This window comes from Flavobacterium cupreum (assembly GCF_003996965.1).
GTDB lineage: Bacteria > Bacteroidota > Bacteroidia > Flavobacteriales > Flavobacteriaceae > Flavobacterium > Flavobacterium cupreum.
Genome location: NZ_QWDM01000005.1, coordinates 230,686 through 346,028, shown reverse-complemented (window position 1 = coordinate 346,028; position 115,343 = coordinate 230,686). Strand labels below are relative to the sequence as shown.

Sequence of the window (115,343 nt, the reverse complement as noted above, 5' to 3'; positions counted from 1 at the left end):
CCTCTGCCAGAATGGAACGTTACTTACAGCTTTGTGCAAGACAAAATATGTATGTGGCAGACTGTACAACGCCAGCCAACTTCTTCCACTTGTTAAGAAGACAAATGAAAACGAATTTCCGTAAACCATTGGTCGTTTTCTCTCCAAAAAGTTTATTGCGTGATCCAAGATGTGTTTCTACAGTTGAAGAATTAGCAAAAGGAAGTTTCCAGGAAACTATTGATGATACCACAGTTGACAAAAACGCTGTAAAAACATTAGTTTTCGTAACGGGTAAATTCTACTATGACATTGTTGCCGAAAGAGAAAATAACGGAAGAACTGATGTTGCAGTGGTTCGTATTGAGCAATTATTCCCTTTACCAACAGAGCAATTAAAAGCAATTATTGCACAATATCCAAATGCTGACGATTATGTATGGGCACAGGAAGAGCCTAAAAACATGGGAGCTTACAGCTTTATGTTAATGAATTTTGATCTTGTAAAATGGAGATTAGCTTCATTAAAAGCTTATGCTGCCCCGGCATCAGGAAGTTATACAAGAGCAAAACGCCGTCATGCAGATGCGATCAGAATGGTATTTGATAAAAACTTATTTAGATAAAAAAAAATGTTTCAAGTTTAAAGTTTCAGGTTTAATCCTAACATGAAACTTTAAACAATTAAAACTTTAAACAAAAACAAGATGATTTTAGAAATGAAAGTCCCATCACCAGGGGAATCAATAAAAGAAGTTGAAATTGCAACTTGGTTAGTAAAAGACGGAGATTATGTAGAAAAAGATCAGGCTATTGCCGAAGTTGATTCCGACAAAGCAACTCTTGAATTACCGGCTGAAATGAGCGGAATTATTACGCTAAAAGCAGAAGAAGGTGATGCAGTTGCTGTAGGAGCTGTAGTTTGTTTAATTGATACTGATGGCGTAAAACCTGCAGGAGATGCTCCGGCAGCACCGGCAGCGGAAGCGCCAAAAGCAGAGGCTCCAAAAGCGGAAGTAAAAGCGGAAGCTCCAAAAGCGGAACCTGCACCCACAGCAGCACCAGCAGCAACGTATGCTACAGGAACTCCATCTCCGGCAGCAAGAAAAATATTAGACGAAAAAAACATAGCACCGGCAACTATTTCAGGAACTGGTAAAGGCGGTAGAATCACCAAAGATGATGCTGTAAATGCAGTACCTTCTATGGGAACTCCAACCGGAGGAAGCCGTGGAAGCGAGCGTACTAAATTATCAATGTTGCGTCGTAAAGTAGCCGAGCGTTTAGTGGCTGCTAAAAACGAAACAGCAATGTTAACAACTTTCAATGAAGTTAACATGACACCAATCAACCAGATTCGTAATGAGTACAAAGATGCTTTCAAAGCAAAACATGGCGGTCTTGGTTTAGGTTTTATGTCTTTCTTTACAAAAGCAGTGACAAGAGCGTTACAATTATATCCTGATGTGAACTCAATGATGGATGGTGATTATAAAATCGCTTACGATTTTGCAGATATCTCAATCGCAGTTTCAGGACCAAAAGGACTAATGGTGCCTGTGGTTCGTAATGCTGAATTGTTAACTTTCCGTGGAATTGAAGCTGAAATTAAAAGATTAGCCCTTAGAGCACGTGACGGTCAGATTACTGTTGACGATATGACCGGAGGTACTTTTACAATTACTAATGGCGGTGTTTTTGGAAGTATGTTGAGTACACCAATTATCAACCCTCCTCAGTCAGGAATTTTGGGAATGCACAATATTATTGAGCGTCCGATTGCTGTAAACGGTAAAGTAGAAATTCACCCAATGATGTACGTGGCACTTTCTTATGACCACAGAATTATCGACGGACGTGAGTCTGTTGGTTTCCTTGTTGCCGTAAAAGAAGCTTTAGAAAACCCTGTAGAATTATTAATGAATGGCGATGCTAAACGTGCTTTAGAATTGTAATCATTATAATTTCGATACTAATAAAAAACCTGTTCAAGTACATGAACAGGTTTTTTTATTCTTAATATTGCCTTAAATCTTGCTTAAGATGTTAATTTTTTAAATAAACGTAAATTTTACCCTTTAAAAAATATTTTATTTAGAATAAATAAGAATAGCTTGTTTGGTAAACATTCAACCACTAAATTTGCGCTATTAAAATCAATTCTAAATAAAAAATGAAATCTAAATTTACAATATTACTTTTGAGTTTCTGTCTTATTTTGTTAGCAGGCACTACAGCCTGGTCTCAGGAAAAAGCAACTATAAAAGGTCAGATCACCTTAAAAAATAATGAGTCACCGGAAAATATTTCTGTTGTTTTAAAAGGAACAAAATCGGGAACGACTACTGATGAAGAAGGTAACTATACCTTAAAAAACATCAAACCCGGAACCTATACTTTAAAAGTTTCTTCAGTGGGATACATTACACAGGAAAAATCGATTGTAATTAAAGAAGGTGATAATCTGATCCAAAATTTTACAGTAGCTACAAATTCAGAAGACTTAACAGAAGTAGTTGTAAATGGCGGTAAAAAAAATCATTTTGCCCGTAAAGACACCAAACATGTTTCAAGATTACCGCTTAAAAACCTTGAAAATCCACAATCATACACTACGATTACAGGAGAGTTATTAAAAGAACAGGTAGTGACCAATTTTGATGATGCTTTGAAAAATGCATCCGGTATTACACCACTTTGGGCCGCAACAGGACGTGCCGGAGACGGAGCCGCTTATTATTCCCTTAGAGGATTCCCTGTTCAGCCTACAATGGTAAATGGTTTACCGGGTTTAACAAACGGAAGTCTTGATCCCGCAAATATCGACAGAATCGAAATCATCAGAGGCCCATCAGGAACTTTGTTCGGAAGCAGCTTAATCTCTTACGGAGGTCTAATCAATACCACTACAAAAAGACCTTACAAAACCTTTGGAGGAGAAATCAATTATACTGGTGGAAGCTACGGTTTAAATCGTGTAACGGTTGATATCAACACTCCGTTAAATGATAAAAAAACACTTAATTTCAGAATAAATTCAGCATACCACAAACAAGAAAGTTTTCAGGATGCCGGATTCAGGGAATCCTTTTTTGTAGCACCTTCCTTATCTTATGAGGTAAACGACAGATTATCATTCTTAGTGAATACTGAGTTTATGAGCAATGAATCGACCAACCCAACGATGTTGTTTTTAGACAGAGGTGCCCCTCTAAGAGTTCATAATATTAATGAGTTAAAATATGATAACGAACGTTCTTACACCAGTAATGAACTGACAATGAAAACCCCTTCTTATAACATCCAGGCTCAGATGAATTATAAGCTTTCAGATCAATGGACTTCACAGACTATATTTTCTAACAGTTCAGCAAGATCAAAAGGAAACTATACTTATTTGTACGAAGGCACAAGCAGTTTCCCAATTACGAATGGTATTGTTTTGGCCCGATTTTTTACAGATCAGGACAATCAAAACATAACTACCGATATTCAGCAGAATTTTAACGGTGATTTTAAAATTGGAAGTTTAAGAAACAGAATCGTTGTTGGTTTTGATTACTTTAAAAGAACGGCAACTGATCGCAGTACAGGATATTTTGGAAATGGATATATCTATATCGGGGATGATTTAGCCTCTTTCAATGCTATTCCGGGTATCGGACCAAGTAATGGTGATACAGGAAATTTGACAAAAGCCGGATCTGATGCAATTATTGGAAACAGCCCCAGAAACGATAATAAAACGAAACAAGAAACGTATAGTGCTTACGTTTCTGATGTTATCAACTTTACTCCGGCATTATCCGCTATGTTAAGTTTACGTGCCGACCGCTTTATGAATGCTAAAAATGACGGATACAATCAAACAGGTTTTTCACCAAAATTTGGATTAGTATACCAGCCTATTTTGGATAAAGTTTCGGTTTTCGCCAATTACATGAACGGGTTTGTTAACGTTGCGCCGGGTCAAAATCGTCAGGCCACGATTGTAACACCTTTGACTTTTAATCCTGAACATGCAGATCAGTTTGAAGTTGGGACAAAACTGAATCTTTTTAAAGATAAGCTTTACGCTACTTTTAGCTACTATGATATTAAAGTTACTGATCAGGTTTATGTAGTAGAAACACCATACGTAGATCCCGCAGATCCAACAAAAGAACAGCCAAATAATCAGGCTACCTACCAGGATGGAGCGCAGAAAAACAAAGGTTTTGAAGCAGAATTTATTGCAAATCCAATTAACGGTTTAAACATTGTTTTGGGATATAGTTACAATGATGCCGTTTTAACAAAAGGTGACGCTGACTTTGTAAACCACAGGTCTGAAAATGCAGGACCACGAAACCTGGCTAACCTTTGGGCGAGCTACAAAATTACAAATGGTTTCTTAAGAGGTTTTGGTGTAGGTTTTGGAGGAAATTATGTTGGTGATAATATGATTATGAACAGAAAAGTTGCAGGAACTTTTACAATTCCTGAATACACTGTTCTTAACTCCTCTTTATTCTACAGTGCTGATAAATTCGGAGTGACACTAAAACTTAACAATATTGCCAACAAAGAAATTTATGACGGATGGTCAACTGTTCACCCTAAGGATCCAAGAAGTATTGCTGCCAGCTTTACTTACAAATTTTAACAACAAAACAAACATAAAACATCTTTCCCTTCAACCGGAAAGATGTTTTATAAATTTATAAGATCATGATAACAATAGCCAGTCTTTTCGTTTTTATCTCTTTTTATATGTTTTATTATACTTCCAGAAAAGCCGTACTCTCTTACGATTATGGTTTTGAAAAATGGCTGAATAACAACCCCGGACCAACCAAAATTTCTGGATTGTTTATACTTCTTTTCGCTTATTCATTATTACTGTTTACCAAGGCTTTAGGAACCGGAACTTTATTGTTTTTCATTCAGTTAATGACAATTGGAAGTTTAATTGTTATCTTATCCCCGCTTAAAGTCATAAACAGTAAAGCTGTTGCGGTACTTTTTATCCTTAGCGGACTAATAGAAATCTATTACTATTAAATATGCCAGCAAATCCTAAATACCTGACGCAATCAAAATGGCAGCGATTTGCCAAAATAACAGCTGCTATACTTGGCGGCTATTTCGTTTCTGTGAGTTTTCATCTGGCGCTCGCGTCCTGGTTTAATCGTGTAAATATAATTATGACAATGGCTTTTACAGGATTTATCCTTTGGGTTGCTTTAATGGTTATCGCTTTTTTAGCGAAAAGCGGATTAAAAATCTGGGGAATCTATTTGTTGCTTACCCTGATTTTTTGTGGCATAATCTATCTTGGCCAAACCTATAATCCTATTACCACATAATATATGAACAACAGAAACTATAATATCTATTTTCATACGCATACCGTAAGCGGAATTGTAATAAGCGTGGTCTTGTTTATTATTTTCTTTGCCGGGTCTTTTTCCTTTTTCAGAGACGAAATCATCAATTGGGAACGCGGTGAGTCTGTTACACTGACCAAAGATATTCAGCTGAACTACGATGCCACCTTAACGGCTTTAGATAAAAAATACAATTTAGCGGGAAGAACAATTTCTATTTCAAAAGCGAGTAACGAAAGACGTGTCAATGTTTACATGGAAGGTACCAAACATACTTTGGCGCCTGCCAAACAAAAAGAAAGCCAGTTCTTCTATTTAGATACCAAAAATTTAAAAACACAAACCTACGAAGAATCGTATTCCTTAGGTGAATTCCTCTACAGGCTTCATTTCCTGGCACAGGTTCCTTACCCGGTTGGGTATTATCTTTCCGGTTTTGTGGCTTTATTTTTTCTGTTTGCTATTGTAACCGGAGTCTTGCTGCACTGGAACAAAATTGTTTCTAATTTTTATACATTCAGGCCAAAAGAAAAACTGAAAACCTTATGGACCGATTCGCATACTGCTTTAGGTATGATTGGATTGCCTTTTCAGTTTGTGTATGCCGTAACGGGAGCTTTTTTTATGATCAAGCTTCTTATCGTGGCACCAAGTGTGATGGCTTTATACAAGGGAGATCAGAACAAATTATATGATGATTTAGAATATATTAACCCTGTATATAATTTTGAAAACAAAAAATTAGCCAATCCTTTTAGTATAAATGAATTTGTAGCTAAAGGGAAAAGCAATTGGAAAGATTTTGAAATCTACAGTGTCCAGATCCAGAATTACGGGGATGCCAATATGCATGTTATCGTTGAAGGAGAACTGCCTTACGACAAAAAATTTACAGCTGTTGGAAAAATAATCTATAAAGTGGCTGACGGAAAAGTGATCGCTAAAAAAGATCCCGTGACCGGCAACAAATACCTGGATGTAGTAAAAAATGTATTGTACCGCATTCACTTTGGAGATTATGGCGGATATGCTCTTAAGATTATCAGTTTTGTACTTGGCATCATAACCTGCTACGTAATTATATCCGGAGTTATGATCTGGCTGGTTGCGAGAGACAAGAAAAACCTGCCGGAGAAAAAACGTCGTTTTAACAACTCCGTAGTACGCATTTATTTAGCAGTTTGCCTGAGTATGTATCCGGTTACAGCACTGGCATTCATTGCCAATAAGGCTTTTTATCCGCTTAGCCAGGAGAATATATACAGTGTCTATTTTATCAGCTGGCTCGTATTAATTGTATTCTTCTTATTGAAAAGGGATATAAATTTCACCAATAAATGGTGTTTGATTTCAGGAAGTATCCTAGGGCTGCTAGTTCCGGTTGCCAATGGTATTTGTTCCGGAAATTGGTTCTGGAAAACTTTTGCAGCAGATCAGACACAGATTTTCTTTATTGATATTTTCTGGATTGTACTCGCTTCACTTACCCTGTTTGTTTCTTTTAAATTAAAAAAAGTAAAAGCAAATCAGTAAAAACATTTACATACAAATGGCCCGGATTAATTTCCGGGCCATTTCTTTTTATTGCAGTGGTAAGGCTGTATGTTTTGTTATCAGTATAAAAGTACGGACATAAAAAAACCGCTAATTAAAGCGGTTTTTTTATGTCTTTGAAATTATATTAATTTCTATTTGCTAAAGCATTTTTCTGTAAATTTTTAACTGAACTTACTTTACTGTTATCGTAAGCAACTTCACTAAGGCTATTTTCGTTAAAGAAAATCCACTTTCCGGTTTTCAGTCCGTTTGTGTATTCCCCTTCAGCAACTTTATTTCCTTTTTCATCATATGAAACCCAAACGCCATCTAATTTACCATCCTTAAAGAAGCCTTCTTGCTGTACTTTACCATTATCATGGTAATAAGTAGCTTTTACTGTATTTCCAACAGCTTCTAATTCCGGTTTTTTCTCTTGTGCAACTAAAATTCCAGAGAACAATATTGCAACTAAAATTACACACTTTTTCATATCTTGCAGGTTTTAATGTTATCAAATCTTTACCAAATATAAACAAATGTTTACATTAAAAAAACTTTTACTTAACAATTTGGTAACATTGGATAAAAACTTAACATTGGAAATCAGAACGATACAAAAAAACCAGTGCTCAGGCACTGGTTTTACTGGTATTTTATTAAAATAGAAAATTTACGATAACGTTATAAATTTGATCAATAAATTACTTTAATAACGAATCTAACTGCGTTTGAAGCTCTGGAGAAGAGGGTCTGGCAGCATCAGCACTCACAACATTCCCCTGTGGATCGATCAAAATAAACCTCGGAATTCCCGTTACCTCATAACTGGTGACAAAAGCAGATTTCCAGTCGCTGTCAGAAAATAACTGAGTTCCACCCAGTTGTTTATCGGTTACGAATTTTCTCCATTTTTCGTGGTCTTTTTGTACATCAACAGAAATACTCACAAACTCGATATTTTTTCCGTGATATTTTTCTTCCACTTTTTGCAGGAATGGAATCTCAGCTCTGCAAGGTCCGCACCACGTTGCCCAAAGATCAACATACACATACTTTCCTTTTAATTCTGAAAGCTTCGTTTTTCCGCCCTTGTGGTTTTCATAGTCGAATTCAGCTGAAGGTTTCCCGACAAATCCCTTCATCTTAGCGGCACTTTCGTACATCTGCACGGCGTACTGATTAAATTGCTCGAATGATTTTTTTAGATTTGTTTTAAATTCAGTATCAAAATCACCTTTCTCAATATTTTCCAGATCAGATTTTGTCTTTCCGTCTAATAAGGATTTAAATTCAGCTGCTTCTTTGGCGAACGCTTCATTCTGAAATTTTTCGTCTTTTAAAGCCTGCTGTGCTAAAAAATTACTTTCGTTTGTTCCTTTTCCTTTATATACAATCGTTTCATCAAATTCCTTAGCATTCATGGTCAGGTTTACTTCAGCACCCGGTTTCAGAAATAAAGTAGAAGATTCTACTCCGTCGGAAAATCGATAAAATCCTTTCGGAGCTTCAAAAGTAGCAGCAAAAACTTCTTTTTTATCAATCGGAATAACTTGTTTGAAATTATTAGCACCTCTAATGACTAAAGTATCACTGTTTCTGTTCGTAATTTTGGCCGTAAATTTGATTGGATTTTTGACTTGCCCAATACTATTCAGGGCACTGAAAATCAACAAACCAGCAACAAAAAGTTTTCTCATATCTTATATTGTTTTGTTTATAGTGACTCAAAACTAAATAAATTCTGTCTTCAAAATTTAAGAATTAACAAAATATTTCATTTTAACAACATCTAGTTGCCCACTTTTCTATATTAATTTGAATTTTGTGTTTACTTTTGCAGTCTAAAATTGAGATCATGTATAGAAGTCATAATTGCGGCGAGTTAAACGCTTCAAATATTAATACCGAAGTTACACTAGCGGGTTGGGTTCAGAAATCACGCGATAAAGGATTTATGAACTGGGTTGATTTACGCGACCGTTACGGAATCACACAACTTATTTTCGACGAGAGCCGTTCTGATAAAACTGTTTTCGAACTGGCAAAAACTCTTGGAAGAGAATTTGTAATTCAGGTAAAAGGAACTGTTATTGAGCGTGAAGCCAAAAACAAAAATATTCCGACCGGTGATATCGAAATTTTAGTTTCTGAATTAACCATTTTGAATGCTGCCTTAACACCTCCGTTTACAATTGAAGACGAAACAGATGGCGGGGAAGATATCAGAATGAAATACCGTTACCTGGATATTCGTCGTAATCCGGTAAAAAACAGTTTGCTTTTCCGTCACAAAGTGGCAATGGAAGTTCGTAAATACTTATCTGATCTGGATTTCTGTGAAGTAGAGACTCCATATTTAATCAAATCAACTCCGGAAGGCGCGAGGGATTTCGTTGTACCAAGTCGTATGAACGAAGGACAGTTTTATGCGTTGCCGCAATCACCACAAACTTTCAAACAGTTATTGATGGTGGGTGGAATGGATAAATATTTCCAGATCGTAAAATGTTTCCGTGACGAAGACTTACGTGCAGACCGTCAGCCTGAGTTTACACAAATTGACTGCGAAATGGCATTTGTGGAACAGGAAGACATCCTGAATGTTTTTGAAGGACTGACAAGACACTTACTAAAAGAAATTAAAGGTATTGAAGTAGACAAATTCCCAAGAATTACCTACGACTATGCCATGAAAACATATGGAAATGACAAACCGGACATCCGTTTCGGAATGGAATTCGGAGAACTGAACGAATTTGCTCAACACAAGGATTTTCCGGTATTTAATGCTGCGGAATTAGTAGTGGGTATTGCCGTTCCGGGCGCAGGAAATTACACCCGTAAAGAAATTGACGGACTGATTGACTGGGTAAAACGTCCGCAGGTAGGTGCATCCGGAATGGTATATTCCAAATGTAATGACGACGGAACTTACAAATCATCTGTAGATAAATTTTACGATCAGGAAGATTTAGCACAATGGGCAAAAATAACAGGTGCAAAACCCGGAGACATGATTTTTGTACTTTCCGGCCCTGCTGATAAAACCCGTGCACAGCTTTCTGCACTTCGTATGGAACTGGCAACCCGTTTGGGATTGCGTAAACCGGAAGAATTTGCTCCGCTATGGGTTGTAGATTTCCCGTTATTAGAGCTTGACGAAGAAAGCGGCCGTTATCACGCCATGCACCACCCGTTTACCTCTCCTAAACCGGAAGACATGCATTTACTGGAAACACAACCGGGAAAAGTACGCGCCAATGCTTACGACATGGTCTTAAACGGAAATGAAATTGGAGGAGGATCTATTCGTATTCACGACAAAGCAACACAACAGCTGATGTTCAAATATTTAGGATTTACCGAAGACGAAGCAAAAGCACAATTTGGATTTTTGATGGATGCTTTTCAATTTGGAGCGCCGCCTCACGGGGGATTAGCTTTTGGTTTAGACCGTCTGGTTGCTATTTTGGGAGGTCAGGAAACGATCAGGGATTTTATTGCGTTCCCGAAAAACAATTCAGGACGTGATGTCATGATTGATGCTCCTGCTAAAATTGATGATTCCCAATTAAAAGAATTACACATAAAAGTAGATTTGGTATAATTCAGTCAGAACTAAAAAAAATACGGAACTGAAAAAAAAAATTAAACGACAAAAATAAAGGTTGATTTACGACATTTAAAATCATAATTCAACCTTCAATAAAGTCAAAAAGTTCCTACTTTTTAACATATCTTTAATGATTGCCATTTTAAACTATGTCATATCAAAAGAGAAGCAAAATAAATAGTAAAAACACTGTAAATCAATAATTTTTACAAAAAATTAACACCTTATTGTCTTTTGTATGAATTTATATATTACATTTGCTTCATTATAAATTATTATTACAATTACAATGCGTACAGGTACAGTAAAATTTTTCAATGAATCTAAAGGTTATGGATTCATTACAGACGAAGAAACAGGAAAAGATATCTTCGTTCACGCTTCAGGAATTAACGCGGAAGAATTACGCGAAGGAGACCGTGTAAGCTATGAAGAAGAAGAAGGAAGAAAAGGGAAAGTTGCTGCTAAAGTAGCAGTAATCTAAGAAAAATATAGCAATTTATTTTTTTTGCCTCTGAATGGTTTTAAAACGTTTCGATTTATTTCGAAACGTTTTTTTTTTGCTCAAATCTTAAAAAAATTGTAAAAAAAGCCAAAGTTATTTATAATGAATAAAAATTAGACATAAACGATGTTTACGACCCTACTTAAATCCTTTTTTAGCTTGTGATTTACAGAGTTGGGCGCTATCTTTGTGGCTTATTTTTTAAGTAAAAAACCCCAAGTTTATGCAATCTGATCAATACAGCTATCTTCCTATTTTAATGCAGCTCATTCTTGCTGTTGGTTTTGTGGTAGGAACTATCATTATTTCCGGAAAATTAGGCCCAAAAAGAACCTCTGAGGTGAAAGATAAAAATTTCGAGTGCGGAATCGAATCTGTTGGTAATGCACGTATTCCTTTTTCCGTAAAATATTTCCTGGTTGCCATTCTTTTTGTATTGTTTGACGTAGAGGTAATTTTCCTTTATCCGTGGGCAGTAAACTTTAAAGAACTTGGTATAGAAGGAATGCTGAAAATGATTGTTTTCATGGCCTTGCTTTTAGTTGGATTTTTCTATATCATCAAAAAGAAAGCTTTAGACTGGGAATAAATGATTTTAGATTGGTGATTTTAGAATTACAATTTAAGATTTGGTTTCCCGAATTAATATACTGATTTAAAAATTGATTTTAACGTTTATGATTTCCCCAAATCTAAAATCTAAAATCAGAAATCTAAAATAAAATGAGCGATTCAAAAGTAAATATGGTTGCCCCTCCGGAAGGTGTTGTTGGTGAAGGTTTCTTCGCCACAAAACTTAATGATGTTGTAGGTATGGCACGCGCGAATTCTCTTTGGCCTTTACCGTTTGCAACTTCTTGTTGCGGAATCGAGTTTATGGCAACAATGGCTTCCCATTATGATTTGGCACGATTTGGTTCTGAACGTGTGAGTTTTTCTCCCCGTCAGGCTGATATGCTAATGGTTATGGGAACTATTTCGAAAAAAATGGCACCCATCTTAAGACAGGTTTACGAACAAATGGCAGAGCCGCGTTGGGTAATTGCCGTTGGAGCCTGTGCTTCATCTGGTGGTATTTTTGATACGTATTCTGTTTTACAGGGAATTGACAAAGTTATCCCTGTTGATGTTTACGTTCCCGGATGTCCTCCAAGACCGGAACAAATCGTTGACGGTGTAATGAAACTACAAGAATTAGTAAGAAGCGAATCTGTACGACGCAGAAGTTCTCCGGAATACCAGGAATTATTAGCTTCATATAATATTTCATAAAATGGCATTAGAAAATACCCTGATTCAGGATAAACTTACTGAAACATTTGATACAAGTGTTTTTAACTTTCAGGAGGAAAGAGATATTTTTTCCCTGGAAACAACAGCTGATAAAATCACCTCTTTGATTCTTTTCCTGAAAAATGATGCTGATTTACGTTTTCACTTTTTAACGGACTTATGCGGGATTCACTACCCTGATAACGAGGTTGATCGTCAGTTTGCAATCGTTTATCATTTACACAACTGGTACGAAAACAAGCGTATCAGAATCAAAGTTTATATCAACGGTGAAAAACCTGAAATAAAAACAATTTCAAATATTTTCTTAAGCGCCAATTGGATGGAAAGAGAAACATACGATTTCTTCGGGGTGAACTTTATTGGACATCCGCAATTGAAACGTATTCTGAATATGGATGAAATGATCTCTTTTCCAATGCGAAAAGAATTCCCTCTGGAAGACAGCGGAAGAACAGATAAAGATGACAGATTCTTTGGAAGAACAACAATCAATGCGTAATTAACAATTTATAATTGATAATTATTACATAATATAAAAACAAAAATTAATAGTTAATTGGAAAATATCAATTATCAATTATCAATTTTTAATTAAAGATGTCAGAACTATTATTACCACCAGAGCATCGCTATGCTAAAATAATTAAGGAGAAACTAAACGAAGACGGAAGCGAGCTTTCCGTATTGAATTTAGGTCCAACCCACCCTGCCACTCACGGTATTTTTCAAAATATCTTATTGATGGACGGTGAAAGAATTCTTGAAGCGGAACCAACCATTGGTTACATCCACAGAGCTTTCGAAAAAATCGCCGAAAATCGTCCTTTCTACCAGATTACACCTCTTACAGACCGTATGAACTATTGTTCCTCTCCGATCAACAATATGGGATGGTGGATGACTTTGGAAAAATTACTCAATATTGAAGTTCCTAAAAGAGCACAATACCTAAGAGTAATTGTTATGGAATTGGCGCGTATTACAGATCACTTAATTTGTAATTCGATTCTGGGTGTTGATACTGGTGCTTATACCGGTTTCTTATATGTTTTTCAATTTAGAGAAAAAGTTTACGAGATCTATGAAGAAATTTGTGGTGCCCGTCTGACAACAAATATGGGAAGAATCGGTGGTTTCGAAAGAGACTGGTCACCGGAAGCTTTCCGCAAACTGGATGTGTTTTTAAAAGATTTCCCTGTCGCCTGGCAGGAATTTGAAAACTTATTCGAAAGAAACAGAATTTTCCTTGACAGAACTGTAAACGTTGGTGCAATCTCCGCAGAGAAAGCAATGGCTTACGGATTTACAGGTCCAAATTTACGTGCTGCCGGAGTTGATTACGACGTACGTGTAGCTCATCCTTATTCGTCTTACGAAGATTTCGACTTTATCGTTCCTGTTGGAAAATCAGGTGATACGTACGATCGTTTTTGTGTTCGTAATGCAGAAGTTCGTGAAAGTTTAAGCATCATTCGTCAGGCTTTGGACAAAATGCCGGCCGGAAACGAATATCATGCAGAAGTTCCGGATTATTACCTTCCTCCAAAAGAAGATGTTTACACTTCTATGGAATCTCTTATTTATCACTTTAAGATCGTAATGGGAGAAGTTCCTGTACCGGTTGCAGAAATTTATCACCCTGTTGAAGGTGGAAATGGAGAATTAGGATTCTATTTAGTTACTGACGGAAGCAGAACTCCATACAGATTACATTTCAGAAGACCTTGCTTTATTTATTACCAGGCATATCCGGAAATGATCAAAGGCGCTTTATTATCAGATGCAATTGTTATTCTTTCGAGTTTAAATGTAATTGCAGGAGAATTAGACGCGTAAAGAATTGTAGATTTTAGAATTAAGATTGCAGATTGAAAAATCTAAAGTCAGAAATCTAAAATCTAAAATTAAAAAAGATTGCAGAATATGGATTCAAGGACAAAGATTGAAAAAATCTAAAATCTAAAATCCGAAATCTAAAATAAAAATGGAACGTAGACATTACAAACAAGAAATAAATATGACTGAAGCATTGATGAACCGCGTCAATGAATTGATCAGTCATTATCCGGAAGACAAAAGAAAATCAGCTCTGCTGCCTGTTTTGCATGAAGTGCAGGATGCGCATGACAACTGGCTGAGTACGGAGTTACAGGATAAAGTTGCCGAAATTTTGCACATCAAACCAATTGAGGTTTACGAAGTGGTTACTTTTTATACCATGTACAACCAAAAACCAATTGGAAAATACATGTTCGAATTTTGCCAGACTTCTTGTTGTTGTTTAAATGGTGCCGAAAATTTAATGGATTACACTTCTGAAAAATTAGGCATTAAAATGGGCGAAACAACTCCGGACGGAATGTTTACCATTGCCGGTGTAGAATGTTTAGGTGCCTGCGGATACGCTCCGATGATGCAGTTAGGCGATTTCTACAAAGAAAAACTGACAGAAGAAAAAATCGATCAGTTAATCGCTGATTGCAGAGACGATAAAATAATATTACACGATAAATAAGATGTCACAAAAAATATTATTAGATAAAATCAATGTTCCGGGTATTAAAACCTACGAAGTATATCGCCAAAACGGTGGTTATGCCTCTGTAGAAAAAGCTTTGAAAACACTTACACCGGACGAAGTGGTGGAAGAAGTAAAAAAATCAGGACTTCGTGGCCGTGGTGGAGCTGGTTTCCCTGCCGGAATGAAATGGAGTTTTATTGATAAAAAATCAGGAAAACCAAGACATTTAGTGTGTAATGCCGACGAGTCTGAACCGGGAACTTTCAAAGATCGCTATCTGATGGAATTTATTCCTCACCTTTTGATCGAAGGAATGATTACCTCGAGTTTTGCACTGGGAGCTAACCTTTCATATATCTACATTCGTGGAGAGTATATGTGGGTTTTCAAAATTTTAGAAAGAGCAATCGCCGAAGCTAAGGCTGCCGGTTGGTTGGGAAAAAATATATTAGGAACAGGTTACGATTTAGAGTTACACGTTCACTGTGGAGCCGGAGCTTATATTTGTGGAGAAGAAACTGCACTTATTGAGTCACTGGAAGGAAAAAGAGGAAACCCTCGTATTAAACCACCATTCCCGGCGGTTTCTGGACTATGGGCCAATCCAACCGTGGTAAACAATGTGGAGACTATTGCAACTGTGCCGTGGATCATCAACAATTCAGGAGATGATTATGCTAAAATCGGAATTGGACGTTCAACAGGAACTAAACTAATTTCTGCTTCAGGACATATTAAAAATCCTGGCGTTTACGAAATTGAACTAGGTTTAAGTGTTGACGAATTTATGAATTCCGACGAATATTTAGGCGGAATGTCTTCCAGCAGACCTTTGAAAGCGTTTGTGCCCGGAGGATCTTCAGTGCCGATTTTACCGGCTGAATTAATTTTCAAAACAGCCAATGGTGAAGACCGTTTAATGACTTACGAATCTTTAAGTGATGGTGGTTTTGCTACCGGATCTATGTTAGGTTCCGGAGGATTTATCGTTTATAACGACACTGCCTGTGTGGTAAGAAACACCTGGAATTTTGCGCGTTTCTACCACCATGAATCCTGCGGACAATGTACACCTTGCCGTGAAGGAACAGGCTGGCTGGAAAAAATATTGTGGAGAATCGAAAACGGTCAGGGCCGTGAAGAAGATATCGAATTATTGTGGAGCATTCAAAGCAAGATTGAAGGAAACACTATTTGTCCACTTGGTGACGCAGCTTCCTGGCCGGTAGCAGCAGCAATTCGTCACTTCAGAGATGAGTTTGAATATCACGTTCGTTTCCCTGAAAAAATTAAAAACAGAGATCACTTTGTTGCTGAACCTTTCTCGCAAGTGAAGCATTTAGTAGGCAAATTAACAGTATAAAAAGTTTCAAGTTTCAAGTTTTTTTAGTTGCAGGTCCAACAGCCTGAAACTTTAAACCTGAAACTAAAAAAACAACACAAAGATGAAAGTAACCATAGACGGTCAAAGTATAGACGTAGAACCAGGAACAACGATCCTGCAGGCTGCACGTATGATTGGAGGAGATTTAGTGCCGCCAGCCATGTGCTATTACTCAAAATTAAAAGGCAGCGGCGGTAAATGTCGTTGTTGTTTAGTTGAAGTTTCCAAAGGAAGTGAAGCTGACCCAAGACCAATGCCAAAATTAATGGCATCTTGCGTAACAGGATGTATGGACGGAATGGAAGTGAACAGTAAATCTTCAGACAGAGTAACGGAAGCCCGTAAATCTGTAACTGAATTTTTATTGATCAACCACCCATTAGACTGCCCGGTTTGTGATCAGGCTGGTGAATGTGATTTGCAAAACTTAAGTTTTGAGCACGGAAATCCAAAATCACGTTTTATTGAAGAAAAAAGAACATTCGAGCCGGAAGATATCGGTCCGAATATTCAACTGCATATGAACCGTTGTATCTTATGTCAAAGATGTGTACAAGTAGCAGATCAACTGACAGACAACAGAGTTCACGGTGTATTAGATCGTGGAGACCACGCTAATATTTCTACCGGAATTTCTAAAGCTATTGACAACGAATTCTCCGGAAATATGATTGACGTATGTCCTGTTGGAGCATTAACTGATAAAACGTTCCGTTTCAAATCGAGAGTCTGGTTCAACAAACCTTACAATGCACACAGAGAATGTACTACTCCGGGATGTTGTGGAAAAACTACGGTTTGGATGTTTGGAGGGGAAATTCAACGTGTAACAGGCCGTAAAGACGAATATCATGAGGTGGAAGAATTCATCTGTAATTCTTGCCGTTTTGACCATAAAAATGTAAACGACTGGACGATTGAAGGACCAAGAGAATTTGAAAAAGATTCTGTGATCAATCAAAACAACTATACTCAGAAATTAGAAAAAGTAGAAATCGATACCGAAAAAACGATTCTAATGGGTAGAGATATTGACCGTAAAAAAATTAGTATGGCTGAAATCCCATTAAACACTAATAACAAAAATTCTTAACGATGGTAGATGGTGCATTTATTATAGAAAAAAGTGTTGTGATTGTTGTGGTTTTTGCCGTAACAATGATTATGGCGATGTATTCTACCTGGGCTGAACGTAAAGTGGCCGCTTTTTTACAAGACCGTGTCGGACCTAACCGTGCAGGTTGGGGAGGTTTATTACAACCTCTTGCCGATGGTATGAAATTATTCTCCAAAGAAGAATTTTTCCCGAATACCCCTAACAAGTTTTTATTTATTGTAGGACCGGCAATTGCCATGAGTACTGCCTTAATGACAAGTGCTGTAATCCCGTGGGGAGATCGCTTACATATTTTTGGAAGAGATGTTCTTTTGCAGGCTACGGATATCAATATTGGTTTATTGTATTTCTTCGGAGTTGTATCTGTTGGAGTTTACGGCATCATGATCGGTGGATGGGCTTCTAACAATAAATTCTCTTTGATGGGAGCTGTTCGTGCTGCTTCTCAAATGGTTTCTTATGAAGTGGCCATGGGATTATCGATGATTGCTTTATTGATGATGACCGGAACTTTAAGCTTAAAAGAAATCTCTGAGCAACAGGCAGGAATGAACTGGAATGTATTTTACCAGCCTTTATCTTTCCTTATTTTCCTTATTTGTGCTTTCGCAGAAACCAACAGAACTCCTTTTGATTTGGCGGAATGTGAATCGGAATTAATCGGAGGTTATCATACAGAATATTCGTCTATGAAAATGGGATTCTACTTATTTGCTGAATATGCCAATATGTTTATCTCTGCCACTATTATATCTGTATTGTTTTTCGGAGGTTACAATTATCCGGGAATGCAATGGATGGTAGAAAATGTGGGTGTAAATACCGCTAACCTTCTGGGAATTGCAGTATTGTTTGTTAAAATATGCTTCTTCATATTTTTCTATATGTGGGTGCGTTGGACAATTCCAAGATTCAGATATGATCAATTGATGCATTTAGGATGGAAAATATTAATTCCGCTGTCGATCATCAATATTATGATTACAGGAGTTGTTATTTTAAGAAGTGAAATTGCAGCCTTTTTAGGTTTTTAAATTTTGAAAGGTGTCGCATTTTGCGACACCTTTCAAAAGAAACATATTATATGCCATAAGATGAGTCAAATTATTATTCTTAATGAAGTAATTACTAATAAAATATATTTTATTAGAAACCAAAAAGTAATGTTAGACAAAGATCTTGCAGAACTGTATGAGGTAGAATCAAGGAGACTAAGAGAGCAGGTAAAAAGAAATAGTACAAAATTTCCTGATCATTTTATGTTCAGATTAAATGAAACAGAAGTCGAATTGCTGGTGTCGCAAAATGCGATAGCTTCAAAACAAAATCTGGGAGGTTCGTTACCTTATGTTTTTACAGAGCATGGTGTTTTACAATTAGCCAGTGTTCTGAAAAGTGAAAGAGCAACTCAGATGAGCATTAAGATTATTGAGGTTTTTGTAAGTTTAAGAGATTTTTTAACGGACAACCTGAATTTAAAATTAGAAGTAGATATAATTAAGAAAAAATTAATTAATCACGATAAAAATATTGAGCTGGTCTTTACTTATTTAGATGAGTTAATGGACAAACAGGAAAATAAAATTGAAAGAACTAAAATTGGTTATAAAAAATAAATTTCATTAAAAACCAAAATGCCCTAGCCCTGACAGAAGCAGCATCCTTTTATTTTTTTCTTTAAAAAATGAAAGATACAGCGGATAGCAGGATTAAGCTTCAAAATAAAAATTAAAAAAATGTCAATAGAAACTATATCATTATCGGGTAGAAAAAAGATGGTCTCCAATAAGGAGATGACCTTTTTGGAACGCTTGTATCTTGTAGCGATTGTAAAAGGATTATTTATTACGGTAAAGCACTTATTCAGAAAAAAAGTGACGATCCATTACCCGGAACAAGTACGTGAAATGAGTCCTGTATACCGTGGTCAGCACCAATTGAAACGTGATGAGCAAGGTCGTGAGAATTGCACGGCTTGCGGATTATGCGCTTTGTCATGTCCTGCTGAAGCCATCACTATGAAAGCTGCCGAGCGTAAAGCAGATGAAAAACATTTGTACAGAGAGGAAAAATATGCATCGATTTATGAAATCAATATGCTTCGTTGTATTTTTTGCGGTTTATGTGAAGAAGCCTGTCCGAAAGATGCCATTTATCTGACGACTTCGAAAGTTTTGGTTCCGTCAAGCTATGAAAGAGAAGATTTTATCTTTGGTAAAGACAGATTAGTGATGCCTCTTGACGTGGCGATCAAAAATGCTCAACTTAATAATGCTAACTAAATGATACATATTCCTGATTTTGCACACGCAACTACTGTACAAATTATATTTTGTTTCTTAGCATTCATTACGGTGATCACCGCTTTCCTGACCATTTTTAGCAGAAATCCGATTCACAGTGCTATCTATTTAGTAATTTGTTTCTTTTCGATTGCTGGTCATTATTTATTACTGAACTCTCAATTTTTGGCTATCGTACATCTTATTGTATACTCCGGAGCCATTATGATTTTGTTCCTGTTTACAATTATGTTAATGAATCTAAACGAACGCCATCAGGTACACAGACCCAGAATTACACGTTTGGGCGCCATAGTTTCTTTTTGTCTGATTTGTATTGTATTAATCGCAATCTTCATCAACTCGAAACCTATTGTCGGAGCATATGATTCTACCGGTGAGGATTTCCAATCGATAAAAGTACTGGGTAAAATATTACTGAACGAGTATATGGTTCCGTTTGAATTTGCATCGATCCTGCTTTTGGTAGCGATGATTGGAACTGTATTATTGTCTAAAAAAGAAAAATTAAATAAATAATGGGTAATATATTAAATCAAATAGGTATTGAAAATTACATCTTTTTAAGTGTTGTACTTTTCTGTATTGGTATTTTTGGTGTATTGTACAGACGAAATGCTATTATCGTTTTTATGTCTATCGAAATCATGCTGAATGCGGTTAACCTTTTATTTGTAGCTTTTTCAACCTATCATCAGGATGCACAGGGACAAGTTTTTGTTTTCTTTTCGATGGCGGTTGCTGCGGCTGAAGTGGCAGTAGGATTGGCTATTTTAGTTTCGATCTTTAGAAATTTAGGTTCGATTAGTATCGATAATTTAAAAAATTTAAAAGGATAAATGGAAATGAATACCAATTTAGCTTTAGTTTTAGTATTAGCTCCTTTTTTAGGATTTTTAATCAATGTCTTCTTTGGAAAGAGTTTGGGCAAAACAGTTTCCGGTATCATCGGAACGGCTGCAGTAGTAGTTTCGTTTGCTGTTACACTTTTCTTTTTCTCTGAAATTACACGAACCAAACAAGCCATTCAGGTAACTTTATTTGACTGGATTCAGATTAGCAACCTTCATATTAATCTTGGATTTTTATTAGATCAGTTGTCATTACTATGGTTGCTTTTTGTAACCGGTATCGGATCATTGATCCATATATATTCGATCAGCTACATGCACGATGATGAGAATATGCATAAGTTTTTCTCTTATTTAAACTTGTTCGTGTTTTTCATGATTACACTTGTAATTGGAAGTAACCTATTAGTTTTATTTATAGGTTGGGAAGGTGTTGGACTTTGTTCGTATTTATTAATTGGATTCTGGTACAAAAACCAGGATTACAATGATGCTGCGAAAAAGGCTTTCATCATGAACAGAATCGGGGATTTAGGTCTTTTGATCGGAATGTTTATTCTTGGTTCCATGTTCTCGACTTTAGATTATGCCACTTTAAAAACTGCAATTGCCGGAGCAACTACCTTAAATATTCCATTGCTTTCATTAGCTGCCTTATGTTTATTTATTGGTGCTTGTGGTAAATCTGCACAAATTCCGTTATACACCTGGTTACCGGATGCGATGGCAGGACCAACACCGGTTTCTGCGTTGATTCACGCTGCAACGATGGTGACAGCGGGTATCTTTATGGTGACCCGTTTAAATTTCGTATTTGATTTAGCACCGGACGTTCAGACTATAATTGCTGTAATTGGAGCTGTGACTTCATTAGTTGCTGCAACCATTGGACTGGTTCAGACAGATATTAAAAAAGTATTGGCTTACTCTACGGTTTCCCAATTAGGTCTAATGTTTTTAGCTTTAGGTTTTGGTGCTTATGAAGTAGCCGTTTTCCACGTAATCACACATGCTTTCTTTAAGGCCTGTTTATTCTTAGGTTCCGGTTCTGTAATTCATGGTTTACATGGCGAGCAGGATATGCGTAAAATGGGGGGTCTGCGTAAAGCAATGCCGATCACATTCTGGACGATGTTAGTTTCATCATTGGCAATTTCAGGTGTTCCGTTTTTCTCCGGTTTCTTTTCGAAAGATGAAATTTTAATGACCGCTTTCCACCACAGTATTCCATTATATGTGGTTGGATCTATTGCTTCGATCATGACTGCTTTTTATATGTTCCGATTAATGTTCCTGACTTTCTTTAAAGATTTCAGAGGAACTGAAGAACAAAAACATCATTTACATGAAAGTGACGGTCTAATTACTTTTCCGTTAATGATTTTAGCGTTATTGGCAACTTTTGGCGGACTAATCAGCTTACCGGGTAACAGTTGGTTAAATGACTATTTAGCTCCTCTTTTCACAAAAGTAGCTGGCGAAGAACATCATTTAGGAACAACAGAATACACACTGATGGGAGTTGCCGTTGCAGGTGGGTTATTAGGTATTTTAATTGCTTACATTAAATATTTCAAACAGGATAATGTTCCTGAATCTGACGAAAATATCACAGGAGTAACGAAGGTTTTATACAACAAATATTATGTAGATGAAATCTACGACGCTGTATTTGTTCGCTCTGTAAATGTATTATCACAATTTTTCAGGGATTACATCGAAACCGGTTTATCTGCCCTTGTTTTCGGACTGGGTAAAGTAACAAATGAAATAGGTTTTCAGGGTAAAAAATTACAAAACGGAAGTATCGGATTGTATCTTTTCGCTTTTGTTTTGGGTCTTTGCGCCATTATTTCCTATATATTTTTAGCTCAATAATTTTATAACTATGAACGTTTCTCTTATATTAATTATTCTTTTAATTGGTGCATTTGCCACTTATTTTGTTGGTGACAAACTTGCTTCAAAAGTAGCCTTGTTCTTTAGTTTAGCAGCTTTGGGCTGTTCGCTGGTTTTGTTAAGCCATTTCAATGCGGGCGAAAACATTAGCTTAGTCAATGCCTGGATTACCCAGCCTAAAATCTCATTTGTTTTAAATGCAGACGGATTGGCAATGGCAATGTTGTTGTTAACGGTAGCCTTAACTCCAGTCATTATATTCTCTTCTTTCGGAAATGAATATAAAAATGCAAAAGGGTTTTATGCTTTAATTTTATTTATGGCCTTTGCTATGACAGGAACTTTCCTGGCAGCAGATGGTTTACTGTATTATATTTTCTGGGAATTAGCTCTTATTCCAATTTATTTTATTGCGCTCATCTGGGGTAACGGAGATGCTGAGGAACGCAGAAAAGCAGTGGTTAAATTCTTTATTTATACACTGGCAGGTTCCCTGTTTATGTTGGTTGCTTTCATTTACTTATATCAAAAAGCAGGAAGCTTCCTGATTGAGGATTTATATAAATTGAATTTATCCGCAACAGAACAGCTTTGGATCTTCCTGGCTTTCTTCTTAGCCTATGCAATTAAAATTCCGATTATTCCTTTCCATACGTGGCAGGCAAGCGTATACCAAAAAGCACCAACTGTTGGAACCATGCTTTTATCCGGTATTATGCTAAAAATGGGATTGTACAGTGTAATCCGTTGGCAATTGCCAATTGCTTCTCTTGCGGCAAAAGAATATATGAATATTTTTATTGCTTTAGGAATTGCCGGTGTAATCTATGGTTCTATCGTAGCCTTGAGACAAAAAGACCTTAAGAAATTATTAGCGTATTCTTCTTTGGCTCACGTTGGATTAATAGCTGCCGGAACTTATACCTTAACCATTGATGGCTTGCGTGGAGCGGTGCTGCAAATGATTGCTCACGGTTTTGTTGTAGTGGGATTATTCTATGCTGCTGAAATCATCTTCAGAAGATTTGAAACAAGGGAAATTTCTGAATTGGGCGGTATTCGTATTCAGTCTCCGAAATTTACTTCAATGTTTTTAATTTTAGTGCTGGCCTCTGTTGCCTTGCCAAGTACTTTTAATTTTGTTGGAGAATTCACCGTTTTATATAGTCTTTCACAAATTAATATATGGTTCGCAATTTTAGGCGGAACCACTATTATCCTTGGAGCGTATTATATGCTTAAGATGTTCCAGAATGTAATGTTGGGAGACGCCAATTCAAAAACATTTGCGGATGTTTCTGTTAATGAAGGAATTTCTCTGGTTGCGATTATTGCTGTTTTGATTTTCTTCGGATTCTATCCAAAGCCAATTACAGATTTGATCACGCCAAGTTTAGAGACTATTTTAAACGTTATCAATAAAAATTAATATTTTAAATAAAAATAAATTAGGGCATCATTAGTTTTAGATTTCCTAAATCAAAAAAACAAAAATGAATACATTAATAGCTATAACGGGATTGGGTATTTTCTGCCTATTGTTTGAAATTCTTAATTTAAGGAAAGCCATTGTTCCTTTTACCATTGTTGGACTTTTGGGAGTTTTGGCACTTAATTTTTATGAATTCGGTTCGACAGGAAGTTATTACAATAATATGATTGAGGTGAGTAAATTCTCTACTGCTTTTTCATCCTTATTTATTGTGCTGACTATTTTCCTGATAGCCTTAAGTCATAATTTTTATGAAAATCATCAGACCAAAATCTCCGATTTTATTGCTATAAAAATATTTTTATTAGCTGGTGGTGTAGCGATGGTCTCTTTTGGAAACCTGGCTATGTTTTTCTTAGGAATTGAAATATTATCAATCGCCTTATACATACTTGCGGCAAGTGATCGTCTGAACTTAAAAAGTAACGAAGCCGGTATGAAGTATTTCTTAATGGGGTCATTCGCGTCAGGAATTATTTTATTCGGAATCTGTCTGATTTACGGGGCAATGGGAAGTTTTGACGTTGTTGAAATACATGAAAGTTCCTTATCTGCAGAGCTGCCAATCTGGTTTCCAATCGGAATGGTTTTGGTAGTCATCGGAATGTTATTTAAAGTAGCGGCCGTACCGTTTCACTTTTGGGCTCCGGACGTTTATGAAGGTTCTCCTGCATTAACAACAGCTTTAATGAGTACGCTGGCAAAAGTTATTGCTATAGCTACTTTATACAAATTAGTAAGTGCATTAAATTTAATCCCGTCACTTGAAAATCAGGATCTGTTAGGAACTTTTGAAATAATCGTTGTAATTGTATCGATGGCTTCTATGACAGTGGGTAATATCATGGCTTTACGTCAGGTAAATGTAAAACGTATGCTGGCATTCTCCGGAATTTCACATGCAGGATTTATGTTAATGACTTTATTAAGCGTTGCCACCTCAGCAGGTGTTTTATTGTATTATACTGCTGCTTACGCTTTGGCCGGAATTGCTGCTTTCAGCGTTATCTTATATGTTTGCAAAAATCAGGATAACGAAGACGTTACCAACTTCCACGGATTAGGAAAAACAAATCCTTTGTTGGCGGCTATACTAACAGGTTCATTATTATCAATGGCCGGAATTCCAATCTTTTCAGGGTTTTTCGCTAAGTTATTCTTATTCAACCAAACCATTCAGGGCGGATATATTGCTTTGGTGATCGTAGCAGTGATCAACTCAATCATTAGTGTTGGCTATTATTTCAAATTAATTTTAGCTATGTATTCCAAAGAACCAAATGAAGCACGCACAGGGAAACCTTTCCTTATTTACGCTGTTGCAATCGTTTCTATCCTTTTGAATATTGCTTTAGGGTTATTCCCTTCTTTAGTTTTAGATTTACTGCAATAGAAATTTCAATCTCAACATATCAAAATCCATCAGCGTTCACTGATGGATTTTTGTTTTAACATCCCTTTATTCAGAAGAAAAAATCATGTTAAAAAAAATACAGAAACAATTCCACTTCAAAAAATCTCCATATATTTGACTACAATTAAAAGTATTAGAACTATGAACTTCAATTCAAAAAATCCTTTTCTAAGCAACAAGCGTTTTTCATCAAATGCCGTTTCAAAAGCTGAAGAAGTACACCACGCACAGATTATTGATTATAATCAGGAAATGACCATATCGGGTACTATTAATAAGACGGCTATTTTATTTTTAATCTTATGCGGATCATCCCTAATCACATGGTGGATGGCTTTTAACGGAATGAATGTAATGTTACCGACAATCGGCGGTGCTATTGTTGGACTTATTCTGGTTATTGTTTCTGCATTCAAACCGCAGACTTCTCCTTATTTAGCACCAGGTTATGCCTTGTTTGAAGGTCTGTTTATAGGTGGGATTTCTGCCATTTTTGAGGCCAGTTATCCCGGAATCGTTGTTAATGCGGTTGGAGCAACCCTGGTTACTTTTTTAATTTGCCTGGGATTATATAAATTTAAAATTGTAAAAGTAACGGAGCAGTTTAGATCAGTCGTTATCGCTGCAACCTTAGCGATTGCTACCTATTACTTAATTTCGTGGGTGGTATCCATGTTTACAAGCTTCACTCCTGTTCATCATGGAAATTCTATGACGAGTATTGGAATCAGCGTTTTTGTAATTATCATAGCGGCCTTAAATATATTCCTGGATTTCGACCAGATCGAAAAAGGAGTACAACAAAAAATGCCGAAATTCATGGAATGGTACGGTGCAATGGGATTAGTGATTACACTGGTTTGGCTCTATATCGAATTCCTGAGATTACTTTCAAAATTATCGAGCAAAGATTAATTCCTTAATTATACTCTCATAAAAAAAGCCCTTTTGAAATTCAAAAGGGCTTTTTTTATACTTAAAATCTAAGCTGCTCCCACTCCTTTACTTTTATTCAATTATAGGAATAAATTCATGCGCTTTTGAATGAAATCGATACCGGTTTTTTCTCTTTGCGTTCTGAAAATATGCCTCAGCATCCTTCAAGAATTAATTTTCAGAACGATCTTCAAATCAATTTTAACTCAAAATTAATTTCAAAATTAATTTCAAAATTGAATTTTGACACCTAAAAGTCTTTTCAATTATTTTATTTTAACAGTATTTTTCCTTTCATTTTAAAAAAATGATTATTTCCTCCAACTTTGATTTCTTACATTATTTTCCCGGCAATGTGGTAGTATCAAAATTTAAAAAGTGTAGTAAAAATAATACTTCCGAAAGATTTCCATTAATATGTAATAAATTACAATTAATGCAATTTATTACATAATACATATTCAAAGTCTATTTTTTTTATTATAAATTTTTTTTTATATCTAATTTATTTTGAATAACGAAATTTTACATACTTTTGTGTAATCGATTACAATTTAAAATTGCTTTCGATACTAAAAACCACAAAAAACCACTTTTGATTATTTACTAACTTTAAAAACTAACCACAATGAAAAAAAACTTACTTTTTCTGGCTGCTTTTCTCATAGCAATTCAGACATGGGCACAACAAGTTCAAATTACAGAATCTTCCGGATGGCTCGAATCAGCATTTGTAAAATGGCAGCCTGTCAGCAATGCTCAGAGTTACAATGTGTATTACACAGGGGAGGGAATCACCGACCGCAAAATAGACGATCAGCTGATCAGGAGTTATGGCAGCTATTTTCGTGCTGATATTCCGGGTCTTAAGGCAGGATCTTACACAGTAAAAGTAAAACCGGTGATTTCGGGAACAGAAGGAACCGGTAGCACAACAGGTAATTTAACCGTTGCAGCCCAAGATCGTAACGGATTTGCCTTTGACAGCGGAAGGGTTCCCGGAGGCTACAAAATTGATGGAACTGCGAAAGATAACGCTGTAATCGTATACATCACACAGAATACCAAAAATACGGTTTCTATGAATATTACAGGAGCCAGTACGAATCCTTGTGTTGGCCTGCAAAATATATTATATGCGATAAAAAAAGGTCAGGATACGCGCCCTTTTATCTTCCGTCTCATAGGAAACATTACGGATCTGACCGTAATGGAGGGAGGTGACATTGTGATAGAAAATGCCAATAACGCTTCGAGTTACATAACTTTTGAGGGTGTTGGTACTGATGCAGTTGCCAATGGCTGGGGCGTTCGTCTTAAATCAGCTTCCAACATTGAAGTCAGCAATCTGGGTTTTATGAACTGTAACAGTACTGCCGGAGATAATGTTGGAATGCAGCAAAATAATGATCACGTCTGGGTACACAACTGCGATTTATTTTACGGAGACGCCGGCAGCGATGCAGATCAGATAAAGGGTGACGGTGCTTTAGACAATAAAACATCAACCTATATCACTTTATCATACAATCACTTTTGGGATAGTGGAAAAGCAAGTTTACTAGGATTAAGCGAAGGAACAACAGCCGGCTTGTACATTACCTATCACCACAATTGGTTCGACCACTCGGATTCACGTCACCCGCGTGTTCGCTACTATTCGGCTCACATTTACAACAATTATTTTGATGGTGTTGCAAAGTATGGTTCGGGTTCTACTTTGGGCTCTTCCCTATTTATAGAAGGTAATTATTTCAGAAACAGCAAACATCCAATGTTGACTTCGCTTCAGGGAACTGATATCTGGGACGAAGCCAATCAGGTCAATAATGCCGGAACAATGGGAACATTCTCCGGTGAAGCCGGAGGTTCGATTAAAGCGTTCAACAATACTTTTGATGCTGATATTGCCACTAACAATATGCGTTTTGTAGCTTATGGAGATACTAATCCGCTTTATAACATTTCCGGTAAAATTAGTTCAACCACCGACTTTGATGCGTATGTAGCCTCATCAAGAGGTGAAGTGGTGAGCAGTACTGTGAAATCAAAATCAGGCGCCAATACCTATAATAATTTCGATACTAATGCAGCACTTTATGTTAAAAACCTAACTGTAGAACAACCTGTTACAGCCAAAACCAAAACAATTCAATATTCAGGGCGTGTTTCCGGTGGTGACTTAAAATGGACTTTTAATAATGCAACAGATGACAAATCGTCGCTTGTAATTTCAGCATTAAAATCAGCACTGACCAACTATACAAGTACCTTAGTTGCCGTACAAGGTGAATCAAATCCTCCGGCTGGTTCACAAACGCTAAGTTCAGGTACAAACAATAACCAGTCCGTGACAAGCGGCTCAGCTATTGGCACGATCGTATTTACCTGGGGAGGAACTGCGACAGACGCCACCGTAACAGGATTACCTGCATCAGGAATCAGTTTTGTCAAAAATACAACGGCCAAAACAATTACGATTACGGGAACACCCACCGCAACCGTATCCTATTCGATCGCCACAACCGGTACTGCAGGTTCACCAGCAAACGGTTCAGGAACAATAACGGTTACAGCAGCCGGCAATCAAACACTGACTTCAACAAGCAATAACAACCAGACGGTAGCAAGCGGTACAGCAATTGGTTCGATTGTTTTCACCTGGGGTGGAAATGCGACAGACGCCACTGTAACCGGTTTACCGGCAGCCGGTCTTAGTTTTGTAAAAAATACTACTGCTAAAACCATTACCATTACCGGTACACCAACGGCAACAGTATCGTATTCTATTGCCACTACCGGAACTGCCGGTACACCGGCAACAGGTTCCGGAACTATAACCGTAACTACTGGCGGAGGTTCTTCCGGAAATCAAATACACAATTTTACAACATCAGGAAAAACAAGCTCTTTTTATTTCATTACAGGAAATATGAACTCTACTGCAGGATCTGTAACTTATGCCGGATTATCGTTAACGGCACGTTTAAAAATTGAATCCAGTACTTCTATAACGTATACTACAACGGCCGCTTCTACTTTAACTTTGGTATTTGATTCTAATTTTACCGGAACAATAAAAGTAAACAATGTATCGTATACTGCTGCAGCCGGAATCGTTACAGCATCAATCCCTGCCGGAACAAATACGATCACCAAAGGATCGGTTGCTAATTTATTTTATATCAGTACAGCCTATAGCGGTGGAACTTTGCGTGTAGCACAAAATGAAGCAAAAAAACCTGAAACTGCAAAAGCACTAGTTTATCCTAATCCTGTTTCAGCAACTTTATATGTGTCAAATTCAGGTCAAAGCATACAAAAAGTCGAAATTTATAATATGTCCGCTTCCTTAGTTAAAACTTCAGGAAAAGGCAGTGAAACAATCGATGTAAGCAATTTAAGTCCGGGAACGTATTTTGCTAAAATACATACTTCAGAAGGTACTTTTAGTCAAACTATTATAAAGAAATAATAGCATAGATTCTCGTCAAAAAAAAGGCTTCCAACAATGGAAGCCTTTTTTAGTATTTAAATCAAAATATTACAAATCAAATTTGATTCCCTGTGCCAATGGCAGACTGGTGGTATAATTGATCGTATTGGTCTGACGTCTCATGTATATTTTCCAGGCATCCGAACCTGATTCGCGACCGCCTCCGGTTTCTTTTTCTCCTCCAAAAGCACCTCCGATTTCAGCTCCGGAAGTTCCAATATTTACATTAGCAATTCCACAGTCAGATCCTGTAACCGACAGGAATCTTTCTGCTTCGCGCAAATTATTCGTCATAATTGCAGACGATAATCCTTGTGCTACTCCATTTTGAACATCAATTGCATTTTCTACATCTCCGGAATATTTCACCAAGTATAAAACCGGTGCAAAAGTTTCGTGCTGCACAATTTCAAATGAATTCTGAGCTTCTGCAATGGCTGGTTTTACATAACAGCCGCTCTCGTAGCCTTCGCCTGAAAGCACTCCGCCTTCTACAAGAATACTTCCGCCTTCTGCTACTACTTTATTTAAGGCCTGTGCATACATCGCTACGGCATGGGTATCGATTAGCGGTCCGACATGATTATTTTCGTCAAGCGGATTTCCGATTCTTAATTGTTTGTAAGCGGCTACCAAAGCATCTCTTACTTTATCATAAATACTTTCGTGAATGATTAATCTTCGTGTTGAAGTACAACGTTGCCCTGCAGTTCCTACAGCTCCAAAAACGGCACCGATAACTGTCATTTTGATATCAGCATCCGGAGTAACGATAATGGCATTATTTCCTCCTAATTCCAATAATGATTTTCCTAAACGACCTGCAACAGTCTGTGCCACAATTTTTCCCATTCGGGTGGAACCTGTAGCGGAAATTAAAGGAATACGGATATCAGCCGTCATTAGCTCTCCTATTTTGTAATCCCCATTGATCAGACATGAAATTCCTTCCGGCAAATTATTTTCTTTAATTACCTGCGCCATAATATTTTGACAGGCAATTCCACAAAGCGGTGTTTTCTCTGAAGGTTTCCAAACACACACATCTCCTGAAATCCAGGCCAAAGCCGTATTCCACGCCCATACTGCCACCGGAAAGTTAAAGGCGGAAATAATTCCAACAACTCCCAAAGAATGATATTGCTCGTACATACGGTGTCCCGGTCTCTCCGAGTGCATCGTCAATCCGTGAAGCTGACGTGACAAACCAACCGCAAAGTCGCAGATGTCAATCATTTCCTGTACTTCCCCGTACCCTTCCTGAAGTGATTTTCCCATTTCGTAAGAAACCAATTTACCAAGAGCTTCTTTGTTCTGACGCAATTTTTCTCCAAACTGACGAACAATTTCACCACGCTGCGGAGCCGGAATTAGTCTAAAAGTCTTGAAAGCAGCTGTTGCCGACTGCATAACTTTTTCATAATCTTCAGCCGTTGATGTTTTTACGGAAGCAATTAATTTTCCATCCACCGGCGAATAACTTTCTAAGATTTCTCCTGATGAAAAGTTCTGCAAACCTGTAGATGTTCCTTCATTTATCGTTTTGATGCCCAATTTTTCCAGAGCCTCATTCATTCCAAATTGTGATGCTATTGTTGTCATTGTAACTTTTTTAGTTAAAATTGTTATATTTTTTTGTAAAGATATTGTTTCGAGTTGAATTTTAATTTAATTATGTTGTTAAAAACAAAGTAAATTTAGGGTTATTAAACAGGAATTATAAAAGTATCTGGTAATTTATTGCCATTATTTAATGAAATTTACGTCATCAAATTATTTAGACATGACATTTTTCAATAAAGTTCTGATCTGTTTTCTTTTATTATCTGGTTCGGCTTTTTCTCAAAAACTACAACAAGCAGCTTTTCAGGTTGTTCCTCTGGGAGTAAAAGGAGGTATTGACGAAAAAAATCTTTCCGCATATTTGCTGGCGCCGGCAAAAACCAACGATTATATCTGTCTTGATGCCGGCACTGTAAACGCCGGAATCGAAAAAGCCATTGAAAAGAAAACATTCAAAATCTCCACCAGCGAGGTCCTCCGAAAATACATCAAAGGGTATTTGATTTCCCACGCCCATTTGGACCATGTATCGGGTTTGATTATAAATTCCCCTGCTGACTCTTCAAAGACTGTTTATGCCACTGGTAAGTGCATGGAAATGATGGAAAATCATTATTTCAACGATCAGACCTGGGCTAATTTTGGGGATCAGGGACCCGGACTTCCTTTGAAAAAATACCATTTCCAGACTTTGACGCCTAACGAAGAAACTCCTGTTACCAATACGACAATGGCCGTAAAAGCTTTTCCGTTAAGCCATGTAAACCCGTTTGAAAGTACTGCTTTTCTGATCAGAAATGGTGATAATTACGCTTTGTATTTGGGAGATACAGGACCGGATGAAGTAGAAAAAAGCACCCATTTAAAAGAGTTATGGGCAGCGATTGCGCCACTGGTTAAAAACAAACAACTGAAAGGAATTTTTATTGAAGTTTCATTCCCCAACGAACAGCCGGATAAATTTTTATTTGGGCATTTGACTCCGAATTATTTAATGAAAGAACTTCATGTTCTGGAAGAACTAGCCGGAAAAGATACCTTGAAAGGTTTTAAAATTATTGTTACCCATTTAAAACCGCCAAACAAAAACATTAGTAAAATTAAAGAACAGCTCAAAAGTCAAAATGATTTGGGAGTGCAGCTCATTTATCCGGAGCAAGGAAAACGTTTTGATTTATAGGAATTATCTAAACCCGACAGGTTTTAAAAACCTGTCAGGTTTGAAATTCGATAAGGTCATTATTTTTTCGCTACAAATCGGGGATCAGATTCCATAACGGTTCCGCAGTTATCACAGGTTCTTAGCTCTTCTGAATTATAAAAATGTTCGAAATGCGGCAGGAAATCTTTTTCGATATTGTGCAATTCGAAATGCACTTCGTATAATTTATGATTGCAATTATCACAATGCCAAAGTAAACCGTCAGTATACCCTTTTCCGGCGCGTTTACGCTCGATCACCAGACCAATAGAACCTTCGGAACGAACCGGAGAATGTGGGATTTTTGCAGGATGAAGGTACATATCACCTGCATTTAAAATCATTTCTTTACGCTCTCCATCTTCCTGAATTACAACTTTTATACTTCCTTCCAACTGGTAAAAAAGTTCTTCAGTTTCGTTATAGTGATAATCTTTTCTGGCGTTTGGTCCTGCAACAATCATGACGATATAATCACCCGAATCTACGTAAAGATTTTTATTCCCAACCGGTGGTTTCAATAATTGACGATTTTCCTCAATCCATTTGGTGAGGTTGAAAGGTTTTGCTATTGCCATTTTATCCTTAATTTATATAATTGCTAAGTTAGGGAAAAGTTTTCAGTCGCAGTCTCGGTTTACAGTTTAAAAACCGGGATTCAGTTTTCAGTCTCAGTCACAGTTTACAGTCTAAAACCTGAACCTACACTGGAAACTGTGACTGAGACTGAATACTGAGACTTACTTAACTTCTTTTATCAGATACAGATAAACCGGAAAGTGATCACTGAAACCCACTTCCGTTAAAGTATGCCGTAACGGATATCCTTTGTATTTTCCGGAGGTTTGAATAAGATAGGGTTTATTGAAAATTCCCGCTTTCCAGAATTTGAAAGAATCAAAGTCCGGTTTTATTAAAGATTCGGAGAGTATGATCTGATCGAAAATATCCCAGGAATCCCTAAAAGCAAGCGTTCCCATTCCTCTTGCCAACATTTCTTCAAACGGATTAAAAATACCAAATTCTGGTACGTCAGATTTTTTTCCTTTGGCTCCTAAAGCAATTTTAAAGCTTCTATTATAGGGGCCATCATTGAAATCCCCCATGGAAATTACCTTAGCATCGGGATTTATGTGCTGTAAGGAGTCGATAATTTTTCGGTTTAAAACCCCGGCAGCTTCCCGGTATTTAGCTGTTGCCTTTTCTCCTCCTGACCGCGAAGGCCAGTGATTGACAATTATACTTATTTCTTCCCCTTCCAAAAATCCTGTAATTAAAAGCTGGTCTCTCGTAAAAACCCGATTGTTGGGAGCCACTATAACCTTTTCTTCCACTGAGTCTACTTCTGTTTTTTCTTCTTTTACAGTACTCCTGTTTTTATAGATGTTTAAAGGGATATTCGAAAGGGAAGTCGGTCTGAAAAATTTCTTCTGATACAATAAAGCAACATCGATTCCGCGTTTGTCAGGAGAATCAAAATGAATGATTCCATAATCATAGGGCTGTAATTGGGGCTGCCGGATCAAATCTTCCAGAACGCCCCGGTTTTCAATTTCAGAACCTCCTATCAAAACAGGTGCATTGGTGTTTTCAGGCATTCCGATTTCGGACAAGACCCTGACAAGGTTCTTTAATTTCTGCCGGTATTTTGCATCCGTCCAGTTTTGTAGTCCGGCCGGAGTCCATTCATCGTCATTGGTTGCGGGATCGTTGATGGTGTCAAAAAGATTTTCGAAATTGTAGAACGCAACGGTATGTATTTTAAACTTTTTAGGCTGGGCAAATCCCCATGATAGTACAAAAAACAAAAAGAGAGAAAACCTGATAATCTTACCCATATTACTTAACGAATTTAAAAAGGCACAATTTAGCAAATTAATTATTTGTAAGAAATTTATATTAATTTTATTTTGAATTTAATTTTTGTTTCTCTCAAAATGCTTGTAACTTGCCTGCAAAACCTGACACGCTACAAAATGAAAAAAATATTTGTATTTGCCCTTTATCTTATCTTTACAACAACTTTTTACGGGCAAAAAAACAGTTCATTTGCAGACAGCATCAGAATAAAACACAAAATTCCGGAACTGGCTTATGCTGTTGTCTCTTCAGATTCTGTATTGGAGATTCAGGCCTTAGGAAACCAGCGTTACAATACTTCTTATAAAGCAAAAATAGATGATCGCTTTCGTTTAGGATCCATAACCAAAACAGTTACAAGTTATATAGCAACGCTTTTGGTCAAAGAAGGAAAAATAAAATGGGACACCAAATTTTTTGATTTGTTCCCTGAATTAAAAGCAAAGAGCAATCCGGCCACTTATGATTTTACACTGCAGGACTTTTTAACTTTCAAGGCGAATCTTGACACCTGGTCTTACGGGAATGAAACTCCAACCCCAAAAGAAATCAAAGGAAACAGCCAGCAGCAACGCTATGAATTTATCGGGTGGTTTTTTCAGCAAAAGCCGATTACGGAGAAGCAAGAGATCTATTGGTCCAATCCAGCTTATGTGGCGGCAGGATTAATGCTTGAAAAAGCAACCGGAAAAACCTATGAGACGCTGGTACACGAGCTAGGAAAATCGTTAAACATTGCTTTTGATTTTGGGCAACCGAATCTAAAAGACAAAAATCAGCCCTGGGGACATTATGAAAATCTAAAACCCGAAAAACCGGCTTTGATTATAAACTCAACTGGCTTTCATCAGCAGGAAATATCAATGTCACTCTACCCGATTATTGTAAGTTTACGCAAATGCAGCTTCAGGGACTACTAGGAAAATCAAAATTACTGACAGCTGACGAGTTCAACTTCATGCATTATGGCTTTCCTGGATTTTCCTTTGGATGGCAATCAGAAATCAAAGAAAAAAGTCAGTTAAAATATTCCTTTCACAATGGAAATCCGGGAACATTTTTAACCAAAGTGTATCTTTGTCCCGCCATTAATAAAGCTTTCCTTATTTTTGCCAACATACAATCTGAAGAAGCCGATAAAGGATTAATGCTTCTTTTAGAGGAATTACAAAAACAATATGGCGGTTAATTCTAGCCGGAATCTTAAAAATAATTTATAATTTTAAGCAAAAGATATTATGAACACGAGCTGCTTTCAACATATAAAGAAACGTTTTACCCTTTGTAAAATCGTATTTCTTACTTTTGCCTTACATTCATTCACCTGTCAATCCCAACAAAAGATGATTACACCACCTTATTTACAAAAAGGAGATACAGTAGCTATTTTAGCAACAGCCAGAAAAAATATAGATGATAATCTTAAACCTACCATAGACTTATTGCACAGCTGGGGCTTAGAAGCCGTAATTGGAAGCACTATCGGTCTTGATGTAAATCAATTGGCCGGGACTGACGAACAACGTGCTGCAGATTTTCAGAAACAATTGGACAATCCAAACATCAAAGCCATTTGGTGTGTCCGTGGGGGATATGGAACGGTGAGAATGATTGATCTTTTGGATTTTACCAAATTCAGACAACATCCAAAATGGATTATTGGATTCAGCGACGTTACCGTTTTGCACAATCACCTGAATACGATGGGTTATAAATCTATACATGGAGTGATGCCGGTCACTATTCCGCGTGCTACTCCGGCCGCGATCAGTTCGATGAAAGCAGGTCTATTTGGTGAACCTCTGTCCTATACTGTCGGGCCGGATAAAATGAATCGTTATGGAAAAGCAACCGGAGAATTGGTAGGTGGAAATTTATCGATACTCTATAGTTTATTAGGCTCACCATCTGCCATAGATTGCAAGGATAAAATTTTATTTATTGAAGATCTGGACGAATACCTTTATCATATTGACCGTATGATGACGAACCTGAGACGTAACGGCTGTATCGAAAACCTCAAAGGAATAATTGTTGGTGGGATGACTAAAATGAAGGACAACGAAGTGCCGTGGGGTAAAAATGCTGTTGAAATCGTAGATGATGTCACCAAAAAATACAATATTCCGGTAATTTTCAATTTCCCGGCCGGTCATATTCAGGACAACAGGGCTTTAATCATGGGAAGTACTATTACCATAGAAGTTAATGAATCCGGAAGTACTGTTATTTTTCAAAAATAATACTTCACCACAATTTCCTTAATTAGGGAAGAATTTAAATACCACAATAAATCACGCAAAGACGCAAAGTCGCAAAGTTCGAAATGAATTACTTTGCGACTTTGCGTCTTTGCGTGCCATCATAATTTACAAAAAAAATTCCAAACTGAGACTGAAACTGAGACTAAAAAAACTAAAAAAATGGCCGAACACAACGAACTCGGAAAAAAAGGAGAAGAACTTGCCGTAGCCTTCCTTCAGGAAAACGGTTATGAAATTCTGGAGCGCAACTGGACCTTTCAGAAGGCTGAAATAGATATAATCGCCCAAAAAGAAAATATTCTGACCATCATTGAAGTCAAAACCAGATCAAGTATCGATTTTGGTTTACCACAGGATTTTGTCAAACCTAAAAAAATTCAGTTACTCGTAAAAGCAGTAAATGCCTACATAAACTATAGGGAAATAGATTTTGAAGTAAGATTTGACATCATTGCGATACAAAAAATCAACGAATCATTTGCAATTGAACATCTTACAGACGCTTTTTATCATTTTTAACATAATTTTTTATTGTTATAATTTTAACAAATTGTTTTTTTATTTATATTTGCAGAGTTTTATAACATCGTGCTGTTAACTAAAACCAACCAATCAAGTTACCAAAAAAAAAAAAACTATGAAAACCGTTTCTTCCATTGTAGAAAATTACATTAAAACAAAACCCTTTTTATTGAATGCGTTATCGCTTGGAATTATCAATCTCACTTCTTTGTCGCGGAACATTATGACCGAACTGGAAAGTGAATTTGGCAAAGAAGTAAAACAAGGCGCTGTTGTAATGTCTCTTAAACGGCTCACAGAAGAATTAGATTTTAAACTGAACCATAAAATCAACAAAGTCATCAAGAACATTGGGGAGATTACGGTTCGTTCAGAATTAACGGATTATACTTTTGCAGCTTCGGAAACTGTTTTAAACAAACAAGCAGATCTGATCTCTGATATTAATGTTTTATCTGATATTTTTTACACCTCATCGCGTGGTGTTAACGAAACTAATATTGTGGTCAGCAGCAGTGTTAATCATTTGGTTGAGAAACACTTTATGCGTGAAAAACTAATTCAGAAATTAGATAATCTTGCATCCATCACTGTGAAATTGCCTAAGGAAAATATTGTTGTTCCCGGTATTTATTACTTTATATTTCAGCGTCTGGCCTGGGAAGGAATTATTATCAATGAGGTCATTTCGACTTCAAATGAATTCACCATTCTGGTTGGGGAAGATCAGGTTGATGTTGCTTTTAAAGTGATTAAAGATTTGAAAAACTAAATCTAAAACAACACAAAATTTACCAAAACACAGAATCCTTTTCTCTTTTAAGGTTTAAAAGAGAAAAGGATTTTTTAGGTTTATAAACTTTTGATCGCCTTAATTTAATACACACAAATAAGAATATTCTCAAAAGTATCTTTTACGATTAAATTGCAAAACTCAAAAGCGTCAAAATGACACTTGCTTATAAAGAGTGACTTACAGGCGTTTATTCTTCATTTAATAAAAAAACTAACAAAAATTAAGAAATAAGTTTTTTTAGTTATAATTTGTTGAGAATAATATTTTTATATATTTGCTAACCAGGCAAACAATCACACCACCCATTTAGAGTCATAATATAATTAGAACTAAACAAGACTAATTAAATTAATGTTAGAAGCGAACAACCATAGCGAAAAATTATTGGTCAGTGAACTTAAAAACGGTAACGAAAAAGCATTTCGTACCCTTTTTGATTTATACTATCAGGACATCTATGGATACAGCATCAGTATTTTGAAATCGAAAGAAGCTGCAGAAGAAAATGTTCAGGACGTTTTTATGAAAGTCTGGATGAACCGCGAAAATCTAAATCCGGAACAATCTTTTAAGGCTTATATTTTTACCATTGCCCGAAATCAGGCTTTTAATTTCTTAAATAAGGCAGCAAACGATATATTGCTCAAAGAAGAGATTTTTTATGAAAGCCAGAAATCACATGAATACGGAGATTATTCAATCCGGGAAGCCGATTGCAAAAAACTCCACAAGCAGGCTATGAATCAATTGCCTCCCAAGCGAAAGCAAATTTTCAAAATGTCACGAAAGAAAGGCATGAGTTACGAAGAAATAAGTCAGGAACTCGGCATCTCTATAAATACAGTCAGGAACCAGATGAGCAAAGCGTTAGAATCGATGCGGGTCTTTTTTCAGGTTCATGACGAAATTGTCTAAACCAAAAAACCACAGTTAACCAATTAAATCACTCTTTCCGGGTGATTTTTTTTGTTATAGCCGCAGAGGGCGCGAGGATCTACGCAAGGTAAGCTACCTTTTAAATACAGAGCAACATACTTTGTGTATTCCGCAAATGCGATTTCTCCCTTCGGTCGAAGTGACAAAATGATCCGATTCTGTAAAAAAAACCAAAAATTTTATTTTGTTAAAAATCCCGGCAAAATAAGCCCTTTACAAGCTTTATTATATTTCAGAAATGTTAAATTTTAAAAATTTACAACGTTTGAGTAGTACTCAACTTCTTTTCAACTGTATTATATCAGAACCGGACCTAAAACCAATTCGAAATGAATTCAAATTCTGAAATAAAAAACCTTTTACAAAAATTTGTTTTAAACCAATGTACACCCGAAGAAATAAATGAGGTAATTGCCTATTATAAAAAAAATAAACTGACGGATGATTTTCCTACGGTAGGAGATATTCAAGATCTGCTTGCTGAAATGCCAAAAATGAATTCGCAAACGGCTGATGACATTTTCCTGAACATTCTTCAGGCTTCAAAAGAAAACGAAACTACAATAAGCATCTCTTCCGGGAAGTCAAATTTCAGAAAGTATATTTCAATAGCTGCTTCTGTACTGGTTTTATTCGGAATTGGTTTTGCTGTTTACAAACAGAACATTACTGATAAAACACCGCAACATAAATTTGATTTTAAAAGCACCGATATTGTTTTGCAGTTAGAAGACGGTAATGTTCAGATTATTTCTGAAGATCATACCATACAGGTAAGAGATTCAAAAGGAAATATTGTTGGAAATCAAAGTGGAGACAAACTGGTTTATGAAAATAACTCTGATTTGGAAAAACTATCGTATAACACCATCAAAATCCCGTATGGTAAAAAGTTTCAGCTGCAATTGTCTGACGGAACTCTTGTTCACTTAAATTCAGGAACTACTTTAAAATATCCGGTAAAATTTATCGCCGGAGAAAACAGACAGGTTTTTCTTGAAGGAGAAGCGTTTTTTGATGTCGCGAAAGATAAAAAACATCCCTTTATTGTCAATGCAGACAAGCTGAATGTCCGCGTTCTTGGAACACACTTCAACGTTTCCAATTATCCGGAAGACGAATCGACAGACGTTGTACTGGTGGAAGGTTCTGTTGGAATGTACCGCTCCAATGAAGCATTTAATGCCGATCTCAATACCATCCTGAAGCCTGGATATAAAGGTAGTTTTGACAGGGAAAAGGACAAAATCTTTACCAAGCCGGTGTTGACCGATATTTATACTTCATGGATAAGTGGAGGCCTGACTTTCAGAAGCATGACCTTCAAAAATATCATTACAAAATTAGAAAGACGCTATAATGTTACGATCATCAACAAAAATGAAAATCTTGCCAATGAAAAATTCAATGCTAGTTTTAAAGAGGAATCAATAGAAAAAGTGATGAGTTACTTTAATGACATTCACGGCATTAATTACACGATAAAAAACAATCAAATACTAATTAAATAACCACCAGGCCAATGAAAAAACAGAAAGAATTAAAAGAGAGAGAATAAAAAAATCGGAAAGAGCTGCGAACAATTTCCGATTAACTAAGTGATTGAATATAACGAATTAACTACAATCAATTAACAAAATTATGAAAAAAAAATCAAAGAATACCGGGTTTTTATCCCGTGTGTTCCAAAATGACCTAAAATTGAAACTAACTACACTACTTATTTTGGTCGCCATGTTTAATATCCGGGGGAATACCTATGCCCAAAAGACAAAAGTATCCTTAGAATTAAACAATTCAACAATCGAAAAGGTTATTGAGACCATCGAACAAAAAACAGATTTCAGATTTATTTATAAACTGAGCGATATCGATTTGGACAGGGTAATTACTATTTCGGTAAAAGATCAGCCGATTGATATTGTTTTAAATAAACTTTTTAGAGGAACTCCAACCGAATTTAAGGTTAGGGATACCCAGATTATTCTAAAAAAGCCGGAACTTAAAACAGAAACGGTCAAATATGAGAAACAAACCATTTCGGGAATCATTACCGATGAAAATGGCCTGCCTTTGCCCGGCGCAACCGTTGTTGAGGAAGGAACAAAAAATAGTTTTGTAACCGATTTTGACGGAAAATATCAGCTTACTGTTGAAAGCAGTGCTTCTGTAATCGTAGTTTCTTTTGTGGGTTATAAAAACAAAAAGATTACTGCCAATCAGAAAGTAATTAATATCCAGCTTTTTCCTGACGCTACAGATTTACAGGAAATAGTAGTGGTCGGGTACGGATCTACGGCGAAAAAAGATGTTACGGGAGCCGTTTCTTCGATTGCTTCAAAAGACATGAACCAGGGGGCAATTGTAAATCCGTTACAACTGATTGCCGGAAAAGCAGCGGGTGTAAATATCACGCAGATCGGAAGTGAACCGGGTTCAGGACCAAGCGTGCGTATTAGAGGAATCGGCTCTTTGAGTGGAGGAAATGATCCCTTGGTCGTAGTAGACGGAATTCAGGGAAATATGGATTTGTTAAATCAGGTTCCGCCTAGCGAAATAGAAAGTATCGATGTTTTAAAAGACGCTTCTGCTACTGCCGTTTACGGTTCAAGAGGAGCACCCGGTGTAATCATTGTAACGACAAAAAAGAATAAAGCAGGAAAGACAACGATAGAATATATTGGTTCAACATCACTGGATTTTATTCCTAAAAAACTCGATATGTTAGATTCTGAGCAATGGTGGCAAACGGCTCAGTCTACTGGTACACCGGCTTCATCCAATCATGGTTCCAATACGGACTGGTATGGTCTTTTAACACAAACCGGGATCACACAAACACACACGCTGGCATTTGGCGGAGGAACGGACAAATTCAACTACAGAGCTTCTGTAACAGCTATTTTACAGGACGGTGTGGTCATTAACTCGAATAATAAAAAATACATAGGCCGTATTCAGGCCACCCAGACGGGTCTTAATGATAAATTAAAACTGACTTTTAATTTAACAAACGGGATTATCAACGGGAATAACAGCATTGGGGATATCGGAACTGCTGCTTACTCTTCAAATTTGATTACCAATGCTTATTTAATGAGACCAACAGATCCTGTTCTTAATCCTGACGGAAGTTACTTTACTGATCCAAATGTGTTTCAATATTTAAATCCTTATGCAGCGGCACAAACTGTTACGAATGAAAGACAGGAAGATAACCTGTTCGGAAGCCTGAAAGCAGATCTGGACTTAGCGAAAGGTTTAACAGCCAGCTGGTTTGGAAGCTGGAGAAAAACAAATAACATGTATGGTTATTATCTTCCCGCTGCCTCCACAAATGCCTATGCAATTGATCAGAAAGGATATGCTAACATTAGAAATGAAAAGCAAAATGAAAGATTAACGAATGCCAGTCTTACCTATAAAAGAACCTTTGGCATTCACAGCATCAATGCATTAGCCTTATACGAATGGCAAAATCAGACCTATCAGGGAAATTATGCACAGGCAAAAGGTTTTATCAGTGACAAAACAACTTATAATTCATTGCAGCTTGGTGATCTTTCGAAAGTTTCACCTAATGATATAACCTCGTACAAAAATGACAGAACCTTAGTGTCGTTTTTAGGGCGCGTGAATTATTCTTTGCTGAATCGTTATTTATTTACGGGAAGTTTCAGACGAGATGGTTCATCCGTATTTGGGGTCAATAATAAATGGGGGGATTTTCCATCTGCATCCGTAGCCTGGCAAATTAACAAGGAGTCTTTTATGGCCAACCAGACTTTGTTTAATGAACTGAAATTGCGTGCAGGATATGGTGTTACGGGAAATCAGCAAGGCCTTAGACCTCAAAACTCAATTGCGTTAGTAGGTCCAACGGGATTAACGTATTTTGGAGGTTCACAAATCAACAACTACAGTCCAAAACAAAATGCTAATCCTGATTTGCGATGGGAAACCAAAAAACAAACGAATGTTGGTCTTGACTTTGGACTTTTAGACAACAGATTAAGAGGTACGGTAGATGTTTACGATTCCAGAACAGATGATTTATTATTTGATTATACGCTGTCTCAGGTTAAGAATGATTATAATTATATTAAAGCTAACGTGGGAAGTATTTCAAATAAAGGTTTAGAGGTTTCTTTGGCGTATGATGTGATCCGAACAGAAAACAGCACACTTACACTAGGAGGGAATGTTTCCTTTATGAAAAATGAAGTCCTTAATTTAAGTGGAAGTTATAATGGTGAGTCTTTAACAACAGCTTATGTGGGCTGGGGAGCTGCAAACTCTTACCTGGTAAAAGGAAAACCGGTGGGAGCCTTTTATATCCTTCATTCTACAGGCGTAGACGGTAACAAAGCCGAAACTGTTGAAGATCGTGACGGAAGCGGAGGCGAAATCAATCAGAATGCCGACAGCCCGGACCGTTACTATGCGGGTTCAGCTTTACCAACCTATACATTTGCTTTTAGTCCTTCTTACCGATATAAGAATTTTGATGCTTCTATGTTATGGAGAGGCTCAGGAGGAAATAAAATTTACAATGCCCTTGGCCAGAGGCTAAGCATGCTGGAGAACGTTGGGAAATCAAATGTTTTGGACAGTGCTGTTGACAAAGGAATTGTGACTTCTACCTATGGTTCTGACTTATGGTTAGAAGACGGTTCTTTCATCCGTCTGGATAATGTTACAGCAGGATACAGTTTCCGTTTTACGGACAAATATTTTGAGTCTATCCGACTTTCGCTTACCGGAAATAATTTAGTCCTGATTACGGATTATACCGGTATGGATCCGGAATTGGATGTAAGCGGAAGCGGACAAAATTTTGGTGGCGACAAAGGATTTTATCCCCGTACCAGAAGTATTGCATTTGGTTTAACTGTAAAATTTAAATAGTACAAGAAATGAAAATTAAAAATATATTGTTGGCAGGAAGTATCTCTTTCCTTGCCCTCTTTAGCTGTACTGATGTTAGTGAAACAGTATACGATCAATATCCTGCAGATGAATTTTACGGAACTCCCGCAGGAACCAATAGTCTCCTTGCCAGTATTTATGCCCAGATTCCGGGAGAATTTACAAGAGATGGTTATACCGGTGTTGGCTATGCAGGAGCCGATAATGGCTGGTACGATATGAACTGTATGTCTTCTGACGAACAGGTGATTCCGCATCGAAATGACGGTAACTGGCAACAGGATTTTGCCCGTTTGCACAAACACGGCTGGCTGCCAAGCGAAGGTATTATTACCAATACCTGGAACTGGCTGTACAGATGTATTTTCAAAGCCAATTTAGCAATCGCCTTATTGGAAAAATCAAATGCAGACCCTTCAAAAATTGCCGAAGCTAAAGTAGCGCGTGCTTTTTTCTATTACCTGCTGATTGATGATTTCGGAGATGTTCCTTTTTATACCGACAATAATGTTGCTTCCGATAAAATTCCACAGGCAAGCCGTAAGGAAATCTATACTTTTATTGTAAAAGAACTGACCGAAAATGCCGAATTACTTTCGAATAATAAAGGCGGGGAATATTACGGAAGGTTCAATAAATGGGCCGCGTATACCGTACTGGCAAAAGTATATCTTAATGCGGAAGTCTATACCGGTGAAGCAAAATGGGCGGAATGTTTAGCAGCCTGTAACAAAGTAAGCGAAGGCGGATTTACACTTCACTCCGGTGCTGCTGATGCAGGCAGCCCACTTGGAAACAAGTACTATGAATTATTCGGTGATGTTTCCCCTCAGGACGAAACGATTTTATCTATTTACGCCACTATTGATGTGTTATCGCGTAATGTTTATGCCGTTAGAAGCCTTTATGGTGCTCATGGTATCACTGCACTAAAATACAACGGCTGGAATGGTACTATCGTTCCGAAACAATTTTACATGAAATATGACAATGCTGATATTCGTAAAAAACAGTTTTTAGCGGGTGAACAGCCAGGAGGTGTCAATTATACTATGGACGTTCAGTCTATCGATCTTCCGGGAGCAGATCCGCAAGCCGGGGTGCGTAATATTAAATTTTATCCGGCCGGGGCAAATACCGGAGGCGGAGCTTCTAATGATTTCCCAATCTACAGATATGCTGATATCATTTTAATGATGGCGGAGTGTAATGTTCGTTTAGGCAATCCGGGAGCGGCAAAACCTTTTGTAGATGCGGTCAGACAACGTGCAGGTCTTAATGCGCTGGATGCAAATCCGACACTTGATAACATTTATGACGAAAGAGGTTTTGAATTAAACTGGGAAGGTCACAGAAGACAGGATATGATTCGTTTTAATAAATTTTTATTACCTAACGAATTCAGAACAGCTACATCACCTGCTTTTAGAAAATTGTTCCCAATTCCAACCGCTGCCATAAATGCGAACACAGCACTAAAACAAAATCCGGGTTATCCGCAATAAAAACAAACTCTCATGAAAAAATATATAAATAAATTATTCATATTAGGCAGCTTGCTTTTTTTGGGTGCCTCCTGTGAAAGTGAATCTGCCCAGGTTACAACCTTAAAAACCGTTACTTTTCCAAGTACGCTTGTAGCCTCTTCCACCACATTAGTATTGACAGAAGATACTGCAGATGATTCTGTCGTGTTATTCTCATGGCCTGCGGTCCAGTTTCCTGTTGGTACGGCGGTTACGTATGCTTTACAAATTGATGTCATTTCAGATATTACCGGACCAACGGCCTGGCAAAAATCCAAACGAGTTGAAGTGGGTGAAGATGTTTTAAGCAAAGCCATTCTTGGAAAAGATTTAAACCAGATAGCCACAGACTTGGGACTTCTGCCTGAGCTTGCCGGAAAATTAGTCGTGCGTGTTGAAGCAAGCCTGGATCATAAAGTGTATTCGGATCCTCTTACCTTAAACATTACTCCATACGAAAGAAGTGTTGTTTTTGGCGAAATATATATGCCCGGAAGTTATCAGGGCTGGAGCATAGAAACTGCTGCTGCTTTAACTGCCATTCAAAAAGGGGTGTATCAGGGTTATATGACACTTCCGGTTGGACAGGGACGTGAATTCAAATTAAACAAGGAAAGAAACTGGGCCCAGTTTTATGGTGCCGGAGAAACGAATTCCGATATGAAAAACATGAGTGATGCTGACTTTCTGCTGCCGGCTGCCGGATCGTATCAGATGAAAGTAAATCTAAACACCCTGAAATGGACGGCTACTCCATATGCCTGGGGAATTGTGGGCCCTGCATCAGCAACAGCTGAACAAACAGCAGGTGACGCCAACTACGGATGGAATCACTCTGTTCCGATGTCGTATGACCATCAAACCAAAACGTGGAAAATCACTACTGATTTATTAGCGGGAGCATTAAAATTCAGATTGAATGATCAATGGACTATTAATTACGGACCGGCAGATGCTGCAACAAATACCGTAAATCTTGATAACGGAGGATCTTATACTATTGCTGAAGCAGGAACTTACGAAGTAACGTTCAAAATAGTGGAGACAGATCCGGCAACTACCGGTTATCCGGCAACTGCGATCTGTACCATCACAAAAAAATAAGTAAAATTTAAATTAGTTTGGTTGAGCAATTACCCTGTCTTTCATTCGTGGAAGGCAGGTTAATTTAAAATGTTTTAAAACTTAAAAGCAATGCCGAATGTATTAAAACTAAAAATTAAAGTATGAAATCAAATATAAATATCATCTACACCCTGCTAATTACCCTGGCATTTATTTCGTGTAGTCCTTCTGATGACAATTCCACACCACCTTCACCATACATACAATATGGTACCGCTTTCGAAAAAATGCCGGACAAGCAGGATGCCATCATTTATCAGGTGAATATCCGTGCTTTTAGTCAGGCCGGAACTTTAAAAGGTGTTCAGGACAGACTTTCACAGATTCAGGAACTTGGCGCTAATGTGATTTATTTAATGCCCATTTACCCTGTTGGAAAAGTAAAAGCTTCAGGAGAACTGGGTTCCCCTTATGCGGTGCAGGATTATAAAGCTGTAAATCCGGATTTTGGAACGTTACAGGATCTTCAGGTTTTGGTGGAAGAAGCACATAAAAAAAACATGGCTGTTGTACTGGACTGGGTTGCGAATCACACTGCCTGGGACAATCCGTGGATTACACAACATCCCAATTGGTACCAAAAAGATGGCAGCGGAAACATCATTATCCCACCGGGAACCAATTATAACGATGTTGCCCAGTTGGATTTCAATAATGCTGAAATGAAAGCTGCCATGATCGACGCGATGTCGTACTGGATTTATAATGCAAACATTGATGGTTTCAGATGTGATTATGCCGATTTCGTAGCGCCGGGTTTCTGGACAGATGCCATCACAAAATTAAGAAGCATCAAAAAAAACCAAAAAATCCTGATGTTAGCGGAAGGTTCGAAAATAAGTCATTTCACTTCCGGTTTTGACTATACTTTTGGATTTAATTTTTTCAGTGCCTTAGAAAAAGTTTTCAAAGACAATCTGTCTGCGTCGACTTTACAAAATTCAAACGCTACTGAATATGCCAACATTTACAGCCCTGACAACAAAGTGGTACGATACACCAGCAATCATGATGTTAACCTTACTGACGGAACGCCTCTGGAGCTTTTTGGCGGGAAAAAAGGATCTATGGCCAGTTTTGTGGTAACAGCTTACCTAAAATCGGTTCCTATGATTTACAACGGACAGGAAATCGGATATGCACAAAGACTGAATTATTTCTCCCGTACGCCTATTGACTGGTCTGCTGCTGATACCGAAATGCTTGCAGAATATAAAAAGATTATCGCTTTCAGAAATAGCAGCAACGCTATAAAAAGAGGAACTTTTACAGGATACAGCAGCGATGCGGTAAGTGCCTTCACCATGATAAAAGATGCTGAAAAAGTTTTAGTCCTTTCTAACCTGACCAATTCTTCGGCAAAATATCTGGTAGCACCTGCATTAAAGGGAACATGGAAAGATGCTTTTTCAGGCGCAACCGTAACGCTTGACAGTGAAACAACGCTTTTGCCTTATCAATATCTAATATTGAAAAATTAATACATAAGCATTTTTAAAAAATACAGTTAGATTTGCAAAAAACTTAATAAAAATGAATTTTCAATCCAAAAAAACATTGCTTACCGTTTCTCTAAGCAAAACAGTTGTCTTATTTCTTTTTGTCTGTACCAATTTTCTGTTGGTTCAGGCACAAGAGATAACTTCTCCGAACAAAAACCTTTCTTTAAAATTTGAATTAAAAGACGGTGGAATCCCTTCCTACCAGTTATCATATAAACAAAAACCAGTTATTAAACCAAGTTCTTTGGGATTAGAACTGCAGAATATGCCTTCGTTTATGGATGGTTTTACCATTACAAATACAGCACAATCCTCAGTTGATGATACCTGGAATCCTGTTTTAGGAGAAGAAAAAACAATACGCAATAACTACAATGAACTGGTGGTGACTTTAGCCCAGGCGAAAAATAACAACCGGTATATCCGCATCCGTTTCCGATTATTCAATGACGGTTTAGGATTCCGATATGAATTTCCAAAACAAAATGATCTGAATTATTTTGTAATTAAAGAAGAGCGTTCTGAATTTAACCTGGCCGGCAATCATAAAATTTTCTGGATTCCGGGAGATTATGATACCAATGAATATGCCTATACCACTTCGAAAATCTCTGAAATCCCTTCGTTGATGAAAAAGGCTACTATTGAAATCAATTCACAATGGCCGATAAAAGAAGTATCCGTACAAACGCCGTCGATGATGAAATCTGATGATGGATTATACATCAATATTCACGAAGCCGGTTTAATTAATTATCCTGCCATGTATCTTGAAGTGGATGCTGCGACTAATAAAATGCGCAGTCATTTAGCACCTGATGCCGTGGGAAATAAAGGCTACATTCAGACTGATGCACAATCACCGTGGAGAACTATTGTAGTGAGCGATAAAGCAACTGAAATTTTGGCTTCAAAATTAATCCTGAACCTCAACGATCCGACAAGTTACAAAGATGTTTCCTGGATTAAACCGGTAAAATACATTGGAATCTGGTGGGAATATTTTGTGGCCGGAAAAAGTACCTGGGCTTTCGGAAAAGAAAACAATGTAAAACTGACAGATGACTTTTCGAAATTAACGCCAAACGGAAAACACGGAGCCACCACAGAAAGAGCAAAAGAGTATATTGATTTTGCTTCTAAAAACGGCTTTGATGCCATCCTGATCGAAGGCTGGAATATTGGCTGGGAAGACTGGATCAACAACTGGAAAGAGGAAGTTTTTGATTACGTAACCGCTTACCCGGATTTTGATGTAAAAGCGGTTCATGCTTATGCCGCTTCTAAAGGAGTGAAAATTATCATGCACCACGAAACTTCAGGATCGGCAACGAATTATGAGCGTCGCTTAGACCGTGCTTTTCAATTTATGAATGACAACGGTTACGATGCCGTAAAAACAGGTTATGTTGGTAAAATTATTCCGCGTGGCGAACACCATGACGGACAATGGATGGTGAATCATTATATCAATGTAGCCAAACGTGCCGCCGATTATAAAATTATGATCGACAGTCACGAAGCCGTTCGTCCAACAGGTTTAAACAGAACTTTCCCTAACTGGGTTGCACAGGAATCAGCCCGTGGAACTGAGTTTGAATCCATGGGAGGACTGAATCCGGATCATACCACGATTTTGCCTTTTACCCGTTTAATGGGAGGCCCAATGGATTTTACGCCTGGTATTTTCCAGACAGATCTTTCGTATTACGGAACCGGAAGTTCACAACGTGTCAACACCACTTTGGTAAAACAATTAGCCTATTATGTAACGATGTACAGTCCGTTGCAAATGGCTGCTGATATTCCGGGGAATTACGAGCGTTTTCCAGATGCTTTTCAGTTCATTAAAGATGTTGCCGTAGATTGGGACAACAGTTACATTCTGGAAGCTGAACCGGGGGATTACATTACCATTGCCCGTAAAGCAAAAGGAAAAGACGCCTGGTTTATTGGCGGAATTACCGATGAAAATGCCAGAACGGCCAACATTACTTTCGATTATCTTCCTGCCGGCAAAAAATTTATTGCTACCATTTATGCCGACACAAAAGATGCGAATTGGAAGGAGAAACCGCAAAGTTATACCGTCACTAAAGTTGTCGTAACCTCCAAGACAATTTTAAAACAATATCTGGCCCCGGGCGGAGGAGTTGCTGTCAGCATTAAGGAAGGGAATGCTGCAGAATTAAAAGGATTGAAAAAGTTATAGATTACTATTTTTTTGCCACGAATTTCACGAGTTCCACGAATTAAGGCTGCAGATTTAAATTTGTGCTGATTCGTGAAATTCGTGGCAGAATACCTATGTCCTTTTATGGGCAAAAAACAAGAATTTTACTACTTGAAAACTATTAACCACAAAATGTTTGTCAAATTTAAAAACCAATGCAAGTGAGAATGAATTTTAGTTAATGATGCTGACAAGCATGCAAAAAAATTAAAATTATGAAAATCAACATTACCACCCGATTATTTCATTTCACGAAAACACTAGTCTGTTTTCTGTTATTATTTGCAAGTTCAGTGTATGCACAGGATCCTGCTCAGTACGGAACTCCTTACACCGGAGTGCCGGACCCCAGAGATGCCAATATTTATCAGGTTCATATTCGTCCGCACAGTGCTTCGGGAACTTTAGCCGCAGTTACTTCCGATCTGGACCGCATTAAGTCACTTGGGATCAATGTACTGTATTTAATGCCGATTTACCCTTACGGAACCGATTCAAGAAGTACAAACTCTCCGTATTGTATCAAAGACTTTAAAGCGGTGGGCTCCGAATACGGAACGCTTACCGATATGCGTAATCTGGTCGCTGCGGCACATACCAAAGGTATGGCAGTAATGCTGGATATTGCCGTCAACGGAACTTCCTGGGATCATCCGTGGACCATTTCCCATCCGGAATATTACCAAAGAACCGGAACAACGATTAATCAGCTGGCCAATTTTGCTGACATAGCAGCGCTGGACCTTAACAATAGCGGCCTGAGGGCTGCCATAAAAGATGCCATGCGTTACTGGATCTTTGCCGCAAATATCGATGGATACCGTTGTGATTTTGCCAACAATCCTCCTCTCGATTTCTGGACAGAAATTATCAGTAATTTAAGAGGTATCTCTTCCCATAACTTATTAATGCTTGCCGAAGGAGATCGCCTTCAAAACTTCCAGGCCGGGTTTGATATGAATTTTGGCGACAAATGGTTTTATGATGCCTTGAAAAATGTAGCAGGCGGAGGTCCTGTTTCGACAAGATTCCAGACCACTAATGACATGGAATATACCTATGCAACAGGCAATCAGCAGGAAGTGAGATGGACCGCAAACCATGACTCAGAAAACAATAGTGATACCGCTCCTTTTACCGTATTTAAAAGTAATGCAGGAGTCGTGGCCAATTTCTTAGTTTCAGGGTATATGAAAGGAGTTCCTTTTTTAACCAGCGGACAAGAAGTTGCCTTCAATCAGGTAATTCCGTGGCCGTATACAAGTGTGAAAATCAACTGGAGCAATACAGCTGCCACACCCGAATTTGCCAGGATACTTAACTTCAGAAATAGCAGTGCTGCCATCAGACGTGGTACCATGACCCCATATGCCAGTGATGATATCTGTGCCTTTACAAAAACATTGGGCACAGAGAAAGTGATTGTAATGGCCAATCTTAGAAACGCCGGTAAAACATTTGTAATTCCGTCAGCAATGGCAGGAACCTATAAAGATGCTTATACCGGAGTTACTGTAACCTTGGTTTCGGGAGCTACACAATCTTTTAATGCTTTCCAGTATATTGTTTTAACCAATACAAATGTGGCGGCTGTAGCTGTAACAGGAGTTTCGGTTAGTCCGGCAACGGCTACAGTTGGTTTAGGCGCGACACAACAATTAAACGCTACTATTGCTCCGGCAAATGCAACCAACCAAAACGTAACCTGGACATCAGGCAACACAGCGGTTGCTACCGTAAATGCATCCGGATTGGTTTCTGCAGTTTCAGCAGGTACAACAACGATTACAGTCAAAACCGTTGACGGAAACAAAACGGCAACTTCAGCCATAACAGTTGCGGCAATTCCGGTGGCTTCCGTAAGTGTTTCGCCAACTACTGCGAGTTTATATGCCGGAAACACACAACAGCTGTCGGCGACGATTGCTCCGGCAAATGCAACGAACAAAACGGTAAACTGGTCATCGAGTAATAGTGCAGTGGCAACCGTAAATGCATCCGGATTGGTTACAGCTGTTGCGGCAGGAACAGCCAATATTACGGCAACCACTCAGGATGGTAATAAAACGGCAGTTGCAGCAATTACTGTAAATGCAAATACCAATTTCACGGTTTATTTCTACAAACCATCAACTTGGGGAACCGGCATTAAAATCTATTACTGGAGTGCTTTGCCTACAGGTGTTTTGGCTGACGCCTCATGGCCGGGTGTAAACATGACCAATGCCGGAAATGGCTGGTACAGTTATACGTTTACCAACGTCACTTCAACGAACTTAATTTTCAATGACGGAACCAGTCAATCTGCCGATTTAAGCCGAAACAAAACAGGCTGGTACATGAACACTATCTGGTATGATTCTAATCCGGGAACGGTTGTAGCGGTTACAGGAGTAACACTAGCGCCAACAACAGCTACTTTACTAATTGGTGCCACGCAACAAGTAACGCCAACGGTTTCGCCTGCAACAGCAACGAATAAAGCGGTTAGTTATAGTTCAGGCAATACAGCTGTAGCAACAGTTAACGCGTCCGGTTTAATAACTGCTGTAGCTGCAGGATCTGCAACTATCACGGTAACAACTCAGGATGGTGCTAAAACAGCCACCTGTGCGGTAACGGTCAATGCATCAAATGTAGCGGTGACAAGTGTAAGTCTTAGCCCGACAACAGTTTCATTAGCCGTTGGCGGAACACAACAGCTTACACCCACTGTGCTTCCGGCAAATGCAACAAATAAAAATGTTACGTACAATTCAAGCAATACGGCTGTGGCCACGGTAACAAACGGATTAGTAACGGCTGTGGCAAACGGGACGGCAACTATAACGGTAACCACTGTGAGCGGAAGCAAAACAAGTACAGCTGCTGTTACGGTTTCAACTCCAACAGGCACTTATTACACCATCAAAAACAGATGGACAGGCGCTTATTTATCAGATGCCGGAACAAATGTAGGGTATGGGGCAACGGCTTCGAACAACAGTTACAAATGGCAGAAAATTGCGATCGATGCGACTTATTTCGTATTGAAAAATGTAGCAACAGGAGAATTAATTAATATTGAAGGGCAGACCGGAAGTGTACAGTGCAACATTACGGATACTACTTTCTGGAGTGCGCAATGGTCTGCTGATTATATTGACGGAACCTGGACCAGAATCAGAAACAGATGGCAATCCGGAAACATTATTCATGTGGAAAACCAAACCGGATCGGCTCAATATGGTAATTCACAGGATGGCTGGTACAGTGCACAATGGCAGCTTGAAAGTACGTCTGCTTCAAAAATGGCTCTGAATACCAAAGAAGATGTTGAGGCAGAAAATGCAGTAATTACCATCTATCCAAATCCTTCGACGGACAATCAATTTCAGGTTGTATTACCGGAATTAGAGAGCGGAGATGTGGCTGCAATTACCGTTTCTGATATGAGTGGAAGAACGGTACTAACCGAAAAACTTGCTGCTTCAGGACAAATCAATCATCATTTGGCTTCGGGAATTTATATTGTAAGTATTAATTCGAAAAATTCAAATGTGACTAAAAAACTGATCGTTAAATAGTTCTGTTTTTGTCTTAAAAAATTAAAGGCGTATGAAAATTTCATACGCCTTTTTCATTATTTTAAAATTCAACAAACTTAAGTTGTAGTTTTTGCAGTAATAATTTTTAATTTTAAATCATAACTAAAATCTTCTTCATAAATTATTGAGCTTATTATTTCATTTAACAAATCTCTATCTATTAAATTGTCAGCTACATCGACTGCAACATTTTCCATTATTCTAATAAATTTTTCAACAATATATCCAAGACCATTAATTTCTAAGAAATAAGCACTAAGTGCTATTGAAGATCTTTTATTTCCATCGTTAAAAGCATGATTTTTATTAATCGAATAAAACAAATACGAAACCTTATCTTCTAAAGATGGGTAGTAAAGATCATCTTGGACAAAATCTAAAGTAGCATTTAAAGCTCCTAAATCTTTACCTCCTGCTAATCCTCCTGAATGAGCTATAATATAATCATGTTCTCGAATAGCATAATCAAAATCAAAGTATATAAATATCATTTACCTGTTTTTTAATCTTTTAAAAACATCTATATTCTCATCTATTCTTTTTTCCAAAGCTTTGCTTTTTTCTCCTAAAAATCTATCAAAATCGGACTTAGAAACTGAATCAATATAATTTTTTAGATTATCATGAAATATCTTTCTAAAACCATAATCACGGCTAGCCATTTTAGTTCTTGCATCTTCTATCAGAGGTACAAAAAGTGGATGTTTATAAAATTCTTGTAATAATGAATCCATTTCACTTTTAGTTAATTTTCTATTTAAGACTTCTGATTTTTTTTTCATTTCATATGCTAAACCACTCTCGAATGATGCAATTAATTTTAATACCTCTGCATACATTGTATCTCTAGCGTTTTCTTTTTCACTAATATTTAAGATTTTTTTATATTCTACAGCATTTTCTTTAAATATACATTCATAAATTTTGCTAGTATAAATGGAATACTTAACATTCCCTAGATCTAAGTAAAGATTCAAAGCTTGAGTAAATTCTTTTCTGTAATGAGGTTCTTTCAAAATTGTATTTAAGAAATCCTCATCTCTTTGATTTATATATTTTGTTGATCCCCCCGACTTCTCATTTAAAGTATCAATAACTATATCCAAAATTTTACTTCTTAAAGCCTTAGCCATCTCACTCTCAACCAAAAGCATTCCTAAATTTAAAAAAGATCTAAAGTTAAATACCCCTAATTGTGCAGTTTTACTAGATAAGTTAAGTATATGACCAAATTGAATTTTAAATTCTTTTAAATTTTTTCCCTTTAAAACTAAATATCCGTTATGTTTTAATTCTTTTTCATTACCGTCTAAATATCTTTCAATAGTTGCAACATCTATCTGATAAAACTCGGATATTTGTTGCTTTGTATATTTGTATTCTTCTAGAAAAAACATACCTGGAGCACCAACATAAATTCTTAAGTTGTCTAACACAACATTATTATTTAATATGTTTTGTCTATCTATATTAGAAACTGTCAAATCTTTCATTAATCAAAATTTTGTTAATAACTTTTTTATCCTACCCGCATAAATGCGGGTAGGATAAAAATACATTTTTGAAATTGTTAATAAACTAGAGCCTTAAAGAACAATTTAACTGAAATTAAAATACTCAATAATGATAAAGATAAAAACTATAGTATAATTTACCTCAAAAACAATGCTCTTTAAACAATGTTCTTAATTTTGAAATCGTTTTCTACAATTAAACTTTACACTTCCAACATTTCCATCAACTCCAAAGCTCTTTTGGTCGATTTCACATTCTCAAAAGTCAATAAAAGACGCAAGCCGTTTGGTGTGTGTTTTTCTTTCATTGTACAAAGATTACTGTGTGTCTGCACAAATTTTATCATCTTATGGAAACGTTTGGACTGATAATAATCAGACTGTTGATCGGAGACGAAATAACCAATCATTTTGCCTTTTTTCATCACTAGTTTTTCAATACCAACCGCAGTGGCAATCCATTTGATGCGAATACTGTTCATCAGCGCATTCGCACGCGACGGCATTGGTCCGAAACGGTCAATTAATTTGTTTTGGAAGATAACCAGTTCGGCTTCATTTTTCACACTGCCCAGCTCATTGTATAAACTCAGACGTTCGGTGACATTATTGATATATTCATCGGAAAACAACAGCTCAAAATCTGTATCGATTTGTAAATCTTTTACGTATTCCTTCGTTTCAATATCATTCTCTTCCGGATACAAATCCCTGAATTCGTTTTCTTTTAATTCTTCGATAGCTTCGTTCATGATCTTCTGGTAGGTATCAAAACCAATTTCGTTGATGAAACCGCTTTGTTCCCCGCCTAATAAATCTCCGGCACCACGAATTTCAAGATCTTTCATGGCAATATTGAATCCGCTTCCGAGTTCGCTAAATTGCTCCAGCGCCTGTATACGTTTTCTGGCATCTTCGGTCATGGAGGAATATGGAGGGCAGATAAAATAGCAGAAGGCTTTTTTATTGCTGCGCCCTACCCTGCCTCGCATCTGATGCAGGTCTGATAATCCGAAATTGTTGGCATTATTGATAAAGATCGTATTTGCATTGGGTACATCCAGACCGCTTTCGATGATTGTGGTTGCAACCAGGACATCAAAATCCCCGTTCATGAAACCCAACATCAATTCTTCAAGTTTAGCGCCTTCCATCTGTCCGTGACCAATTCCTACCCTGGCGTTTGGCACCAGTCGCTGAATCATTCCGGCTACTTCCTTAATATTTTCGATTCGGTTGTTGATAAAGAAAACCTGGCCGTTACGCTGAATTTCATACGAAATCGCATCACGAATTATTTCTTCATTAAAACCAACCACATTGGTTTCTATTGGATAACGATTGGGCGGAGGCGTCGTAATCACCGATAAATCCCTGGCTGCCATTAACGAAAACTGAAGTGTTCTCGGAATTGGCGTTGCCGTTAAGGTAAGCGTATCGACATTGGCTGCAATCGTTTTGAGCTTGTCTTTAACGTTTACGCCAAACTTTTGCTCTTCATCGACAATCAGTAAACCAAGGTCTTTAAAAACCACATTTTTGTTGACTAATTGGTGTGTTCCGATTACGATATCCAGTTTTCCTTCGGCTAAATCTTTTAAGGTTTGTGCTTTTTGTTTCGCGGTTCTAAATCGGTTTAGATATCCAATAGAAACCGGCATATCTTTTAATCTCTCGGTAAAAGTTCTGTAATGCTGGTACGCCAAAATAGTGGTCGGAACCAGGACTGCGACTTGTTTGCTGTTGTCTACGGCTTTAAAAGCGGCACGAATTGCCACCTCTGTTTTTCCGAAACCAACATCACCGCAGACCAGACGGTCCATTGGGCGATCGCTTTCCATATCGGCTTTGACCTCCTGCGTCGATTTGGTCTGATCCGGAGTGTCTTCGTAGATGAAGGAACTTTCTAATTCGTTTTGCAAATAACTGTCCGGCGCAAACTGGAACCCTTTTTCCAAACGGCGTTTCGCATACAGCTGAATCAAATTGAAGGCTATATGTTTGACACGCGCCTTGGTCTTCTGCTTTAAAATTTTCCAGGCGTTCGATCCCAGTTTATAAATTTTAGGCGGTGTTCCGTCTTTTCCGTTGTATTTTGAGATTTTATGAAGCGAATGGATGCTTACATACACAATATCATTGTCGGCATACACTAATTTTATGGCTTCCTGCGTTTTGCCTTCCACCTGAATTTTCTGCAGACCGCCAAACTTCCCGATTCCGTGATCGATATGCGTAACATAATCCCCAACCGAAAGTGCGGTTAATTCTTTTAGCGTAATATTCTGTTTTTTCGAATAGCCGTTTTTGATGTTGAATTTATGGTAACGTTCAAAAATCTGGTGATCGGTATAGGCTGTAATCTGATTCTCCTCATCAATAAAACCCTGATATAATGGCAATACGATGGTATGATATTGTTTTCGAATATTCTCCGAATTGGCTTCGTCTAAAGATTCAAAAATATCATGAAAACGTTTGGCCTGCGTTTCATTCGAACAAAACAGATAATTTTTGTAGCCGTTAAAATGATTCTCACTCAGATTATTCAGTAGTAAATCAAATTGTTTATTGAAGGAAGGCTGTGGCAGAATATGAAATTCGAACTTTTTACTGGTTTTGAAAATTGGTTTTGACGCCAGTTCAACAACCGAAAAGTCTAATGCTCTTTTTATAAATGAGGCCTGATTTAAGAACAGCTGTTCGGGACTGGCGTGTTTAATTTCTCCCGAAAGTTTCCCAAAAGCTTCTTCGGCCCTGGCGAATTGTTTGTCTAACTGCGAAAAAAGTCCGTCTGTATTCTGAATAAAAAGAACCGTTTTTTCTGAAATATAATCTAAGAAACTTTCCCGGTTTTCCTGAAATATCTTGTTCTCAACATTCGGGATAATCGTAATTTTTTTATGTGTTTCTACCGACAACTGTGTTTCTACATCGAAACTTCTGATACTGTCTACTTCATTCCCGAAAAATTCAATCCGGTACGGGTGATCGTTTGAAAAAGAGAACACGTCGACAATTCCTCCGCGAACCGAGAATTCACCGGGTTCTGTAATAAAATCGACTCTCTTGAATTCATATTCGAACAGCACTTCATTGATAAAATCAATTGAAATTTTATCGTTTAAAGCGACTTTCAAGGTGTTTTTGTCCAGCTGCTGACGCGTCACCACTTTCTCAAAAAGCGCCTCGGGATACGTCACAATGATCGCCGGTTTCTTGCGGGAATTAATCCGGTTTAGAACCTCAGCGCGAAGCAGTACATTGGCATTATCGGTTTCATCTACCTGATACGGACGGCGAAATGATGCGGGATAAAACAAAACATCCTGTTCGCCAATCATTTGTTCCAGGTCATTCAGGTAATACGCCGCTTCTTCTTTATTATCTAATACAATTAAAAAAGGCAGTTCGGTTTTCTTAAAAACAGAGCGTATTACAAAGGATACTGCAGATCCCAGCAAACCGCCAAGATGCATTTTTAGCTGGTTTTCTTCCAGTAAATTTGAGGCAATCTGCTGCGCTTTCGGCAGATTATCATATAGGGTATATAAGGCGTTTTTACTCAACTTTAGGTAAATTTTGATCTAGTGGCGGCGCCGAATTCGGAATCGCCCTTGTTGTATCTAACATTCGAAGGAAATCTGCTTCTCCTTCTTCTTTGGGGATTTTGGCTTTTTCGACAACTTTGTCCATTTGTCTTTCCAGGGAAACTAATTCTTTATTGATTTCACCGATTAAAAAAATCACTTTCTCATCGGGAATCTGGTTCAGATGAATAAAAAGGTCCATCATTTTAATTTTGGTGATCAAAATTGAAATTCTGCTTTTTATCTGAGGCTGATTGAATTGTCCCGGAATATTATTGTTTAAAAGCAGTGCTTTCCGGGCAATTGCAGCCGATTTTTTCTGAAATGCCCCAATTGTTTTCCTCGGTTTTTCACCGATTTCTTTTAAAAAATCACGCCATTCTGTCCAGACTGCTGCGTTCTGCTCCGAGACTTCATTGATCGGTTCATCAATAAAAACCCAGCCTTTATTGATGTTATTAAAGATGACTTCCTTTTTTTTAGCTTCTTTTTCGTACGCTGCACGGCGTTTTTCATCTTCACCCTGACAGGAATTGAGTACAAAAATCAACAGTAGAAAAAGAGATATTTTATATTTCATTTGGTAAAACATTAAGCTACAAAGTTACAAAGTAAATTTACAATTACGAATTCTGTTTTTTGCTAAAGATTCTATAAATCATGGTTGCTTTTTTTGCCACTCCCGATAGCTATCGGGATCACAGATTAAACAGATTATTCCTCTGTGTGCGGAAAATTTAACCGCAAAGCACGCAAAGATTTTTAAATTAAGCCGTCTTATAAAACGCAAAGTTCGCAAAGCTGGTTCAACATCTAGCTTTGCGAACTTTGCGTTTTTTAAACGTACTGCAAGATAAAAATCTTTGCGTGCTTTGCGGTTAAACAATTAAAAGCCTCAACGAAGAATAATCCAAAAAAGCATCTTTATCATTGTTAAATTTATAATTTGACCTCCGGAAAAGTAAAATTATTTGCGAAAACGTTATATTTGCAATACTAAATCGAAACAAATGAATCCAAAAATATTGATCATTGGGGCATGCGGTCAGATTGGGACTGAACTGACCCAAAAGCTTCGCAAATTATACGGAACGGAAAATGTTATCGCTTCTGATATCCGAAAATTAAACACAGACGTTGTTAATTCCGGACCTTTTGAAGTGGTCAATGCTTTAGATTTCAATCAAATTGAACATCTTGTTGAAGTACATAAGATTACGGATATTTATTTAATGGCGGCACTTTTGTCTGCTACGGCCGAAAAGAATCCGGCATTTGCCTGGGACCTGAATATGAACTCATTATTTCATGTTCTGAATCTGGCGAAAGCGAAGAAAATCCAAAAAATTTTCTGGCCATCCAGTATTGCCGTTTTTGGCCCGACAACTCCAAAAGAAAATACGCCGCAATATACCATAATGGAGCCTTCTACTGTTTACGGAATTAGTAAGCAGGCAGGAGAAAGATGGTGCGAATATTACCATAACATTTATGGTGTTGATGTTCGAAGCATCCGTTATCCGGGTTTAATCAGCTGGTCTACTCCTCCGGGCGGCGGAACTACGGATTATGCTGTTGATATTTTTTATAAAGCGATTGCCGACAAAAAATACGAATGCTTTTTATCATCTGAAACCAAAATGCCAATGATGTATATGGATGATGCTATTGAAGCGACTATCAATATCATGAAGGCTCCGGCGGAAGATATTAAAATACACTCCTCCTACAATCTGGCTGCCATGAGTTTTACTCCAACTCAAATTGCTGCGGAGATTAAAAAACATATTCCCGAATTTGAAATTACGTACAATCCGGATTTCCGTCAGAAAATTGCAGACAGCTGGCCTGCCAGTATCGATGATGCTGAAGCGAGAAAAGACTGGGGATGGCAACATACTTTTGATCTGGAATCGATGACTAAAGATATGCTGGAACATTTAGGGTAATTTAAAAAACCTGACTGTTTGAAGCGGATTATTTTAAGAGAAGTTCTTTTAAAATAATCCGCTTTTTTTGTTTGGTGAAATATATTTTCTGATAAAAACATATGACTATATAATTTTCTTACTTTTGGCTGCGTTTGAATAATTTAAAATTTATCTAAAATCATCAGTCAAATCGCAACAAAAAATGTTAATCAAATGACAAATTCTTATTATCCCGTCGAACAAAGTAAAAGAACTGCTATTGTCGATATTCTCAGAGGCTGGGCCCTCTTAGGCGTTGCCATCGGAAATTATTCTGACTTTCTCTTTATCGGCGTCCCTCGCAAATTCAATCACAGTATTTTATCTGAAGTACTGATGACGTTTAACCGCTATTTTTTTGCAGCAAAATCCTGGACTTTACTGACACTGTTATTTGGCTACGGTTTTGCCATTTTAATTGATAATGTTGCCAGTAAAGGCAAAAACCCGGTCACTTTTTTTGCGTGGAGAATGATTTTACTTTTTGTACTGGCTTTTATTAATTCGTCTTTCTGGCTTGGCGATATCTTAAAAGATTATGCCTTTCTGGGACTTGTCATGCTTTTGTTTTACAGATGTTCTGCAAAAACATTAGCCATAATTTCCGGTGTTCTGGTTCTTACCATTCCTTTTGTCATGGCTTATGTCAATGGCTATAAGGTCGAACACCCCGAAATTGCAACAAATCCTGAATATTTAAAACTGTTCCATTCCGGAAACTTGCTGGACTTTTTTAAATTTAATCTGCTTGCTTCATTTTACGAACAAATCATTATTCCGGGCTATGCTATTACAGCACATATTGTCATGTTTGCCTGTATGCTTTTTGGCTTTTTACTTCAGAAGATAAACTTTTTTAATCGTTTACACGAACTGAAAAAGCTGTTAATCCGTATACTCTGGATCAGTTTGGCCATCGCTGTAATTATTGGCGTATGCTTTAACCTGATTATTTTCTATAAGGAAGTTGCTGTTTTCAAAATCTTTCACCCGCTTTACTGGCTGGTTCTTAGTACTATGATTTTTATAGCTACAGGAATTTCCCTGTTGTATACCAATGGAAAGCTCAAAACCATTTTCAGTTATTTTAGTGCAGGCGGAAAAATGACATTGACCAATTATATCGTTCAAAATATTTTAGCAGCTTTTATCTTTTCGGGAATCGGTTTGGGAATTGGAGATTCAATGCCCTACTGGTTTTACTTTTCCTTAGCGATTTTTATTTTTATTGTCCAGCTGTTCATAAGCAAATGGTGGCTGTCCAGATACAATTACGGCCCAATCGAATGGTTATGGAGATCTGCCAGTTACCGAAAAGTATTTCCGTTTAAGAAGACAGAAACGGCTGTTACTCCGGAAGTAAAAACTATATAAGCAATCCGGATAAATTTGGAAAAAAGAAAAGCCCTTAAATCACTTTAAGGGCTTTTGCTTTATTAGGCAGGTGTGTATTATTTCACTTCATAAACATTATTGGCAGCTTTCACATCAGCCATTAATCCGCTTGGGTCAATAGTGATTTTTTTGATGGCTGTTTTATTTTTTTCTATTGAAAAACTATAGTTGGATTGCGCCCAGGCCCAGTCGTCCAAAACGGTTCTTTTTACGTTTGGATTTGGATTTAGCTTGATGAAATTCATCATTCTCAACGGAATATAAAAACTTTCTGAAGTCCCATCCGTATATTCAACTGTCAAGTCAATCGGCATTGGCATTCTTCCGATTCTTTCTAAAGTTACGGTTGTTTTACCTGCAGTATCAGCAACATCTTTAATTCCGTAATCAATCGTATTGCCTGTCTGCGTCCAGTCAATTAAATACCAGTCCAATTCTGCACCGGAAACTCTTTCAGCTGTTCTTTTAATGTCATTTGGAGAAGGATGTTTGAATTTAAAATCGCTGTAATATCTTTTTAAAGTCGCGTCCAGATTCTCCTGCCCAATTACATATACTAACTGCGAAAGGAAAATACTTCCCTTTACATAAGAAGAGATACTATAAGGTCTGTTTTCATCATAACGGTCACCATGCGTGGTTTGTGGCTGCTCTTTTCCTGATGAAACCAGGCTGTAATAGGCATTATAGTTTCCTTTAAACAGATTGGCTACTTTTTTATCTCCCGCCAGTTCATTCAAAGCGCTGTCTTCGATATACGTGGTAAAACCTTCATCCATCCACGGGTGTTTTGATTCGTTTGAGGCCAGGATATGCTGGAACCAGGAATGCCCAAGTTCGTGCGTAGCAGTTCCTAAAATTCCTTCAAGAGTTCCGTTTCCTAACATCAATGTACACATGGCATATTCCATTCCGCCATCTCCACCCTGAATAAAAGAATATTGTTTGTACGGATATGCTCCGACTTTATGATTGTAATAATCCATTACTTTCACCATCAATGGCTCCAGTTTTTTCCAGTTTTCGGCTACTTTCGGCGTGTTTTTATAAAAGAAATGCAAATCGACATCGTTTGGTCCTTTTACAATATCATGTGCATATTCTTTGTCTGCTGCCCAGGTAAAATCGTGAACGTTTGGTGCAATAAAATGCCATGTCAGAGTCTTTGTTTTTTTAGGATATGCTACCGTTACGCCTGCATCCTGATACCCGTGACCAATTTCGTTTTTATCCTGTAAATATCCGGAACCGCCAATTGTATAAGCTGCGTCGATTGTAATTTTCACATCGAAATTTCCCCAAACGCCATGAAATTCACGGGCAATATAGGGATCGGCGTGCCATCCCTCGAAATCAAATTCGGCTAATTTAGGATACCATTGTGACATGGATAATTCTATTCCTTCTGAATTATTTCTTCCGGAACGACGAATCTGAACCGGCACCTGTCCGTCAAAATCTAACGTAAAAGTCGTTTTTGAATTTGGCAAAATTGGTTTGGCCAAAGTGACCTCCAGAATGGTTCCTGAAGTTCTTGTCTGCGCGGTTGTACCATCTTGTTTGAAATTGCTGATTTTTAAGAACCCTGTCTCATTTGGTTTTAAAGTTTCAATTCGGCTTTGCTTTGTTTCTTTACCATCGGCCCCTTTTACTTTAGTCACCATTCTTCCGTCCGGATCTTTTATAGTGTGCAAACGTGCATCCATCTCACTTCCCGGCTGAAAAGCATTTGAATATAAATGATAAAATACTTTTTTTAATGTATCAGCAGAATTGTTGGTGTACACCAATTCCTGTTTTCCCTTATACTGATAGTTTTTCACATCCATCGAAACCTCCATTTTATAGTCGGCATGTTGCTGCCAGTATGGAGTGTTTTGGGCAAAAGCAGCGTTTAAACCAAAACTCAGAAAAGAAAGTAGAATAATTTTTTGCATCTTCATTTAAATAAAAAAATGGAAGAGCGTTCACTCTTCCATCGGATTAGTAATTTATTTTTCTATTTTTTTGACATTTTTTCAGCCATCAATAAAGCGTTATAAGCGTTTACCATTTTACCCGTCTTAGACGATTCCGAAGAAGAAACGGGTGCCGTTTTTTCATTTGGATTTGGATTTTCACCCAAAACGACCTTTGCAGGAAGCAAAACACCTGAGTCCATCAGGATGTGTTTTACCTGCGAAGCTTTCAGTTTCGGATAATAAGAACGGATAAGGGCTGCAACTCCGGCTGCATTAGGCGAAGCCATTGAAGTTCCCTGTAGATATTTGTATTTGTTATTTGGTACTGTGGCATAGATTTCTTCTCCCGGCGCAAAAACATCAACGTTTACCTTTCCAAAGTTTGAGAATCCGGCTACTACATTTTCGCCATAAGCTTTATTTATAGCCCCGATTGTAAGCACGTTATCCGCAAATTCTTTGATGTTATCTTCCGCATCATTAGGAAAATTGATATTCTTTGTCTCATCAATGTTAGAGCCGTCGTTACCTGCAGCATGCACAATTAAAACATCTTTTTTGGCCGCATATTTTATTGCCTCATACACCCATTGTTTGTGTGGGGAAAAGCTTTTTCCGAAACTTCCGTTGATTACTTTGGCACCGTTGTCCACTGCATAACGAATTGCCAACGCAATATCTTTATCGTATTCATCTCCATCAGGAACAGCTCTTACGGTAAGGATTTCAACATTGTTCGTGATACCGTCCCCACCTAAATCATTTTGGCGGATTTGTGCAATAATTCCGGCAACGTGAGTACCGTGAAGTGCTTTTTCTTTGTCCGGACCAAAAACAATATTATTCCCATAATGGTTGTTTTTGATATCATCGGGATTATCTCCTACGATTTTTCTTCCGTCGTATTCTTTGTTTAAGTTGTAGTTTAACTGATCGTAAACCTGTTCACTATAGTCCTTCAGTTCAGCTTCCGGATCAAAAGTTGGCCCTGCATTAGTAAAAATCTGCGTCATGATTTTTTTACTTTGCACGACTTTTGGATCTGTTGAAGTAACTGCAGCTAAATCCTCGAGTTTGTAACTCGTTTTATTTAACTCTTTTTTAATCGTATTATGCACATCCAGTAAAAAATCAACTTCCTGTTTGTCTTGTAAAGCCTTTTCGTATTTTTCGTTGTACTGTGCCAGGGCATTTTTGTATTCAGCAGATCCGTTGTCTCCTTTTTTAACGAGACGCGTCATTTCAAGGTTTTCATGAACGGCATCTCCAAGAAAATTCCACCCGTGAACATCATCGATAAACCCGTTTTTATCATCGTCGATTCCGTTACCCGCAATTTCTTTTGCGTTGGTCCAGATCATTCCTTTCAAATCTTCGTGTTCAATATCTACACCGGAATCTACAATACCCACAATTACTTTGTTACCCTTTTTTCCCTGAAGTAATTCGGCATAGGCTTTATCAACGCTCATTCCGGGAATTGTATCTTTTACAAGATCCAGATGACTCCATCTTTTTAAATCGTTTTCGGTGACCGGGGCTTTTTTTACAATCGCCAAAGGGACAGTAATTGCTTCTTTAGGAGCTGAAGTTTGTGCTTGCAAAGTTGCGCCTCCACCTGCTAAAACAAGCAATGCAAAAGCAGATAAAGTATTTAGTTTTATAGGACTCATGTAATCTGTTTTTAATGTATAAAGTTAAAAGTTGCGACTAAATTATGCTTTTTTGTTACAAAAAACTAACCATTAACACTGCGTTATGATTTTTTAGGTATCAGCAATTTAACAGAACGTTATTTTTTTGCCCTTTTGGTGTTATTTTTCAAAAAAATATATTATAAATTAATACGGGTTCCCGTAATAAAACTACAATTGTAATTTGTATACTTGCACTTCCAAAATCCTTTAATTCAATCTATGAAAACAAAACTACTCTTATTGCTTTTATTAGCTAATCTTTCTGTTTTTGCCCAAACCAATTTAGTCCCTAATGGTGGTTTTGATAACTGGACCGGTACTACTCCCCAAAGTTGGGCGACTACCAATGTTATAGCCCCAAGCAGTGATGCTGCAACAGGGCAATATAGTGCTAAATTATCATTAACGGCTGGTTTATCCCCTAAGATTATTGCTCAGGTTCCGCTAAAAAGCGGTGTAACTTATACGATAAAGTTTAAGTACAAATACCTTAATAGTAATTTTGGCGGCAGTCATCCTATAGCATTAAAACTGTACAATGATGAAACTGGCAGCAGCATCTCCAGCAGTGCTTTTGCTTCAAATAATGCATGGACTCAAAAGGAAACTGATTTCACGCCAACCAGTGATCTTACTTTTAATTTGTCGTTTTCTACTTTTAGTTTTGACGACGAGCCTTTTGATGTTTTAATTGACGATGTTCAAATATACAGCGACCAGGTTGAAGAATATACTTCAATCCCGGATATCAACTTTGAAAATAAATTGATTGCATTAGATATTGATTCCGGGGCTGCAGACGGAAAAGTTTTAACCTCAAGTATTTCCGGACTAACTTTTCTGGATGTATCCGACAGCTCGATCAGTGACTTAACAGGAATTGAAGCTTTTACTGCACTTACTGATCTGGATTGTTCTAAAAACAAGCTAAAAAATATAAATCTATCACAAAATTCAGATTTAATATATTTGAATATCGGCCGAAATGAACTGACCACCTTAGATGTTACAAAAAATGTTTTGTTGACAAGCTTAGATTTTCAAAGAAATAGTTTAACTGATATTGATTTATCTGAGAATACTTCCTTAAAAAGAGTAACGGCTATGCTTAATCAGCTAACGACATTGAATGTATCGAAAAATACGGAATTAGACGATTTGGATTGCCGGGGAAATAAATTAACCTCTTTAGATATTCAAAACAATACAAAGCTGACTTCCCTAAATTGCGGAAACAACCTTTTAACGAGTTTAAATGTTTCCAAAAACATTCTTTTACTGGATTTTTATTGCTACACCAATCAGCTTACTACTCTGGACGTCTCACAAAACACATTGCTTCAGGGCTTTATGTGTAATGACAATAAACTTACTGCTATTGATGTATCTAAAAATCCGGATATCTATATGTTCGATTGTTTAGACAACAAGCTTACCAGTGTTGATATTTCTAAAAATCCAAAAATAACGGAACTGGCCTGTGAAAACAATCAGTTAACCTATTTGAATCTGAAAAACGGAAATAATACAAAAATACAACTTGGCTTCACTAATTTTAGAAACAATCCAAATTTAACCTGTATTGAAGTGGATGATGTTGCTTATTCCAATTCAAAATGGACGGGTATAAAGGATGTTACTGCTACTTATGCTGTTAGCTGCCCTAAATTAGGTCTTGCGGATTCTGTTTTCGATAAAGCAATAGTTTACCCAAACCCAACGAAAGGTGAGGTTACGATTAGCAATATTGCTATAGAAAAAGCAACGGTTTACAACACATCAGGACAATTGGTAAAAACAATCCGGCTGGATGCTTCTAATACCGATAATACGGTTAGTTTAGCGGGTCTTCCAAAAGGAATTTACTACATCTACTTAATCAATCAGGATGCAGCTTCTGCTAAGAAAATAATTCTTGAGTAATTACAGCCTTACACTAAAAACCCATTTTCATTTACTTGAAAATGGGCTTTTTAGCTTGCATTAATCTTGTGCTTTCAACACATCGAAGCCCTATATTATTATTTATAACATTTATGCCATCAAAACAAAATGACACTCTATGAAAACAAAACTACTTTTGTTGCTATTATTAGCCAATTTTTCTATTTATGCGCAATACACGGCAATTCCCGATGCCAATTTTGAAAAAAAATTAATCGCTCTAGGTATTGATTCCGGTACTGTCGACGGACAGGTTTTAACCTCAAAAGTTTCTGACGTGACATCTCTTGACGTTTCCAGAAATTCAATTGCAGATTTAACCGGTATCCAGGATTTTACTTCGTTAACGAAGTTAGATTGCAGCGGAAATGCACTTACAAGCATTAATCTTACCAAAAATGTTAATTTAATTTTTCTGTATATCTATTCCAATCAATTAACCAGCCTGGATATTTCAAATAATACGGCTTTGAATGAAATAAGTGCCGGAAGTAATCAATTAACATCTATTGATTTTTCTAAAAACATGTCTTTAACACTGATTGGACTGAGTAAAAACAAATTAACCGGTTTAGATGTTTCTTTCCTTCCTTCTTTGATCACATTAAGTGTTGAACAGAATAACCTGCAAAATATAAATGTAACAAATAATAGTACTTTAGAAAACTTATACGTTACATCAACAGGATTAACAACCTTAGATATTTCTCAAAATACTGCTTTGAAAGGTTTAGATTGTGATAAAAATGCCCTTACAACATTAGATCTAAGCCATAATTCATTTTTGAGATATTTAAGATGCAGCAGTACTAAAGTAACTAGCCTGGATTTATCATCAAATCCATTATTAGAGTCCATAATTGTCATTGACAATTTATTAACCTCTTTAAATGTTTCGAACAACCCTTTAATTTGGGAATTCTGGTGTCAGAGAAATAAGTTAACAACTATTGATGTTTCTAGTGTTACTGCACTAAAGACTTTCGTCTGTTCTGACAATCTTATAGAAACTTTTGATGTTAGATCAAACGCAAAATTAAGCTCTTTAAGCTGCGGTCAGAAAACCTTAAAATCAGTTGATGTTACTCAAAATCCCTTACTGACTTTTTTGTCTATTGATCAAAGTTCGCAGTTAACTTCTATAGATATTTCTCAAAATCCACTTTTAAACCATATAGACAGTGACAACACAGGTCTTACTTCAATAGATTTATCGCATAATGTACTTCTTAATGATATAAGTATTAACAGCCCTGTCTTAACAGAATTGGATTTATCTAAAAACACGGCGCTTACAAGATTTAGAAGTAATAATGGTAATGCTTTAAGAAGCGTTAACTTACAAAACGGAAATAACTTAAAATTAGAATCTTTCAATTTAAGCGCCAATTCCAGTTTAGATTGTATTCAGGTAGATGATGTTGATTATGCCACTACAAACTGGTCAGCATACAAACCATCTCAGGCAAGCTTTAATTTAGATTGTAATGCAATTGCTTACACTTTAATTCCGGATCTTAATTTTGAGAAAGAATTAATCTCACTAAAAATTGATTTTGGTACTCCGGATGGTAAAATAAAAACATCACGTATTGAAAATGTAACTAGTTTAGATGTTTCATGGAGCTCTATTGCAGATTTAACCGGTATTCAGGATTTTAAATCCCTAACGTACCTTAATTGTAATTCGAACTCTATCGCCAGTCTTGACTTATCTCATAATACTAAATTAGAAGAGTTGTACGCACCCAGCAATTTATTAACGAGTCTGAATGTTAGTAAAAATACCGCTTTAACAACATTAACCTGTTCTTACGGAAAATTAACTACTATAGATGTCTCGGCTTTAACAGCACTAAAAAAGTTAGACATCAAAAATAATGCGTTAACAACTTTAGATGTTTCAGCTAATACACAATTAGTTAATTTGTATTGTGGGAAAAATCAACTGACAGCTTTAGATCTTTCTGCGAATACTTCTCTTAAGGAGATTATGGTCGATTCTAATAAATTAACGGTTCTGAATGTTTCAAAAAATCCGGAACTAACAACGATTGATGCTAAAAATAATCAACTCGCAACTTTCGACATTTCCACAAATGATAAGCTGGTAAAATTAAATCTTAGAAATAATCTTCTGACTTCTTTAAACCTGAAAAACAGTTTTAATACTAATCTGACTTTAACGGACACCGACTTTAGAATTAATACTGGTTTAAAATGCATTCAGGTTGACGATGTTACTTATTCTGATGCGAATTGGGCCAACATTAAAGATGTAACCGCAAAATACAACCTTGATTGTACAGCTTATACACTTATCCCAGACCCTAAATTTGAGCAAAAATTAATTGATTTAGGAATTGATAAGGATGGTAAAAACGGAAAAGTATTAACAGCATCGATCGCTGTTGTTAAGGATTTGAACGTTCAGTTTAGCGAAATTGCAGATTTAACGGGAATTGAGGATTTTACCTCACTGGAATTTTTAAACTGTCAGTACAACAATTTAACGTCACTAAATTTATCAAAGAATTTAAACTTAACTGAACTGTATTGTCATGAAAATCTTTTAACTGTTCTTGATGTTGCTGTAAACAGCAACCTAACCACTTTGCAGGTAAACAAAAACAAAATAAAAAGTTTAGACTTATCCAAAAACAAAAAGTTAGTGAGTTTAAATGCTTCGGAAAATGATTTGAACTATTTAAATCTTCAAAATGGAAATAATACTGCTTTTACAAGCGTGTTTATGCTTAAAAATCCAAAGTTAACCTGTATTTTGGTGGATGACACTTCTTATGCTATCGCAAAATGGAGTGCCGGAAAAGATGTAGCGGCTTCTTTCAATGTAGACTGTACAGCATATACCCTAATTCCGGATGCTAATTTCGAACAAAAACTAATAAACTTAGGGATTGACACCGATGGTAAAAACGGTAAAGTGAAAACAGCAAGTATTGCTTCTGTTGGAACATTAGATATTTCATCCAGCGCTATTGCAAATCTTACCGGAATCCAGGATTTCGCATCTTTAACGATTTTAAATTTCAGCACAAATAATGTAGCCTCTTACAATCCTGCAAACAATCCGTTGTTGACAGAATTAAGAGTTGATTATAATGCTTTAACAACTTTGGATATTTCAAAAAATCCAAATTTAGTATATATTAATTTTTCAAATAATAATTTAAGTTCTTTGAATTTGAAAAATGGTCAGAATACAAAACTGGACTGGTTTAGCGTGAACTTTACAAAAAACCCTTCTTTGAGCTGTATTCAGGTTGATGACGTAGCGTACTCTAACGACAACTGGAATGGAAAACTGGACAAAACTTCTTTCTTTGCTGTAGATTGCAGCAGTTTTACCTTAATTCCGGATGCTAATTTTGAACAGGCACTTATTGATTTGAAAATTGATATCGACGGTAAAAACGGAAAAGTGCTTACCTCATCGATCGCTGTTGTAAAAGATTTAAATGTAGAGTTGAACGAAATTGCAGATTTAACAGGAATTGAAGGTTTTGCCTCCCTTGAGTTCTTAAACTGTCAGTTTAATGACCTGACTTCATTAAACCTGTCAAAAAATTTAAACCTTATTGAGTTGTATTGTCATGGAAATCTTTTGACCGCTCTTGATGTAGCTGCGAATAAAAACCTTACTACTTTACAGGCCAACAAAAACAAAATTAAGAGTTTAGATATTTCTAAAAACACCAGTTTAGTGTACATCAATGCTTCGGAAAATGCATTAGGGACATTAAATCTTAAAAACGGCAATAATACTAATTTCACCACGGCATTCATGTTTAGCAATACTGCTTTGAAGTGTATTACAGTAGATAACCCTTCATTTGCAAGCACAAGCGGTGTATTCTTTAAAGATGCTGCTGCTTCCTATTCTGACAGCTGTTCATTAGGCCTTTCAGATTCTGTGTTCAATCATGCAGTAGTATATCCTAACCCAACAAAAGGTGAGGTAACTATTGACAATGTTTCCTTAGAAAAAGCAACCGTGTACAATTCATTGGGACAACTGGTAAAATCATTCACTTTGGACACCGCTAATAGTAGTAATACAATCAACTTATCGGGACTTCCAAAAGGAATTTATTATGTATACCTAATCAATCAGGATGCTTCTTCAGCGAAGAAGATTATTGTGGAATAAATAATATCACCTTAAACAAAAAGTCCCATTTTCAAAACGATGAAAATGGGACTTTTTTATGTTTTAAATTTCTTTACAAAATTTCTTCGCAAGTAAAAACCTCTTTTAAGCGAACTCCTTTTTCGGTATGTTCTACTGTTATAATCTGGTTGTGTGCATCATGTTCCAGAAACAAATAATAATTATGGTCTGCAGCTGCATTTAGGAATTTTGATTTCTCCGGCATTGTCAACAAAGGTCTCGTATCATATCCCATCACATAAGGCAGCGGAATGTGTCCGGCAGTAGCCAGTAAATCGGCACAAAATACAATGGTTTTGTCCTGATACTTAATATGCGGAATCATCTGTTTTTCGGTATGGCCGTCAACGTAGAAAATTTCAAAACCCAACTCTTCTGAAAAACCATAATCATTATTGGGCCTTTGAATAAAATTCAGCTGGCCGCTTTCCTGCATCGGTAGAATATTCTCGGTTAAAAAGGATGCTTTTTCCCGCGCGTTTGGTTTGGTTGCCCATTCCCAGTGATTTTCGTTAGTCCAGTATGTGGCGTTTTTGAAAGCGGGTTCATAACCTGTTTTGCCAGCATTCCATTGCACACTTCCTCCACAATGATCAAAATGAAGGTGTGTCATAAAAACATCGGTAATATCATTTCTCTGAAAGCCATATTTCGCCAGTGATTTGTCTATCGAGTGCGATCCCCAAAGCGAATAATACCCAAAAAACTTTTCTGATTGTTTGTCTCCCATTCCGGTATCAATCAAAATGAGGCGATTTCCATCTTCAATGAGCAGACAGCGTGCCGCAATATCAATCAGATTGTTGTTATCGGCGGGATTGGTTTTGTTCCAGATGGTTTTGGGAACCACACCAAACATCGCACCTCCGTCCAGTTTAAAATTTCCGGATTCTATAGGGTAAAGTTTCATGAGCTTAAGTTTCTATTACGGAAACAAAGCTAGGAAATTGGATTTCCTTATACTACAAACTAACCCTCAAAAACGCAATCTTTCTTAGTGCGGCCAAAAAAAGAAATAAAAAAAGTCCGCCAGGACACAAGTTATAGCGCACAGGCCAGCCAATTTTCCAGATTTTTACTATTCATTTAGACCTCCCTATAAAATAAAATTGAATTAATTTTTAAATAAAAAAATTTGCGAAAATTCGTGAAATTCGTGGCAAAAAACTACCCTATTGACAAGCGCTCCTCAGGATCTCCTGAAGAAATTGAAAAAATCGCTGTTTGTTATACAAAAATTCACCTTGTGCATTCAGAATCACTGCTCCTTCGCAGGTTTTTCCGTGAAAAATCAATCGCATTTAAAACTCTTAACAAAAGAACATAAAAAAACAGCTGGTATAATTATTATATAACTTCTCTCTATTTTAACATTTGTTATAATAATGTGAACCATTATGGAAAAAGGTTTTTAAGTCGTATCTTTGCAGATAATTTCATTTCAACATTGAAAGACAGCACTTTAAAATGTAATAATTTCATTACTATTTTAAATGCAGCTTAAAATAACAGAAAAGATAAATACCATAAACACAATGATAAAAGTTTCTGATACAGCCAAAAAGAAAATCATCGACCTGATGAAAGATGATGGTTTTGATGCCGCTCAGGACTACGTACGCGTAGGGGTGAAAAGCGGGGGATGCTCTGGTTTGTCATATGATTTAAAATTTGATAAAACGAAAGGCGACGACGATAAAATATTTGTAGACAACGACATAACAATTGCAGTTGAAAAAAAATCATTTCTATACTTAGCCGGGACAATTCTTGAATTCTCCGGAGGATTAAACGGAAAAGGTTTTGTGTTTAATAACCCAAATGCAAGCAGGACCTGTGGTTGTGGAGAATCTTTTTCTCTATAAATCAAAAGAATTTATAAAAGCAAAAATTTAAACGCTTAAGAAAACTAATTTCTTATAACGTTTTAAAAAAGAAAAAAATGTCAAAATACACTGAAGACGATTTAAAAATCGAACTCGAAACCAAAGAATACGAATACGGATTTTATACTAATATCGAATCGGAAACATTCCCTATTGGTTTAAACGAAGATATTGTTCGCGCTATTTCTCTGAAAAAAGAAGAACCTCAATGGATGACCGACTGGCGCATCGAGGCTTTTCGTGCCTGGAAAGAAATGATCGAACCGGAATGGGCAAACGTTCATTATACAAAACCGGATTTTCAGGCTATTTCTTATTATTCAGCTCCAAAACAGGTAGATCCGTCCAAAACTTTGGATGATGTAGATCCGGAACTTTTAGAGATGTACAAAAAATTAGGGATCTCTGTCGATGAACAAAAAATGATGAACAATGTCGCTATGGATATTGTGGTCGATTCTGTTTCTGTGGCTACTACTTTCAAAAAAACACTGGCAGAAAAAGGAATTATTTTCTGTCCGATTTCTGAAGCTATCAAAGAGCATCCTGAATTAGTCCGTAAATATTTGGGAAGCGTTGTACCTCAAAAAGACAATTTCTATGCCGCCCTAAACTCAGCGGTTTTCTCTGACGGAAGTTTCTGCTATATTCCAAAAGGCGTTCGTTGCCCGATGGAACTTTCGACTTATTTCAGAATCAATCAGGCAGGAACAGGGCAATTCGAAAGAACCCTTGTTATTGCTGATGCCGGAAGTTATGTTTCGTACCTGGAAGGTTGTACGGCTCCAAGCCGCGATGAAAATCAATTGCACGCTGCTGTAGTAGAATTAATCGCTATGGATGATGCTGAAATTAAATATTCTACCGTTCAGAACTGGTTCCCCGGAAACAAAGAAGGAAAAGGCGGGGTTTACAACTTCGTTACCAAAAGAGGTTTATGCGAAACAAACGCTAAAATTTCATGGACACAGGTTGAAACAGGTTCAGCTGTAACCTGGAAATATCCTTCCTGTGTATTAAAAGGAGATAATTCGGTTGGGGAATTTTATTCTATCGCCGTAACCAATAACCACCAACAAGCAGATACCGGAACTAAAATGATCCATTTAGGGAAAAACACTAAATCGACCATTATTTCAAAAGGTATCTCTGCCGGTAAATCACAAAACAGTTACCGTGGATTAGTGCAGATCAGTCCAAGAGCTGAAAACGCAAGGAACTTTTCGCAATGTGACTCGTTATTAATGGGGAACAATTGCGGGGCACATACCTTTCCTTATATCGAAAGCAAAAATCCTTCGGCTAAAATAGAACACGAAGCTACTACAAGTAAAATTGGAGAAGATCAGGTCTTTTATTGCAACCAGAGAGGTATTCCGACTGAAAAAGCTATTGCCTTGATTGTAAATGGTTTCAGTAAAGATGTATTGAACAAACTCCCAATGGAATTTGCGGTTGAAGCTCAAAAATTATTAGAGATTTCTCTTGAAGGATCTGTTGGATAATTAAAAACAATAATTATGGATATCATCTTAAAAAATGTAAAGAAAAAAGATTTTCCAGTTTTTCAATCCCTGGCTAAATCTCTTGGTTTTGAAATTGTTGAAGAGAAAGAAAAACCATATAATCCAGAATTTGTAAAAGAGATTTTACAGGGTCGAAAAGATATAAAGGAAGGGAAAGGCATTAAAATGACAATGGAGGAAATACAAGCTTTATGCAGGTAATATTTACTCCTAAAGCTAAGAAAGATTTAGATTTCTGGGTCAAATCTGGAAATAAAAATATTCTTAAAAAAATTAGTGCATTAATTGAAGACATTCAGTTACATCCTTTTGATGGAATTGGAAAACCTGAGGCCTTAAAATATAATCTTACCGGAGTTTGGTCAAGACGAATTGACAGAGAACATAGATTGGTCTATGAAATCATAGATGAAAATACAATTGAAATCCTAAATCTTCTTTCTTTGAAAGGACATTACGAATAAGTTTTAATGGAAAATAGAAAAGTAATCATTTTAGGTTCCTCCCGGAAAAATGGGAACACAACAAAAATTGTGGACGAAATTTCAAAAGAATATGGAATAGAGGTAATTAATTTAAGTGATTATACGATTTCCTATTATGATTATGAAAGCAAAAACATAGATGATGATTTTTTGCCTTTGATAAGAGGAATACTCGAAAAGTATGATACTTTGATTTTTGCTACTCCTATATACTGGTATAATATGAGTGGCATTATGAAAGTTTTCTTTGATCGTATTTCAGATTTAATCCGAATTGAAAAAGAAACCGGAAGAAAACTCAGAGGAAAGAAAATTGCTGTGATATCGAATTCACATGATAACGAAATTGAAGAGAGCTTTTACATACCGTTCAAAAAATCAGCCGATTATTTAGGCATGGAATATTTAGGACACGCGCATTTTAATGCCAACATCCTGAACCAGACAACAAAAATAGAATTGACATTTATATAAAATAAAAAAAAACAATGTTATCAATAAAAAACCTTCACGCCTCAATTGGTGATAAAGAAATCCTTAAAGGAATTAACATAGAAGTAAAAGCTGGCGAAGTACACGCTATCATGGGACCTAACGGTTCCGGAAAAAGTACACTTTCGGCTGTAATTGCCGGAAACGAAAACTACGAAGTTACTGACGGACAGGTTTTTCTTGACGGGGAAGATCTTTCTGATTTAGCTCCGGAAGAAAGAGCACACAAAGGAGTTTTCCTTTCTTTTCAATATCCGGTAGAAATCCCGGGGGTAAGTGTAACGAACTTCATGAAAACGGCTATCAACGAAACCCGCAAAGCAAACGGTCAGGAAGAAATGCCGGCTAATGAAATGCTAAAGGTAATTCGTGAGAAATCTGAATTATTGGAAATCGACCGTAAATTTTTATCCCGTTCTTTAAACGAAGGTTTTTCGGGTGGTGAGAAAAAAAGAAACGAAATTTTTCAGATGGCCATGTTAGAGCCAAAATTAGCCATCCTTGACGAAACCGATTCAGGCCTTGACATTGATGCCTTAAGAATTGTGGCTAACGGAGTGAACAAATTGAAAAGCGAGAAAAACGCGATTATCGTTATCACCCACTACCAACGTTTGTTAGATTATATCGTTCCGGATTTCGTTCACGTTTTATACAACGGAAGAATCGTAAAATCAGGCGGAAAAGAACTGGCTTACGAACTGGAAGAAAAAGGATACGACTGGATTAAAGCAGAAAACTAAATTTTTGTTTCATGTTTCATGTTTTTTTAGTTTTAAGTTAGATTACATTTTGTAAGTTTAAACTTAAAAACAAAGAAAAGAAATTATGGCAACAATAACTCGATTTGAGGATTTAGAAATTTGGAAAGAAGCCCGACGATTAGCAAAAGAAATTCATCTAATTTCAATCGACACAGATTTAAAATTAGATTTCAGATTTAAAAATCAGATAAAAGATTCTTCGGGATCCGTAATGGATAACATTACCGAAGGTTTTGAAAGAGATGGGAATTTAGAATTTCGACAATTTTTATCAATTGCAAAAGGTTCGGCCGGAGAAACAAGATCTCAGCTTTATAGAGTTTTTGATTTTGAATATATTTCAGAACAAAAATTCGAAGTTTTAAAAACAGATTATGAAAATTTAAGTGGTAAAATAAAAAACTTTATCACCTATCTCAATAAAAAAGATTTCAAAGGAAATAAGTTCCAGTAAAAAAATCTGAAACTTTAAACCTGAAACAAAAAAAACGGATCTTAAAGGTAACAAGTTCCAACAGTCAACCTGAAACTTGAAACCTGAAACACCGAAGGAAACAAAAGAACAATGGATTTAAAAGAAAAATTAGTATCGTCTTTTATGGCTTTTGAAGAGCGTGTCGATGTACATTCAGATTTACATGACATACGCACGAAGGCCCTAAAAAACTTCGAAAATAAAGGTTTCCCAACCAAAAAAGAAGAAGCCTGGAAATATACATCGCTAAACGCCATCCTAAAAAATGACTTTACGGTTTTTCCGAAGCAGGAAAATGCAATTGAATTTAATCAGGTAAAAAAATACTTTTTACACGAAATCGATACCTACAAATTAGTATTTATCGATGGTGTTTTCAGTTCACATTTGTCTTCTACGACACATGACGGAATCGACGTTTGCTTAATGTCATCGGCATTAACCAAACCAAAATATAAAATGGTTATTGATACCTACTTCAATCAGATTGCAAGCAAAGACGAAAGTCTGACTTCGCTGAATACCGCTTTTGCAAGTGAAGGGGCTTTTATCAATATTCCACAGAAAAAAGTAGCGGACAAACCTATTGAAGTGATGTATTTCTCCACAGGAAATGAAGCTGCCCTAATGGTTCAGCCCCGAAATCTGATTATTGTTGGAGAAAATTCACATGTTCAGATTATCGAACGCCACCAAAGCCTGAATGAAAATCCGGTTTTAACCAATTCGGTTACAGAGATTTTTGCCCAGAAACGTGCTATTGTTGACTATTACAAAATTCAAAACGATAACAGCGAAGCCAACCTGGTAGATAACACTTACGTTTCACAACAACAGGAAAGCCACGTTTATGTACATACGTTCTCTTTCGGAGGAAACATTACACGTAACAACCTGAACTTCTACCATTTTGGAGAAAGACTGACAAGTACCCTAAACGGAATCACAATTATCGGTGAAAAACAACACGTAGACCATTATACACTGGTAAACCACGCAACACCAAATTGCGAAAGTTTCCAGGATTATAAAGGAATCTTCTCGGATCGCTCTACAGGAGTTTTCAACGGAAAAGTTTACGTAGAGAAAGAAGCTCAGAAAACAAACGCTTTCCAAAAAAGCAACAACATTTTATTGAGTGATAAAGCGACAATCAATGCAAAACCTCAATTAGAAATTTTTGCTGATGACGTAAAATGTTCTCACGGATGTACTGTCGGACAATTGGATGAAACTGCCATGTTCTACATGCAGTCCCGCGGAATTCCAAAGAAAGAAGCAAAAGCTTTATTGATGTACGCGTTTTCAAATGCCGTTATCGAAAGCATTAAAATACCGGAATTAAAACAACGAATTACTAAAATTATCGCCATGAAATTAGGCGTTAATTTAGGGTTCGATTTGTAATAGCTTAACCGCAAGGTTCGCAAAGATTTACGCAAAGTCCGCAAAGTTTTTTATATAAACTTTGCGGACTTTGCGCTTTTTACCTAGCGTTCTTTGCGGTTAAATTTACTTTTTTACAGAAGAAATTATCCCCTTCAAAAATCCATTAAAATCAAATCCCTGATCCGCCTCTTTCAATCCCATTCTCACAATAACCATATCCAGAGACGGAATAATCGCTACCATCTGCCCCTGGTATCCGCTGCAATAATACATATCACGTGGCACATCGGGGAATTTTCCTCCGGCATTTAACCAGAAATGAGCTCCGTATTTCCCTTCAGAAGTATTGGTTGGTGTTGCGGTATATTTTACCCAGCTTTCATCCAGAATTTGTTCTCCGTTCCAGTTTCCTTTATTAAGGTATAAAAGTCCAAATTTAGACCAGTCGCGTGCTGTTGCCCATGCGTACGAAGAACCCACAAATGTTCCTGACATATCCTGTTCCACAATCATAGAGTTCATTCCGATCTTATCGATGACGGCGCTGTACCAGAAATCAAGATATTCCTGTTGCGTTTTAAATTGACTTTTTAGAATCCTGGACAATAAATTTGTAGTTCCGGAAGAATAATTCCAATGTGTATCGGGTTTAAATTGTGCCGGTTTATCCATTTGTACTTTTCCCATGTCTTCTGCCTGAAAAAGCATTTTTGTCGCATCACAAATAGTACTGTAATTCTCCTCCCATTCCAAACCGGAATTCATGTGCAATAAATCGTTTATCGTAATATTTTTACGATCGTCTTTTTGCCACTCCGCAATTGAAACCGGTTTATAAATATCAATTTTACCCTGTTTGGCCAAAACTCCAAAAGCCGAACTGGTAATACTTTTTGTCATGGACCAGCCTAGAATTTTGCTGTCTTTTGTAAAACCTGTATCGTATTTTTCGGCTATCAGTTTATTTTTATACAAAACGACAACTGCCCGGGTACGTTTTGTTTTTCCTGCGTTTTTATCAAACGAAGCATCAACCGCTTTTTTTAATTTTAAATAATCCACATTCGAAAAAAGGGTGTCCACCGGATCCATATTTCCATAAGGAAAAGGCAATGCTTTTGATTTTGTTCTTTTTGGCAGCAGGTAAGGCTTGGAAATATCAAAATCATCATTAATTAACGTGACACCCAAACCTTCCCGATAAATTGCTTTGCGCTCTTTTAATCCGTACACATTTGACATTGCAAACTTTCCTGCTTCATCAATCGAGTTGGAAGCCAAATCGATCATTTTGATATCATTGTCCGTTTTTTGAATTAAATCCAGCGGCCGATGATCCAGAAAATGTCCCGAAGCCACACTTTTGGCAGAAAACCCGGAAATCAGGTCAAGTTTTGGATAAGTAGTAAATCCAAAATATAAAAAGGCAATAACTACAACAAGTGCAAGCAGTTTGAGGATTTTTTTCATAATTTTTCAGCTTTTTCCTGCAATATAATTAATTTATACGCATGTTATTACAACTCACTTTAGAAATACAATCCCGAATATTCACAAATCCGGATTAAAAACTGAAAAATCAACATTTCAGCTTTCCCCTGATAGCGTCATAAAAGGAAATTATAGAATAGCCGCATAAAACAATTTAGTTTTAGTACTTTTGTAAATAGATTTTTTCTAAATAAGACATGCTAGATATTCAAAAAATAAGAGCTGAATTTCCGATACTTTCACAAACTGTAAACGGAAAACCCTTAGTATATTTCGACAACGGTGCCACTTCGCAAAAACCACAAATTGTGATTGATGCTATCGCGAAATATTATCAGGAAATAAACGCCAATATTCACCGTGGCGTTCATACTTTAAGTCAATTGGCTACCGATGCCTACGAGATTTCCCGTAGCAAGGTACAGCACCATATAAATGCTAAATTCGCACACGAAGTCCTTTTTACTTCCGGAACTACACACGGAATCAATTTAGTGACCAATGGTTTCGCTTCGATTTTAAAACCGGGTGACGAAGTAATTGTTTCGTCTTTAGAACATCACAGTAATATTGTGCCATGGCAGATGTTATGTGAAAAAACTGGAGCTGTACTGAGAGTCATTCCGATGAACGAAGACGGCGAATTGATTATGGAAGCCTACGAGGCACTTCTTTCCGAAAAGACAAAAGTGGTTACGGTCAACCATATTTCAAATGCTTTGGGAATCATCAATCCTGTTAAATACATGATCGAAAAAGCACATGCTGTCGGCGCGGCTGTTTTGATTGATGGTGCACAGGCTGTTCCGCATTTAAAACCGGACGTTCAGGACTTAGATTGTGATTTTTATGCTTTCTCCGGACATAAAATGTGCGGTCCGACAGGTACTGGAATTTTATACGGAAAAGAAGCGTGGCTAAACAAACTCCCCCCCTATCAGGGTGGTGGTGAAATGATTAAAGAGGTTACTTTCGAAAAAACAACCTATGCGGATCTACCGCATAAATTTGAGGCCGGAACCCCAAATATTGCCGGCGGAATTGTATTGGGGACTGCGATTGATTATTTGAATAGTGTTGGTTTTGAAAATATCCAAAAGCAGGAAGAAGAATTATTAGCCCATGCCACAAAAAGTTTATTAGAAATTGAAGGGCTGAAAATTTACGGAACTGGCAAGAATAAAGCGTCAGTAGTTTCGTTTAATATTGACGGAATACATCCTTACGATATTGGTTCCATCATTGATAAATTAGGAATTGCAGTGAGAACCGGACACCATTGCGCACAGCCTATTATGAATTTCTTTTGTATTCCCGGAACGATTCGTGCTTCTTTTTCTTTTTACAATACTAAAGAGGAAATTGATCTGATGGTAGAAGCCGTCAAAAAAGCAAAAACAATGTTAAGCTAAAAAAAAACAAACTTATGCGAATAGTATCTTTATTACTTTTAACTGTCTTTATTGTAACTGGTTGTTCAAGCCAAAAAAAAACAGACATGACAACAACAGAAATTGAATATTCAGCTGTTTCAAGAGGCCTTTATAAAAAGATACTTGTTCAAAACGAATCTGTCTCTGTTACAAATGGCAGAAACGATGAAGCTGTTAAAACTAAAATAGAGGCTTCCAAATGGAACAAAATTGTTGCTGAATTCGAAAAAGTGAATTTAGAAAGCATCCCAAACCTGAAAGCCCCGACAGAAAAACGTTTTTACGATGGTGCTGCCATCGGAAATTTAAAAATAACTTCAAACGGAAAAACCTACGAAACAAAAGGATTTGACAATGGTTTCCCTCCAAAGGAAATAGAAAAACTGGTCAACTTATTGGTAGATTTTGCTAAAGAATAATTATGACAATAAAAGAAATTCAAAACGAGATAATTGATGAGTTTTCAATGTTTGATGACTGGATGCAACGTTACGAATACATCATCGAGCTGGGAAAAAGTATGCCGTTAATAAAAGAAGAATACAAAACGGACAACAATTTAATTAAAGGATGTCAGTCCAAAGTCTGGCTGCAAGGCGAACAAACTGACGATAAAATTGTATTTACCGCAGACAGCGATGCCATTTTAACGAAAGGGATCATTGCTATTTTAATCCGTACTTTTTCGAATCAGAAGGCAAAAGATATTCTGGAAGCAGACACGGCTTTTATTGATGAAATCGGATTAAAAGAACATTTATCGGCAACCCGTGCAAACGGATTAGTGTCGATGATAAAAAATATTAAAATGTACGCTTTGGCTTTTAATGCCAAAAACAACTAGGGAACCATATAAGTTATGTAAGTTCATATAATTGGAACGTGAATAATTTACTGGGCAAAAAAAATATTTTAAAAAAGTAAGTTTTATCTTTCTTTTATTTCTTATTATTGCTAAAAAAGCAGATGATAAGAAAGAAATATTTAGCTGATTTAATATATCATGTTAATGGAGCAGCAATTGAAGTTCATAAAAATATTGGGCCGGGACTTTTAGAAAGTATTTATCATAAATGCATGATTAAGGAATTATCTCTAAGACATATTAGTTTTAAATCCGAGTTAATAATTCCTATTGAATATAAAGGTTTAGAATTAGAGTCGGATTTAAGATGTGATTTATTTATTGAAGACTGTTTAGTCCTCGAATTAAAATCGGTAAATCAAATTATACCAATTCACATCGCTAAGCTAATGTCATATATGAAACTTTTAAATTCACCAATAGGACTCATGATAAATTTTAACGTCACGAATATTTATCACGAAGGTCAAAAAACATACGTCAACGAATTGTATCGTTGGTTAGAAGATTAGATTAAACCATATAGGTGATATAAGTACATATAAGCTGGAACGCTTATGTTTTTATACGATGAAAAACAAAAATAATAAACACGTACTTAAATGAACTTATATCACTTATATGGTAAGGAAAAAAAATTACACATACCATACTTAAATGAACTTACATCACTTATATGGTAAAAAAACAAAAACAATAAAATGGAACAAGAAATAGACACAAACGAATTAGGAGAATCAATCGTAAAAGTTTTAAAAGGAATTTACGACCCTGAGATCCCTGTAGATATTTACGAATTAGGACTGATTTATGACGTAATGGTAAATACAGATTACGAAGTAAAAATCCTGATGACGTTAACCTCTCCAAACTGTCCGGTAGCAGAAAGTTTGCCAAGAGAAGTAGAAGAAAAAGTAAAAACAATCGAACACATCAAAGATGTTGATGTAGAAATTACTTTTGATCCGCCATGGAGTAAAGACTTAATGAGCGAAGAGGCAAAATTAGAATTAGGAATGCTTTAATAAAATTTGTTTCAGGTTTAAAGTTTCAGGTTACGCAACTTTAAACCTGAAACTTTAAACCTGAAACTAACTTTTTCATATGGAAGAAATAATCAACAAAGTGGCCAATAGTGCACTGGAAGTCTTTGATCTTGAAGATTACTACCCTAACGGAATGCGTGTGCAGCTTGACATTTCACAATGGCTTTTGGAAGGTTTTTTATTAAAAGAAAAAGACTTCAGGGAGCATTTAAAAAATCACGACTGGTCGCAGTATCAGGATCAGTATGTTGCCGTTAACTGCAGTACCGATGCTATTATTCCGGCCTGGGCTTTACTGTTGGTTGCCATTCAACTGGCGCCTTATGCCAAAAAAACTGTCAACGGAACAATTGATGATTTAAACGGAAGTTTATACGAGGACATCCTAAGTAAGATTGATTACTCAGCCTACAAGAACAAACCTGTTATTGTAAAAGGCTGCTCTAAAAAACCCGTTCCTGTGCGTGCTTATATTTTAGCGACAACCTATCTGCAGCCTTTTGCAAGAAGCATTATGTATGGAGAGGCTTGTTCTGCAGTACCTTTATACAAGGAACCTAAGAAATAACGCGCTTTAAGCACCAATAATCCTACAGAATCTGACGGTTTTTAGTATATTTGTTATTACACTTTAAACTAAATACTATGAGAAAGATATTCTTATTACTCTTCGTTTTAGCAAATCTTACTTTTGTTCAGGCACAAAATTCCGAAAAAGAATTAGTTCAAAATACTGAAAAAGCCGTAAAAAATATAAATGACACGATTGAAGATGAAGGCTGGAAAGCAAAAGGAATTGTCTCTCTTTTACTCAATCAATCCAGTTTTAATAACTGGCTCGCAGGAGGGGAAGACAGTTTCTCCGGAACTTTAGGAATCAACTACGACTTCAATTACAAAAAGGACGACATTACCTGGGATAATAAAATTCTGGCTTCTTATGGTATTTTGCAAACCAAAAATGCTGATTTCGGAAAAAAGACCGATGACCGTCTGGAGTTCAATTCAATCGTTGGTAAAAAAGCTTTTGGCGAATGGTATTATTCTTTCTTTCTAAATTTCAGAACACAATTCTCGACGGGTTACCTTTATAGCAAAGATGAAAATGGAAAAGAGATCCGTACAGAAAACACCCAATTTATGTCGCCCGGTTATCTTACAACAGGCCCCGGTCTTTACTGGTCTAAAGATGATAATCTGAAAATAAACTTTGCCCCTCTAACCTCAAAATTCACTTTTGTAGACGGTGCCTATACTTCAGGAATCGATCAGGGAACAGGGTTGCCTTATGTTGACGGCGCTTATTTTGGCGTAGATGCCAACAAAACCATACGTTATGAGCTTGGTTTTTATGCTTCTGTGTATTACAAACTTGCCATTATGACCAATGTAACGGCAGAAAACAGTCTGAATTTATATTCTAATTATTTAGAAGATCCAAAGAATGTAGACATTAATTACTCGCTGAATATTGTGATGAAAGTAAACAAATTCCTGTCCGCCAATTTAGCCTTCCAGGCTATTTATGACGATAATGCTTTTCAGGGATTTCAAACGAGAGAAGTTTTTGGTTTGGGAGTTAATTTCGGATTCTAATTTACAAAGGAAAACCGATTATTATTTTTTTACCGCAAAGAACGCATGGATCTTAATATCTGGTTCTATAAAAAGCGCAAAGTTCGCAAAGCTAAATCCTAGATAAAGCTTTGCGAACTTTGTGTTTATAAAGATAAGTTGATATAATCTTTGCGTTCTTTGCGGTACAACTTTTATTTATTCCTCATCTTGTTCTTCTTCTTTCTCAATTGCATCCTTATAGTCCGGATACAAAAATTTATTATACGGAAATCTTGTGATATGAATCTGGCGAACAGCTTCATAAACAGTTTCTCTAAATTCCTCGAAATTTTCTTTTTGGGTTGCCGAAATAAATAACGCTTTATCCTGACCTACATTACTCATCCAGGTTTGTTTCCATTCCTCAAGCGTATAATGTCTTCTGGTCTTTTCGGTAATCAGATCATCCTCATCGATCGTCAGGTGTTTGTAAGCATCAATTTTATTGAAAACCATAATAGTTGGTTTGTCATTACTTTTGATCTCTAATAACGTCTGATTTACAGATTCAATGTGATCTTCGAAATCAGCATGTGATATATCCACCACATGCAGCAATAAATCGGCTTCACGAACCTCATCCAGTGTACTTTTGAAAGAATCCACCAATTGTGTTGGTAATTTTCTAATAAAACCTACCGTGTCAGAAAGTAAGAATGGCAGGTTTTTAATCACTACTTTACGAACCGTTGTATCCAGCGTTGCAAATAATTTATTCTCTACGAAAACATCGCTTTTACCAACAGCATTCATCAAAGTCGATTTTCCAACGTTGGTATAACCTACCAGCGCCACACGTACCATTGCTCCGCGATTACTACGCTGAATTCCCATCTGCTTATCGATGGTTTTGATTTTGTCTTTCAACAACGCAATTCTGTCACGTACAATACGTCTGTCTGTCTCAATCTCCGTTTCACCGGGACCACGCATACCAATACCACCTTTCTGGCGTTCAAGGTGTGTCCACAAACCGGATAGTCTTGGCAACAAATAGATACACTGCGCCAATTCTACCTGAGTTCTTGCATAAGAAGTTTCAGCACGCTGCGCAAAAATATCCAGAATCAGATTGGTTCTGTCTAAGATCTTGCAGTCTATAATTTTCGAAATATTCTTTTGTTGAGATGGCGATAATTCATCATCAAAAATTAAAGTTGATATTTCGTGTTCTTTTACAAAAAGATTAATTTCTTCTATCTTACCTGTTCCGACAAAAGTCTTCGGGTTAGGGCGTTCCATTTTTTGCGAAAAACGTTTAATCACTTCCCCTCCTGCGGTAAAAGTCAAAAACTCTAATTCGTCCAGATATTCGTTTAGTTTTTCCTCACTTTGATTTTGAGTTACGATACCAACAATGGCCGTTCTCTCAAAATTTATAACTTCTTTTTCTAACATAGCTTTGAATAAGGTGCAAATTTAATGATTTGTGAGCTACTACCCTTATAGAATTTAATTTTTAAGTTCCATTTGGGAAATTATCTTCTTTATTTAAAAAGAATAAGTCCTTTAGAAATTAGGATTTTAATTTCTAAAGGACAAAAAAAATATAGTATAAGTCTTTATTCGTAAATAAAAGTCTTCTCTGTTTTTACAATACCGTTTTCTTCAAGCTGAGAACAGGATATTGGATAATTTAATTTATTGTATTTATATTTTCGGCTCACCGCTACCAAAGCTGTCGAAGAAGGGCTGAAATTCATTTCGTTATTATAAGAAATCGTCTCAAAAGTAAATTCATCCTCATGATACGAAATCATAGGTACGATTATTTTGTAGTTGTCTCCAAAAAGATTCTGAACGATTAAGGATTCAACCGATTTTTTATCATCGTACGTATAGGTTTTAGAGATTTTATCTCCAACTAAACCTTTATGTTTAGACACATTATCATTTACATAAACGTATTCTATTTTACCGATGATCTGTTTGTTTCTATCGCGTGAAGTACGTCTTACAATGATACCATTTTCAACAATGTATTCAATGTCATCCACAATATTCTGGTGGTTTGTACTTTTTTTCGTGATTGCTTTTATTCGCGCTCCTTCGTAAGTAAAAGTTACCGTTTTGGTAATGTAATCATTACCCTCATGATATTTGTTTACGAATTTTGTAATGTTGTTATCGGCATCATACGTATAATTAATCACTTCTTTCCAGTCGCTTCCAACTTTTTCTTTTACGGTCATATCCAGTAAACCGTTTTTGTTGTAAAAGAATTTCTGAATAACATCAGAAGTAGTAATCGTTTGTATTTTTCCTTCACTAAAAACGACTGTTTTATTTACAATTTCACCATCCTTGTAATTTTGGTAATTTGTCTTTACAATGTTGATCTGTTTTAATCGGACAGGGGGAGCGTCCTGGCTATGTACTAAACATGGAAACACCATCATTAGGATGGCAATTAAGTAGATTTTTTTCATGGTATTTGTATCGATTTGGGACGACCAAAATACAAAATCCAATTAAATTTTAACAGTTTAAGGCTTAAAAACTATTTATTTTTAAATAATACTCTAAAAACCAATACTTTAATTTAATTTTTAAAAAAAGTTGCCCCTATTTCTCTCCATAAATTTTTACATCATCAATCATAAAAGCGCCGTTTAAGGTTTTGTCTTTTCCGGAACCGATATATTTAAAGGCAATATTGATCTTTCCGGAATAAGGCGACAAATCTATCGCTCCCGAACTTATAAACTGACGGGAAGGCGTTGACTGTGTGGCAATCTTTGCAGTTAATTTTGTCCATTGGGCTTTCTTTATGTTTGAACCGTCAAAATTTTCTGAGACATAAATTTCCAATGCATTCAGCGGGGAATCAACTTTCAGGTCATGTTGGGCACTTCTAAAAGACAGCACAGCATTTTTATAGGATTCCATATCAATTTTAGGAGAAACAAGCCAGGCAATATTTTCGGCAGCGGTGGTGCTGGTGGTATTAAATTCGGCATAACCATTCCCTCCGTACACCATACTTTTCCATAATTTAGAAGCTTTTTCTACGATATTGCCCCAGCCCGGAAGATTAAAATTCACATTGTTTTTTACCGATTGAAAATCCTCCGAAAAGAAAGGCGCACTTCTTTTGCCTTCCATCCTAACATCGCTTTCAAATCGGGCGACTAGTTGATAATCGGATCCGAATTTTGTGATCACTCCACGTACTTTTCCACTCCCGTCAGGTACGATACCGGCTGCAAAATTGGCAAAACTACTGGTCCTGAAAATAATTTGATTTCCCGTCTTGTCTGTCAGGTTCCAATTGGTTGCACCGCCAATAGCGTTGGATTCTTCAAAGTAATGACGGCCAATTGCCGCCTCTGTAAATTGTACGTCTTTAAGGTCTACTAACGTGTTTAACTTGTTTTCGTTTAAAGCTTCTTCAATCGAAAGAGACTGAGCTAACTGGTTTTCATCCACCACCACGCAAGAAGCATTCAGTACATTTTTATAATCATTTTGTGAAACCCTGCCTATTGTTGGTTCACCCGAATTACTGGCATACAAACTGCCAATCCTTAACGCACCATAACTGAGATCTGTATATTGATTTTTTAGTTTTATGTAGACTCTGTTTCCGACACAAAAATCTACATAGCTATTCGCTGCATCAACAGCAACGCTAAATCCTTGTGCAGGATATTGCTCGTTCCCTAATGTCTGAAAAGAAATTGTCCTGAAGAAATTTCCTCCTTCATCTGACGATACCACATAGCCTTCAATGACATCATCATAATTGTACTGCTTCGGAACTAAACCGGAAACACTTTTTACTTTTTCTACGGTCTGATTTACAGACAGGTTCGCCTGCTCACAACCCAATTTAGGCATTTCAATTTCCGTGCTGCACGCACAAAACAGATATAATTGTATGGCTAGAAAAGCGCTTAAATATATATTTCTCATAATATAATCTGTTTTTAAGTTTTATAAAGTGATACTAAGGTTTACGAAATAAGTCCTTCCGTAGCCATAAAAATATTTGGGGCCAAATGATGGGGTTCCGCTGGAAACATCCTGATTAAGTGCCCTAAAATTGGCATTTCTTGCCTGTTCAAAACCACCTGTTTTGTAATAGGAATCAAAAACATTATTTATACTGGCAAAAAACCCAACATATTTTCCAAAAACCCGCCAGGATTTTCCTCCCGTGACATTTAATAAGGAAACGGGATTGAATTTTTCCTGCCTTAATAATTCATTAGCCCTTTCTTCGGTGGCTTCCGGAAAAGCTAAACCATTTTTTGAATTGATGTAAAACCGATTCGTTCTTGCGATGGGCGAAACATCTATATAATTATCTGTTAGATAATTAATATTAGCACCTAACCACCAGAATTTAGGATCCCTGTATTCCAGACCCAGTGAGTAAGCCTGTTGTGGCATTCCCGGCTGTTTGTAATTTTTAAGACGGGATTCTCCAAAATCAAAAGTGGCCTGTGCATTCGTTTTTGCAGCATTGGCATCATTGGTGATCGATACATTTGGGTTACTGCTGTAGCTATAATGGCCGTATGCTGCAGATAAACTCGTTTTCAATGTTGCCGAAATCTGATATTCAAAACTAAGTTCAGTTCCGATATTTTTCTTGTCCAGATTCGTTAAGGTCTGACTTACAAAAGCATCCGTATTATTATATCCGGCACCTTTATCAAAAATTCCTTCGGCATAAAAAAAAGAGGTTTTAGTAGTGTTTTTTATCAGACTGTAATAAAGTGTTGTCCTGATTTTAAGCGTAGGCGAACGATATACATAATTTCCTTCTGCGCTGCTTATGTTTTCATTTTCAATTCCGTTCACAATAGCGTTATTGAGCCTTGAATTCGAAAAAGTATTGCGAAGTGAAGGTGCCCTTGTCAGATACATTCCATTAAAAAACAGCCATCGCCTTCCTGAAATCTTATACGCAAATCCGCCTTTGAAGCCAAAGTTTTCAAAATTTACTTTTTGGCTTTTACCCAGTGAAGTAGTTTGATAAATTCCGTTTTGATACAATCCTTCCCTTTGATAATCCGATACGGAATACGATTGTGACAGGTAAAACTCCGTTTTTTTATAATTGAATTTAAATTGTGTAAAAGCATCAACAGTGGTTGCCAGAAGATTATAGTTGTAGCCATAGTAATCCCCCACTTTTACCTGCCGGTTTGGATTTCGCAAATCAGATTGTGCCTGATTACCACTGTAAAAAGCATCAATATCCATAAAATATTCCCCTCCCAGTAAATCTAAAAGATGCTGAAAATGATGTGCTTTTAAATTCCGAAAAGTAATTCCGCCGTCAAAAGCACTGTTTTCTGTGAGTTGGATATTTAGGTTTGAATTTGCCGCAAATGTCTTGTCGTCCGTTCGGTCTTCGTACAAAACATAATAACTTTGTACCGGCCCGTATCCCGTGATTATTCCTTCGGCATTTGTTATGGGTTTCTGATTGGCACGATAAATTTCTTCCCAATTAATCTGAGGATTCTTCAAAAACAATTCTTTACTTTTTTCGGCATTTTAATGGTCAGGCGTAAAGTCTCCGGAAAATCCTCCTTTGTCAGCCGCATACATAGAGCTGAAATAACTGGGCAACTTTCGATAATAAACAGGATCCGGACTTGGTGTATTCTGATAATCGATATTGCTGTTTCCTGTTTTCCCAAACTGGTACATCATGCCCGAATTCAGGTTTGCTTTTTCATTTATTTTAAAATAATGGTTCAGCATTAAAAGCGGTTCTTCGATATTTTTTACTCTCGCGTTTCGTTTTTTCCCGTTTTGCCAGCCCCAGTAGGAATTGTATTTTCCATTTGTCAATTGAGTAACTTCAGCTGTATTGGCGGAGTTTTTTCCACGGGAATTTGGCGTATAAAATCCTGTAAAATTAATCGAGTGCCGTTTGTTTACGTTCTTTTCGATACTTAGAAAAAAAGATTCCCCATCGAAATTTGTTCCTTCAAAATAACCTTCATTTCCGATGCGTTTCCCCCCTGAAACGACATACGCCCAGCCGGAAGAATTCATGCCTGAAGCATAGGTTCCTATAGCCCGCCAATTGTACGTTGTATTGCTTCCGGAGAAAGAAAGACGTTCACCTTTTCTATATAAGGAGGCCCGCGTGTAAATTTGCTGCGTGCCCAAAATCCCTCCAAAACTATAAAGCGAAGCTGCACCTCCAATAGAAAATTCCTGATTTCGAAGTACATCATTTAATCCTCCCCAGTTGCCCCATTGCGGCCTTCCGTCGAAAATTTTATTCATGGGCATTCCATTCAGCATCATGGTCCCGTTTTCGCTGTCCAGACCACGTACTTTAAACCGGGCCTGTCCCCAACTAAAAGCGGAGGCCTGAAAAAATGCGTCTTTTGCCGATTGTAAAAGACCTGAAGTCATTTCGCTGGAACTGTTATCATCAGATAAATCACTTTCCAGCAGGGTAATTAAGGTGCCCTGAACCTCATCTGTAAAAGTATCTTCTAATTGTAAAATCCCTAAAGTAAGGTTGGCGTAGATATTTATTTTCATCAGCAAATCTTTATATCCCTGACTGTGCACCAGAAGCAACTGCTCTCCTTTGAGGGAAGAGTACAATACAAATTTCCCGTTTGCTCCGGTAAGCTGCGTGACAGCAGAATTCTGAATGCTTACGACAACATTCTCTAAAGGGTTTTGTGTTTTTGCATCAATTACGATTCCTGAAATGGAAATTTCCTTTTGTGCAAAAGCAAGTCCAAAAGGCAGCAAAATAAAAAACAATACGTACTTTTTTCTCATGAATAACACCAATTAACTTTGATAAATAGTTTGGGATTAAAATGTTTAAAAAAGCAAACATTCAATCCTTACATCAAAGGATAAAATTGGTCTTTGGAAAAAAGGTATTATAAAATGGCCGAACAAGTATTCGCGCTTCAAAGATAACATTATTAATTAAAATAATACTTTTCTTACTATTTTATTTTAGAAGTGAATAAAGAATTCTAAATCCATACCAATTTACACTAATCTGATTTCGTTATGAGATCGTATCGTGTGCAATACAATCTTCGAAAAAGATGCTTAATTAAGTAGTTCTGATTTTAGAAACCATAAAGGCAATCAGAACGCCAAAGATTCCGATAAAAGCAAAAGAAAACTGAAGTCCGAAGTTTTGGGCAATGTGTCCGATTACCGGAGGTCCCATTAAAAAACCAAGAAAACTAACGCTGGAAACTATCGTCAAAGCTTCTCCGGGCGGCACTGTCGGATTTTTTCCGGCCATACTGTAAACGGTTGGAACAATCGTAGCCACTCCCAGCCCAACAAACATAAAAGCAATGGTACAAGGTATGAGGTAAGGAAGAAAAACGGCGGTAAAAAGTCCGGCAGAAATCATCACACCGCTGATTTGCATAACACGTTCACGGCCAAATTTATTGATCATTCGGTCTCCTAAAAATCGTCCGCCCGCCATCATAATCATGAAGGAGGTGTACCCTAAAACCACTAATGGTCCCGGTGCCTCGACAACATCTTTAAAGTAGACTCCGCTCCAGTCAAACATAACCCCTTCGCTGGCCATGCTGCAAAAACCAATCACGCCCAGCCAGATTAATGCGCTGTCTGGTTTCACAAACAGCTTTTTCTTTTCTCCGGTTTTTACTTTAATTTTCTCTTTGGCCCTCACCAGAAATTTAAAATTAAAGGCCACCATAATTAGTACAATCCCACCCACAATTAAAAAATGGTGCAGCGGACTTAACTTTAAGGCTAACATGCCTAAACCTACCAAAGCCCCTGTAAATCCGGCAAAGCTCCACATTCCGTGAAAAGACGACATGATTGTTTTTTTGAAAAGAACTTCGGTATAAACGCCTTGTGTATTGACGGCAATGTTGGCTAAGTTTCCAAACAACCCGAACAAAAACAAGCCTAACGATAATTGTAAAACGGTCGTTGCCAAACCAAGATTGGTAAGGCATAAAACATACATGATCAGCGAGAAAATCAGGATACGATGGCTTCCGAATTTGGTGACCATTTTTCCTGAAAAAGGCATAATCACCAACTGACCTACGGGCAATGCAAAAAGTATAGATCCTAAATCTCCTTCGGTGAGGTGAAGGTCGGTTTTAATATCCGGAATCCGGCTGGCCCAGGTGGCAAAACTTAAACCCATTCCAAAATAAAACATTCCGACAGCAAAACGAATTCGGTTTAAATAAGAAGCTTTTGCCTCTCTATAGACTTTCTTAATTTTTCCTTTGGCCTGAAAGAATGATAATGGATTGAAATTGATCAAAATAATGCGTTTAATGTTTGTGTGGCAAAAGTACTAAAAAGCTACTTTACAGACTACCAAACCCTTCCGGTTCCCTGATTTATAACGTTATTGTTTGTAAATTGTACGCTTAATGAAACAAAAAAGGTATTGGGGCACGGGTTTTAAGGGTTAGGCGGGTTTTCACTGGTTTTATTTTTTGCCTTTTCGATAGCTATCGAAATCACATAATTAATGAATTTAAAATCTGTGTCGATCCGCATAATCTGCAAAATCTGCGGGCAAACTTTTAATCGTAATATTCAAAGTTTTTTACCAATCCAAAGTGATCAGGATCACGCATAAAAAGGGTTCGAAAATCTGTGTTAATCCGCATAATCCGCCAAATCTGCGGGCAAAAAACAGCTAAAGAACGATAACCTCTTGCTGCGCAGCACTAGCAATAGCGGCTTCGATAATCTGCATTACTTTTACACCGTCTTGTGCCGTAACCGGTTCTATTTTATTATTTGCAATTGATTCGTAAACACCATCAAAAAATGAAAAATAATTTCCCTGAAGTGTTGGTACTTTTTCACGCACTTCTTTTCCGTTGATTTCGGTATGCAAAAGCCCCTGCAAACTTTCCGATTCTGTTCCCCAGGATGCTGAATCCGGTTTTTTTCCGAGTTTTAAATCGTCTTCCTGAACATCACCGCGGGGTTTGAGGAAAGAACCTTTTTTTCCGTGAAGGGTATAGGCAGGATTGGCTTCCCTGACAAAGAAACTTGCTTTTAAACGCACTCTGAAATCAGTGTAAATCAATACCAAATCGATCCAGTCGTCTACTAGAGAATTTTCCCGGGTCACTCTGATATCCCCAAAAACGGCTTTCGGCGAGCCAAACAAAGCAAGAGCCTGATCGATTAAATGAGGTCCCAAATCCTTCAGAATTCCGGCGCCGTCATTTACGGTTTCTTTATGTGCTTTCGGACTCAGTAACGGATTGTATCTGTCAAAGTGAAATTCGGCTTCGATCAAATCTCCTAAAACTCCATCGCTAATTATTTTTTGAACGGTCTTAAAATCACTGTCCCAACGTCGGTTCTGGAAAACGGCCAACTTCAGTCCTTTGTCTGTCGCAATTTTTGCCAGTTCCTCGGCTTCGGCCACAGTAGTGGTAAACGCTTTTTCTACAACGGCATGTTTTCCGGCCAGTAATACTTTTTTTGCATATTCGTAATGCGTACCAACCGGGGTATTTACGATGACCAAATCGACGTCATCGGCTAATAATTCGTCAATAGATGGGTAACTTTTTACGTTAGGATAATCTTCCTGAATGAGTTTTTTGCTTCTTTCCCAGGAACCTAATAATTCAAATCCCGAATGAAGGTTTAAAAACGGGGCGTGAAAAACTTTGCCCGACATTCCGTATGATAATAGTGCTGTTTTTATTTTTTGCATTTTCGTTTCGTTTTTTTTCACGGATTATATGATGGAAAAGATTTTTTTTGCCACAGATTATTGTGATTGGAAAGATTTTTTTTTTGCCACTAATTGCACGAATTTCCACGAATTAAATTGCTCTAAAACTGGATAAAAATTCGTGAAAATTCGTGAAATTCGTGGCAACTTGTTTTTAAATCATTTTAATCTGTGTAATCTGTGGCAAAAAAAAATTAAATCTTAGCGCGTTCGTATTGTTTTGGCCATTGAATATCGTCGTGTAGTTCTTTGGCGAAATCTAAAGCTAAGTTCGGGTTTCTTAGTGATTCCCTGGCGAATAAAATCAAATCGGCCTGACCGTTTTTCAAAATATCTTCGGCTTGTTGCGATTCTGTAATCAATCCCACCGCTCCGGTTAAGATGTCAGCTTCTTTTTTGATTTTCTCTGCAAAGGAAACCTGATAACCGGGACCAATCTGAATTTTTTGTTGCGAAACCAATCCGCCCGATGAAACATCAATTAAATCTACTCCTTTATCTTTTAGTATTTTCGAAAGCTTTGCAGATTCTTCGGGATTCCATCCGCCTTCTGCCCAGTCTGTTGCTGAAATTCGAACGAATAAAGGCAAATCTGACGGCCATTCCGACTGAACGGCTTCGACAATTTCCAAAGTAAAACGGATTCTGTTTTCAAAACTTCCTCCGTATTCGTCGTTTCTCACATTCGTTAAAGGCGATAAAAACTGGTGCAGTAAATAACCGTGTGCCCCATGAATTTCCACAACCTTATATCCCGCTTCAACAGCCCTTCTGGTTGCTGCTTTAAAATCTGAAACTACTTTTCGGATTCCGTTTCGGTCTAAAGCTTCCGGAAGAAACGGTTCATCATCGTGATACGGAATCGCACTCGCAGAAACCGTCTGCCATCCGCCTTGGGCAAAATCTAACTTTTTATTGCCTTCCCACGGAGCCGAAACACTGGCTTTTCGTCCGGCATGCGCCAGCTGAATTCCGGGAACGGCGTTTTGAGAAACGATAAATTCGTTGATCTGTTTTAATTTTTGAATGTGGTCATCTTTCCAGATTCCAAGATCTGAAGGAGATATTCTTGCCTCCGGAGAAACGGCTGTCGCTTCCTGAATGATCAAAGCTGCTCCGCCGCTGGCACGACTTCCTAAGTGAACCAAATGCCAGTCGTTTGCAAATCCGTCAACTGAGGAGTACTGACACATAGGCGAAATAACGATTCTGTTTTTTAAGGTAATTTCTTTTATTGTAAGTGGAGAAAATAATAATGAAGCCATATTTTGTAACTTTTAATAGTTGTGTGCTACCTATTGGGTACGATAGCGTTTAAAAAAGTAAAGTTAAGGCATATGCCCAAAAGGAGAAATCTAAATGTTTATTAATTAACAAACATTTAAAACCTTATGTATTATCTTGCACTATCAAATTAAAATAGAAACGTTACTTTTGTGCGTTAAATTACGAACTAAAAATACAAAATGGATATAGTTATCAAACTCTCTCAATTTCTATTGAGTTTATCTTTACTTATTATTCTTCACGAATTAGGACATTTTATTCCTGCTAAATTATTTAAAACAAGAGTCGAAAAATTTTACTTATTTTTTGATGTTAAATATTCTCTTCTTAAAAAGAAAATCGGCGAAACAGAATACGGAATCGGATGGTTGCCGCTTGGTGGTTATGTAAAAATCTCGGGTATGATCGACGAAAGCATGGACAAAGAACAAATGGCCCTGCCTCCGCAACCGTGGGAATTTCGTTCTAAACCGGCATGGCAGCGTTTGATTATTATGCTGGGTGGTGTTACGGTAAACTTTATCCTGGCGTTTATTATCTATATCGGAATGGCGTTTGCTTACGGTGATACGTATGTAGCCAACAGTGATTTGAAAGACGGTGTTCTGGTTGAAAATCCGGTGATGCTGAAAGCTGGTTTTAAAACCGGAGACAAACTGGTTTCGATTGACGGTAAAAAAGTGGTGAATTTTGATGGTGATTTAAATATGAACATCATCATGGCAAAACAGGTCCTGATTGAAAGAAACGGTCAAGAGCAAACCATTACGATGCCAACTGATTTTGTAGATCAGTTATCGAAATACGAAAAAGGCCTTTTAGTAACAATCCGTAAGCCTTTTGCGATAAAAGATGTTCCTGCTGAATCCGGAAATAAAGATTTAAAGGCAAAAGATCTAATTGTGAGCATCAACGGTCAACAGGCAAAATACTATGATCAGGCAGTGGCTATTTTAGCTAACAATAAAGGAAAAACAATTCCGGCTGTTGTGCTGCGTGATTTAAAACAAACTCCGGTTACTGTAAAAGTAGATAAAAACGGAAAGTTGGGTGTAATTGCGGGTGGTGTAGATTTATCTGATTTAGAAAAACTAGGCTACTATAAAATAAGTACCAAAGAATACAGTTTCTTCGAATCTATTCCGGTTGGACTTGAAAAAGGGAAAGACCAGTTGGTAGGTTACGGAAAACAGCTGAAAATGATTTTCAATCCGGAAACCAAAGCGTACAAACAAGTAGGTGGTTTTGCAGCGATTTTTAACATTTTTCCGAGTTCATGGAGCTGGGAAGTGTTCTGGTCGATCACAGCTTTATTGTCAATTATGCTTGGTGTTATGAATTTATTGCCAATTCCTGCCCTTGACGGAGGTCACGTGATGTTTTTATTATACGAAATAATCAGCGGCAGAAAACCGAGCGATAAATTCTTAGAGAACGCCCAAATGGTTGGTTTCGTTTTACTTATAGCACTGCTTTTGTTTGCTAACGGAAACGATATCTACAAGGCAATTGTAGGCAGATAAAAATAATTGAGAAAAAGTGCTAAAATATTTTTGCGAAATTAAAAAATCAACTATATTTGCACTCGCTAAAAAGAGCAACAACTTCCTCCTTAGCTCAGTTGGTTAGAGCATCTGACTGTTAATCAGAGGGTCCTTGGTTCGAGCCCAAGAGGGGGAGCAACTTTTTTTAGCAAACATATTTACCTTTAAGGTGATTCCTTCTTAGCTCAGTTGGTTAGAGCATCTGACTGTTAATCAGAGGGTCCTTGGTTCGAGCCCAAGAGAGGGAGCAGAAAAGACTATCAGAAATGATGGTCTTTTTTTTGTTATATATGTCAACCATATTATTAGTCCAGTTTGTCATTTCGACCAAAGGGAGACCCGAGCGATAGCGAACAGACGAAGTAAATCGCACAAGATGATCGACAAAGATTGGCGATTATAGCTACGGAGTTTCTTGTGTGATTTCTCCTTACGTCGAAATGACACCAAGCGATCGACAAAGATTGGCGATTATAGTTACGGAGTTCCGTGTGTCATTTCGACCAAAGGGAGAAATCGCACCAGATGATCGACAAAGATTGGCGATTATAGTTACGGAGTTTCTCGTGTGATTTCTCCTTACGTCGAAATGACACCAAGCGATCTACAAAGATTGGTAATTCTTAGATACGAAGTTTCTACTGCGATTTCTCCCTTCGCTCGAAATGACAGATAAAATAAATGAACTTATATCACTTATATGGTAAAGCATCAAACCAGATGATAGACACAGACTGGCGATTTTAGCGTGTTTGCCGCGCAACTGAACCGGAAGGTCACTTCCTTTTAATTTAAACCTTAAAGGACAAATTAAAGCCCTGCAACTGGCCAGCGAAAACAAAGTAGGCTTACAGTGTATCGTTGGCAATCTCGAAGCGCTCGAATTCGAAAAAAGAATCGTTTGATGCAATCGGATTGATATTTGAAAGGATCAATAATTGATACTTTGTGGAAATGATAAAATGAAGTTTGCAAAACTATTAGTTTTTGTTTTATGTAAGAAAATTTATACTTTTGTTTCACGTCCTACAAGGAAGCAGTAGCCCAAATTGAATAATTATAAGTTACTAATGTAAACTTGTATCGTACAGAACCGATTATTTCTCAACAATTTTAAATATCTTTGAACTATGAGCACAGCAACAAAACCAAATCATATAGGACGAAAAATCAGCCGTATTCGTGAACTTCGTGATATGAAGCAGGAAGCATTGGCACAGGCTTTAGGCACCAACCAACAAACTATTTCGATTATTGAAAACAGCGAAACAATTGATGAAGAAAAACTGATAGAAGTTGCTAAAGCACTTGGTGTAACAGCAGAAGCCATTAAAAATTTCTCTGAGGAAAATATGACTAATTATTTCAATACTTTTAATGATACTGATTTTAGCAGTAGCCAGGGAGCTTTCAGTCAAAATCATCAGTGCTCATTTAATCCTCTTGATAAAGTGGTGGAACTTTACGAACGTTTGGTTCTGGCTGAAAAAGAAAAAGTTGAATATTTAGAAAAATTGTTGAAGGAGAAGTAATTCTTTTTAAAACATAGCATTTATATAAAAGAGAGGTCTCGTTTGAGATCTCTCTTTTTTTGTTTTGGCGTGTTTGTTTAGATCTCAAAATTTTTCTGAACAAAAAATTAATTAAAATATTTTGTTTCACTTTTTGGAACAAAATCGAAATTTAAAAATAATTGTTACCGTTTTTGAAACAAATGTTGATAAAAAGAAAAATTGTTACGGTTTATTTCAAAAATAAAAATGGCAAAAGCTAAAAACTATTACCCTGCCATATTTTTAATTTCATCAAATTCGATGGAATTAAAAAGTTTAAAAACGAAAATAGCGCTGCAATTGCTTGCAGCGCTATTTTATATAAAATTTAAGAATAAACTTACACTCCTAACTTCTTAGCAATCTCAGCAGGAAGCCCGCCTTTGTTTACTAACAGAGCTGTAGTTTTATATTTTACGAAATTTTTGGTTACAAACAAGAAACCTTTGTAGTCGTTTGTTTCTCCCCAGGAGTTTTTTACGATGTAATATTCTCTTCCGGTCTGATCTTTGGCAAGACCGATAATGTGCATTCCGTGATCGTCTGTAGTGGTGTAATTGTCAAACGCAGCCTGACGCATTTCAGGTGTGATTTCCGGTTCCGGTTTTGGTCCGTTAAACATGTCTGCTTTTTCTTCGGCAGTCATATCATCGAATTTTTTGGTCGGAACATAGGCCACACCATTTTTCCAGCTAAAGCTTTTCTCACTTACGTCTGTTGCCCAGGCTACAGTGTATCCTTTTTTCAAAGCATTGTCGATAACGTCTGTCATATCGTTTACTTTTACATTGTACACCTGATCAAAAGACCAGTTGTCCGGCACAGCCATTAGTGTTTTTTGGTAATACGGCGCTGTTGTAAACGATGACATTTCGATATAATCATCAGGATTGATTCCTACTACTTCTTTGGCAAAAGATTGTGGCGTGTAATTTTTTCCTTTGTAGGTAAAATTATCCGGCACTTTTCCTAAATACGAATCAATAACGGCTGCATACGCTTTTTGCCAGTTGGGTGTTAATTCGCCGTTTGGATTTTTTACCACAGCCGCCAAAACACCTTCAATAAGGGCAGACATTTCTCCAAATTTATTTTTATCGGTTCCGTAGTTCAATCCTGTATAAACTTCTCTAGGAACGGTTCCGTACTTTCTGTACATATTAATTACATCGTGCAAGGCACCTCCGTCACCTAAAGTAACCGCTCCGTGCATACGAACATAATTGATTCCTTTTTCAACATAAACATTTCTTGCCGAATAAATCTGAGACAATTCAACCGGCTGTTTTCCCAAACGAATCATTTCTGACTCTAAAAAAGAGTTGGTAGAATAACTCCAGCAGGTTCCTGAAGAACCTTGTGTTTTTACAGAGGTTGTTCCTAAATTGATTTGTTCTGTGAATTTAAAGTTCTCTTTACTTTTATCACTCGCATTTAGTTTTAAGGAGTTTACCAAAACGTCCTGTGCAAAACAGCTGCTTGCTCCAACAAAAAATACCGAAGCGGCAAGTACCGATTTGAATGAAAATGGATTCATAAATTAATGTTTAAGGTTTGAATAAATTAGTCTGTGATGTTTCTAATTTGTTACAAAACAATTAAATTTTATGTAATTTATTGCCCTTCTGCGGTTAATATTTTCATAATCTTTTTATTAAGGCGTAAAATAGTACAAAATATGCAAAAGCAGGGTTGTTTTTTACAATCGGAAAAAAATAACAGTTCATAGTTTCTGAATTAGTAGTAATTTGGTTGCTGTAATTCCCATCAATAATGTACGAACTCGAAAAAGAGAAATACTTAGGCAATACCAAAAACATTTACAACAACAGTCAGGGAATTGCTGTTGTAGAAACAGAGTATCAGCAGAAAGTTTTTGAAGGCTGGCACTCGCACAACAACGCGCACATTACGCTTTTCCTGAGAGGCGGCACGTCTGAAAAACGAAAAAACTCCAGTCTTGATGTCGGTCCCGGTTCACTGTTGTTTTACCACAGCGACGAATTGCACCTGAACCACAATACGCTTTTTCCGTCTAAAAATATTAACCTCGAGATTGAAGAAAACGTACTTAAGGAACTTCAGATCAACGAAGCCATCATCGAAAAATCGGTACGGAATACCACGCTTACCAAGTTTTTAATTCTTAAGATTTTTAAGGAATCCCTGGTTGCCGATCCGTTTTCGGGCGATACAATCAACATGCTTTTTGCGCAACTGTCCAACCCGAATGCGCACTTGGACCAATTCGAAAAAAGTCCGTTTTGGGTGAAAAGCCTAAAAGAACTGCTCAACGATTGCTGGAACGAAAACCCGAACCTGCAGGATCTGGCGCAGGTTTTAAATTTAAATCCGATTACCATTTCAAAACATTTTCCTAAATATTTCGGCTGTACGCTTGGCGAATACATGCGCCGGATTAAAATAAACCGTTCGCTTTCGCTGATCGATTCGAAAGAGAACAATCTTACCGAAATTAGTTTTCAATGCGGCTTTGCCGATCAGAGCCACTTTATACGGACGTTTAAAAACCAGACCGGATTTCTTCCGAAACAATTTCAAAAATTATAGGGGAGGCAAATTTCATTCTATTTTTTGGTTTTGATGCAGACTAAATTTGTCTTATTATAATCATTAAATCAAACTCAAATGGAAACGCTTACTGCCAAACAAAAAATATTTAATTTTCCTGTTACCAAAATCATTCTGGCCTTAATTGTCTTTATGGCTTTCATAATTATCGGACAGCAAATTGCCGCAAAATTACTTGGAATGACTGCTCTGGATAAAGACTTCAGAAATCTTTTTAAAGGAATTTTTGTTTCGGCTTTAGCCGTTACGAGTTATATTCTTTTCTTTACCTATTATGAAAAAAGAGCCGTAACCGAATTATCGTCAAAAAGACTGGCTCAAAACCTGATCATAGGAACTTTAACCGGTTTTGTACTGCAGGCCTTGACGATTCTGGTGATTTATATTAGCGGAGGATTTAGTGTTGTTGCCGTAAATCCGGTTTCGTTTATTCTGATTCCGCTTACGGTGGCTTTTACAATTGCCATTATTGAAGAGATATTGGTTCGTGGGATTGTGTTCAGGATTATTGAGGAAAAACTGGGAACTTATATTGCCCTGAGTATTTCGGCTGTTTTATTTGGAGCCTTGCACATGGCCAATCCAAACAGTACTTTGCTTTCGGGATTGTGTATTACGTTTGCCGGTTTCCTGCTGGGTGCCGCTTTTGTTTACAGCCGAAATTTATGGTTTCCGATAGCGCTGCATTTTGCGTGGAATTTTACGCAGTCGGGCATTTTTGGTGCGATCACTTCCGGAAACGAAAAAACCAAAAGTTTACTGGAAAGCAAAATACAAGGATCAGTCCTTTTAACCGGAGGAGAATTTGGACCGGAAGGCAGTATTCAGGCTACCGTATTCTGTCTTATCGCAGCAATAGTCTTATTGGCACTAAGCCATAAAGAAAATAAAATCATTGCTCCTTACTGGAAAAGATAAACTACACCAATCACCAATAAAAAAGGGTTTATGAAAATTTCATAAACCCTTTTTTGATAGGTTTTTATCGTAAAACAAGAGAACTATTCTATTTCAGAAACTCTCATCGTATTTACCATTCCTTTATCTTTAATTGGCATTGCCGCAAGGTTGATTAAGTAATCTCCTTTTACAGCGTATCCTTTTTCAACTGCGATTCTGTTAACGTCAGTTACCGTATCATCTGTACTCTCGTCTTTATCATAGTAGTATGATTTTACTCCCCATAATAAATTCAATTGTGTTAAGATTCTTCTGTTTGAAGTAAACACCAGAATATGTGCTGAAGATGGTCTCCATGCAGAAATCTGGAAAGCGGTATACCCACTGTTTGTTAACGTACAAATTGCTTTTGCTTTAATTTCATTCGCCAATAAAGCCGCCTGGTGACAAACTGTTTTAGTAATAAAACGTTTTGTTTTGATTTGTGGCGTATTTTGAGGAACATTGATTAGCGGAGAGTTTTCAACTGCTTCACAAATCTGAGTCATTTTCTGAATTACCTGTACCGGATAATTTCCTGTAGCAGTTTCTCCTGACAACATTACAGCATCAGCACCATCCATTACCGAGTTGGCAACGTCATTTACTTCTGCTCTTGTTGGTGTTAAACTTGTAATCATGGTCTCCATCATCTGAGTCGCAACAATAACCGGGATTCTAGCCGTTTTTGCTCTTCTGATCAAGTCTTTTTGTACCAATGGCACTTCGTGTGCAGGAAGTTCAACTCCTAAATCTCCACGCGCTACCATTAAGGCATCACAATAGGCTACAATTTTGTCCATGTTCTCAAGAGCTTCCGGCATTTCAATTTTAGCAACAATTGGAATTTTAACATCTGAATGTTTTGCAATCAATTCCTGTAAATCCTGTAAGTCACGAGGTGTTTTTACGAATGAAAGTGCAATCCAGTCTACTTTTTGCTCGATAGCAAAAATAGCATCTGCAATATCTTTTTCAGTTAATGCCGGTAAAGAAATTTTAGTGTTTGGAAGATTAACCCCTTTTTTAGATTTTAATTCTCCACCCTGAATTACTTTGGCAACAACTTCTGTTTTTTTATCTGTTGAAATAATTTCAAAAATCAGTTTACCGTCATCAAGCAAAATACGCTCACCCGGGTTTACATCATTTGGGAAATTCTGATATTTCATGAATACTTTTGAAGCGGTTCCGATCACGTCTTCAGCAGTAGTAAAAGTAATGATGTCACCATCATGTACTACGGTTCCTTCTTCCATAACCCCAACTCTAAGTTTTGGTCCCTGCAAATCTCCAAGGATTGCCGTAGTGTAACCAAATTCTTCGTTCAGGCTTCTGATAATTCCAATTTTTTCTTTTACTCCTTCGTAATCAGCATGCGAAAAGTTAACTCTAAACACATTTACACCTGCGTCGATCATATCCTTGATAATCTCTCTAGTTCCACATGCAGGTCCAAGTGTGGCTACAATTTTGGTTTTTTTGTTTGTAAGCATTTTTTTTAAAAAATTAAATTGTTTTTTGACTTTATTTTGTTTGTATCAACAACATATATAGCTGCGATACTCTTTATTGCATTTAACTGTTGTTGGATTTCTGAATAATCAACAGCCTCGTCGCTGATATCGATTTTCAGGAAAAAATCTACTTTTTTGAATTCAGGAAGTAAATGAATTGTTGTAGAAACCTCACTCGTTTCATTGGAAAACAAATTCTGGAAATCATTTTTACTCACAGAAATGATTTCATTTTTATTCTGAATCAGATTCCACGAAACGGCCTTTTCAGAATCATAATAGTAAAATCTGGAAAAATTTGCTTCACCTTCCTTAGTCTGAGCGTGGATCTCGTTCTTGCTCTTACTTAAGTTTATCGGAAGTTTTTTATTGATAAAATAGGCCAGTCGGTAATCTTCCAAAGAAGTGTGGATTGCCATTAAATAATAATCAATTTCGTCAAATTCGTCCAAATCCAATCTATGAATTGCCATATCATGAAAAATCAAGTTGTAAATATACTATTTCTAACGGACCATCAATAGTTAAGATTAGCTTGTTTTTGTTAATTTATAAACGAAAACGTTGTAGCTTTAACAAAGCTCTGCTATTTATGTAGTTATTTCTTATCTATTTTTTCCTGAAATGCAAAATAAGCCCGTTGCGATGCTTTTTCTTCTGCCTTCTTTTTTGAAGTTGCTCTTGCTCTTGCAATTACTTTATCGTCTATACTTAATTTTACACCAAACAAACGTTGTCCGTCAATTCCGTTATCTTCAAAAATATCATAATGAAAGATTCTCTTTTCTTTCTGACACCATTCGATAACCAGACTTTTATAACTAATAACTTTCCCTTCAAGACGGGCGATATCAACATAAGGTATAATGACTCTTTTCTGAATAAACTTTTCACAAAAAGGATATCCTCTATCTAAATAAATAGCCCCAATAAGGGATTCAAAAATATTACCGTGAATATTTTCACCAAAATGATGAATGGGCACTTTACTTTCTACAAACCGAACTAAGTTCAGGTCTTTCCCTAATTCATTCAGGTGTTCGCGGCTTACGATTTTCGAGCGCATCTTCGTTAAATACCCTTCATCCCCATTCGGCGCCTTGTTAAACAAATGCGCTGCAATTACAGCACTTAACATAGCATCTCCTAAAAATTCCAAACGTTCGTAATTAATCGGATGTCCGGACTCATCCAGCTTATTGGAAGAGCGGTGTGTAAAAGCTTTCTTATAAAAATCTATCGAAGCGGGCTCAAAACCAAGTATTTTCTGAATAGTGTCAAAAAAAATCCCGTCTTCTGGAGAACGGGATTTTGAAAATATTTTTTTGATAAAATTCATAGACAAAACTAGTCAGCTAATTTTTTAAACAATACACAAGCATTGTGTCCACCAAAACCAAAAGTGTTACTCATCGCAACATTTACTTCTCTTTTTTGAGGTTTGTTTAAGGTAAGGTTTAATGCAGGATCAATGTTTTCATCCACAACCGTATGGTTAATCGTTGGAGGAACAAGACTGTGTTTCATAGCCAGGATAGAAGCAATCGCTTCAATAGCTCCGGCAGCACCCAGTAAATGTCCTGTCATCGATTTTGTGGAGTTGATATTGATGTTTTTTGCATGATCACCGAAAACAGCACTGATGGCTTTTAGTTCGGCTACATCTCCTAATGGAGTAGAAGTTCCGTGAGTGTTGATATGATCTACATCTTCAGGGTTCATTCCTGCATCTCTCAATGTATTTTTCATTACCGCAATAACGCCAATTCCTTCCGGATGTGGTGCTGTTAAGTGGTAAGCATCAGACGACATTCCGCCACCGCCAACTTCGCAGTAAATTTTTGCACCTCTGGCTTTAGCATGTTCGTATTCTTCAAGAACCAAAGCTCCTGCTCCCTCTCCTAAAACAAAACCGTCTCTGGTTCCGTCAAAAGGTCTTGAAGCTGTTTCGGGGCTTTCATTTCTGGTAGATAAAGCGTGCATAGAGTTAAAACCTCCCATACCTGCAATCGTAATGGCAGCTTCTGAACCACCTGACACAATAACATCACACATTCCTAAACGAATGTAGTTGAAAGCATCTATTAAGGCATTTGCAGAAGAGGCACATGCAGAAACAGTAGTGTAATTTGGACCCATATAACCATTACGCATTGAAATATGCGCAGGAGCGATATCGGCAATCATTTTTGGAATAAAGAACGGATTGAATTTTGGAGTTCCGTCCCCTTTAGCGTAATAAATTACTTCTTCCTGGAACGTTTCCAAACCTCCAATTCCTGCTCCCCAGATCACACCTACTCTTGTTTTGTCGATGTTCTCATCAGTAAGTCCGGCATCTTTAATGGCTTCATCACTGGCGGCAACAGCATATTGCGCAAATTTATCTAATCTTCGAGATTCCTTGCGATCCATGTAATCTTCAATATTGAAGTTTTTTACTTCACAGGCAAATTTCGTTTTATGCTTCTCTGTATCATAATACGTGATAGGAGCGGCTCCGCTAACCCCATTCACAAGTGCCTCCCAATAATCCTGGATATTATTCCCGATAGGAGTAAGAGCACCTAATCCTGTTACAACAACTCGCTTTAACGTCATAAATATGTATTTTGTACTTTAAACAAATAAAACCCACGCTTTCTTAACTGTAGTGTTACTTAAGAGCCATGGGCATTACAATATAAATATATCTTTTTGATTGAAAAACCAATCGAAATTTAAAATTTTAAAAAAATAATAACACCCGATTTTTAACAAATTTCAAATTTCAAAAGTCAAATTCCAAAATTGGAGTTTGGAATTTCAAAAATTGGGATTTTTTAGAAATCGGGTGCAGTATTATTATTTTTTAGCTTCTTCGATATAAGAAATAGCTTGACCAACAGTAGCAATGTTTTCTGCTTGATCGTCTGGAATTTGGATATCAAATTCTTTTTCGAATTCCATAATAAGCTCAACAGTGTCTAATGAGTCAGCTCCTAAATCATTAGTGAAGCTTGCTTCTGTTACAACTTCGTTTTCGTCAACACCTAATTTGTCTACGATAATCGCTTTTACTCTTGATGCAATGTCTGACATAATCTTTAATTTTAGAATTTAATTTGTTGGCAAAAATAAAAAACTTTATTTTAAAACAACTATTTAGTTTATAAATGTGATACTAATTTATAAAATTAATTTCAAGAAAGCCCTTTTAATACTATTTATTTTCGTTTTTTATTCCGTTTTTTGCATTCTCAAAATAAAGTCGATTATGAAGAAAATTATTGTTTTTGCCTCAGGATCAGGAAGTAATGCAGAAAACATTATAAAACATTTTGCAAAAACCAAAATCGCAAAAGTCGTTTCGGTTTTTACGAATAATGCTTCGGCAAAAGTTATCGAAAGAGCCAAAAATCATCATATTCCAGTCGAAATCTTCTCAAAAAATGAACTTTTGGAAAGAAATTTACTGCAAAAAATACAGGAAATCGACCCGGACATGATTGTCCTTGCCGGATTCCTTTTGAAATTTCCGGATCACATTATTGAGCAGTATCCGCATAAAATTATTAATATTCATCCTGCACTTTTACCAAACTATGGCGGAAAAGGAATGTATGGAATGCACATTCACAGGGCAATAGTAAATAATAAGGAAAAAGAAACCGGAATCTCCATTCATTATGTAAATGAACATTATGACGAAGGCGGTATTATTTTTCAGAAAAATGTACTACTAACAGAAGACGACACACCCGAAACAGTGGCCGAAAAGATTCATGAACTAGAACAAAAGTATTTTCCGGAAATTATTTCCAGATTGTTAGAAGATTAGACTTCTTAGAATGTTAGACTTCTTAGATTTTTGGATTGCTGGATTTTTAGATATTTAGAAGTATTTAAGCATTTCTAATAGAAATCCAGGAAGCCAAAAATCCTACATTCTAATCCGTATAAAGATCCAGCAATCCAAAAATCCAAATTCTAATGATCCAAAAATCTAACAATCTAAGAAGTCCAAAAATCTAAGAAGTCTAAAAAAAATGAATCACGAAGTACATATATATACTGATGGCGCCGCTAAAGGAAATCCGGGAAACGGAGGTTATGGCGTAGTCATGGAATTGGTTGGAACACCGCATAAAAAGGAATTTTACGAAGGCTTCCGCCTTACCACCAACAACAGAATGGAACTTTTGGCGGTAATCGTAGGTCTGGAGAAATTAAAAAACCCGAATATGAAAGTCCTGGTGATTTCTGATTCTAAGTATGTCGTAGATTCAGTTGAAAAAAAATGGGTTTTAGGCTGGGAAAAAAAGAAATTTGCCGGCAGAAAAAATCCGGATTTATGGAAACGTTTTTTAATCGTTTACCGCAAACATCAGGTCGACTTTAAATGGATCAAGGGCCACAACAATCATCCGCAAAACGAACGATGTGACCAACTCGCCGTGATGGCATCTATGCAGCCCAAACTTTCTGTAGATGTTTATTACGAAACCATCGGATCTAAAGAATAAAAAAAAACGCATCCGCTGCGGCAGATGCGTTTTCTGTACTAACTTAAATTCTTATTTATTCCTTATCCAGGTCTTTTGCAGTTTTAAATCCGGTCAAAAGTCCGATTCCTGCCATGATAAAGATAATGGAAGGATAAACCGCTCCATCTTCTAAAGAGGTGTAAGTGGTAATCAGCAAGGCAAGAAAAATTCCAACGCCACTGCCGATTAATAAAAAAGCCAGATTAACAACTAAGATTTTCCACGCAGAAACCCCTTTTTCCCTGCCCTGCAAAAAAATGCTCGCATCGACACCTTTTTCTATAAGTGCCAGCCGTTCGCGGTTTCTGGTTGAATAAATAAGATAAACAATCCCGAAGATCATTAGAAAAAAACTAAGTGGTATTAAAATTCCTGGTAGCATAATATTTTGTTTTTAATTGATTGATACTTCATAGGACGAGAGGAGTTTCATTTAGGTTACAGAATTTTAAAAAAAAAGTAAATCCGAAATTCTAAAATTGCAGAAATTCCAATTTTTTAAATTCCAAATTCCAACGAAATTACCCTTAACTTTGAGTTTATTATATAGCACTATAATACATGTCCTGATTTTCATCTGTACTAATTGGAATTTCAATATTGGGATTTGGAATTTTAAAAATATTGATTTTTTTCACTTTCCTTGTAACCTAAACAAACAAAAGGTCGTCCTATATAATATGAGTACAGTAGAAGATCAACATTATATCAATTTAATCCTGCAAGGCGACCACAATGCGTTTGCCGTGCTGGTGAATCGTTATAAGGATATGATCTTTAGCCTGGCGCTCAAAATGGTCAAAAACCGGGAAGAAGCCGAAGAAGTCGCACAAGATACTTTTATTAAGATTTACAATTCTTTGGGCAAGTTTAAAGGCGATTCGAAATTCTCAACCTGGAGTTATAAAATCGCTTACAATACCTGCTTAGATCGTCTGAAGAAAAGCAAAAAAGAAGAAAACAATATCTCGATAGATGAGTTTTCGGCACATTTAATAAAAACAATGGACAATGCGCTAAGTGCCTTAGAAGACAAAGAACGAAAGCAGACGATTCAGAATTGTTTAAATTTACTGCCCGGAGAAGACAATATTATACTGACCTTATTTTATTTTGACGATCAGAGTTTGGAAGAAATTGGAAAAATCATGAACATTTCCGCCAACAACGCCAAGGTAAAATTATTCAGAAGCAGACAAAAATTAGCTGTTATCCTTAAAAAGCAATTAGAACCCGAAATACTAGAGTATTATGAAAGAGAGCGATAAAAATATAGAACATCTTATTGATAAAATGATGACCGAAAGTACTTTGGAATCCCCATGCATTGACTTCACTTCAAAAGTAATGGATCAGGTTTTAGCGGCTGAAAAGAGCAAAACGAAAGTTTACAAACCTTTGATTTCTAAAACAACCTGGATACTTCTGGGTGCAGGCTTAACTGCCCTGATTGCATATTCTATTTATTCCAATAGTAATACCGCTAATCTGGAAACATCTCAATTGTACCTTAATTTAGATAAAGCTTCCAGCCTGTTTTCCGGAATTCATTTTTCCAAAAACATATTGTACGCGGTTTTAATAGTACCCATTATGATTTTAATTCAGATTGGGGTTTTGAAAAATTATTTTGATAAAAAGTATGGGTTGTAGAATTATTTGAAAGAATCTTCTCTTTTAATTATAGAATATTTTACACGTATATCATCAAAACTAATATCATATTTATTTAAATATAAAAGATATTTTATCGTATAATATTCGTCTGATTTTAGGAGTGATTTATTAAGTTCTATTTGATCTTTTCTATTTGATGGTTTAGTATACTTTTTGAAGAATTTATCAAATCCTAAATTAGTATATTCTTTTTCTATTTTTGAGTTCAGTTTAAAATATCTCGCCAGCATTATTTTTTGCTCTGGATTATCAAATGCAAAATCTTTATTCAAAACGGTTTCTAAGAAAATTTTAAAAGATTTATATTTTTTTGAATAGTCAAGCTTGTAAGATTCATATAGATAATTACTATTTGTAACCAAAACTTCATTCGCGGTTGTTCTAATATATAAATCTAAAAATGAATACCTATTTATTGTTACCAGATCATTTTCCCTATCCTCATCATCAGCCAACTTCACAATCATTTCTTGAGTGAAATTTGGTTCTTCCCTGTAACAGGAAATCAAAAAACAAAGTAATATCAATACGGTTAAAATTTTCTTCATGAATGAAATTTGATATTTAAACAAATCTAACTAAATCTTCAACACTTTTTTCGAAAATAATTATTGTATTTTAAATCGAAAAAACATATTTTAAGCACTCAGACGAATCAAATATAATTTACTCATTTACAATAGTTTCAGCCCCGAAAACGATATTGTTTTTTTATGAAAATTTTGAGAGTGTAAACCGTTGCAATATTGTAACTTATGAAGTATCTTTGCACCCTAATTCGAAATTCATAAAATGAATAAATTATTGATTGTTGGAACAGTTGCTTTCGACGCGATTGAAACTCCTTTCGGAAAAACAGATAAAATTTTAGGTGGTGCTGCAACGTACATTGGTTTATCAGCATCTTTTTTCAACCTGCAATCGGCCATTGTTTCTGTAGTTGGTGACGATTTTCCTCAAGAACATTTAGATCTTTTAACTTCAAGAAATATTGATATCTCGGGTATCGAAATTGTGAAAGGCGGAAAAACCTTTTTCTGGAGCGGTTTATACCACAACGATTTAAATTCAAGAGACACTCTGGTAACGGAACTAAACGTTTTAGCTGATTTTCAGCCAAAAGTTCCTCAAAACTACAAAGATGCTGATGTTGTGATGTTAGGAAATTTGCATCCGTTAGTACAAAGCAGTGTTTTGGACCAAATGGAGAAAAAACCAAAATTAGTAGTTTTAGACACTATGAATTTCTGGATGGACTGCGCTTTACCGGAATTGCTTGAGGTAATTAAACGTGTAGACGTCATCACAATCAACGATGAAGAAGCCAGACAGCTTTCAGGAGAATATTCATTGGTAAAAGCAGCGAACAAAATTCAGGAACTGGGACCAAAATATGTCGTGATCAAAAAAGGAGAACACGGCGCACTTTTATTCCACAATAGAGAAGTATTCTTTGCACCGGCATTGCCTTTAGAAGATGTTTTTGATCCGACAGGAGCCGGAGACACTTTCGCAGGAGGTTTTTCAGGGTTTATTGCGCAAAGCGAAAACATCTCGTTCGGGAACATGAAAAACGCCATTATTTATGGTTCAAATCTCGCTTCATTCTGTGTAGAGAAATTTGGAACCGAAAGGATGCAAACATTAAGCAAAGCTGAAGTAGCGATTCGATTACAGCAATTTAAATCGTTAACTCAGTTTGACATAGAAATATAATGCCTGAGAGCCTCGATAAAACGGGGCTTTTTTTATTACGTTAATACACACAACTTACAACAACAACACAAATACAAAAAAAATGAGCGACGCGTTAAAACACGAATGTGGTATAGCCTTAGTTAGACTTCTGAAACCGCTTGAATATTACAAAGAAAAATACGGAACGGCTTTTTACGGGATACAAAAAATGTACCTGATGATGGAAAAGCAACACAACCGTGGTCAGGATGGTGCCGGTTTTGCCAGCATCAAACTTGATGTCGAACCAGGACAGCGTTACATCAGCAGGGTTCGTTCAAATCATTCCCAGCCTATACAGGATGTTTTTGCACAAATCAATGACCGTATCAACGAGGAAATGACTGCGCATCCTGAATATGCCAATGATGTTGAAAAACAAAAAGCAAACATACCTTATATAGGAGAGTTATTTTTAGGTCACGTTCGTTACGGAACTTTCGGTAAAAACAGTATCGAAAGTGTACATCCTTTTTTACGTCAGAGTAACTGGATGCACCGTAATCTTATTTTGGCAGGTAACTTTAATATGACGAATGTCAAAGAACTTTTCGAAAACTTAGTAGAGCTTGGACAGCATCCGAAAGAAATGGCCGATACCGTTACTGTAATGGAAAAGATAGGTCATTTCCTTGACAAAGAGGTCATGCAATTGTATCAGGACTGCAAACAAGAAGGCTATTCTAAAAGAGAAGCTTCTCCTGTTATTGCAGAACGTCTGGATATCGCAAAGATATTAGCCCGTTCGGCTAAAAATTTAGATGGAGGTTATGCAATGGCCGGTTTACTCGGTCATGGTGATGCTTTCGTCTTCAGAGATCCTGCAGGAATTCGTCCGGCATACTTTTATCAGGATGATGAAGTTGTGGTCGTAGCTTCTGAACGTCCTGTTATTCAGACTGTATTTAATGTGCCTTTTGAAAGTGTTCAGGAAATCGATCCGGGAAATGCTTTAATCATCAAAAAAAGCGGAAAGGTTTCGATGGAACAAATCCTGGAACCAACCGTTAAAAAAGCCTGTTCTTTTGAAAGAATCTATTTCTCAAGAGGCAGCGATGCCGAAATTTATCAGGAACGTAAAAACTTAGGTAAATTAATTTTGCCTGCGGTTCTTGAATCCATTGACAGCGATACAGATAATACCGTTTTTTCATACATCCCTAACACCGCGGAAACTTCTTTTTACGGTTTAGTTGAAGCTGCCCAGGATTTCCTGAATCAGCGTAAGAACAATTATATCTTAGAAAACAGAAATACGCTTACTGCCGAAACTTTACAGGAATTACTAGCGGTAAAAATCCGTACAGAGAAAGTAGCGATTAAAGATGCGAAACTAAGAACTTTTATAACCGAAGACAGCAGCCGTGATGATTTAGTAGCACACGTTTATGATGTGACCTACGGGGTAATAAAGCCAACAGACAATCTGGTTATCATTGATGACAGTATTGTTCGTGGTACGACTCTTAAAATGAGCATCATTAAGATGATGGATCGTCTAAAACCGAAACGTATTGTAATCGTTTCTTCAGCTCCGCAAATCCGTTACCCGGACTGTTACGGAATTGACATGGCAAAATTAGAAGGTCTTGTTGCTTTTAGGGCTGCACTGGCTTTATTGAAAGAAAGAAACTTATACCATATTGTAGACGAAGTTTACACCAAATGTAAAGCACAGGAAAACTTTGCAGATACAGATGTTATCAATTATGTGACGGCCATTTATGATCAGTTTACGCCGGAAGAGATTTCAGATAAAATTGCTGAAATGTTAAGTTCTCCGGAAATCAATGCTGAAGTAAAAATTATTTTCCAAAAAGTAGAAGATTTGCACATTGCATGTCCTAAAAATCTTGGAGACTGGTATTTCACCGGAGATTATCCTACACCGGGTGGAAATCGTGTTGTAAACAGAGCTTTCATGAATTTTTATGAAGGAAAAGACGCAAGAGCGTATTAGACAATTATTAACAAAAGGTTAATTTGTGCATTTCATCGGTTTTTTTTGCCGTTAATCTTAAATGTTTGGCAAAACAGAAAAGCTACAATACTTTTGGGAAACCATAACATTAGTAGGTTAAGTTTATGGTAGATTTGGGGCAAAAAGGGTGGAAGCAATTCCACCTTTTTTATTGGAATAAAGTCAAGGTTTTATTTCAAAGTAAGAAATTACGTATTTCATCGAGTTTATTTGCACTTCATCTAAAATATTTGGCATTACAGTATAGCTATTCTACATTTACAATACCATAACATTAGTAGGTTAAGTATATGGTAGATTTGGGGCAAAAAAGGTGGAAGAAATTCCGCCTTTTTTATTGGAGTAAAGTCTGGGGTGGAATAGAGAATAGAGAATAGAGAATAGAGAATAGAGGATAGAGGATAGAGGATAGAGTTAAGAAGATCGGGAGCAAAAAATAAACATAAAAAAAATAGACGGACAACCTTCAGGTCATCCGTCTATTTTCTTTATTCTATACTCTATTTCTACTATTTGTCTAAAGCAAATCTTCTTGCTACTTCTGTCCAGTTAATTACACTGAAGAAAGCTTCAATATAATCCGGTCTTCTGTTTTGGTAGTTTAAGTAGTAAGCATGTTCCCAAACATCCATTCCTAGAATTGGAGTTCCTCCGTTACCAGCAACTTCCGGCATTAATGGATTATCCTGATTTGGAGTACCTACAACTTCTAGTTTACCCCCTTTTTGTACTGTTAACCAAGCCCATCCTGAACCAAATTGTGTTGCACCAGCTTTAGC

98 protein-coding genes and 2 tRNA genes (2 of these 100 only partly in view) are annotated in these 115,343 nt (G+C 36.9%); 70 read left to right on the top strand and 30 right to left on the bottom strand.

Annotated features, from left to right (window positions below):
• From D0817_RS10050 to D0817_RS10025, 6 genes are all read left to right on the top strand, one after another.
• On the top strand, window positions 1-605 hold the 3' portion of the coding sequence (locus D0817_RS10050; protein ID WP_127338259.1) for a 2-oxoglutarate dehydrogenase E1 component. It extends 2,167 nt beyond the left edge of the window; only the last 605 of its 2,772 coding nucleotides appear in the window; the start codon falls outside the window, past its left edge; it ends in the stop codon at window positions 603-605.
• Between the two features lie 81 nt (window positions 606-686).
• On the top strand, window positions 687-1,934 hold the full coding sequence (gene odhB, locus D0817_RS10045; protein WP_127338258.1) for a 2-oxoglutarate dehydrogenase complex dihydrolipoyllysine-residue succinyltransferase: 1,248 nt from the start codon (window positions 687-689) through the stop codon (window positions 1,932-1,934).
• A 218-nt stretch (window positions 1,935-2,152) separates the two neighbouring features.
• Entirely contained in the window at window positions 2,153-4,624 is a 2,472-nt protein-coding gene (locus D0817_RS10040; RefSeq protein ID WP_127338257.1) for a TonB-dependent receptor, read from the top strand.
• A 65-nt stretch (window positions 4,625-4,689) separates the two neighbouring features.
• The gene (locus D0817_RS10035; protein WP_127338256.1) at window positions 4,690-5,022 is read left to right on the top strand and encodes a hypothetical protein; all 333 of its coding nucleotides are present in this window, start codon (window positions 4,690-4,692) and stop codon (window positions 5,020-5,022) included.
• 2 nt (window positions 5,023-5,024) lie between these two features.
• A complete protein-coding gene (locus tag D0817_RS10030) occupies window positions 5,025-5,327 on the top strand; it encodes a hypothetical protein (protein WP_127338255.1) in 303 nt (100 codons plus the stop codon).
• A gap of 3 nt (window positions 5,328-5,330) precedes the next feature.
• Window positions 5,331-6,881, top strand: a complete 1,551-nt coding sequence (locus D0817_RS10025) for a PepSY-associated TM helix domain-containing protein (RefSeq protein WP_127338254.1) — start codon at window positions 5,331-5,333, stop codon at window positions 6,879-6,881.
• A 148-nt stretch (window positions 6,882-7,029) separates the two neighbouring features.
• Here the strand turns inward: D0817_RS10025 and D0817_RS10020 are convergent, their stop codons facing one another.
• Both D0817_RS10020 and D0817_RS10015 read right to left on the bottom strand, forming a co-directional pair.
• Window positions 7,030-7,377, bottom strand: coding sequence for a toxin-antitoxin system YwqK family antitoxin (locus tag D0817_RS10020; RefSeq protein ID WP_127338253.1), 348 nt, complete (start codon window positions 7,375-7,377; stop codon window positions 7,030-7,032).
• Window positions 7,378-7,588: 211 nt separating this feature from the next.
• Window positions 7,589-8,584, bottom strand: a complete 996-nt coding sequence (locus D0817_RS10015) for a TlpA family protein disulfide reductase (RefSeq protein WP_127338252.1) — start codon at window positions 8,582-8,584, stop codon at window positions 7,589-7,591.
• A 158-nt stretch (window positions 8,585-8,742) separates the two neighbouring features.
• On the opposite strand from D0817_RS10015, the gene aspS reads away from it, so the two are divergent.
• From aspS to D0817_RS09920, 19 genes are all read left to right on the top strand, one after another.
• The gene (aspS, locus tag D0817_RS10010; protein ID WP_127338251.1) at window positions 8,743-10,494 is read left to right on the top strand and encodes an aspartate--tRNA ligase; all 1,752 of its coding nucleotides are present in this window, start codon (window positions 8,743-8,745) and stop codon (window positions 10,492-10,494) included.
• Window positions 10,495-10,789: 295 nt separating this feature from the next.
• A complete protein-coding gene (locus tag D0817_RS10005) occupies window positions 10,790-10,984 on the top strand; it encodes a cold-shock protein (protein WP_007137066.1) in 195 nt (64 codons plus the stop codon).
• Between the two features lie 244 nt (window positions 10,985-11,228).
• Window positions 11,229-11,594 (top strand): NADH-quinone oxidoreductase subunit A, encoded by a 366-nt coding sequence (locus tag D0817_RS10000; RefSeq protein WP_007809098.1) that lies wholly within the window; start codon window positions 11,229-11,231, stop codon window positions 11,592-11,594.
• A gap of 134 nt (window positions 11,595-11,728) precedes the next feature.
• Window positions 11,729-12,277, top strand: a complete 549-nt coding sequence (locus tag D0817_RS09995) for an NADH-quinone oxidoreductase subunit B (RefSeq protein WP_127338250.1) — start codon at window positions 11,729-11,731, stop codon at window positions 12,275-12,277.
• Between the two features lies 1 nt (window position 12,278).
• Window positions 12,279-12,800, top strand: a complete 522-nt coding sequence (locus D0817_RS09990; RefSeq protein WP_127338249.1) for an NADH-quinone oxidoreductase subunit C — start codon at window positions 12,279-12,281, stop codon at window positions 12,798-12,800.
• Window positions 12,801-12,898: 98 nt separating this feature from the next.
• Window positions 12,899-14,137, top strand: a complete 1,239-nt coding sequence (locus D0817_RS09985) for an NADH-quinone oxidoreductase subunit D (protein WP_127338248.1) — start codon at window positions 12,899-12,901, stop codon at window positions 14,135-14,137.
• A gap of 148 nt (window positions 14,138-14,285) precedes the next feature.
• On the top strand, window positions 14,286-14,816 hold the full coding sequence (locus tag D0817_RS09980; RefSeq protein ID WP_127338247.1) for a complex I 24 kDa subunit family protein: 531 nt from the start codon (window positions 14,286-14,288) through the stop codon (window positions 14,814-14,816).
• Window position 14,817: 1 nt separating this feature from the next.
• Window positions 14,818-16,185: an NADH-quinone oxidoreductase subunit NuoF gene (gene nuoF, locus D0817_RS09975; RefSeq protein WP_127338246.1), complete on the top strand. Its 1,368-nt coding sequence runs from the start codon at window positions 14,818-14,820 to the stop codon at window positions 16,183-16,185.
• A gap of 82 nt (window positions 16,186-16,267) precedes the next feature.
• Window positions 16,268-17,299, top strand: a complete 1,032-nt coding sequence (locus D0817_RS09970; RefSeq protein ID WP_127338245.1) for an NADH-quinone oxidoreductase subunit G — start codon at window positions 16,268-16,270, stop codon at window positions 17,297-17,299.
• A gap of 2 nt (window positions 17,300-17,301) precedes the next feature.
• Complete coding sequence (gene nuoH, locus D0817_RS09965; RefSeq protein ID WP_127338244.1) at window positions 17,302-18,357, top strand: NADH-quinone oxidoreductase subunit NuoH; 1,056 nt, start codon at window positions 17,302-17,304, stop codon at window positions 18,355-18,357.
• Between the two features lie 60 nt (window positions 18,358-18,417).
• The gene (locus D0817_RS09960; protein ID WP_127338243.1) at window positions 18,418-18,939 is read left to right on the top strand and encodes an ORF6N domain-containing protein; all 522 of its coding nucleotides are present in this window, start codon (window positions 18,418-18,420) and stop codon (window positions 18,937-18,939) included.
• A 120-nt stretch (window positions 18,940-19,059) separates the two neighbouring features.
• Complete coding sequence (locus D0817_RS09955; protein ID WP_127338242.1) at window positions 19,060-19,605, top strand: NuoI/complex I 23 kDa subunit family protein; 546 nt, start codon at window positions 19,060-19,062, stop codon at window positions 19,603-19,605.
• Window positions 19,606-20,145, top strand: a complete 540-nt coding sequence (locus D0817_RS09950) for an NADH-quinone oxidoreductase subunit J family protein (protein ID WP_127338241.1) — start codon at window positions 19,606-19,608, stop codon at window positions 20,143-20,145. It begins immediately after the preceding gene.
• The gene (nuoK, locus tag D0817_RS09945; protein ID WP_017494599.1) at window positions 20,145-20,465 is read left to right on the top strand and encodes an NADH-quinone oxidoreductase subunit NuoK; all 321 of its coding nucleotides are present in this window, start codon (window positions 20,145-20,147) and stop codon (window positions 20,463-20,465) included. The genes D0817_RS09950 and nuoK overlap by 1 nt, the downstream gene beginning before the upstream one ends.
• Before the next feature lie 6 nt (window positions 20,466-20,471).
• Complete coding sequence (gene nuoL, locus D0817_RS09940) at window positions 20,472-22,355, top strand: NADH-quinone oxidoreductase subunit L (RefSeq protein WP_127338240.1); 1,884 nt, start codon at window positions 20,472-20,474, stop codon at window positions 22,353-22,355.
• Window positions 22,356-22,365: 10 nt separating this feature from the next.
• Window positions 22,366-23,805, top strand: a complete 1,440-nt coding sequence (locus tag D0817_RS09935) for a complex I subunit 4 family protein (protein ID WP_127338239.1) — start codon at window positions 22,366-22,368, stop codon at window positions 23,803-23,805.
• Window positions 23,806-23,869: 64 nt separating this feature from the next.
• On the top strand, window positions 23,870-25,261 hold the full coding sequence (locus tag D0817_RS09930) for an NADH-quinone oxidoreductase subunit N (protein WP_127338238.1): 1,392 nt from the start codon (window positions 23,870-23,872) through the stop codon (window positions 25,259-25,261).
• A 162-nt stretch (window positions 25,262-25,423) separates the two neighbouring features.
• Entirely contained in the window at window positions 25,424-26,197 is a 774-nt protein-coding gene (locus tag D0817_RS09925; RefSeq protein WP_127338237.1) for a Bax inhibitor-1/YccA family protein, read from the top strand.
• A 649-nt stretch (window positions 26,198-26,846) separates the two neighbouring features.
• Window positions 26,847-29,693 (top strand): pectate lyase family protein, encoded by a 2,847-nt coding sequence (locus D0817_RS09920; protein WP_127338236.1) that lies wholly within the window; start codon window positions 26,847-26,849, stop codon window positions 29,691-29,693.
• Between the two features lie 69 nt (window positions 29,694-29,762).
• Here the strand turns inward: D0817_RS09920 and amaB are convergent, their stop codons facing one another.
• Window positions 29,763-31,316, bottom strand: coding sequence for an L-piperidine-6-carboxylate dehydrogenase (gene amaB, locus D0817_RS09915; RefSeq protein WP_127338235.1), 1,554 nt, complete (start codon window positions 31,314-31,316; stop codon window positions 29,763-29,765).
• 181 nt (window positions 31,317-31,497) lie between these two features.
• Here amaB and D0817_RS09910 point away from each other — a divergent pair, with 181 nt between their 5' ends.
• Window positions 31,498-32,457, top strand: coding sequence for an MBL fold metallo-hydrolase (locus D0817_RS09910; RefSeq protein ID WP_127338234.1), 960 nt, complete (start codon window positions 31,498-31,500; stop codon window positions 32,455-32,457).
• Between the two features lie 59 nt (window positions 32,458-32,516).
• Here the strand turns inward: D0817_RS09910 and D0817_RS09905 are convergent, their stop codons facing one another.
• Entirely contained in the window at window positions 32,517-33,056 is a 540-nt protein-coding gene (locus tag D0817_RS09905) for a 3-hydroxyanthranilate 3,4-dioxygenase (RefSeq protein ID WP_127338233.1), read from the bottom strand.
• A gap of 162 nt (window positions 33,057-33,218) precedes the next feature.
• Window positions 33,219-34,316, bottom strand: coding sequence for an endonuclease/exonuclease/phosphatase family protein (locus D0817_RS09900; protein WP_127338232.1), 1,098 nt, complete (start codon window positions 34,314-34,316; stop codon window positions 33,219-33,221).
• 138 nt (window positions 34,317-34,454) lie between these two features.
• Between D0817_RS09900 and D0817_RS09895 the strand changes: the two genes are divergently transcribed.
• The 13 genes from D0817_RS09895 to D0817_RS26215 all read left to right on the top strand — a co-directional run bounded on the left by D0817_RS09895 (window position 34,455) and on the right by D0817_RS26215 (window position 53,737).
• Window positions 34,455-35,258 (top strand): serine hydrolase domain-containing protein, encoded by an 804-nt coding sequence (locus D0817_RS09895; protein WP_161568423.1) that lies wholly within the window; start codon window positions 34,455-34,457, stop codon window positions 35,256-35,258.
• Complete coding sequence (locus tag D0817_RS09890; RefSeq protein ID WP_127338230.1) at window positions 35,237-35,527, top strand: hypothetical protein; 291 nt, start codon at window positions 35,237-35,239, stop codon at window positions 35,525-35,527. The genes D0817_RS09895 and D0817_RS09890 overlap by 22 nt, the downstream gene beginning before the upstream one ends.
• 154 nt (window positions 35,528-35,681) lie before the next feature.
• Complete coding sequence (locus tag D0817_RS09885; RefSeq protein WP_127338229.1) at window positions 35,682-36,581, top strand: S66 peptidase family protein; 900 nt, start codon at window positions 35,682-35,684, stop codon at window positions 36,579-36,581.
• A 180-nt stretch (window positions 36,582-36,761) separates the two neighbouring features.
• The gene (locus D0817_RS09880) at window positions 36,762-37,121 is read left to right on the top strand and encodes a YraN family protein (RefSeq protein ID WP_127338228.1); all 360 of its coding nucleotides are present in this window, start codon (window positions 36,762-36,764) and stop codon (window positions 37,119-37,121) included.
• Window positions 37,122-37,239: 118 nt separating this feature from the next.
• The gene (locus D0817_RS09875; RefSeq protein ID WP_042564741.1) at window positions 37,240-37,896 is read left to right on the top strand and encodes an aspartate kinase; all 657 of its coding nucleotides are present in this window, start codon (window positions 37,240-37,242) and stop codon (window positions 37,894-37,896) included.
• 375 nt (window positions 37,897-38,271) lie between these two features.
• Window positions 38,272-38,835, top strand: coding sequence for an RNA polymerase sigma factor (locus D0817_RS09870; RefSeq protein ID WP_127338227.1), 564 nt, complete (start codon window positions 38,272-38,274; stop codon window positions 38,833-38,835).
• 350 nt (window positions 38,836-39,185) lie between these two features.
• Window positions 39,186-40,367, top strand: coding sequence for a FecR family protein (locus tag D0817_RS09865; RefSeq protein ID WP_127338226.1), 1,182 nt, complete (start codon window positions 39,186-39,188; stop codon window positions 40,365-40,367).
• A gap of 130 nt (window positions 40,368-40,497) precedes the next feature.
• The gene (locus D0817_RS09860) at window positions 40,498-43,764 is read left to right on the top strand and encodes a TonB-dependent receptor (protein WP_127338225.1); all 3,267 of its coding nucleotides are present in this window, start codon (window positions 40,498-40,500) and stop codon (window positions 43,762-43,764) included.
• Between the two features lie 8 nt (window positions 43,765-43,772).
• Window positions 43,773-45,290: a RagB/SusD family nutrient uptake outer membrane protein gene (locus D0817_RS09855; protein ID WP_127338224.1), complete on the top strand. Its 1,518-nt coding sequence runs from the start codon at window positions 43,773-43,775 to the stop codon at window positions 45,288-45,290.
• Window positions 45,291-45,302: 12 nt separating this feature from the next.
• Entirely contained in the window at window positions 45,303-46,415 is a 1,113-nt protein-coding gene (locus D0817_RS09850; RefSeq protein WP_127338223.1) for a SusE domain-containing protein, read from the top strand.
• Window positions 46,416-46,537: 122 nt separating this feature from the next.
• Window positions 46,538-47,917, top strand: coding sequence for an alpha-amylase family glycosyl hydrolase (locus D0817_RS09845; RefSeq protein ID WP_127338222.1), 1,380 nt, complete (start codon window positions 46,538-46,540; stop codon window positions 47,915-47,917).
• Between the two features lie 52 nt (window positions 47,918-47,969).
• Complete coding sequence (locus D0817_RS09840) at window positions 47,970-50,150, top strand: glycoside hydrolase family 97 protein (RefSeq protein ID WP_238160849.1); 2,181 nt, start codon at window positions 47,970-47,972, stop codon at window positions 50,148-50,150.
• Window positions 50,151-50,386: 236 nt separating this feature from the next.
• Window positions 50,387-53,737 (top strand): Ig-like domain-containing protein, encoded by a 3,351-nt coding sequence (locus tag D0817_RS26215; protein ID WP_238160848.1) that lies wholly within the window; start codon window positions 50,387-50,389, stop codon window positions 53,735-53,737.
• Window positions 53,738-53,814: 77 nt separating this feature from the next.
• On the opposite strand, the gene D0817_RS09825 is transcribed toward D0817_RS26215, so the two are convergent.
• The 4 genes from D0817_RS09825 to D0817_RS09810 all read right to left on the bottom strand — a co-directional run bounded on the left by D0817_RS09825 (window position 53,815) and on the right by D0817_RS09810 (window position 59,442).
• Window positions 53,815-54,249, bottom strand: a complete 435-nt coding sequence (locus tag D0817_RS09825) for a type II toxin-antitoxin system death-on-curing family toxin (protein WP_127338221.1) — start codon at window positions 54,247-54,249, stop codon at window positions 53,815-53,817.
• Window positions 54,250-55,251 (bottom strand): DNA-binding protein, encoded by a 1,002-nt coding sequence (locus tag D0817_RS09820; protein ID WP_127338220.1) that lies wholly within the window; start codon window positions 55,249-55,251, stop codon window positions 54,250-54,252.
• Between the two features lie 224 nt (window positions 55,252-55,475).
• Window positions 55,476-58,841: a transcription-repair coupling factor gene (gene mfd, locus D0817_RS09815; protein ID WP_127338219.1), complete on the bottom strand. Its 3,366-nt coding sequence runs from the start codon at window positions 58,839-58,841 to the stop codon at window positions 55,476-55,478.
• On the bottom strand, window positions 58,834-59,442 hold the full coding sequence (locus D0817_RS09810) for a hypothetical protein (protein ID WP_127338218.1): 609 nt from the start codon (window positions 59,440-59,442) through the stop codon (window positions 58,834-58,836). Before D0817_RS09810 ends, mfd begins: the two co-directional genes overlap by 8 nt.
• A 430-nt stretch (window positions 59,443-59,872) precedes the next feature.
• Here D0817_RS09810 and D0817_RS09805 point away from each other — a divergent pair, with 430 nt between their 5' ends.
• Window positions 59,873-60,811 carry an L-threonine 3-dehydrogenase gene (locus tag D0817_RS09805; protein WP_127338217.1) on the top strand — a complete coding sequence of 313 codons (939 nt, stop codon included), beginning with the start codon at window positions 59,873-59,875 and terminating at the stop codon, window positions 60,809-60,811.
• A gap of 195 nt (window positions 60,812-61,006) precedes the next feature.
• Window positions 61,007-62,206, top strand: a complete 1,200-nt coding sequence (locus tag D0817_RS09800) for a DUF418 domain-containing protein (RefSeq protein ID WP_127338216.1) — start codon at window positions 61,007-61,009, stop codon at window positions 62,204-62,206.
• Between the two features lie 77 nt (window positions 62,207-62,283).
• Here the strand turns inward: D0817_RS09800 and D0817_RS09795 are convergent, their stop codons facing one another.
• Both D0817_RS09795 and D0817_RS09790 read right to left on the bottom strand, forming a co-directional pair.
• The gene (locus D0817_RS09795) at window positions 62,284-64,164 is read right to left on the bottom strand and encodes a M1 family metallopeptidase (RefSeq protein ID WP_127338215.1); all 1,881 of its coding nucleotides are present in this window, start codon (window positions 64,162-64,164) and stop codon (window positions 62,284-62,286) included.
• A 62-nt stretch (window positions 64,165-64,226) separates the two neighbouring features.
• On the bottom strand, window positions 64,227-65,861 hold the full coding sequence (locus D0817_RS09790; RefSeq protein ID WP_127338214.1) for a S8 family peptidase: 1,635 nt from the start codon (window positions 65,859-65,861) through the stop codon (window positions 64,227-64,229).
• Between the two features lie 243 nt (window positions 65,862-66,104).
• On the opposite strand from D0817_RS09790, the gene D0817_RS09785 reads away from it, so the two are divergent.
• Together D0817_RS09785 and D0817_RS09780 are read left to right on the top strand one after the other, a co-directional pair.
• On the top strand, window positions 66,105-67,808 hold the full coding sequence (locus D0817_RS09785) for a T9SS type A sorting domain-containing protein (RefSeq protein WP_127338213.1): 1,704 nt from the start codon (window positions 66,105-66,107) through the stop codon (window positions 67,806-67,808).
• 139 nt (window positions 67,809-67,947) lie between these two features.
• Window positions 67,948-72,000 carry a T9SS type A sorting domain-containing protein gene (locus D0817_RS09780; RefSeq protein ID WP_127338212.1) on the top strand — a complete coding sequence of 1,351 codons (4,053 nt, stop codon included), beginning with the start codon at window positions 67,948-67,950 and terminating at the stop codon, window positions 71,998-72,000.
• A 73-nt stretch (window positions 72,001-72,073) separates the two neighbouring features.
• On the opposite strand, the gene D0817_RS09775 is transcribed toward D0817_RS09780, so the two are convergent.
• Complete coding sequence (locus D0817_RS09775) at window positions 72,074-72,931, bottom strand: MBL fold metallo-hydrolase (protein WP_127338211.1); 858 nt, start codon at window positions 72,929-72,931, stop codon at window positions 72,074-72,076.
• A 625-nt stretch (window positions 72,932-73,556) separates the two neighbouring features.
• Here D0817_RS09775 and D0817_RS09770 point away from each other — a divergent pair.
• The 8 genes from D0817_RS09770 to sufD all read left to right on the top strand — a co-directional run bounded on the left by D0817_RS09770 (window position 73,557) and on the right by sufD (window position 79,056).
• Window positions 73,557-73,886, top strand: a complete 330-nt coding sequence (locus tag D0817_RS09770; protein WP_059114664.1) for a HesB/IscA family protein — start codon at window positions 73,557-73,559, stop codon at window positions 73,884-73,886.
• 77 nt (window positions 73,887-73,963) lie between these two features.
• The gene (gene sufB, locus D0817_RS09765) at window positions 73,964-75,412 is read left to right on the top strand and encodes a Fe-S cluster assembly protein SufB (RefSeq protein WP_127338210.1); all 1,449 of its coding nucleotides are present in this window, start codon (window positions 73,964-73,966) and stop codon (window positions 75,410-75,412) included.
• Between the two features lie 15 nt (window positions 75,413-75,427).
• The gene (locus D0817_RS09760) at window positions 75,428-75,634 is read left to right on the top strand and encodes a DUF2683 family protein (RefSeq protein ID WP_127338209.1); all 207 of its coding nucleotides are present in this window, start codon (window positions 75,428-75,430) and stop codon (window positions 75,632-75,634) included.
• Window positions 75,625-75,897, top strand: a complete 273-nt coding sequence (locus D0817_RS09755; RefSeq protein WP_127338208.1) for a Txe/YoeB family addiction module toxin — start codon at window positions 75,625-75,627, stop codon at window positions 75,895-75,897. Before D0817_RS09760 ends, D0817_RS09755 begins: the two co-directional genes overlap by 10 nt.
• A gap of 6 nt (window positions 75,898-75,903) precedes the next feature.
• Complete coding sequence (locus tag D0817_RS09750; RefSeq protein WP_127338207.1) at window positions 75,904-76,392, top strand: flavodoxin family protein; 489 nt, start codon at window positions 75,904-75,906, stop codon at window positions 76,390-76,392.
• Window positions 76,393-76,406: 14 nt separating this feature from the next.
• Window positions 76,407-77,153, top strand: a complete 747-nt coding sequence (gene sufC / locus D0817_RS09745) for a Fe-S cluster assembly ATPase SufC (protein ID WP_127338206.1) — start codon at window positions 76,407-76,409, stop codon at window positions 77,151-77,153.
• An 85-nt stretch (window positions 77,154-77,238) separates the two neighbouring features.
• Complete coding sequence (locus tag D0817_RS09740; RefSeq protein ID WP_127338205.1) at window positions 77,239-77,628, top strand: four helix bundle protein; 390 nt, start codon at window positions 77,239-77,241, stop codon at window positions 77,626-77,628.
• 111 nt (window positions 77,629-77,739) lie between these two features.
• Window positions 77,740-79,056 carry a Fe-S cluster assembly protein SufD gene (gene sufD, locus D0817_RS09735; RefSeq protein ID WP_127338204.1) on the top strand — a complete coding sequence of 439 codons (1,317 nt, stop codon included), beginning with the start codon at window positions 77,740-77,742 and terminating at the stop codon, window positions 79,054-79,056.
• 105 nt (window positions 79,057-79,161) lie between these two features.
• Here sufD and D0817_RS09730 read toward each other — a convergent pair whose 3' ends face one another.
• On the bottom strand, window positions 79,162-80,508 hold the full coding sequence (locus tag D0817_RS09730; protein WP_127338203.1) for a serine hydrolase domain-containing protein: 1,347 nt from the start codon (window positions 80,506-80,508) through the stop codon (window positions 79,162-79,164).
• 218 nt (window positions 80,509-80,726) lie between these two features.
• Here D0817_RS09730 and D0817_RS09725 point away from each other — a divergent pair, with 218 nt between their 5' ends.
• From D0817_RS09725 to D0817_RS09695, 7 genes are all read left to right on the top strand, one after another.
• Entirely contained in the window at window positions 80,727-81,941 is a 1,215-nt protein-coding gene (locus D0817_RS09725; protein ID WP_127338202.1) for an aminotransferase class V-fold PLP-dependent enzyme, read from the top strand.
• Between the two features lie 86 nt (window positions 81,942-82,027).
• Window positions 82,028-82,381, top strand: a complete 354-nt coding sequence (locus D0817_RS09720) for a hypothetical protein (protein ID WP_306462211.1) — start codon at window positions 82,028-82,030, stop codon at window positions 82,379-82,381.
• A gap of 2 nt (window positions 82,382-82,383) precedes the next feature.
• Entirely contained in the window at window positions 82,384-82,806 is a 423-nt protein-coding gene (locus tag D0817_RS09715; RefSeq protein ID WP_127338200.1) for a SufE family protein, read from the top strand.
• A 122-nt stretch (window positions 82,807-82,928) separates the two neighbouring features.
• A complete protein-coding gene (locus D0817_RS09710) occupies window positions 82,929-83,339 on the top strand; it encodes a GxxExxY protein (protein WP_127338199.1) in 411 nt (136 codons plus the stop codon).
• A 189-nt stretch (window positions 83,340-83,528) separates the two neighbouring features.
• On the top strand, window positions 83,529-83,852 hold the full coding sequence (locus tag D0817_RS09705; RefSeq protein WP_053472865.1) for an SUF system Fe-S cluster assembly protein: 324 nt from the start codon (window positions 83,529-83,531) through the stop codon (window positions 83,850-83,852).
• A 79-nt stretch (window positions 83,853-83,931) separates the two neighbouring features.
• Entirely contained in the window at window positions 83,932-84,441 is a 510-nt protein-coding gene (locus D0817_RS09700) for a DUF2480 family protein (RefSeq protein ID WP_127338198.1), read from the top strand.
• A gap of 77 nt (window positions 84,442-84,518) precedes the next feature.
• Window positions 84,519-85,469 (top strand): DUF3078 domain-containing protein, encoded by a 951-nt coding sequence (locus D0817_RS09695; RefSeq protein WP_127338197.1) that lies wholly within the window; start codon window positions 84,519-84,521, stop codon window positions 85,467-85,469.
• Between the two features lie 177 nt (window positions 85,470-85,646).
• Here the strand turns inward: D0817_RS09695 and hflX are convergent, their stop codons facing one another.
• The 8 genes from hflX to D0817_RS09660 all read right to left on the bottom strand — a co-directional run bounded on the left by hflX (window position 85,647) and on the right by D0817_RS09660 (window position 96,476).
• Window positions 85,647-86,888: a GTPase HflX gene (hflX, locus tag D0817_RS09690; RefSeq protein ID WP_127338196.1), complete on the bottom strand. Its 1,242-nt coding sequence runs from the start codon at window positions 86,886-86,888 to the stop codon at window positions 85,647-85,649.
• 164 nt (window positions 86,889-87,052) lie between these two features.
• The gene (locus D0817_RS09685; protein ID WP_127338195.1) at window positions 87,053-87,919 is read right to left on the bottom strand and encodes a hypothetical protein; all 867 of its coding nucleotides are present in this window, start codon (window positions 87,917-87,919) and stop codon (window positions 87,053-87,055) included.
• Window positions 87,920-88,055: 136 nt separating this feature from the next.
• Window positions 88,056-89,405 (bottom strand): DUF5689 domain-containing protein, encoded by a 1,350-nt coding sequence (locus D0817_RS09680; protein WP_127338194.1) that lies wholly within the window; start codon window positions 89,403-89,405, stop codon window positions 88,056-88,058.
• A 21-nt stretch (window positions 89,406-89,426) separates the two neighbouring features.
• Window positions 89,427-90,974, bottom strand: a complete 1,548-nt coding sequence (locus D0817_RS26500; protein ID WP_306462210.1) for a TonB-dependent receptor — start codon at window positions 90,972-90,974, stop codon at window positions 89,427-89,429.
• A 27-nt stretch (window positions 90,975-91,001) separates the two neighbouring features.
• Window positions 91,002-92,258: a carboxypeptidase-like regulatory domain-containing protein gene (locus tag D0817_RS26495; protein ID WP_306462209.1), complete on the bottom strand. Its 1,257-nt coding sequence runs from the start codon at window positions 92,256-92,258 to the stop codon at window positions 91,002-91,004.
• Window positions 92,259-92,547: 289 nt separating this feature from the next.
• Window positions 92,548-93,765 (bottom strand): MFS transporter, encoded by a 1,218-nt coding sequence (locus tag D0817_RS09670; RefSeq protein WP_127338193.1) that lies wholly within the window; start codon window positions 93,763-93,765, stop codon window positions 92,548-92,550.
• Window positions 93,766-94,149: 384 nt separating this feature from the next.
• A complete protein-coding gene (locus tag D0817_RS09665; RefSeq protein ID WP_127338192.1) occupies window positions 94,150-95,190 on the bottom strand; it encodes a Gfo/Idh/MocA family oxidoreductase in 1,041 nt (346 codons plus the stop codon).
• 215 nt (window positions 95,191-95,405) lie between these two features.
• A complete protein-coding gene (locus D0817_RS09660) occupies window positions 95,406-96,476 on the bottom strand; it encodes an NADH:flavin oxidoreductase/NADH oxidase (RefSeq protein ID WP_127338191.1) in 1,071 nt (356 codons plus the stop codon).
• A gap of 201 nt (window positions 96,477-96,677) precedes the next feature.
• On the opposite strand from D0817_RS09660, the gene rseP reads away from it, so the two are divergent.
• From rseP to D0817_RS09640, 4 genes are all read left to right on the top strand, one after another.
• The gene (rseP, locus tag D0817_RS09655) at window positions 96,678-98,021 is read left to right on the top strand and encodes an RIP metalloprotease RseP (protein ID WP_127338190.1); all 1,344 of its coding nucleotides are present in this window, start codon (window positions 96,678-96,680) and stop codon (window positions 98,019-98,021) included.
• 83 nt (window positions 98,022-98,104) lie between these two features.
• Window positions 98,105-98,178: transfer RNA gene (locus D0817_RS09650), tRNA-Asn, on the top strand.
• A gap of 38 nt (window positions 98,179-98,216) precedes the next feature.
• A tRNA-Asn gene (locus D0817_RS09645) sits at window positions 98,217-98,290 on the top strand.
• A gap of 882 nt (window positions 98,291-99,172) precedes the next feature.
• Window positions 99,173-99,574 carry a helix-turn-helix domain-containing protein gene (locus D0817_RS09640; protein WP_127338189.1) on the top strand — a complete coding sequence of 134 codons (402 nt, stop codon included), beginning with the start codon at window positions 99,173-99,175 and terminating at the stop codon, window positions 99,572-99,574.
• A gap of 361 nt (window positions 99,575-99,935) precedes the next feature.
• On the opposite strand, the gene D0817_RS09635 is transcribed toward D0817_RS09640, so the two are convergent.
• Window positions 99,936-101,132 (bottom strand): C1 family peptidase, encoded by a 1,197-nt coding sequence (locus tag D0817_RS09635; RefSeq protein WP_127338188.1) that lies wholly within the window; start codon window positions 101,130-101,132, stop codon window positions 99,936-99,938.
• Between the two features lie 236 nt (window positions 101,133-101,368).
• Between D0817_RS09635 and D0817_RS09630 the strand changes: the two genes are divergently transcribed.
• Together D0817_RS09630 and D0817_RS09625 are read left to right on the top strand one after the other, a co-directional pair.
• Window positions 101,369-102,166, top strand: coding sequence for an AraC family transcriptional regulator (locus D0817_RS09630; RefSeq protein ID WP_127338187.1), 798 nt, complete (start codon window positions 101,369-101,371; stop codon window positions 102,164-102,166).
• 78 nt (window positions 102,167-102,244) lie between these two features.
• Entirely contained in the window at window positions 102,245-103,105 is an 861-nt protein-coding gene (locus D0817_RS09625) for a CPBP family intramembrane glutamic endopeptidase (protein ID WP_127338186.1), read from the top strand.
• 83 nt (window positions 103,106-103,188) lie between these two features.
• Here D0817_RS09625 and pyk read toward each other — a convergent pair whose 3' ends face one another.
• From pyk to D0817_RS09600, 5 genes are all read right to left on the bottom strand, one after another.
• Window positions 103,189-104,622, bottom strand: a complete 1,434-nt coding sequence (gene pyk / locus D0817_RS09620) for a pyruvate kinase (RefSeq protein ID WP_127338185.1) — start codon at window positions 104,620-104,622, stop codon at window positions 103,189-103,191.
• 5 nt (window positions 104,623-104,627) lie between these two features.
• On the bottom strand, window positions 104,628-105,116 hold the full coding sequence (locus D0817_RS09615) for an IPExxxVDY family protein (protein WP_127338184.1): 489 nt from the start codon (window positions 105,114-105,116) through the stop codon (window positions 104,628-104,630).
• Window positions 105,117-105,241: 125 nt separating this feature from the next.
• Complete coding sequence (rnc, locus tag D0817_RS09610) at window positions 105,242-105,982, bottom strand: ribonuclease III (RefSeq protein WP_127338183.1); 741 nt, start codon at window positions 105,980-105,982, stop codon at window positions 105,242-105,244.
• Window positions 105,983-105,990: 8 nt separating this feature from the next.
• Window positions 105,991-107,244, bottom strand: a complete 1,254-nt coding sequence (fabF, locus tag D0817_RS09605; RefSeq protein WP_127338182.1) for a beta-ketoacyl-ACP synthase II — start codon at window positions 107,242-107,244, stop codon at window positions 105,991-105,993.
• A 243-nt stretch (window positions 107,245-107,487) separates the two neighbouring features.
• Window positions 107,488-107,724, bottom strand: a complete 237-nt coding sequence (locus D0817_RS09600; RefSeq protein WP_007137004.1) for an acyl carrier protein — start codon at window positions 107,722-107,724, stop codon at window positions 107,488-107,490.
• A 175-nt stretch (window positions 107,725-107,899) separates the two neighbouring features.
• Between D0817_RS09600 and purN the strand changes: the two genes are divergently transcribed.
• Window positions 107,900-108,463, top strand: a complete 564-nt coding sequence (gene purN, locus D0817_RS09595; protein WP_127338181.1) for a phosphoribosylglycinamide formyltransferase — start codon at window positions 107,900-107,902, stop codon at window positions 108,461-108,463.
• Window positions 108,464-108,671: 208 nt separating this feature from the next.
• Window positions 108,672-109,148, top strand: a complete 477-nt coding sequence (gene rnhA / locus D0817_RS09590) for a ribonuclease HI (RefSeq protein WP_127338180.1) — start codon at window positions 108,672-108,674, stop codon at window positions 109,146-109,148.
• A gap of 55 nt (window positions 109,149-109,203) precedes the next feature.
• Here rnhA and D0817_RS09585 read toward each other — a convergent pair whose 3' ends face one another.
• Window positions 109,204-109,551 carry a DUF6249 domain-containing protein gene (locus D0817_RS09585; protein ID WP_127338179.1) on the bottom strand — a complete coding sequence of 116 codons (348 nt, stop codon included), beginning with the start codon at window positions 109,549-109,551 and terminating at the stop codon, window positions 109,204-109,206.
• A 298-nt stretch (window positions 109,552-109,849) separates the two neighbouring features.
• On the opposite strand from D0817_RS09585, the gene D0817_RS09580 reads away from it, so the two are divergent.
• Both D0817_RS09580 and D0817_RS09575 read left to right on the top strand, forming a co-directional pair.
• A complete protein-coding gene (locus D0817_RS09580; protein WP_127338178.1) occupies window positions 109,850-110,437 on the top strand; it encodes an RNA polymerase sigma factor in 588 nt (195 codons plus the stop codon).
• Entirely contained in the window at window positions 110,421-110,822 is a 402-nt protein-coding gene (locus D0817_RS09575; RefSeq protein WP_127338177.1) for a hypothetical protein, read from the top strand. The genes D0817_RS09580 and D0817_RS09575 overlap by 17 nt, the downstream gene beginning before the upstream one ends.
• Window positions 110,823-110,824: 2 nt before the next feature.
• On the opposite strand, the gene D0817_RS09570 is transcribed toward D0817_RS09575, so the two are convergent.
• On the bottom strand, window positions 110,825-111,394 hold the full coding sequence (locus D0817_RS09570) for a hypothetical protein (protein WP_127338176.1): 570 nt from the start codon (window positions 111,392-111,394) through the stop codon (window positions 110,825-110,827).
• 244 nt (window positions 111,395-111,638) lie between these two features.
• On the opposite strand from D0817_RS09570, the gene D0817_RS09565 reads away from it, so the two are divergent.
• Complete coding sequence (locus D0817_RS09565; protein WP_127338175.1) at window positions 111,639-112,562, top strand: PfkB family carbohydrate kinase; 924 nt, start codon at window positions 111,639-111,641, stop codon at window positions 112,560-112,562.
• Window positions 112,563-112,644: 82 nt separating this feature from the next.
• A complete protein-coding gene (locus tag D0817_RS09560) occupies window positions 112,645-114,543 on the top strand; it encodes an amidophosphoribosyltransferase (protein ID WP_127338174.1) in 1,899 nt (632 codons plus the stop codon).
• Window positions 114,544-115,073: 530 nt separating this feature from the next.
• On the opposite strand, the gene D0817_RS09555 is transcribed toward D0817_RS09560, so the two are convergent.
• A protein-coding gene (locus tag D0817_RS09555) for a superoxide dismutase (protein ID WP_127338173.1) crosses the window boundary here: on the bottom strand, window positions 115,074-115,343 show its end. Its footprint extends 342 nt past the window's final position; the window shows 270 of its 612 coding nt (coding positions 343-612); its start codon lies beyond the right edge, outside the window — the gene reads right to left on this strand; the stop codon is at window positions 115,074-115,076.

What these genes read in the sequence shown, in the direction of transcription:
- odhB (WP_127338258.1), top strand. Translation starts at nt 687, where the DNA reads ATGATTTTAGAAATGAAAGTCCCATCACCAGGGGAATCAATAAAAGAA.
- D0817_RS10040 (WP_127338257.1), top strand. Translation starts at nt 2,153, where the DNA reads ATGAAATCTAAATTTACAATATTACTTTTGAGTTTCTGTCTTATTTTG.
- D0817_RS10035 (WP_127338256.1), top strand. Translation starts at nt 4,690, where the DNA reads ATGATAACAATAGCCAGTCTTTTCGTTTTTATCTCTTTTTATATGTTT.
- D0817_RS10030 (WP_127338255.1), top strand. Translation starts at nt 5,025, where the DNA reads ATGCCAGCAAATCCTAAATACCTGACGCAATCAAAATGGCAGCGATTT.
- D0817_RS10025 (WP_127338254.1), top strand. Translation starts at nt 5,331, where the DNA reads ATGAACAACAGAAACTATAATATCTATTTTCATACGCATACCGTAAGC.
- D0817_RS10020 (WP_127338253.1), bottom strand. Translation starts at nt 7,377, where the DNA reads ATGAAAAAGTGTGTAATTTTAGTTGCAATATTGTTCTCTGGAATTTTA.
- D0817_RS10015 (WP_127338252.1), bottom strand. Translation starts at nt 8,584, where the DNA reads ATGAGAAAACTTTTTGTTGCTGGTTTGTTGATTTTCAGTGCCCTGAAT.
- aspS (WP_127338251.1), top strand. Translation starts at nt 8,743, where the DNA reads ATGTATAGAAGTCATAATTGCGGCGAGTTAAACGCTTCAAATATTAAT.
- D0817_RS10005 (WP_007137066.1), top strand. Translation starts at nt 10,790, where the DNA reads ATGCGTACAGGTACAGTAAAATTTTTCAATGAATCTAAAGGTTATGGA.
- D0817_RS10000 (WP_007809098.1), top strand. Translation starts at nt 11,229, where the DNA reads ATGCAATCTGATCAATACAGCTATCTTCCTATTTTAATGCAGCTCATT.
- D0817_RS09995 (WP_127338250.1), top strand. Translation starts at nt 11,729, where the DNA reads ATGAGCGATTCAAAAGTAAATATGGTTGCCCCTCCGGAAGGTGTTGTT.
- D0817_RS09990 (WP_127338249.1), top strand. Translation starts at nt 12,279, where the DNA reads ATGGCATTAGAAAATACCCTGATTCAGGATAAACTTACTGAAACATTT.
- D0817_RS09985 (WP_127338248.1), top strand. Translation starts at nt 12,899, where the DNA reads ATGTCAGAACTATTATTACCACCAGAGCATCGCTATGCTAAAATAATT.
- D0817_RS09980 (WP_127338247.1), top strand. Translation starts at nt 14,286, where the DNA reads ATGGAACGTAGACATTACAAACAAGAAATAAATATGACTGAAGCATTG.
- nuoF (WP_127338246.1), top strand. Translation starts at nt 14,818, where the DNA reads ATGTCACAAAAAATATTATTAGATAAAATCAATGTTCCGGGTATTAAA.
- D0817_RS09970 (WP_127338245.1), top strand. Translation starts at nt 16,268, where the DNA reads ATGAAAGTAACCATAGACGGTCAAAGTATAGACGTAGAACCAGGAACA.
- nuoH (WP_127338244.1), top strand. Translation starts at nt 17,302, where the DNA reads ATGGTAGATGGTGCATTTATTATAGAAAAAAGTGTTGTGATTGTTGTG.
- D0817_RS09960 (WP_127338243.1), top strand. Translation starts at nt 18,418, where the DNA reads ATGAGTCAAATTATTATTCTTAATGAAGTAATTACTAATAAAATATAT.
- D0817_RS09955 (WP_127338242.1), top strand. Translation starts at nt 19,060, where the DNA reads ATGTCAATAGAAACTATATCATTATCGGGTAGAAAAAAGATGGTCTCC.
- D0817_RS09950 (WP_127338241.1), top strand. Translation starts at nt 19,606, where the DNA reads ATGATACATATTCCTGATTTTGCACACGCAACTACTGTACAAATTATA.
- nuoK (WP_017494599.1), top strand. Translation starts at nt 20,145, where the DNA reads ATGGGTAATATATTAAATCAAATAGGTATTGAAAATTACATCTTTTTA.
- nuoL (WP_127338240.1), top strand. Translation starts at nt 20,472, where the DNA reads ATGAATACCAATTTAGCTTTAGTTTTAGTATTAGCTCCTTTTTTAGGA.
- D0817_RS09935 (WP_127338239.1), top strand. Translation starts at nt 22,366, where the DNA reads ATGAACGTTTCTCTTATATTAATTATTCTTTTAATTGGTGCATTTGCC.
- D0817_RS09930 (WP_127338238.1), top strand. Translation starts at nt 23,870, where the DNA reads ATGAATACATTAATAGCTATAACGGGATTGGGTATTTTCTGCCTATTG.
- D0817_RS09925 (WP_127338237.1), top strand. Translation starts at nt 25,424, where the DNA reads ATGAACTTCAATTCAAAAAATCCTTTTCTAAGCAACAAGCGTTTTTCA.
- D0817_RS09920 (WP_127338236.1), top strand. Translation starts at nt 26,847, where the DNA reads ATGAAAAAAAACTTACTTTTTCTGGCTGCTTTTCTCATAGCAATTCAG.
- amaB (WP_127338235.1), bottom strand. Translation starts at nt 31,316, where the DNA reads ATGACAACAATAGCATCACAATTTGGAATGAATGAGGCTCTGGAAAAA.
- D0817_RS09910 (WP_127338234.1), top strand. Translation starts at nt 31,498, where the DNA reads ATGACATTTTTCAATAAAGTTCTGATCTGTTTTCTTTTATTATCTGGT.
- D0817_RS09905 (WP_127338233.1), bottom strand. Translation starts at nt 33,056, where the DNA reads ATGGCAATAGCAAAACCTTTCAACCTCACCAAATGGATTGAGGAAAAT.
- D0817_RS09900 (WP_127338232.1), bottom strand. Translation starts at nt 34,316, where the DNA reads ATGGGTAAGATTATCAGGTTTTCTCTCTTTTTGTTTTTTGTACTATCA.
- D0817_RS09895 (WP_161568423.1), top strand. Translation starts at nt 34,455, where the DNA reads ATGAAAAAAATATTTGTATTTGCCCTTTATCTTATCTTTACAACAACT.
- D0817_RS09890 (WP_127338230.1), top strand. Translation starts at nt 35,237, where the DNA reads ATGCAGCTTCAGGGACTACTAGGAAAATCAAAATTACTGACAGCTGAC.
- D0817_RS09885 (WP_127338229.1), top strand. Translation starts at nt 35,682, where the DNA reads ATGATTACACCACCTTATTTACAAAAAGGAGATACAGTAGCTATTTTA.
- D0817_RS09880 (WP_127338228.1), top strand. Translation starts at nt 36,762, where the DNA reads ATGGCCGAACACAACGAACTCGGAAAAAAAGGAGAAGAACTTGCCGTA.
- D0817_RS09875 (WP_042564741.1), top strand. Translation starts at nt 37,240, where the DNA reads ATGAAAACCGTTTCTTCCATTGTAGAAAATTACATTAAAACAAAACCC.
- D0817_RS09870 (WP_127338227.1), top strand. Translation starts at nt 38,272, where the DNA reads ATGTTAGAAGCGAACAACCATAGCGAAAAATTATTGGTCAGTGAACTT.
- D0817_RS09865 (WP_127338226.1), top strand. Translation starts at nt 39,186, where the DNA reads ATGAATTCAAATTCTGAAATAAAAAACCTTTTACAAAAATTTGTTTTA.
- D0817_RS09860 (WP_127338225.1), top strand. Translation starts at nt 40,498, where the DNA reads ATGAAAAAAAAATCAAAGAATACCGGGTTTTTATCCCGTGTGTTCCAA.
- D0817_RS09855 (WP_127338224.1), top strand. Translation starts at nt 43,773, where the DNA reads ATGAAAATTAAAAATATATTGTTGGCAGGAAGTATCTCTTTCCTTGCC.
- D0817_RS09850 (WP_127338223.1), top strand. Translation starts at nt 45,303, where the DNA reads ATGAAAAAATATATAAATAAATTATTCATATTAGGCAGCTTGCTTTTT.
- D0817_RS09845 (WP_127338222.1), top strand. Translation starts at nt 46,538, where the DNA reads ATGAAATCAAATATAAATATCATCTACACCCTGCTAATTACCCTGGCA.
- D0817_RS09840 (WP_238160849.1), top strand. Translation starts at nt 47,970, where the DNA reads ATGAATTTTCAATCCAAAAAAACATTGCTTACCGTTTCTCTAAGCAAA.
- D0817_RS26215 (WP_238160848.1), top strand. Translation starts at nt 50,387, where the DNA reads ATGAAAATCAACATTACCACCCGATTATTTCATTTCACGAAAACACTA.
- D0817_RS09825 (WP_127338221.1), bottom strand. Translation starts at nt 54,249, where the DNA reads ATGATATTTATATACTTTGATTTTGATTATGCTATTCGAGAACATGAT.
- D0817_RS09820 (WP_127338220.1), bottom strand. Translation starts at nt 55,251, where the DNA reads ATGAAAGATTTGACAGTTTCTAATATAGATAGACAAAACATATTAAAT.
- D0817_RS09810 (WP_127338218.1), bottom strand. Translation starts at nt 59,442, where the DNA reads ATGAAATATAAAATATCTCTTTTTCTACTGTTGATTTTTGTACTCAAT.
- D0817_RS09805 (WP_127338217.1), top strand. Translation starts at nt 59,873, where the DNA reads ATGAATCCAAAAATATTGATCATTGGGGCATGCGGTCAGATTGGGACT.
- D0817_RS09800 (WP_127338216.1), top strand. Translation starts at nt 61,007, where the DNA reads ATGACAAATTCTTATTATCCCGTCGAACAAAGTAAAAGAACTGCTATT.
- D0817_RS09795 (WP_127338215.1), bottom strand. Translation starts at nt 64,164, where the DNA reads ATGCAAAAAATTATTCTACTTTCTTTTCTGAGTTTTGGTTTAAACGCT.
- D0817_RS09790 (WP_127338214.1), bottom strand. Translation starts at nt 65,861, where the DNA reads ATGAGTCCTATAAAACTAAATACTTTATCTGCTTTTGCATTGCTTGTT.
- D0817_RS09785 (WP_127338213.1), top strand. Translation starts at nt 66,105, where the DNA reads ATGAAAACAAAACTACTCTTATTGCTTTTATTAGCTAATCTTTCTGTT.
- D0817_RS09780 (WP_127338212.1), top strand. Translation starts at nt 67,948, where the DNA reads ATGAAAACAAAACTACTTTTGTTGCTATTATTAGCCAATTTTTCTATT.
- D0817_RS09775 (WP_127338211.1), bottom strand. Translation starts at nt 72,931, where the DNA reads ATGAAACTTTACCCTATAGAATCCGGAAATTTTAAACTGGACGGAGGT.
- D0817_RS09770 (WP_059114664.1), top strand. Translation starts at nt 73,557, where the DNA reads ATGATAAAAGTTTCTGATACAGCCAAAAAGAAAATCATCGACCTGATG.
- sufB (WP_127338210.1), top strand. Translation starts at nt 73,964, where the DNA reads ATGTCAAAATACACTGAAGACGATTTAAAAATCGAACTCGAAACCAAA.
- D0817_RS09760 (WP_127338209.1), top strand. Translation starts at nt 75,428, where the DNA reads ATGGATATCATCTTAAAAAATGTAAAGAAAAAAGATTTTCCAGTTTTT.
- D0817_RS09755 (WP_127338208.1), top strand. Translation starts at nt 75,625, where the DNA reads ATGCAGGTAATATTTACTCCTAAAGCTAAGAAAGATTTAGATTTCTGG.
- D0817_RS09750 (WP_127338207.1), top strand. Translation starts at nt 75,904, where the DNA reads ATGGAAAATAGAAAAGTAATCATTTTAGGTTCCTCCCGGAAAAATGGG.
- sufC (WP_127338206.1), top strand. Translation starts at nt 76,407, where the DNA reads ATGTTATCAATAAAAAACCTTCACGCCTCAATTGGTGATAAAGAAATC.
- D0817_RS09740 (WP_127338205.1), top strand. Translation starts at nt 77,239, where the DNA reads ATGGCAACAATAACTCGATTTGAGGATTTAGAAATTTGGAAAGAAGCC.
- sufD (WP_127338204.1), top strand. Translation starts at nt 77,740, where the DNA reads ATGGATTTAAAAGAAAAATTAGTATCGTCTTTTATGGCTTTTGAAGAG.
- D0817_RS09730 (WP_127338203.1), bottom strand. Translation starts at nt 80,508, where the DNA reads ATGAAAAAAATCCTCAAACTGCTTGCACTTGTTGTAGTTATTGCCTTT.
- D0817_RS09725 (WP_127338202.1), top strand. Translation starts at nt 80,727, where the DNA reads ATGCTAGATATTCAAAAAATAAGAGCTGAATTTCCGATACTTTCACAA.
- D0817_RS09720 (WP_306462211.1), top strand. Translation starts at nt 82,028, where the DNA reads ATGACAACAACAGAAATTGAATATTCAGCTGTTTCAAGAGGCCTTTAT.
- D0817_RS09715 (WP_127338200.1), top strand. Translation starts at nt 82,384, where the DNA reads ATGACAATAAAAGAAATTCAAAACGAGATAATTGATGAGTTTTCAATG.
- D0817_RS09710 (WP_127338199.1), top strand. Translation starts at nt 82,929, where the DNA reads ATGATAAGAAAGAAATATTTAGCTGATTTAATATATCATGTTAATGGA.
- D0817_RS09705 (WP_053472865.1), top strand. Translation starts at nt 83,529, where the DNA reads ATGGAACAAGAAATAGACACAAACGAATTAGGAGAATCAATCGTAAAA.
- D0817_RS09700 (WP_127338198.1), top strand. Translation starts at nt 83,932, where the DNA reads ATGGAAGAAATAATCAACAAAGTGGCCAATAGTGCACTGGAAGTCTTT.
- D0817_RS09695 (WP_127338197.1), top strand. Translation starts at nt 84,519, where the DNA reads ATGAGAAAGATATTCTTATTACTCTTCGTTTTAGCAAATCTTACTTTT.
- hflX (WP_127338196.1), bottom strand. Translation starts at nt 86,888, where the DNA reads ATGTTAGAAAAAGAAGTTATAAATTTTGAGAGAACGGCCATTGTTGGT.
- D0817_RS09685 (WP_127338195.1), bottom strand. Translation starts at nt 87,919, where the DNA reads ATGAAAAAAATCTACTTAATTGCCATCCTAATGATGGTGTTTCCATGT.
- D0817_RS09680 (WP_127338194.1), bottom strand. Translation starts at nt 89,405, where the DNA reads ATGAGAAATATATATTTAAGCGCTTTTCTAGCCATACAATTATATCTG.
- D0817_RS26495 (WP_306462209.1), bottom strand. Translation starts at nt 92,258, where the DNA reads ATGAGAAAAAAGTACGTATTGTTTTTTATTTTGCTGCCTTTTGGACTT.
- D0817_RS09665 (WP_127338192.1), bottom strand. Translation starts at nt 95,190, where the DNA reads ATGCAAAAAATAAAAACAGCACTATTATCATACGGAATGTCGGGCAAA.
- D0817_RS09660 (WP_127338191.1), bottom strand. Translation starts at nt 96,476, where the DNA reads ATGGCTTCATTATTATTTTCTCCACTTACAATAAAAGAAATTACCTTA.
- rseP (WP_127338190.1), top strand. Translation starts at nt 96,678, where the DNA reads ATGGATATAGTTATCAAACTCTCTCAATTTCTATTGAGTTTATCTTTA.
- D0817_RS09640 (WP_127338189.1), top strand. Translation starts at nt 99,173, where the DNA reads ATGAGCACAGCAACAAAACCAAATCATATAGGACGAAAAATCAGCCGT.
- D0817_RS09635 (WP_127338188.1), bottom strand. Translation starts at nt 101,132, where the DNA reads ATGAATCCATTTTCATTCAAATCGGTACTTGCCGCTTCGGTATTTTTT.
- D0817_RS09630 (WP_127338187.1), top strand. Translation starts at nt 101,369, where the DNA reads ATGTACGAACTCGAAAAAGAGAAATACTTAGGCAATACCAAAAACATT.
- D0817_RS09625 (WP_127338186.1), top strand. Translation starts at nt 102,245, where the DNA reads ATGGAAACGCTTACTGCCAAACAAAAAATATTTAATTTTCCTGTTACC.
- pyk (WP_127338185.1), bottom strand. Translation starts at nt 104,622, where the DNA reads ATGCTTACAAACAAAAAAACCAAAATTGTAGCCACACTTGGACCTGCA.
- D0817_RS09615 (WP_127338184.1), bottom strand. Translation starts at nt 105,116, where the DNA reads ATGGCAATTCATAGATTGGATTTGGACGAATTTGACGAAATTGATTAT.
- rnc (WP_127338183.1), bottom strand. Translation starts at nt 105,982, where the DNA reads ATGAATTTTATCAAAAAAATATTTTCAAAATCCCGTTCTCCAGAAGAC.
- fabF (WP_127338182.1), bottom strand. Translation starts at nt 107,244, where the DNA reads ATGACGTTAAAGCGAGTTGTTGTAACAGGATTAGGTGCTCTTACTCCT.
- D0817_RS09600 (WP_007137004.1), bottom strand. Translation starts at nt 107,724, where the DNA reads ATGTCAGACATTGCATCAAGAGTAAAAGCGATTATCGTAGACAAATTA.
- purN (WP_127338181.1), top strand. Translation starts at nt 107,900, where the DNA reads ATGAAGAAAATTATTGTTTTTGCCTCAGGATCAGGAAGTAATGCAGAA.
- rnhA (WP_127338180.1), top strand. Translation starts at nt 108,672, where the DNA reads ATGAATCACGAAGTACATATATATACTGATGGCGCCGCTAAAGGAAAT.
- D0817_RS09585 (WP_127338179.1), bottom strand. Translation starts at nt 109,551, where the DNA reads ATGCTACCAGGAATTTTAATACCACTTAGTTTTTTTCTAATGATCTTC.
- D0817_RS09580 (WP_127338178.1), top strand. Translation starts at nt 109,850, where the DNA reads ATGAGTACAGTAGAAGATCAACATTATATCAATTTAATCCTGCAAGGC.
- D0817_RS09575 (WP_127338177.1), top strand. Translation starts at nt 110,421, where the DNA reads ATGAAAGAGAGCGATAAAAATATAGAACATCTTATTGATAAAATGATG.
- D0817_RS09570 (WP_127338176.1), bottom strand. Translation starts at nt 111,394, where the DNA reads ATGAAGAAAATTTTAACCGTATTGATATTACTTTGTTTTTTGATTTCC.
- D0817_RS09565 (WP_127338175.1), top strand. Translation starts at nt 111,639, where the DNA reads ATGAATAAATTATTGATTGTTGGAACAGTTGCTTTCGACGCGATTGAA.
- D0817_RS09560 (WP_127338174.1), top strand. Translation starts at nt 112,645, where the DNA reads ATGAGCGACGCGTTAAAACACGAATGTGGTATAGCCTTAGTTAGACTT.